The organism is Actinoplanes teichomyceticus ATCC 31121, assembly GCF_003711105.1.
GTDB classification, from domain to species: domain Bacteria; phylum Actinomycetota; class Actinomycetes; order Mycobacteriales; family Micromonosporaceae; genus Actinoplanes; species Actinoplanes teichomyceticus.
Map to the genome: position 1 here is coordinate 5982501 of NZ_CP023865.1, position 114367 is coordinate 6096867.

The window sequence follows — 114367 nt, forward strand, 5'->3', positions numbered from 1 at the left end:
CACATCAGGTCGTCTACGAGAGTCACGCAGGGATTCTCCCGCACCGCCGGGTGCGGACCACACCGGGATTCGCCGATGATGAGCGGATGGGTCACCTGGGTAACGCGAAACCGCCGGTCGAGATGAGCAAGAAGCAGGCCGAGGCGCGGCTGGCGGCGGCGCAGCAGCGGCTGCTGCGGCTGCGGCTGACGCTGGGCGGGCAGATCGGGGAGAAGAAGATCGGGCCGCCGCTGTGTGTGCTGTTCGAGGGCTGGGACGCGTCCGGCAAGGGCGGGGCGATCAAGCGCCTGGTGGCGCCGCTGGATCCGAGGCACGTGCGGGTCGCCCAGTTCGCCGCGCCGACCTACGACGAGAAGCGGCACCACTTCCTGCAGCGGTTCTGGAACGTGCTGCCCGGCGCCGGCGGGATGGCCGTGCTGGACCGGTCGTGGTACGGCCGGGTGCTGGTGGAGCGGGTGGAGGGGTTCGCCACGGACGCGCAGTGGAAGCGGGCGTACGAGGAGATCAACGAGTTCGAGCGGACGCTGACCGCGGAGGGCATGATCCTGATCAAGTTCTGGATGCACGTGTCGGACGAGGAGCAGTTGCGCCGGTTCCACAGCCGGGCGGCCGATCCGTTGCGCACCTGGAAGCTGACCGACGAGGACTGGCGCAACCGGGAGAAGCGCGACCAGTACCGGGCGGCGATCGAGGAGATGCTGGCGCGTACCGACCAGCCGCGGGCGCGCTGGCGGGTGATCCCGGGCGACGACAAGGGGTACGCCCGGCTGGCCGTGGTGGAGGAGGTCTGCCAGGTGGTCGAGAAGAAGCTGGCCAAGCTTGGGCTATTAGCCTGATTAAAGCCGTTTTGACCGATATGGTAAAGCGCATGACTAGGATCCCTATGCGCACCGCCGCCCTGCTGGCGGGCCTCGCCGGTGCCGTGTGCGGCGTCGCCGGGCCCGCCGTGGCCACCGAGGCGACCACACCCGCCGTGGCGCCCGGCTCCGTCGCGTCCGCCACCCTGACCGATCCGGCCCGCCTGACCTGGGCGCCGGCCGCCACCCGGACCACGGCCACGAAGCAGGCGATCGCCGTGGCCGTGGTCCGCACCCGCGCCTCCGAGCAGGGGCAGGCGGTGTTCAGTCTGGTCGGCGCGGCCGACCAGAAGCAGGCGCAGGTGCTCCGGCTGGCCTCCAGCGCCGCCTTCCTGGCGCTGCGGCCCCGGTACGCGCCGGCCACCGTGCCCCGCGACAGGTACACCTATCAGATCGAGGTCGGGTACCGGGACAGCAGCAAGAAGCGGGTGACCGTCGTACAGGGCACCCCCGGCACGCCGAAGGTCGCCCTCGACCTGATCCGGTTGATGACCGATGTCGAGCCGCCGGACCTGTCAGACCTGTCCGATCTTCCGGTGTCCTTCCCACCCGGCTTCCCGTTCAACTGAATCCGGACACGCCGCGGCGCCGCGCGAAGCGACCGCGGAAGAAGCCGACCGTCCACGCCGCGGGAAGCCCGCGGAAGAGACCGACCGCCCACGCCGCGCGGAGCCCGCGGAAGAAGCCGACCGCCCACGCCGCGCGGAGCCCGCGGAAGAGACCGACCGCCCACGCCGCGCGGAGCCCGCGGAAGAGACCGACCGCCCACGCCGCGCGGAGCCCGCGGAAGAGACCGACCGCCCACGCCGCGAAAAGGCCTCCGCCATCGACGGAGGCCTTTTCCGCGAGCACGGGCGGGTGCCCGCGCTCAGAGGACCGATTTGCGCGCGGCGACCGCGTCCGGCGCGGCGACCGCCAACTCGGCCAGCCGGCGGCATTCCGCGTAGGAATGGCGGGCCAGCGCGGCCCGCACCGCCGGCAGCGCCCGCGGTGACATCGACAGGCTGCTGATGCCCAGCCCGGCCAGCACCGGCGCGAGCTGCGGATCGGCGGCCGCCTCGCCGCACACCCCGACCGGTTTGCCGGTCTCCCGCCCGGCCGCCCCGCAGATCGCGATGAGCTGCAACAGCGCCGGTTGCCACGGGTCGAGCAGGTCGGCCAGCTCGCCGCACATCCGGTCGGCGGCGAACGTGTACTGGCTCAGATCGTTGGTGCCGATGCTGAGGAAGTCCACCGCCCGCAGCAGGTCACCGGCGCGCAGCGCGGCGGCCGGCACCTCGATCATCACGCCCGCCCTGGGCAGCCCGGCCTCGTGCACCGCGGCCGCGAACTCGGTCGCCTCGGTGAGTGTGGAGACCATCGGCGCCATCACCCAGACGTCCGCGTCGCAGTCGGCCGCCGCCGCCGCTATCGCGGCGAGCTGGGCGGTCAGCACGCCCGGGCGCCGCCGCGCCACGCGCAGGCCGCGGACACCCAGGGCGGGGTTGGGCTCGCCGTCCTGGTGGAGGAACGGCAGCGGTTTGTCGGCGCCGGCGTCCAGCGTACGGATCACCACGCGTCGCCCGGCCATCGCGCGGAAGACCTCCCGGTACGCGGTGATCTGCTCGTCGCGGCCCGGTTCCGAGGCGCGGTCCAGGAACAGCAGCTCGGTGCGGAACAGTCCGATCCCCTCGGCGTGCGCCTGGTCGGCGGCCGGAACGTTCTTCGCCGAGCCGACGTTGGCCAGCAGCTTCACCGCGTGCCCGTCCGAGGTGCGGCCCGGCCCGGACGAGCCGGCCACCGCCGCCGCCTCGGCCGCCGCGTCCCGCCGGGCGGCCACCACGGTCGCCTCGTCGACGCCGACGTCGACCCGGCCGGTCGCGCCGTCCACCAGGACCCGGGTGTGCTCGGCAACCCGCAGCACGCCGGGGCAGGCCACCACGGCGGGCAGGCCGAGCGCCCGGGCCAGGATGGCGGTGTGGCTGGTCGGGCCGCCGATCTCGGTGACCAGGGCGACGACCTGGTCCGGGTCGAGGTCGGCGGTGTCCGCGGGGGCCAGGTCGCGGGCGGCCAGCACGTACGGGTGACCCGGTTGCGGAACGCCGGGCATCGGCAGGCCGAGCAGCACGGCGACCGCCCGGTCCCGCAGGTCGTCCAGGTCCGCGACGCGTTCCGCGAGGTAGCCGCCGGCCTCGGCGAACATCTCGCGGAACGTGCCGAAGGCGGCGTCGATGGCGTGCGGCGCGTCGGTGCCGTCCTCGATGTGCTCGCGGACGGCGTCACGCAACTCCTCGTCGCCGGCCATCAACGCCTCGGCGCGCAGCACCTCGGCCACGGTGGCCTCGGTCGCCCGGTCGGCGCGCCGCTCCAGGTCGGCGACGACCTCGGCGAGTGCGGCGTACGCCCGGCGCACCTCCGCCTCCGGGTCGCCGACCGGGACCGGCGGGGGCAGCGCCGGCGCCGCGGCGATGCGCAGCAGCGGCCCGGCGGCGACGCCGGCGCTCACCCCGATGCCGGCCAGGCCGGTGGCGTCAGGCATCGTCGGCGTCCAGATCCTTGGCGAGCAGCGCGGCGAGGCCGTCCAGGGCCTGGTCGGCGCCGTCGCCGTCGGCTTCCAGGATCACCTCGGTGCCCTGCTTGGCGCCGAGGGCGAGCACCGACAGCATGCTCTTGGCGGGCACCGGACGCTTGTCGCCGACCCGGATGGTGACCTTCACCGGCGCCGCGGCGGCCGCCTCCACGAAGATCTTGGCGGGGCGGGCGTGCAGCCCGCTGCTGGAACCGACGGTCACCGTGCGCGTGGGCATGGTGTTCCCCTTCCTCGGACTTACGGTTCGATGGTGACCTTGATGGCCTCGCCGCGCTCGACGATGCCGAACGCGTCGATCGCGCCGTCCAGCGGCAACCGGTGCGTGATCAGATCGGCGACCGGCACCGCGCCGGTGGCCACCAGGTCGAGCGCCTGCTTGTTGTGCGCCGGGCTGGAGCCGTTGGCGCCGACGATCGTCAGCTCCCGGTAGTGCACCAGGTTGGAGTCGCAGGTGATGGTCGGCTTGTCCTTGGGCAGGCCGCCGAAGAAGCTGATCCGGCCCTGCCGGGCGGCCATCTGGATGGCCTGCTCCTGCGCCTTGCCGGAGGCGGCGGCGGTGATGATGACGTCGGCGCCGCGGCCGTCGGTCAGCTTGAGGATCTCCTCGACCGGGTCGGTCTCCCCGGCGCAGATCGCGGCGTCCGGCTTGACCAGGTCGGCGGCCATCTCCAGGCGCTGGCGGCTGAGCTCGACCAGGAACACCCGGGCGGCGCCGCGGGCCCGGGCCAGCCGCACGTGCAGGCAGCCGATCGGGCCGGAGCCGATGACGACCACGTCGTCACCCTCGCCGACGCGGGCCAGGTTCTGCGCGTTGAGGGCGCAGGCGAGCGGCTCGGCCACCGAGGCCTCGGCGAACGTGACGCCGTCCGGGATGCGGTTGAGGCCGTCGACCTTCAGCACCTCCTTGGGCACCACCATGTACTGCGCGAAGCCGCCCTCGAAGTGGTAGCCCATCGAGACCTGGTTCGGGCAGATGGTCATCCGGCCGCGCCGGCACTCGCCGCACTCGCCGCACGGGATGGCCGCGATCACCTGCACCCGGTCCCCGGCCGCCCAGCCCTCGACGCCGTCGCCGACCGTGACGACCTCGCCGGCGATCTCGTGGCCCATCACCCGCGGCGGGTGGATGTGGTGGTGGCCGAACTTGGAGATCTTCACGTCGGTGCCGCAGGTGGAGCAGTTGCGTACCCGGATCTTCACCTCGCCCGGGCCGGCCTCGGGCTCCGGAACGTCCTCGAAGCGGACGTCGCCGGGGGCATGGAATCGCACGACCTTCATGACTTGCTGTCCTCTCGTACCGGCTCGTCGCCGGTCTCGTTCTTGATCGCCCCGAGCAGCCGGATCACGGTGTCGGGGTCGGTGGCCTCGCGCAGTTCACGGGCCTGGTCCTCGTCGAGCAGGATCTCGGCGAGCGCGGCGAGCAGCTCGACGTGCCCGTCTCCGGAGGCGGCGATGCCGACGCAGACGGTCACCGGCTCGCCGCCCCAGTCCACACCCGCCGGGAAGCGCAGCACGGCCAGCGCGTCCCGGTGGACCAGTGCCTTGCCGCCGAGGGTCCCGTGCGGGATGGCCACCCCCTCGCCGACGTACGTGGAGATCGACTGCTCCCGGGCGAGCATCGTGGCGACGTACCCGGGGTCGACCGCACCGATCTCCACCAGCGCCTCGCCGCAGCGGCGGATCGCGTCCTCGCGGTCCGCCGCCGTCTCGGCCAGCTTGATCGCCCGGCGGTCCAGCAGCTCAGACATCGAGGTCGGTGCCCTGCTGGATGGCCTTGACCACCCGGGTGACCGCCGGGTCGCCGAGGAAGATCTGGAACGGCACGATGGGTTTGCCGGGCGCCACCGAACGGGCCCGGGCGGCCAGGCCGTTGTGGCAGACCACCACGTCGGCGTCGGCCGGGATGGAGTTCACCGGGGTGTGCTCCACGGTGACGCCGGTCTTGCCGAGCTGCTTGCGCAGGGTGCTGGCGAGCATCACGCTGCTGCCCATGCCGGCGTCGCAGGCGACGACGAGCTTGTGAATGTCCTTGCCGTTGATGGTGGCCATGGCCGGACCTCCGTTCGGTGAGTGGGTGGGTTAGGCGGTTTCGGTCGCGGCGCGCGGCGCCACGGCGGTCGGCGTGACGCCGGCGGTCCCGGCGTCCGCGGTGGACTCCTCGGCCTCGTCCGGCTCCTGGTCGCTCTTCAACCTGCCGAAGCCGAGCAGGGCCGAGGCGACCGCGAAGGTGACCACGGTGGCGATCACGACACCGAGGATCATGCCGAAGTAGCCGTCCTTCGCGGTGACCGCGAAGTAGGCGAAGATGCTGCCCGGCGCCGGGGTGGCGACGGTGCCGGTGCCGGTGATCATGAAGGTCGCGACACCGGACATGCCACCGGCGATCATCGCGAGGATCAGCCGCGGCTTCATCAGCACGTACGGGAAGTAGATCTCGTGGATGCCGCCGAGGAAGTGGATGATCATCGCGGCCGGGGTGGTCGGGCGCAGCGACCTCGGGCCGAAGAACATGAACGCGGCGAGCAGGCCGAGGCCCGGCCCGGGGTTCGACTCGATCATGAACAGGATGGACTTGCCGGTGTCCTGCACCTGCTGCACGCCGAGCGGGCCGAACACACCGTGGTTGATCGCGTTGTTCAGGAAGAGCACCTTGGCCGGCTCGACCAGCACCGAGGCCAGCGGCATCAGGCTGTGGTCGAGCAGCCAGTCGACGGCGTTGCCGGCGCCCTTGGTGAGGGCGTCGACGACCGGGCCGATGGCGAGCTTGCCGAGGATGGCGAAGAGCGCGCCGATGATGCCGGCCGAGAAGTTGTCCACCAGCATCTCGAAGCCGGGCTTGATCTTGCCGTCGATCGCGTTGTCGAAGAGCCGGAGCACGTACGCGGTGAGCGGCGCGATGGCCATCGCGCCGAGGAACATCGGGACGTCGGCGCCGACCACGACACCGAACGTGGCGACCGCACCGACCACCGCGCCCCGCTGACCGTGCACCATCCGGCCGCCGGTGTAACCGATCAGGATCGGCAGCAGGTACTTGATCATCGGGTCGACGAGCTTGGCCAGGTCGTCGTTCGGTATCCAGCCGACCGGGATGAACATGGCGGTGATCAGGCCCCAGGCGATGATCGCGCCGATGTTCGGCATCACCATGCCGGCCAGATGGCCGCCGAGTTTCTGCACTCGGGCCCGGAACCCGGTTCCGGTGACCTCGGGGGTGTACGAAGAGGCCATGAGGGATCTCCATTCATTGACTGGGGTCGTGCCGGTCCCCCGCTGAGAACGTGAACTTCATACCGCTTGAGAAGCGAATTTCGTTTTTGTTACGGGTACAGCTCAGCTGCGGCCGGGCGGCCGCCGGTCATCGATGTCCGGAGTACGACGTACGGGTACGCCCGGTGGACGAGTGGAGTTGCTGTTCGCGCGGTCCGGCGCGGGCGCCCCGGTCCGCGAGTCTTGCGTCGCGCTCGCCGACGGTCCTCAGTCGCGGCCGAGGGGGCGGGACGGGTCCGGGTCGCTGTCGATGCGGATGGTCGTCCGGTCGAGGTCCTGCGGGCGTGGCATCCGGCTGCCCGGGAGGCTGACCGCGGCCGCGCCCCACGCCAGGCCCTCGATCAGCGCCGCCTCGCCGCGCGCCCCGGCCGCGAGGAAGCCGGCCAGCATCGCGTCGCCCGCGCCGACCGTGCTGCGCGGCACGCTGACCGGCGACTTCCCGGTCAGCACACCGGACTGCTCGACCAGCACCGCGCCGTCGGCGCCCAGGCTGGCCAGCACCGTGCCGGCGCCGGCCTTGCGCAGCCGCTCGCAGGCGTCCAGCACGTCACCGAGCGTGGTCAGCTCCGCGCCGGCCGCCTCGGCCAGCTCCTCCCGGTTCGGCTTGACCAGCGTCGCTCCCGCGTTGACGCCGGCGAGCAGCGCCGGGCCGCTGGAGTCGACGGCGAGGCGGGCGCCGGCCGCGACCAGCCGCTCGCAGAGCGCGGCGAAGGCGGCCACCGACGGGCCGGGCGGCAGGCTGCCGCAGATGACCACCCATTCGCTCCCCTGGGCGGCGGCCAACACGGCGTCGCTCACCTGGGCGAACTCGTCGGTGGAGAGCACCGGGCCGGCTTCGTTGATTTTGGTGACCGTGCCGTCCGGCTCGGCCAGGGTGATGTTGGACCGGGTCCGTCCGGTGATCGGGACGGCGACCATGTCCACCCCCTCGGCCCTGAGAAGGTCGACCAGCTGCTCGCCCTCGGCGCCGCCGGTCGGCACCACCGCGGTGGAGCGCACCCCATTGGCCAGCAGCGCCCGCGAGACGTTGACACCCTTGCCGCCCGGGTCGATGTGCGAGTCTCCGGCCCGCAGCACCTCGCCGCGGACCAGCGCGTCGACCTCGAGCGCCCGGTCGACGCTCGGGTTCAGGGTGACCGTGAGAATCATGCCTGCACCATCCGCACTCCGGTGGCCTCTACCTCGGCCGCCAGCTCGTGATCCAGCCCGGTGTCGGTGATCAGCAGATCGAGGTCGTCGAGACCACCGAACCGGGCCAGATAGTCATTTCCGATCTTCGTGTGGTCGGCCAGCAACACCACCCGGCGGGCCGCGGCGATCATCGCCCGCTTGACCGCCGCCTCGGCCGGGTCCGGGGTGGTCATGCCGCGCTCGACCGAAAGGCCGTTGGCGCCCATGAAGGCGACGTCCACATACATCTCGGACAGTGGTCGCAGCGCCCAGTCGTCCACCGTGGCCAGCGTCTTGCCACGGACCCGGCCGCCGAGCAGCAGCACCGTCAGGTTCGGCTTGAGCCCCAGCATGGCGGCCAGGACCGGGGAGTTCACCACGACGGTGAGCTCGCGATCCGCGGGCAGGAGCTGGGCCAGGCGCGCCGTGGTCGTCCCCGCGTCCAGGATGATCGCGCCATCCTCCGGGATCTCGGCCAGCGCGGCCTTGGCGATCCGCTCCTTCTCGCTGATCAGCACGGCGTCGCGGGTGGCCAGCGCCGGCTCGAAGCCGAGGCGCTCGACCGGGATGGCGCCGCCGTGCACCCGGCGCAGCACGCCGGCACGTTCCAGCACGGTCAGGTCGCGCCGGATCGTCTCGGCGGTGACCGTCAAGCTGTCCGCCAGCGCCACCACGTCGACACGACCCTCCAGGCGGGCACGCCGCACGATCTCCTGCTGCCGTTCCTCCGCGTACATCCGCTCACCGCCCGGGCCTTGATTTGGTTTCGTCTTTGTTTACGCCCGCTTCTGCCCGAGCGCAATATGTCAAAGAGATTTCGCTCTCCTTATGGGTCCTGTGGCCTATCACCAAAGTGGTAAGAGTGGGCAAGTCGCCCGCACCGGACGGTAGGCTTGAGAAGATCATGAATGCCCGGTTGTGTTGATTTTTGCCCTTGAGCAGCGGCGGGAGGGGTGGTTGCGGTGGCCGGCGGCGCTGCTGCGTACCGGTGAGGTCAGGGGTACCCGGGCGCCCCGCCCGCCGGGACGCCCCGCCTTCCGCGACACCCTTCCCGCCGGGACGCCCTGACCTTCGGGACGCCCCACTCAGCGACCCGACCGCCGGACCGCCCGCCCCACTCAGCAACCCCCGTGGAACAGCGCCTCGCCGACGCCTCGACCCACCAGATAAACACGCAGATCGATGGCCTGCAGCACTGGCTTGCGACGAGCGATCGTCCGGCTCGGGCCGGATCGAGCCGGTGCAGATCCGTCCACGAAAAGCGTGAGAAGCGCGGAGGAATCCATAATCTCCGAAGTCGGTCCGGCGACGAGCTCGCCGCGGACCAGGATGGCAGATCCGAGGAAAAGCCCAGATCACGCCGCTCCGAATAATGCGCGCGGTGCGCCGGAAGGCCGGCATCCGCTCCAACTGCCCCGGTACGGCCGACGGCGATCGCCTGCGCGATCACGCCACGCGACCCCGGCCGGCACTGACAATCGTTATTGCGCCGGAATAGCACCGCCGCCACCAGCCGGACTCCCCGGGCCGGGGCCGACGGTCGTAATACACACCGCAACCACCAACCCGACTCCCCAAGCTGGACCGGACGGTCGTCATGCGCATCGGATTGCCACCGCCATCGCCAGCTGAGCGGCCCGGGCTGGTGCTGGCGGTTGTTGTTTCGCCGGATACCCGCCCGGCGGTGGGCGGACGCGATCTCATATCCGGGAGGTGTCCGCCAGGCGGGTACCGTGCCACGGAGATATGGACACGTGGCGGCGAACGGGCGGAACGCACGGATGCCCGTGACCGAGGCTCCACGCCGTCCACCCGCCCGTCGGACACCACCGGGCGGAAGTCACAGCGCCGGTCGGGCAGCGAGCTGACCGCGTGACGTGACCGGATCGGATCAGCGAGCGCCGGTCCGCTACGACGTACGAGGCGCATCCCGTCGTGACCGGCACGCCGCGATGCGGTCGGCTTCCGCCGGCGCTGGAAGCCGCGCACCGCAACGCCGGGCTCCTACATGCTGCCCCCGACGCGCACACCACGACACCCGGCGCGGACGCCGCGTCGGTCCGCGCGCCGCGACACGCGGGGCGGACGCCGCGAGACACCCGCGCACCGCCACAGCCTCCGTACACCCTGACGCCGCAGCAGCCACCGGGGCGGGGCGTGGCGGGACGCCTGCGGACGGGACGGCGCGGGTCGTACCGGGAAAGGGTCAGCCCTGCGCCGGGATGTGCGGCGGCAGGCCCAGGGTCTTGCGGATCGCGGCCTGCACCTCGTCGACCGGCGGGCGCCCGTCGACGTCGTGGACGACCTCCTTGCGGCGGAAGAGTTCGAGCACCGGGCGGGTCTTCTCGTGGTATTCGCGCAGCCGGGCCTCGAGCGCCTCCGGGGTGTCGTCGGCACGCGTGACCAGTTCGTGGCCGCAGATGTCGCAGCGGCCCTCCTGCTCCGGGCGGTCCGCGATCAGGTTGTAGTCCATGCCGCAGCTGGGGCAGAGGCGCCGGCTCAGGACCCGGCGGCGCACCTCGTCGTCGGGCAGTTCGAGGTGGATCACCGCGTCCAGGTCGTAGCTCTCCATGAAGAACTCGGCCTGCCGGCCGTTGCGCGGGAAGCCGTCGATGACGAAGCCGTAGTTCCAGTCGTGCCGCTCCAGGCGGCTGCGGACCACCGCCTCCACCAGGTCGTCGTCGACCAGCTCGCCGGCCGCCATGATCCGCCGGACCTGGGCGCCGAGCTTGGTGTGGTTGCGGACGTTCCAGCGGAAGATGTCGCCGACGCCGATGTGCGTCAGGTCGAGGCCGCGGGCGAGCAGCTGGCCCTGGGTGCCCTTGCCGCTGCCCTGGACGCCCATGATCACGTACTTGCGCATGTGGGTATCTCCGAGTGGGGGGTCAGTCCGCCGCGCCGATCCGCAGCGGGCCGGGCGCGGGCCCGGTCAACGTGGTGGGATCGACGCTCCAGGCGCCGGCCACCCGGAACACGTCGCGCTCGGCCACCAGCACGGTGGCCTCCTCGTCGAGCGTGCCGGGCAGGCCGGCCTCCCGCTCGGCCGGCCCGGGCTCGCCGAACCACGAGGTGACCTCGCCGGTCTGGCCGACGTACCCGAACGCGCGCACGAGATCACCTTTCACCGCGCGCTGCCATCGATGCAACTCGGTCACCCGGTGCGTCGCGAAGTATTGCACCTCGGTGTCGAGCGTGGCGGAGAGCGCGACCACGTCCGGGCCGGGACTCATCAGCCAGTGGCCGGCGGCGAGCACCCAGGACGTGCCACGGGCGCCGGGCAGCGGCGGGGTCACCGCGACCCGGTCGCCGGTCAGGTGCGCCAGGTCGAGCCCGTCGCGCCAGCGGACCGGGCCGAGGTCGCGCAGGCCCAGCGCGGTGAGCACGGCTTCCGGTGCGGCGCCCGCGACCGCGAGCCAGGCCTGCTTGCCGCCGAAACCGGCCATGACGTCCGTTTCCATACCCGCAACGCTATCCCGTTGTCCGATTATGCCCAGCCATAGTCCCCTCGGAGCCGGGTCGCCACCCGGTCGAAGCGAGCCCGGTCCAGGATCGCGCCCTCGCGGCGGATGCCGTCCTCCTCGACCTCCAGCACCCGGTCCAGGCGGATCCAGCTGGGGCGCTGGGTCCGGTCCCAGTCGCCGGCGCCGAGGGCGAGCCAGTTGCGCTGCCCGTCGCGCTCGCCCTGGCTGGAGAGCATCAGCCCGAGCAGGGTGCGGCCGTCCCGGCCGACGACCAGCACCGGGCGGTCCTTGCCCTGGGCCGGGTCATCCTCATAGGGCACCCAGGTCCAGACGATCTCCCCGGGGTCGGCGTCGCCGTCCAGGTCGGGGGCGTAGGCGACGGTGCGGCCGCGCTGCTCGGTGGGAACCTGCCGGGGCGGGCGCGGGGCCGGCGCCGGGCCACGCCGCGCCGGAGGCTTCGACGCCGCGCCGGGGCGCGCGGCCTCGGCGGACCGGCGCGGGCCGGGCGATGCGGCGGACCCGCGCGGGCCGGGCGATGCGGGCCGGCGGGGCGCCGGAGCCGGGGTCGGGGTCGCGGACGGGCGGGCGGCTGCCGGGGGCGGCGCGCTGCGGGTGCGGGCCTCGCCCCGCGGCGCCGGCTCCGCCGGCCCGCCGAACAACCGGCGCAGGAGGGACTTCAGCATTTCGAGCACCGCTGAACCTTACGGCCTTCGACGGACGGTACGGCCGGACAGTATGGCGATACAGTCCCCGACGGATCCCCGGCCCGGAAGGATGCACACCATGACGCGCTACGGACCGATGTACGGGCCGGACTACACGTTCCTCGGGATCCCGGCCTGCGACTGGCAGGTGCCGGAGACGTACTCGGACGCCGACGTGGTGATCATCGGCGCGCCGTTCGACGGCGGCACCTCGCACCGCCCGGGGGCCCGGTTCGGCCCGCAGGTCATCCGCGGCACCGATTACCTGGCGCACGACGGCTCCCGCCCGCACCTGGCGATGCGGGTCGACGCGCTGGGGACCGACCTGACCGTCAGGGACGCCGGTGATCTGGAGGTGTTCAGCGGCGAGATCGAGCGCAGCTGCCGCACCATCGCCGAGGCGGTCGGCCTCGTCGCCCGGAACGGGGCGATCCCGCTGATCCTCGGCGGCGACCACACCGTCACCTGGCCGGACGTGACCGGGGTGGCCAGCGCCCACGGGCCGGGCCGGATCTCGGTGATCCACTTCGACGCGCACGCGGACACCGGCGACATCGAGTTCGGTTCGCTCTACGGCCACGGCCAGCCGATGCGCCGGCTGATCGAGTCCGGGGCGGTGCGCGGCGACCGGTTCCTGCAGCTGGGCCTGCGCGGCTACTGGCCCGGCCCGGACGTGCTGGACTGGATGGCCGACCAGCGGATGAACTCGTTCCACATGAGCGAGATCGTCGAACGTGGTCTGGACGCGGTGCTCAGCAGCGCGTTCGAGATCGCCCTGGACGGCTGCGACGGCGTCTTCCTCTCGGTCGACATCGACGTCTGCGACCCCGGGCACGCGCCCGGCACCGGCACCCCGGAACCGGGTGGCTTCACCGCCCGGCAGCTGCTCGACAGCGTCTCGCGGATCTGCCACGAGCTGCCGGTGGTCGGCATGGACATCGTCGAGGTGTCGCCGCCGTTCGACCACGCCGAGATCACCGCGCTGCTGGGCAACCGGGTCGTGCTGGAGGCGCTCTCCGGGATGGCGCGGCGGCGCAAGGACGGCGACGGGCCCCGCTGGTCACGGTCGACGCCGTTGCTGCGGGGGCGCGGCGGCGGCACGCCGGAGCGGGCGCAGGTGGATTAGCCCGGCCGGTGGGCGGGGCGCTGTCCCGCGGCGCAGGCGTTATCCCGCGGCGTAGGCGTTATCCCGCGGCGCAGGCGCGAACCCACCGCGCAGACGCGAACCCGCCCCGCGGCCACGCATCCGCCCGGGTGTCGACCGGATCAGCCGACGAAGTCCTGTGTCATCCAGGTGATGCCCTTGTCGTCGCGGACCACGCTGAGGCCGATCCGGGTGAAGCTGGTGGACAGCAGGTTCTTGCGGTGCCCGTCGTTCGGCGGCACCTCGGCGAGCATCGAGTCGGTCAGGCCGTTCGCCGCCTTGACCATGTCGGCCGCGCTGCTGCCGCTGGAGCCGTACCCGATGTTCTCGCCGGCCGAGCCCCACGACACGCCCTGCGCGCTGAAGCGGTCGCCGATGCCGCCCTCGCCGTCGCACTGGTGCGACAGGCCGCATCCGTCGATCATCAGCTGGTTGTGCAGGGCGGCCGCCTGGGACAGCTCGGTGTCCAGGCGCAACGCGCCCAGCCCCTCGTCGGCGCGGGCCTCGTTGATGTGCGCGAGCACCAGGTCCAGGATGTCGTCCGCGGTGGCCGGGGCCTTCGCCACGGACGCCACGGACGCCGTCTCCGCCCTCTTCGCCGTCGCCGAGGCGCGGGGTTTCCGGGTCGCCGGCGCGGTCGCCGTCCGCTTGCTGGCCGTCGGCCGCGGGGTGGCGGTCGACGGCCTGGTCGCCGACGGCACGGGGGCGACCGGGCTGGACGACCGGTCGTCGGCGGGAAGCAGATCGAGGTCGCCGGGGGTGCTGCCGGGGGCGGCAGCGGCGGCGAGCGGGACGTCAGCCGACCGGGGGCTGGGGTCGGCTGACGCCCGCTGGATGAGTCCCGCCACGGTGAAGCCGGTGCCGATGACCACGGCTGTCGAGCCCGCCACCAGCGTGTACCGGAAACGGGCGGCGGCGGAGAGCGACACGGATATTCACCTCGGTGAGTCGGGCAGGGGACGACGCCCCACGACTATGCGCGACCCGCCGGGCTAGATCACCCGAGGAAAGAATTCTTTAAGGATCGGCTCACCGACTCATAAGGGTCACCGGGCGGCCGGGTGGAACTCGCCCGGCCGGACGCCGTCGAGGCCGATGACCCGCCCGCCCACCTCTGCCGGCGGCCCACCCGCCGGCCTCCTACTGACGCTTCCTCGGCTGGACCGATTCGGACACCGGCTGAGTCACCGGCCGGCGCAGCGCGCGGACCAGTTGACGGTCGCTGACCGCGGTGTACAGGGTCGGGTCGGAACCGGTCAGCACCACCCACGGGCAGGAGCGCTCGGCGCCCTCCAGGGTGGTTTCGGCGACCTTGCGGCGGGTGGCGATCTCGTACACGGTCAGCCGGTAGCGGCCCACCTCGAGGGGAAGTGTCGGCCGCTTCGGCTCGTCCGTCCGGCAGTTCCTGAGGGTCGCCCCGCCGCCGATCAGATCCAGGCAGGCGACGATCTGGGCCTTGGTGGCGGCCGGGGCCCAGGCCCGCCGGGCCGCCGCCGAGGAGCCGTAGGCCAGCGGGTTGAGCGTCCGGGCCGAGCGCTGCGCGAGGTCCCGGCGGTCCCGCACGCTGATCACCACCGGGTGCGGGGCCCGCCCGCGCCACCGCGGCGCGGCCGGGAAGTAGCTGTTCGCGCAGACCGCATCCAGGTCCGCGGCGGCGCGTACCCGGCGCGCCGCGACCTGCGGCGCGACCTGCGCGGTCGGTGGCGCCGCCGGCAGGATCGAGCCGGTGTCGCCGGTCCGCGACGCGCCGTCCGGCGCGACGGCGCCCCCGCCGCCCCGGCTGACGGCCCAGCCGAGGAGGATCGCCAGGACCAGCGCGGCGCAGCCGGCGGTCGCCCAGGCCCGGCGCGACCAGGTCCGCCACATTTTCCCGGTACGACCTCCGCCCGACCCGCCGCCCGTCGAAGCCCCGCCCGCGGCGTCAGCCGCCGACCCGCCGCCCATCGAAGCCCCGCCCGCGGCGTCACGTCCCGGCCCGCCGCCCGGCACCGCCCCGCCCGCGGCGTCCCCTTCCGGCCCGGCCCCTTCCGGCCCGGTTCCTTGCGGCTCGGCCGTCCCGGTGTCCGCCGCGTTGCCCCGCGGCTCCTCTGCCTGCGCCATCGATCGCTCCCCAGCCGTCCCGAGGCGGCGAACTATACCGATCGGTAACATGCCTGTCACCGGGCGCGCGATCCCGGCAGCCGTGGGACTTCCGGCCGGTCGCTGCTGGCAGCCGACCCGCGAGTCGAACCCGGCGTCAGCCGGCCGGACGCGCCGTGTTTCGCTGGATCCATGACGTATTCCTGGCTGGAGCTCCCGGCCGAGGCGGTGGACCAGGCGGCCCGGCAGTTGCTCGGGTGGCGGCTCACCGCGAACGGCGTGACCGTGCGACTGACCGAGGTGGAGGCATACAGCGGGCTGGGCGAGGACCCGGCCAGCCATGCGCACCGCGGTGTCACCAACCGCAACGCGGTGATGTTCGGCCCGGCCGGGCGGCTCTACGTCTACCAGATCTATGGCATGCACTTCTGCGCGAACATCGTCTGCGGCGAGCCGGGCCGGGCCGCCGCCGTCCTGCTGCGCGCCGGTGAGGTGGTCGGCGGGCTGGAGACCGCCCGTTCCCGCCGTCCCGCCGCGCGCCGGGACGCCGATCTGGCCGCCGGCCCGGCCAAGCTGATGCAGGTGCTGGAGCTGAACCGGGCGGCCAACGACACCTCGGTCGTGGACGGCACCGGCCCGGCGACGCTCAGCCCGCCGGACGGCGCGGCCGGCACGATCGAGGCCGGGCCGCGCGTCGGGGTGACCGCCGCCCACGACGTGCCGTGGCGGTTCTGGCTCGCCGGCGACCCGACCGTCAGCGTCTACCGGCGGCACACCCCGAAGCGGCGCGCCGTGCGCCGCTGAGCCGCGCGCCGGCGAGTCGGGGAGGGCGCGCGCCACCACGCGGCGCGGGTGCGGGCGCGCGGTGACGGGCGCTCAGTCGAGACAGAACTCGTTGCCCTCGACGTCCCGCATCACGATGCACGACTCGTTGTACTCGTCGGCCAGCAGCAGCCTCTCCCGCACCGCGCCGAGCGCGACCAGCCGCGCGCATTCGGCCTCCAGCACGGCCAGCCGCTCGGCGCCGACCAGTCCGGTGCCGACCCGCACGTCGAGATGCACCCGGTTCTTGACGACCTTGCCCTCGGGGACGCGCTGGAAGAACAGCCGCGGGCCGACGCCCGAGGGGTCCACGCAGGCGAACGCGGAACCCTGCTGCTCCGCCGGCAGCCCGCGGTTGAACTCCTCCCAGCTGGCGAAGCCCTTCGGGGGTGGCGGTACGACGTACCCCAGGACCTCGCACCAGAAGCGGGCGACGCGCTCGGGATCCGCGCAGTCGAACGTGACCTGAAACTGCTTGATCGACGCCATCGGTCCACCATAGAACGGGACACTCCGGTCGTTCCACGGGCCCCGGTCACCCGGCGGGGCCGCGCCGGCACGCCTCAGTCCGGCAGCAGGGTGAAGACGCCGAGGCGCCGGGTGGGCCGGGTCAGGGCGACGTACAGGTCGTTGGCGCCGCGCGGGGAGCCGGTCCGGACCCGTTCCGGATCGACGACCACGACGGTGTCGAATTCCAGGCCCTTGGCCTGGGCCACGGTGAGCAGGACCGCGCGGTCCTCCAGGTCCGGGGACGGGCCGGTGGTCAGCGCGGGCAGGGCGGCGGCCAGGGCCGCCTGCCGGCCGGCCGGCGCGATCACCGCCAGGCGGCCGTCACCGAGCGCGTCGATTTCGTACGTCACCCGCGCCACCAGCTCAGACAGGGCGCCGGTCGCCTCCCAGGGCTCGACGCCCGCGGAGCGCACCGGCTGGGGCGGGACGATCGCCGGGTCGGCGGTGGACAGCAGCCGGCGGGTGTACTCCATGATCTCGGCGGGGGTGCGGTAGCTGACCGTGAGCTCGGCCAGCCGCCAGCGCTCGGCGACGTAGGGCGAGAGCACCTGGGACCAGCTCGACGGGGCGCCGAGCGCGCCGGTCTGGGCGAGATCGCCGACCAGGGTCATCGAGCGGCTCGGGCAGCGGCGCATCAGCAGGCGCCAGGCCATCGGGGACAGTTCCTGCGCCTCGTCGACGATCACGTGGCCGAAGACCCACTCCCGGTCGGTGGCGGCCCGTTCGGCGGCCGAGCGGACCTCCCGCTCGGCCAGGCGCTCCGCGAGCATGTCGGCCTCCATCACGTCAGCGATGTTCGGGATCGCGGCCTCGTCGTCGTCCTCCAGCTCGTACGACTTGGAGCCGGCCGTGATGTCCAGGACGCCCTGCGCGTACGCCAGACGTCGGGCCCGTTCCCGGGCGGCCGCGGCGCGCGCCGCGCGGTCGTCCTCGCCGAGCAGTTCGGCCGCCTCGTCGAGCAGCGGCACGTCGGCCGGCGACCATCCGCCGCCCGGCGCGCGGTGCAGCAGCTCGCACTCCGCCGCGGTCAGCAGCGGGGTGGCGCCGGTGCGCGCCGCGCGGGCGAGGGCGGTCCGGGCGGCGTACAGATCGGTGAGCAGCCCGGCCGGGGTGAGCTGCGGCCACAGTTCGTCGATCGCGGCCCGGACCACCGGGTTCGCGGCGAGGTCGGCACGGATGTCGGCCCGGTCGGACTCGTCGAGCAGGTTCGGCGTGGCCAGGGCGTCGTCGGCGCCGAGCGGGTCGTCCCAGAACGGGTCGGCGCCGATCCGGTCGGCGACCTGCGCGGCGAGCACGTCCAGGACGCCGGTGACGAAGATCGGGCGGGCCGCGTTGTGGCGCAGCCCGGAGGCCCGGGCCCGGTCGCGGGACGGCTCGCAGTCGGCGGCGGTCAGGCGCAGCGGGTGCCCGTCGACGTCGATCTCCCACGGCTCGGCGGGCACCCGCTGCCGGTCGCGGACGGCCGCCGCCAGGAACTCGACCATCACCGCCCGGCCCTTGATCTCCGCGACCGGCGCCGGCTCGGACCGGCGCGCGGTGATCCCGGGGTACAGGTCGCCCGGGGTGGCGAGCAGGACACCGGTCTCCGCGAGCGACGGCAGGACCTGCGAGATGTACCGCAGGAAGGTGGCGTTCGGGCCGACGATCAGGACGCCGCGGGCGGACAACTGCTCCCGGTACGTGTACAGCAGGTAGGCGGCACGGTGCAGCGCGACCGCGGTCTTGCCGGTACCCGGGCCGCCCTGGACGACCAGCACGCCACCCGGTTCGGCGCGGATCACCCGGTCCTGCTCGGCCTGGATGGTCTCGACGATGTCGCGCATCCGTCCGGTACGACCGGCGGTGAGCGCGGACAGCAGCGCGGCCTCACCGGTCAGCGTGCGGTCGCCGGCGGTGGCGGCCGCGTCCAGGTCGAGGATCTCGTCGTCCAGCTCGACGACGGCCCGCCCCCGGGTCCGGATGTGGCGGCGCAGCGTCACGCCGTGCGGGGTGACCGCGGTGGCCACGTAGAACGGGCGGGCGGCCGGGGCGCGCCAGTCGAGAAGGAGCGGGCGGTCGGTGTCGTGGATGCCGATCCGCCCGATGTGCAGCCGCTCGCCGTCGCGCATGTCGAGCCGGCCGAAGCAGAGGCCGTGCTCGACCGCGTCGTACCGGGCTAGGCGGTCGGCGTGCGCGTGCACGGCGGCGTCGCGCTGCGAACGCGCCTCGGGCGTGCCGCCGCCGCGCCGCCGGGCCTCGGCGAGCCGGTCACGCACCTGTGCCCGCAGCTCGTCGAGGCGGCCGTAGATCACGCTCAGGTGGGATTGTTCCTCGGCGAGAGTTGACAGACTTGACACCCGTGCCTCCAAGACCTATTCTGATAGTGGTTCAGTCGGCCTTCATGTCTCTATCGACATGACAACGGACCAGGTTAGCAGAGTTTCGGCCGCCCGGGCACGGGTAGCCGCCTGCAATGACACCGACTGCCACCGTCACCTTCGTCGGCAACGCCACGACCCTGCTGCGGCTGGGCGACTTCACACTGCTCACCGATCCCGCCTTCGGTCGCGCCGGCAGCCGCGTCCACCTCGGCTACGGCATGTGGACCCGGCGACTCACCGATCCGGCCATGACCTATCCGGACCTGCCGCCGCTCGACGCGGTGCTGCTGTCGCACCTGCACGGCGACCACTTCGACCGGGCGGCGCGCCGGACCGTTCCCCGCGACCTGCCGATGCTGACCACCCCGCAGGCCGAACGGCGGCTGCGCAAACAATGGTCCGGGGTACGCGGCCTGCCGGTGTGGGACGCCCACCAGTGGCACCGGGCCGGACAGACGCTGCGGATCACCGCGCTGCCCGGCCGGCACGGCCCCGGCCTCGTCGACCGGCTGCTGCCGGACGTGATGGGCTCCCTGGTGGAGTGGGAGCAGGACGGCCAGCCGCTGGTGCGCCTCTACATCACCGGCGACACGCTGTACCGGCCGTTCCTCGGCGAGATCAAGCAGCGCTGCGGCGAGATCGACGCGATGCTGATCCACCTGGGCGGGACCCGCATCCTCGGCCTGCTGGTGACCATGGACGGCCGTCAGGGCGCCGCGCTGACCGAGCTGATCAACCCCAGGATCGCGCTGCCGATCCACTACGACGACTACCGGGTGATGAAGTCGCCGCTCAGCGAGTACCTGGTCCGCCGCCGGGAACGGGTGCACCCGCTGGTCCGGGGCGAGACCTTCGAGCTGCCGCTACGGGTGCGCTGACGTAACGTGAAACCTCCGCGCGGCCCGCGCCCGGGCACTAGCGTCTGCGGTGATGATGTCGCGTCGAGGGCTGCTCTGGTACAGCGTGCTGTGCGGGGCCGGGGTGCTGTGGTCGGCCGTCCTGGTGGTCACCCTCGCCCTGGGCCACCGTCCGGTCCCCCAGGCGGTCGGGGTGGGCGTCGCGGCGCTGCTGACCGTGCCCGGTTTCGCGGCCGGCATCCTCGCGAACCGGCGCGCCTACCGCACCCGGCGGCCCCTGCGGCTGTGGAGCCTCGCGTCCTGGGTGCCGCCCCACGTGCCGACCTGGGCGGCGATCGTCGCCGGAGCCGCCTTCTTCGGCTTCTGGCTGGCCATCGTGCTGGCGTTCATCGCGCTGAAGGGCAACCCGCAGGTCCGGGACGGACAGTACGTCCTCGTCGACCACGACCGGGTCACCGCGGTCACCGCGGCGGAGTACGACCGCCAGCTCGACCACGAGCAGCAGATCTCGTTGTCCGTGCTGGGGGCGTTCGCGGTCGGTGGCACGTTCCTGTGCGCGGCGCGCGCCACCGAGCACGCGGACTGACCGGCCCCGGCGAGGGCAGCGGCGGCGCGGCTTCCCGGACCGCGCCGCCTGCCCGGTGCCCACGGTCACGCCGCCGGAGCGGACTCCCTGCGGATCTTCGAGGAGCCGCGCCCCACCGACCAGCCCTGGACCCACCGCGCGCCGGAGTCCTTGCGGGTGCGGTCGGCCAGGTGGTACCAGTCCATCCGGCAGCGCGACCGGGTCACCTCGAGCACCCCGAAGCCGTGCCCGTCGGTCTCCACCCACCTGACGTGCGGGTTGGTCGCCCGGATCAGCGAGGCGGCGAGCACGCTGAGCGGGCCGCCCGCGCTGGTGCCCAGGAAGTCGTTGATGTTGTCGCTGGTCACCGACGGGACGACGAACTCGGCGGCGGCCGGGTCGGTGGTGCCGGTGTCCCTGGTGGTCAGCTCGTTGGCCCAGGAGGTGTGGATGTCGCCGGTGAGGAACACGACGTCCCGGGTGCCGTGCGCGCGCAGCGTGTCGACCAGGCGCTCCCGGTCGGCGTTGTAGCCGTCCCACTGGTCGGCGTTGAGGATCAGGCCGTTCTGCGGGACGCCGATCAGCTTGCCGAGCGGGCCGAGCAGCCAGGCCGGCAGGGCTGCGACGTCGAGACGGGAGATCATCACCGGGTTGCCGACGATCTTCCAGATCGCCGTGGAGCCGACCAGGCCCTCGGTCAACCAGGACATCTGGCTCGCGCCGGTGATCGTCCGGCCCGGGTCGTCCACGTCCGTGCCGTCCGCCTGCTCCGAGCGGTAGGTCCGCAGGTCGAGCATGGACAGCTCGAACAGGTCGCCGTAGCGCAGCCGCCGGTAGATGTTGCCGTCCGCGGTCAGCCGGACCGGCATCCACTCCGCGTACGCCTGCCGGGACGCCGCCACCCGCGCCGCGAAGTCGCCCTCGGCGCCCGGGGTGTGGTTCTCCGCGCCGCCGCTCCACATGTCGTTGGCCACCTCGTGGTCGTCCCACGTGATGATCCACGGGACGGAGGCGTGCAGCGCGCGCAGGTCCGGGTCGGTCTTGTAGAGCGCGTGCCGGATCCGGTAGTCGGCCAGGGTCAGCGTCTCGTGCTCGGGGGCGGTCCGGCGGACCACGGCGCCGCCGGCGGTGAAGTCGCCGGTGGCGTACTCGTAGATGTAGTCGCCGAGGTGCACGACCAGGTTGAGGTCGCCCCGCTCGGCCAGGTGCCGGTACGCCGCGAAGTAACCGGCCTCCCAGTTGGCGCAGCTGACCACACCGGCCCGCAGCCGGGCCACGGCGTCGCTCGCGGCCGGGGCGGTCATCGTCCGGCCGGCCGGCGACCAGTTGCCGTGATGTCCGAAGCGGTACCAGTACGTGGTGGCCGGGCTCAGACCGGTGACGTCCACCTTGACGGTGTGGTCGCGCTCCGGTCCGGTGGTGACCGTGCCGGACTGCACGACGGCGCCGAATCCGGCGTCGGTGGCGACCTGCCAGGCGACATCGACCCGCGGGCCGGCGCCGGAGCCGGGCGCCGACTCGGGGGTCGGGGTGACCCGGGTCCACAGCAGGATGCCACCCGGCAGCGGATCACCGGAGGCGACGCCGTGCTGGAAGAACGTGTCGGCCGCCGAGGCGGCCGAGGGAAGCGCGGCGGCGACCGCGCCGGCGCCGGCGGACAGGCCGGCGAGCAGGACGGTACGGCGGCCGACCGCGGCGCGAGGAAGGACAGTCATGCGGTTCTCTCTAGCAGAGGCAGCGAGCCGCATGAATGCGTTGAGTCGGATGTTCGACCGGCCTTCACCGACCGGTCCGGAAGTTAACTCGCCGGTAGCCTCAGCGCGGCCCGGCCGGCTCCCGGCGCCTCTCGGCCGCGCCCGGCGAGAGCCGCCTCGATCGGCGTCCCCGTCAGCCGCGCGGCCGAGCTCGGCGAGAGCCCGCCTCGACGACGTCCGGCGCCGCTCAGCCGAGCTCGGCGAGAGCCGCCTCGATGGCGTCCTCGGCGGCCGGGGCGTAGAGCCGGTCGTCGCTGCGCGGGCACAGCCCGGTGGCCTCCAGCGCCTGGCGGACGTGCCCGCGGGCGTTGACCACCTGGTAGCCGTGGCCGCTGCGCAGCGCCCGGGTGTAACCGACCAGCAGGACCTCGATGCACTCGCTGCCGATCAGATCCACACCGGCCATGTCGACCACCACCCGGGCGCCGCGCGCCCGGTCGAAGGCCTGCCGCAGCTCGCGGCGCAGACCGGCACCGGACCTGCGATCGAAACTGCCGTCCAGGTGAAGGAAGACGGCGGGCCCGGTCTTGTCCGGGTCACGGTGGATCACGCAGCGCACTTCGCCCATGCCCTCCGGTCTACCCGGAACATGTGTACGGGCGGCCAACAGCACGATAAGACGGCGCCGTCCGGCATGAGGGCTGCGTCACGGGCACACCGCGCGGCTGCCCGGCGTCTACCGTGTGGCGGTGGAGATCGAACTCTGGTCGGTGATCGCCGAACCCGAGGCGCTCGCGCTGGCCGGCCCGGGGGCGACGCTGCTGACCGGGGCGGACGCCGCCTACGCGGTGGGCCGGGACGCCGTGGTGGTGATCGGCCGTTCCGAGGACACCACCGAGATGATCCTGCCCGGGCCGTTCCCCCGGCTGGTCGAGGAGCGACTGGCCGGGATGCTGCGCCCGGCGGTGCACGCGTTCGCCCGGCTGCCGGGGGGCTGCCTGACGCTCGGCGTGCCGCGCGCCACCGAGCTGGGCTACCGTCGCGGCGCGCTGCATGACATCCGGCTGCGCTTCGAGGCGCCGATCCCGCCGGAGCTGCTCGGCCGGGTCACGCCCGGGGTGGACTGGCTGGACCGGGTCCCGTCCGACCCGATCGGCGCGATGGAGCGGTTCGTCGCGGGCTGGTTCGCCGAGGTTCCGGCGCCCGGCCCGCCGCCGCTCGCCGCGGAGCTGCCCACCGCGCTGCGGGCCTTCCACCGGGCCGCCGCCGGACGGCCCGAGGTGTACGGCCGGTCCAGCCGGATCCTGCCGGAGCCGGCGCCCGCGCGCCCGGACGGCCTGATCCCCTTCGGGCACGAGGGCGACGGTGTGTTCACGTTGCTGAGGGAGCCGGACGGCGACGACCCCCGGGTCTACTACGACGGGCTCGGTGACCGGCTGCTGCCGGAGCGTGACCGGCTGTGCGGCTTCCTGCTGCACTCCACCCTGGCCCGGGCGGCGATGGACGGGCCGCTCGGCGGGATGGCGTTCGTCGACCGGGCGCAGGCCCGGCGGGTGGTCGCCCCGCTGCGCCGGGTGCCGCTGCGGCCGATGCGGTGGCCGTCGCTGTTCTCCCGGTGCTACGCCGGGCCGGGCACGGTGGTCCTGCTCGGCGCGGACGAGGCGGACTGGCTCGAGATGTACGTCGGTGTCCGGCACCCTGCCCTGCTGCGCCGGCTGCGCAAGCTCGGCCTGGACTGGGAGTCGTTCACCGGCTGATCCCCCGTTCGGTTGTCCCAGCTCCCGGGAAAGTCGACAATCTCAACTGATTTAGTAGACAAGGTGGGTGATCGTCGAGCACACTTCCGGCCATGGATCTCACCATGGCCCTCGCCGGGCTCGGCGTCGGTGTCGTCGTCGGCCTGACCGGCATGGGCGGCGGCGCCCTGATGACACCGATCCTGGTGCTGCTCTTCCATGTCAACCCGGTGGCCGCGATCTCCAGCGACCTCGCGGCGAGCGCGGTGATGAAGCCGTTCGGCGGCGCGGTGCACGCCCGGCGCGGCACGGTGAACTGGAAGCTGGTCGGCTGGCTGTGTGCCGGCAGCATCCCCAGCGCCTTCCTCGGCGTCCTGCTGCTGCGCCTGCTCGGCGACGACGCCGACGTGCAGCACATGGTGAAGATCGCACTCGGCGCGGCCCTGCTGCTGGCCGCCGGCGGCATGATCCTCAAGGCGTGGACCAGCCGGCGCAACGGCGACGGGCCGGCGGCCGAGATCACCGTCAAGCCGATCCCTACCATTCTGATCGGCATCATGGGCGGGCTGGTGGTCGGGCTCACCTCGGTCGGCTCCGGCTCGCTGATCATCGTGGCGCTGCTCGCGGTCTACCCGAAACTGCGCGCCAACGACCTGGTCGGCACCGACCTGGTGCAGGCCATCCCACTGGTCACCGCGGCCGCCCTGGGCCACGCGCTCTTCGGCGACCTGCAGCTGGACATCGCCGGCGCGGTGGTCCTCGGCTCCATCCCGGGCGTGCTGATCGGCTCCCGGATCTCCTCGCGGGCGCCGGGCGGCCTGGTCCGGGCCGCGCTGATCATCGTGCTGCTGGCCAGCTCGCTGAAGCTATTCGACGTCCCCACCCCGCTGGTGGGCGCGGTGACCGGCGCCGCGGCGCTGGTCGCGGTCGCGCTCGGCGTGGCCGGCCGGCTCCGCAGGCCGCCGGCCGGTGGCACGCCCGCCGAGGCCGCCGAGCGGGAGACCGTCGCCGTCTGACCGGCGGGCTCAGTCCGGCCCACCCGGGCCGATCCGTTCCACCACAGCCCGTCCTCGCTGGCGAACCACGTCAACCGCCTGCACGACACCCCGCACCGCGACATCGTCGCCGCCGACTACGGCAAGGACATCCCGGGCGACGCCCTGCCGGAGAACGTCGGCACGGTCGTCCACCACGACGAGGGCAACGGGGCCGGATGTCCGCCGGGCGCCGCGGCCGGGCTGAGATCCGCCCCGCGCGCACGAGCCGGCCCCGCCCACCCGGGCTGATCGGGTGAGCGGGGCCGAGATCGGGGAAGGTCAGCTCTGCACGAACACCGCGACGGTACGCGCCGGCACGGTGAACGTGCCGGTCGCCGGGGCGTACGACGCGGTCCGCGCCACCGGGTCCGCCGAGCCCCGCTGCACCGGGTGCAGCGTGATCCGGCGACCGGCCAGCGCGGGCACCCGCTGGGTGGCGGTGGCCGCGGTGGCGTTGAACACCACGGTGATCGACTTCCACCGGCTGTCCAGCCCTCGGGCGTCCAGCGTCATGGTCAGCACGCCGGGCGTCTCGGCACGGCCGGACAGCGGGAAGGCCAGCCGGTCCTGCACCTGCTTCGCGGTGGCCAGGCCGAACACCGGCGACGACGCCCGGATCCGCAGCAGCTCCCGGTAGCGGGCGTCGGCCAGCTCGATCGCCGCGCAGTCCGGCTTCAGCGTGGCGTCGGCGAGCAGCGGCCGGGCGTACGGCCACTTCGACTCGTTGTCGGCCGCCGGCGGCAGGCCCCGGCCGAAGCCGTTGCCCTTCGTGCAGTCCCACTCGATCGCGTTGAACCAGTCCCCCGAGTTGAACGAGTTGCGGTCCAGCGACTTGGAGCGCAGCCGCTCGCTGCCGGCGGTCACGAACCCGACACCCTGCCCGAGCACGGTGGTGGCCAGCGCCACCGACTGCATCCGGGCCCGGTCGGCGGCCGGGGTGGCCTGCGGCAGCTTGTACGCGAGCGCGTCGTACAGGATCTCGTTGTCGTGCGCGTCGACGTAGGTGACCGCCTCGGCCGGCGCGGCGGTGTAACCGGCCGGCGCGCCGTTGTAGTCGACGTCACGGCCGGTGACCACCCGGCCGGAGGCGTCGGTGAACCGGTACCCGGCGAGGTTCCCGGTCAGGCCGACCTTGATCAGGTCCTGCTGGTGCCGCAGCCGGGCCGTGCGCTCGGCCGCCGTGCCGTTGACCGGGTCGCCGTTCGGCTGGTCCGCCAGACCGGAGGCGAAGCCCTGGATCCGCGGGTTCTCGTCGAACGGGCCGCCACCGCGGACCGCGTCGCGCAGCCGGTCGTTGAACGTGCCGATCCCGGTGCCGGCCATGTTCGCCTGGGTGGCCTGGACGAAACGGGCGCCGTCGGCCACCTCGCCGAAGTTCCAGCCCTCGCCGTAGACGTAGATGTTCTTGCCGTCCACGCCGTCCCGGGCGAGGGTGAGCCGGTCCAGCGCCCTCCGCACGGCCAGGATGTTCGCCTTCGGGTGGTGGCCCATCAGGTCGAACCGGAAGCCGTCCACCTTGTACTGCCGGGCCCAGGTGACGATCGAGTCGACGACCAGCTTGCCCATCATCGCGTTCTCCGGCGCGGTGTTGGCGCAGCAGGTGGAGTTCGCCACCGTGCCGTCGGCGAGCAGCCGCTGGTAGTAGCCGGGCACGATCTGGTCCAGCACCGACGTGGCGTCCACGCCGGCCGCCGAGGTGTGGTTGTAGACGACGTCCATCACCACGCGCAGACCGGCGTTGTTGATCCCGGCGACCATGTCGCGGAACTCCCGGGTGCGCTTGCCCGGGTCGACGGCGTAGCCGCCCTCCGGGACGGTGTAGTGCAGCGGGTCGTAACCCCAGTTGTAGCCGTCGGTGGCGGCCACCTTCGCCAGGCAGGCCTGCTGCTGGTCGGAGTCGGGCGGCAGCGCGGCCAGGTCACAGGCCGGCTGCGCCTGGTCGGCCCGGCTCTCCGGGATGGTCGCGAAGTCGAACACCGGCAGCAGGTGCAGGTGCGTGACACCGGCCGCGGCGACCCGGGCCAGCTGTGTCATCCCGGCCGAGCCCGGCGCGGCGAACGCGGCGTAGGTGCCCCGCCGGGCGGCCGGCACCGAGCTGTCGGCGATGGAGAAGTCCCGTACCGAGAGCTCCTGGATCTGGATCTTCGCGGGCGCGGTGGCGGCCGGCTTCCGCAGGCTGTCCCAGCCGGCCGGGGCGAGCGCCGGGTCGCTGAGGTCGAGGAACCGGCTCAGCGTGGAATCGGTGGACAGCGCCACCGAGTACGGGTCGGTCACCGAGGCGGTGACGACCTTCCGCGCGGCCGGCTGCCACGCGGTGACCCGGAACCGGTAGTACTTGCCGTACCAGCTTCCGGGCCCGCGGACCGACCAGACACCGGTCCGGTCGTCGCGGGTCATCGGCGTCAGCACCGGCGTGCCGCCGCCGTGCAGTTCCAGCTGGACGTCCTGCGCGGTGGGCGCCCAGACGGCGGCCGAGACCCGGCCGCCGGAGAAGGCCGGGCCGAGGGTGGCGCCGGTGGCCCCCGCATAGAGATCGTCGAGGACGCCCGCGGTCTGCACCCCGGTGGCGGCCAGCAGCTTGCCGGCCGCGTCACGCTCGGTGACCACCACCTGGCCGCGCAGGATCCGGGCGAGGTCCGCGGCGCCCAGCCGGAACGCTCCGTACTGCCAGAGGTGCGGGAACCGGGCACGCTGCGCCTCGGTCAGGCCGGTGCGCCGGGGGGTGAGCCGGACGCTGGCATAGGAGCCGGTCAGCTCGCCGTCGGCGACCCCGATCCCGCCGGTCGCCGAGTGGACCAGGTCGTAGACCTTGCCGTCGGTGCCCGCGCCGACCTGCTGCAGCGTGCTGCCGGTGCCGGTCTTCCAGGCGATCGTCGAGCGGTCCAGCCAGACCGCCGACGCCTTGGACACATCGGTCGAGCCGGTCGCGCCGGCGCTCCTGACCAGCGGCAGCAGCCGCTTCTCCTGCCCGGCGAGCAACCAGATCTCGGGGCCGGTGTCGGCGAGGGTCAGGCGCTGGTCGGTGGGCAGGTCCTTGGCGTCGCCGTTGTGGATGATGTAGCTCAGTCCGGCCGCCCCGTCCGCCAGCGGCACCTCGAAGACCGCGCCGAACGAGTCGATCCGGGCCGGCTTCAGCGGACTGCCCCAGTCGGTGCCGGTGGCGGCGCCGTCCCAGACGTGCAGGCCCCAGCCGTCGTAGTTGCCGTCCGCCCGGCGCCAGTGGATGACCGCTTCGGATCGGTCCGGGGCGGGGTCGGGCTCGCCGGTCGCGGCCTGCCGGGACGGGTACACCGCGGGGTCGCCCTGCTTCAGCCACACCTCCGGCGTCTTGCCCGGGTCCAGCGACCGGTCCGCGTCGGTGTCCTTCGTCCCGTCCTTGCCGACCACGATGAAACCGACGTTCCTGGCGTTCGGCGCCAGCTTGACGTAGGCGAACCGCCCGTAGGAGTCCTCACCGGCGAACGGCTGACCGGCCGGCCACGTGGTGGACATCGACGCGTCGACGTCACCCCAGGTGTAGAGGCCCTGGTCGGCGTAGCCGCCGGCCGGGCGCTGGTAGTGCACGATCGCGTAGTCCACGCTTGACGGGGCGGCCGGGGTGCCGACGGTGATGCTCGTCGAGGACGACGCGAGCCGCCCCCGGCTGTCGCGGACCACCGCCTTGTACCTCACCGGCGTGCCGCCGGCCAGCCCGGTCAGGTCGTGGTGGATCCGGTAGGGCGCCCGGCCGGCGGTGCCGAGCAGCTTCCACTCGCCGCCCGCGACCTGCGCCGCGAAGGTGACCGTGGCGAGCGGGTCGCCGGTGGTCTCGGCGACCAGTTCGGTCCGGGTGGCGACCTGGGCGCCCGCCTGCGGCGTGCGCAGGCTTACGGTGGGCGCGGCGGCCGACGCGGGCAGGTGCGAGCCCGACCTGAGTACGACGGTCGACAGCGCCGGCACGGTCACCGTGATCCGGCCGCCGGAATCCGCGGTGACCGGGGCCGCCCCGCCGTACAGGCCGGTGAAGGTGGCGCCCGGCGAGGAGGTGGCGAAGCTGACGGTCTGCGTGGTGGTGGCGTTGTTCGCGGCGACCACGTACTCGTCGCGCTTCGCCCGGTCGATCCGGGAGACCGCGAAGACGCCCTGGCCCTGTGCCGCGTACCGGGTCAGCTGCACGCCGTTCACCAGAGCCGGGTGGGCCCTGCGCAGCTTGGCGAGCGAGGCGATGGCCCGGTAGAGCGGATGCCCGGTGTCGTAGTTGTCGACCGCGTGGGTACGGTCGGTGCCGATCAGGTCGTCGTCCAGGTAGTCCGCGCTCTTGCTGGCGAACAGGTCCTGGCGGGCGTCCTTGTCGCCGCCCGGCCCGGTGAAGCCCTGCTCGTCGCCGGAGTAGACGACCGGCTGGCCGCGGGTCAGGAACATCAGCTCGTGCGCCAGCTGGTCGCGCTTGAGCCGGGTGTCGGCGCTCGCGGCGGCGGCGATGAACGAGCCGATCCGGCCCATGTCGTGGTTGCCGAGGAAGGTCGGCAGCCGGTCCGCGCCGGTGTCGCGCGCGGTGTACAGGTCGTCGCGGGCGTACACGTCGGCGAGCGCGGTGGCGGCGCTCGCGCCGGTGACGAAGCCCTTCGCCGCCTCCTGGAAAGAGAAGTCCAGGGTGGCCGGGAGGCCGCCCTGGCGCACGTAGGACGACTCGATCTCCTGGTCGGCGCTGTACACCTCGCCGAACATGAAGAAGTCCGGACCGCCGGCCTTGCGGATCCCGGCGGCGAACTGCGGCCAGAAGTCCATGTCGGTGTGCTTGACGGTGTCCAGGCGGTAGCCGTCGATGCCGGTGCTCGTGATCCAGTCGGCGTAGATCTTCGTCATCCCGCGGACCACCTCGGGCCGCTCGGTCCACAGGTCGTCGAGGCCGTAGAAGTCGCCGTACTCGCTGTTCTCGCCGGAGAACGTCGAGTCGCCGCGGTTGTGGTACATCGTCACGTCGTTGAGCCAGGCCGGGACCTTGACGTCGCGGTCCGCGGCGCCGACCGTCGGCGTGTACGGGAACGAGCTCGCGTCGACCCGCGGGAACCCGTTGCGCCCGGTGGCGTAGTTGCGGTCCTCGAACGGCCGGCCCGCGCTGTCGGTGTAGGGCGAGGCCGTCTTGTCGACGTACGTGTACTTGTCCTCGCTGTACTTGATCACGTCAGCGGTGTGGTTGACGATGATGTCCAGGTAGATCTTCATGCCCCGCCGGTGCGCGAGCTTGACCAGCCTCTTGAGGTCCGCGTTGGTGCCGAAGTGCGGGTCCACCCGGGTGAAGTCGGTGATCCAGTACCCGTGGTAGCCGGCCGAGATGTCGGCGCCGGCGCCCTGCACGGGACGGTTCTTGAAGACCGGGGCGAGCCAGATCGCGGTCGTGCCGAGCCCCTGGATGTAGTCCAGCTTGTCGATCACGCCCTGCAGGTCGCCGCCGTGGTAGAAGCCCTTGTCGGCGGGGTCGTACCCGGTGGCCATCCGGTCCCCGGTCAGGCCGCCCCGGTCGTTGGACCGGTCGCCGTTGGCGAACCGGTCCGGCAGGACGAAGTAGTACTGCTCGTTGCTCGCGGGCCGGTCGGAGCCCCAGTGGGCGATGACCGCCGCGCCGGGCTCGGCGGGAGCGGCCGAGGCCTCGGCCGCCGGGATCGCGATCAACGGTAGGAGAAGGCTGAGCAGCGCGGTCGTCAACCGCGATTTACTCGATGCCACTATGCACCCTTCCGATTCGGTGGAGATCTATTGGCGCTGGCGAACGGACCACACCTGGAAGGTAGGCCCGTCTCCATTGATTTCGATACATCCGTCCGGGCCGACCTTCAGCGCGTCGGCGCCGCCGTACAGGTTGGTCCCGTCGATGCCGGTGGGCAGCCCGGTCAGCCGCAGCGGTTCGCCGCCCGCCCGCCGCGCCACCACCAGCACCGCGTCGTCCCGGCTCTCGCGCAGGAAGGCGAGGGTGTCCCCGGCGGCGTGTGCCCAGCGCAGGCCGCCGGCGCGCAGCGCGGGCGTCGCCCGGCGCAGCGCGAGGATCTCGCGGTAGGTGTCGTGGGTGCGGCGGTCCCAGGTCTCCGGCCGGTTCCACGGCATCGGGGTACGGGAGTGCTCGCCGTTGACCCCGGTCAGACCCAGCTCGTCACCCGCGAAGATCATCGGGGTGCCGGGCAGCGTGCCGAGCAGGCCGGCGGCCACCTCGTGGCGGGCCGCGTCGCCGACTACCGACCGGATCCGCGGGGTGTCGTGCGAGCTGAGGAGCTGCCACGAGGCGGTCCAGGACCGCCAGGACATCTGCGCCGCGAACGCGCTCATCGTCGCCACCAGGGCCCCGGCGTCCCGCTCCGGGATCTCGCCGGGCACGCCGAGGAAGTCGTCGAACGGCAGCACCGCGGCGCGCAGCCAGCTCCACACCGGCCGGGTGAAGCCGGCGTAGTTCATCGTGCCCTGCCAGCCGTCGCGGTCCAGGTCGGCGGTGGCGTCGTGGGCGTGCTCGCCGATCAGCAGCGCGTCCGGGCGGACCTGCCCGACGGCGCGACGCAGCAGCACGGCCGCCTCCCGGGAGAAGTCGTCGGCGCCGCGACGGCCGGTCATGTTCGCCACGTCGATGCGCCAGCCGTCCAGGGCGTACGGGCCGGTCAGCCAGCGCTGGGCGATCCGCGCGAACCGGCGGCGCAGCTCGGCGCTGCCCCAGTTGAGTTTCGGCAGGCTGGGCACGCCGAGCCAGGACTCGTAGCCGCCGTCCGCGGTGAAGTAGTAGAGGTCGCGCTCGGCCGGGAACCACGGGTGCGCGGCACCGGTGTGGTTGGTGGTCAGGTCGCCGACCAGCCGCATCCCCCGGGCGTGCGCCGCGTCGGCGAGCCGCGCCAGCGCCGCGTCCCCGCCCAGCAGCGGATCGACCACGTCGAACGAGCTGCTGTCGTAGCGGTGGTTGGAGCGCGACGGGAAGAACGGGGTCAGGTACAGGGTGTTCGCGCCGAGATCGGCGACGTGGTCCAGGTGCTCGGCGATGCCGTCCAGGTCCCCGCCGTACAGCTGGGCGCCGCGCAGCGGACCGGCGGCCGCGACCGGCTCGTCCCACCCGCAGCGCACCGCCCAGTCCGGCGTGGGCCGCGCGTGCGCGGCGGCGGACCTCGCGAACCGGTCCGGGAAGATCTGGTAGACCACCGCGTCGCGCGCCCAGGCGGGCGCCGGGGCGTAGGCGACCAGCCGGAAGTCGGTCGCGTCCGGGACGTCGTGGGAGGTCACGCCGCAACCGGTCAGCCAGCGCACCGCGCCACCCGCGGTGCGCAGCAGGAACCGGTACGGCGTGACCGGATTGCGGACCTCGATCTCGGCCCGCCACCACTGGCCGCCGCCGTCGTGCCGGTCCACCACCGCCGAGGTGAAGACCGGCTCGCCGTCGCGGATCCAGCGCAGGTGCACCCGCGACACGCGGGTGCCGGCCGGCACCCGGACGAAGACCGCCACCGTCTCGCCCAGGGCCGGCGCGGGGTTCGAGACGTACCCCTCGGAGCCGTCGTGGTGCGGCCGGAGCAGCCGGTTCATCCCTTCACCGCGCCCGCGCTGAGGCCCTCCACGATGTAGCGCTGCAGGTACATGAAGACGCCCACGGTCGGGATCGCGGTCAGCAGCGTGCCGGCGCAGAAGATGCCGAAGTTGGTGTTCCGCTCCGAGCCCTGGACCAGGCCGTACAGGCCGACCGCGAGGGTCTTCGAGCCACCGTCGGTGAGGAAGATGTTGGCCAGCAGGAACTCGTTGATCGTGCCGATGAAGGCGAGCAGGCCGCTGACCGCGAGGATCGGCGCGACCAGCGGCAGCAGGATCCGGAAGAAGATCGCGGCGTGCGAGGCGCCGTCCACGGTCGCCGACTCGTCCAGCTCCTTCGGGACCGTGTCGAAGAAGCCCTTCATCAGCCAGGTGTTCACGCCGAGCGCGCCGCCCAGGTAGAGCAGGATCATGCCGGCGGAGGTGTTGAAGCCGATCGCCGGCCACAGGTCGGTCATCCGCGAGAAGATCAGAAAGAGCGCGACCACCGCCAGGAACTGCGGGAACATCTGGATCAGCAGCAGCGACAGCAGACCGACACGCCGGCCGGCGAAGCGCAGCCGGCTGAACGCGAACGCCGCCAGCGCGGAGAGGAACACCGAGGCCGCGGCCGCCAGCCCGGCGATCAGCACCGAGTTGAGGAACCAGGACGGGAAGTCGGTGTCCGAGAGCAGCCGGGTGAAGTTGTCCAGCGAGGCGCCGGTCGGGATCAGCGTGCTCGACGACAGCGTGCCCAGCGGGTTGAGCGCGGCGGACAGCACGAAGACGATCGGCCCCAGCGAGAAGAGCACGGCCAGCACGGCGACCAGGTGCCGCCAGCCGACCTGCCTGAACCACTTGCTCACGAGTAGACCTCCTCCTGGGCCCGGGTGCGCCGGAAGCTCACCGCGGAGACCACGGCCACGATCAGGAAGATGAAGATCGAGATGGCCGCGGCGTAGCCGTACTGGGCGCCGGAGCCGCCGAAGGCGAGCCGGTACGTGTACGTGATGAGCAGGTCGGTCGCGCCGTTGCTCGGGTTGTCGGCGGGGAACGGGCCGCCCTCGGTGGTCAGGTAGATCGCGTTGAAGTTGTTGAAGTTGAACGCGAACGACGAGATCAGCAGCGGGGTCAGCGCGACCAGCAGCAGCGGCAGCTTGACCTGGCGGAACGACTGGAACGGGCCGGCGCCGTCGACCCGGGTGGCGTCGGTCAGCTCGGCCGGGATCGCCTGCAGCGCGCCGGTGGTCACCAGGAACATGTACGGGTAGCCGAGCCAGAGCTGCACCAGCAGCACCGCCAGCTGCGCGGTCAGCCCGGTGCCGAGCCAGTCGACGCCGGTCCCGAGCACGTTGTTGATCAAGCCGAAGTCGGTGTTGAACATGTCCCGCCAGACCAGCAGCATCGCGAACGACGGCATGGCGTACGGCAGCACCATCACGATCCGGTAGAAGCCGCGGAACCGCATCCGGGTGGACTGCAGCGCGATCGCGCAGAACATGCCGAGCAGGAAGGTGCCGCCGGTGGAGCCGATCGCGAAGACGAAGTCCCAGATCAGCGTACGGAGGAAGTCGCGGGAGATGGTGTCGTCGGTGAGCACCCGGGTGAAGTTGGCGAACCCGACGCCGACCCGCCAGCCCTGGGCGAGGCGCTCGCCGTCGGCGGCCACGAACGCGCCGAGCTCGTCGTCGGCCCGCCAGACCTGGCCGGTGACGGTGTCCCGGATGCTGTCGGTGGCCGCGTCGTAGGCACGCACGGCCTTGCCCTCGTACGCCCGGGACAGCCCCGCCGAGCGGATCGCGCCCGCGGCGGTCGGCACCGCGAAGTCGGTGATCTCCCGGCTGCGCGCGCTGGCCTGACCGGCGTTGAGCACGGTGTAGCCGGGCGCGGCGGTGACCCGGCCGGCGCTGTTGACGGTCACGCCGCCCGGGGCGGGGCGCAGGCCGCCGGCGTCGCCGATCGACACCGCCCGGCTCGTCGGGTCGGTGATCAGGAAGACCAGCGCGCCGGTGGCCGGGTCCCCCGCGGTGGCGATGGACAGCGCGTACTCGGTGGAACCGGGGACCCGGGTGACCGACGCGGTCTGGATGGCGGTGACCGCGTCCGCCTTGGAGCCGCGGTGGCCGTCACCGAAGTTGGTGAACGCCGTGCTGGCCGTGTAGAGCACCGGGAAGATCTGGAAGACGATCAGGAAGATGGTGCCGGGGACCAGGTACTTGGCCGGGATGTGCCGGCGGGTCAGGTACAGGTACAGCAGTCCGGCGGTGGTGGCGGCCAGGACGCCCAGGCCGATCCAGTGCCGGCCCTCGGCCAGTGGGAAGGCCGCCCAGATCGCGGTGGCCACGAGCAGGCCGAGCAGCACGATCTTGACGATCCGCCCGGCGGCGGACTCGCTGCGTTCGCGGAACTTCTCAGGGGCGGGGAGGGCCCGCGTGGCGGGCCCTCCGAGCTGCGTCGTCATTACTTGATCTGGGCCGAGATCGTCTTGGCGGCGGCTTCGACGGTCTTCGTGGCGTCGGCGCCACCGATGACGGCGGCCTCGGCCTTGCCGAACGGCTCCCAGATGGCGGCCATCGCGGGGATCGCCGGCAGCGGGATGGCGTTCTTACCGGCCTCGGTCCACTTGACCAGGTCCGGGTCCTGCGCCTTGACCTGGTCCAGCGCGGCGGTCAGCGCGGGCGGCCGGGGCTCGGCGTTGTACAGCGCGACGGCCAGCTCCGGGGTGGTCACGTAGTTGGTGACGAACTCCTGGGCGAGGGCCTTGTTCTTGCCCTTGGACGCGACGTAGAAGGTCTGCACCCCGAGGAACGGCGTGGCCTCCTTGCCGCCGGAGAAGCCCGGGACCGGGGAGATGTCGTACGTGATGTTCGCCTTCTTGACGTCCGCGGTCGCCCACGGGCCGGAGACCAGGAAGGCGCACTTCTTGCCGGTGAACGTGGCGATCGAGTTGTCCGAGGTGATCGAGCGCTTCAGGGCGCCGTCACCCTTCTCGCCGAGCGCGCGCAGCTTCTCGAACGCGGCGATCGAGCCCGCCTTGCCGACACCCAGGTCCTTGGCGTCGTAGTCGCCGCTCGCGGTGGTACCGAACAGGTAGCCGCCGGCCGAGGCGTACAGCGGGTAGGCGTGGTAGGCGTCGCCGTTCTGCCCGGCCTGCAGGCAGAGGATCTCCGAGACCTTCTTCTGCGCCTTCAGCTTCTTGCCGGTCGCGACCAGGTCCTCGATGGTGGCCGGGGCGGCCGGGGCCAGGTCGGTGTTGCGGATCAGGCCGAGGTTCTCGGTGGCGTACGGGACGCCGTACGTCTGGCCGTTGAAGGTGACCGCCTTGAGCGCGCCGGCCTGCAGGCCGGTCTTCTGCTCGTCGGAGAGCTGCACCGGGTCGACCGCGCCGTTCTGCACCAGGTTGCCGATCCAGTCGTGCGCGCCGACCATCACGTCCGGGCCGCTGCCCTGCTGGGAGGCGGTCAGGAAGGTGGTCTGCTGGTCCTTGGAGATCGCCTGGATCTTCACGGTGACGCCGTTCTCCTGGCCGAACTTCTCGGCGAACGGCTGGAGGGCGGCGGAGCGCTTGTCGTCGGCCCAGATCACCAGCTCGCCGGAGGCCGCGGCGGCCGAGGGGGCGTTCGACCCGGCGGCCTTGTCGTCCTTGCTGTCGCCGCACGCGGCGGCGCCGGCGAGACACAGCATGCTCGCCGCGATCACACCGGCGGTTCGGATGCGCATGAGACTGCTCCCGTTCTGATACGGATCTGGCGCGAGAAAAAAGGGGGGTGTCCGGAGCGCGGGCACGGCCACGCGCCCACCGGATCGGTAAGGTGTCGTCCTTGTTGCGGGGACGTTAGCAAGCTCTTGCAGTCAATGGAAGAGCTTGCAGGCCGCTGGCCGGTAACAGCTCGGCACTACAGTGACAACATGCGTGCACGGATGGCGGACATCGCCCGTCAAGCCCAGGTCAGCGAGGCGACGGTCTCTCGCGTCATCAACGACCGCCCGGGCGTCTCCCCGGAAACCAGGCAGGCGGTCCTGACCGCCCTCGACGTGCTGGGGTACGAACGCCCCGAGCGGCTGCGCAAACGCAGCGCCGGCCTGGTCGGCCTGGTCGTGCCCGAGTTGGACAACCCCATCTTCCCGGCGTTCGCCCAGGTCATCGAGTCGACCCTGGCCCAGTCGGGGTACACGCCGGTGCTGTGCACGCAGTCGCCCGGCGGGGTCACCGAGGACGAGTACGTGGAGATGCTGCTGGACCGCCAGGTCTCCGGCATCGTCTTCGTGTCCGGCCTGCACGCCGACACCACCGCCGACCCCGAGCGGTACCTGCGCCTGCTCGCCCGCCCGCTGCCGATCGTGCTGGTCAACGGCCACACCAACGGCATCGACGCGCCATTCGTCTCGTGCGACGAGCAGCTCGCCGGCGAACTGGCGGTGGGCCACCTGGCATCGCTCGGGCACCGGCGGATCGGGCTGATCTCCGGCCCCCACCGGTTCAGCCCGGTGCAGCGCAAACTCGCCGGCTACCGGGCCGCCGTGCAGCGCGAGCTGGGCACCCCGGCCTCCGAGGTGGACGATCTGGTGGAGCTGACGCTGTTCGGCGTCGAGGGCGGCGAGGTGGCCGCTGAACGCCTGCTGAACAAGGGCGCCACCGGCATCATCTGCGGCTCCGACCTGATGGCGCTGGGCGCCATCCGGGCCGCGCGCCGGCGCGGCATGAGCGTCCCGGGCGACGTGTCCGTGATCGGGTTCGACGACTCTCCGCTGATGGCCTTCACCGACCCGCCGCTGACCACGCTGCGCCAGCCGGTCGCGGCGATGGCCGTGGCCGCCGTCCGCTCCCTGGTCGACGAGATCAACGGGCACGGCTCGCCCAGGTCGGAGTACCTTTTCCGACCCGAGCTGGTGGTCCGCAGCTCGACCGCGATGGCCCCGGCACGGCGCAAACTGACGGCCGACGCCTCAGCCGCCTGAAGAAAGTTGCTGCAATTTCTTGCACAATATGCCAGAGAAATTGGCACGTGCGAGCGAGAGAGCGTGTTCTCCGCCTCGTTCGGGCGGCGCGCGGCGGCCCTGGTCTAGGCCGGCCCCGGTCGAGGAGGCCGCTGGACGGCGACGCTTCCCGGCATCCTCCGCAAGGACATGCGGGCATCTTGCAACGCACGGTGAGCAACCGTCGCCGCGGTCCTCACGCTTCGCAACATCTGAGCCGTGACCCACGTCACCATTGTTGGCGTGAGCCACATCACAGGGCTTTTCTTAACCGGTTAACCCCGGTGGTGCGGTGTCCCGGTGCTTGACGGAGGGCCTTCAGCGCCTCGGGCAGTCGCCGCCGGTCGGGCAGCCGCAGCAGGATCCGGCCCGGAGAAGCTGCTCCGGGTGGACTGGCGCTCTCCCGGCACGCGAGGCGCGGCAGGTCCGTCCCGGGTGGAACGGCGCTCCCCGGCACGCGGACGCCCGCCGCACCCCGGCACCCGGACATGGCGGGTCCGTCCCGGATGGAACGGCGCTCCCCGGCACGCGGACGCCCGCCGCACCCCGGCACCCGGACATGGCGGGTCCGTCCCGGATGGAACGGCGCTCCCCGGCACGCGGACGCCCGCCGCGCCTCGGGTGTCCGGGCGCGGCGGGCGGTCACGGCCGTGAGCTCAGCGGGGGACGACCTTCTCCACCGCCCACTGCCGCCACGTGTCGAGCTTGTGCTGGACGGTGGCCAGCTGGTCGGCGACCGGGCCGGGGCCGGTCGAGCCCGGCGTGGTGCGGGCCGCCAGGGCGGACGCGACCGAGAGCACCTCGCGCACCGACGGGTCCAGGTGCTCGCTGACCGCCTTCAGGTCGTCGTCGGTCAGGTCCTCCAGCTCGCACTCGCGCGCCGAGCAGAGCGCCACCAGCTTGCCGGTGATCTCGTGGGCGTCGCGGAACGGGACGCCGCGACGCACCAGCCAGTCGGCGACCTCGGTCGCCAGGGAGAAGCCGACCGGGGCCGAGGCGGCCAGCCGGTCGACCCGGACGGTCATCGTGGAGATCATCCCGGCCAGCGCCGGGAGCAGCAGCTCCAGGGTGTCGACCGCGTCGAAGGCCGGCTCCTTGTCCTCCTGCATGTCCCGGTCGTACGTCAGCGGCAGTCCCTTGAGCATGGTCAGCACCGCGACCAGGCCGCCGATCAGCCGGCCGCTCTTGCCCCGGGCCAGCTCCGCGATGTCCGCGTTCTTCTTCTGCGGCATGATCGACGAACCGGTGGCGAAGGCGTCGTCGAGCTCCACCCAGCCGAACTCGGTGGAGGTCCACAGGACCACCTCCTCGCCGAGACGGGACAGGTGCACGCCGATCAGCCCGGTGACGAACAGGAACTCGGCGACGAAGTCCCGGTCGGCGACGGCGTCCATCGAGTTCGCCGCGGGGGCGGTGAAGCCCAGCTCCTTGGCGACCGCGGCCGGGTCGAGCGGCAGCGACGAGCCGGCCAGCGCGCCGGAGCCGAGCGGGCTGATCGCGGTACGCGTGTCCCAGTCGCGCAGCCGCTCCAGGTCCCGCAGCAGCGGCTGGACGTGGGCCAGCAGCCAGTGCCCGAAGCTGACCGGCTGCGCGTGCTGCACATGGGTCATGCCGGGCGCCGGGGTGCCGACGTTGCGGGCCGCCTGCTCGGTCAGCGCGTCGGCCAGCTCGATCAGCGCGACGGCCACCCCGCGGGCGTGGTCGCGCAGGTAGAGCCGCAGGTCGGTGGCGACCTGGTCGTTGCGGGACCGTCCGGCGCGCAGCTTGCCGCCGAGCGCGCCGAGGCGCTCCAGCAGCCCGCGCTCCAGGGCGGTGTGCACGTCCTCGTCCTCCACGGTGGGACGGAACTCGCCGGTGGCGCAGGCCGACTCCAGGTCGTCCAGCGCGGCCAGCATCCGGCCCAGCTCGTCCGCGTCGAGCAGGCCCGCGTTCGCCAGCACGCGGGCGTGCGCGCGGGAGGCGAGCAGGTCGTACGGCGCGAGACGCCAGTCGAACTGGACGCTGACGCTCAACCGGGCCAGGGCCTCCGCCGGGCCACCGGCGAATCGCGCACCCCAGAGCCGGGTCGGCTCGTCACTCTCCGGCACACCTTCTCCTCGGTCGTTCACTCTGCGCTGCCTTCCTGACCCTATCGTCGCGACGGGAGCATCGAGGTGTCCCCCGGGGCCGTCGCGCCTGCCGGGACGGCCGTACGCATAAAAATGCTTTGGTTCTGATAATCTTACAGCATGGCCTATCTCGATCTCACCGGCGACGTGGTCGCCCTCACCCGCACGATCTGTGACATCCCGTCGGTCAGCGGCGACGAGAAGCAACTGGCGGACGCCGTGGAGGAAGCGCTGCGCGGGTTCGGTCACCTGGAGGTGCTGCGCGACGGCGACGCCGTGGTCGCCCGGACCGCCCTCGCCCGGCCCACCCGCGTGGTGCTCGCCGGCCACCTGGACACGGTGCCGATCGCGGACAACCTGCCGGTGATCGAGGACGGCGACGTGCTGCGCGGCCGGGGCACGGTGGACATGAAGGCGGGTGTGGCGGTCATGCTGCACCTCGCCGCGACGCTGACCGCCCCGCGCTACGACGTCACCTACGTCTTCTACGACCACGAGGAGGTCGCGGCCAAGCTCAACGGCCTCGGCCGGCTGGTGCGCAACCATCCGGCATGGCTGGCCGGCGACTTCGCCATCCTCGGTGAACCGTCCGACGGCACCGTCGAGGGCGGCTGTCAGGGCACCATGCGCGTGAAGATCACCGTGCCCGGGGTGGCGGCGCACGCCGCCCGCTCGTGGCGGGGCAGCAACGCCATCCACAGCGCCGGCGCCGTCCTCGACGTGCTGCGCGCCTACCAGCCGCGGCAGCCGGTGGTCGACGGCCTGCAGTACCGGGAGGGCCTGAACGCGGTCAAGATCGAGGGCGGCATCGCCGGGAACGTGATCCCCGACCTGTGCACCGTCTTCGTCAACTACCGCTTCGCCCCGGACCGGGACGTCGCGGCCGCCGAGGCCCACCTGCGCGAGGTCTTCGCCGGCTTCGAGCTGGAGGTCACCGACTCGGCGCCGGGCGCCCGCCCGGGCCTGGACCGGCCGGCCGCCAAGGAGTTCGTCGACCTGGTCGGCCGGGCGCCGCAGGCCAAGCTGGGCTGGACGGACGTGTCACGCTTCGCGGGCCTGGGCATTCCCGCGGTCAACTACGGCCCCGGGGACCCGCTGCTGGCGCACACCGACGGGGAGTTCGTGCCGGTACCGGAGATCCGGACCGCGCTGCACAACCTGACCACCTGGCTCAGCTGAGAGAGATGGAGCAGGCCCGCGCGGTTGCCGCACCGGTGCCGGAGACCCCGGGACGCGCGGAGCCGGCAACGATCAAGGCCGATCTGCGGCGATTGGCGAGCGAGTTGCGCCGGGCGCCACGTAACCCTGTGGTGCGCGACCTCATCCCGCGACCGGCGGACGCACTGCGAGGCTGAGGCACGGCCTGACGTGCCGGATCGGCCCGGTCGCGGGGCGTACGCGACCGGGCCGCGACGTCCGCGCCCTACTCGGCCGGCTGCCCGGCGATCCGGGCGCCGCCGCCCGGCGGGTGGGCGAGGTGACCGTCCGGCCGCACCAGTCCCACCTCGGTCTCGACGTGCCGGCCGCCGCGTAGCCGCTGGAAGAGTGTGGTGCCGTCGGGGAACGACAGGTTGCCCACCCGCCGGCCGGTCGGATAGGTGACGTCCAGCCCGGACAGGCGCTCCGCCAGCTGCCGCGACATGTCCGGCGCGGTCGTGATCAGCCCGCTCAGCAGCGCCCGCAGCGCCTGCCCCTCCGGCGTGTACGCGGTCATCAGGGCGGTCTGCGCCCGGGTGTGCGCCAGCAACGCCGCGCCGACCGGGTGGCGCTCCTCGTGGTAGGTGTCCAGCAGCGCGTCGCCGGCCCGGCCGGTGAGCACCGCGGCGAGTTTCCAGCCGAGGTTGTGCGCGTCCTGGATGCCGACGTTCATCCCCACCCCGCCGGTCGGGAAGTGCTGGTGCGCGGCGTCGCCGGCGAGCAGCACCCGGCCCCGGCGGTAGGTGGCGGCCTGCCGGGTGGCGTTGCCGAACCGGGAGAGCCAGATCGGATCGCGCATCCCGAAGTCCGTGCCGGCGATGCGGCGCACGGTGGCGCGCAGCTCGTCGAGGGTCAGCTCGCCGGGCCACTGCGGCCGGGCGGTGGACGGATCCGCGCCGACGAGCCGGGAGACCCCTGCGCCCAGCGGCACGACCATCAGGCCACCCCGCGGACCGGCGATGGTGGCGACGCCACCCTCCGGCGGGGCGTCGAGCACGACGTCACCGAGCCAGCCCCAGGTGGTGGCGCCGGTGCCGGGGAAGGCGATGCCGGCCGCCGCCCGGACGGTGCTGCGGACGCCGTCGCAGCCGGCCACGTACCGGGCCGCCACCACCTCTCCGCTCTCCAGCACCACACCGTGCCCGGCCAGACCGGTGACCCGGCAGCCCCGGCGGATGGTCGCTCCGAGCTGCCGGGCGCGCGCTTCGAGCAGTTCCTCGGTGCGCGCCTGGGGCAGCGCGAGCGTGTACGGGTACGGCGTGTCCAGCGCCGCGAAATCCATCCGGTCGGGCAGCCCGCCGAAGTGGCCGTCCGGGATCCGCACGCCCTCGGCCAGGAACGGCTCCACCACGCCACGGGTGTCCAGGATCTCGATGGTGCGCGGGTGGATGGTCAACGCCTTGGAGTTCGGGTCCCGCTCGGCGCGCGCCTCCAACACGGTGACGGTGGCCCCACCCAGCCGCAGTTCGCCGGCGAGCCAGAGCCCGGTGGGGCCCGCGCCCACGATCACGACATCGCCCATGCCTACCTCCCTTGGTCACTGACCAACAATGTGAGTCGAGTACACTTGGTCAGTGACCAAGAGTCAAGGGGATGCCAAGAATCCCGGGGATGCCGGGCGCCAAGGGGATGTGGTGCGGGCCGCGCTGGCGGTGCTCGACGAGCAGGGTGCGGCCGCCGTCTCGATGCGAGCCATCGCCGAGCGCCTCGGCGTACGGATGAACACGGTGCTCTGGCACACCAAGAGCCGGTCCCGGCTGGGCGAGCTGATGGCCGACGCGATCATCGGCGGCGTCCGGCTCGACGGCCTGCCGGAGCACTGGCGGGAGCGGGCCGCCGAGATCATGCGGCGGTACCGGGGGGCCCTGCTTGCCCATCGCGACGGCGCGGCCGTGGTGGCCGGCACGTACGCCGCCGAGCCGGCCACCCTGGACGTCGCGGAGGCGCTGATCGGCGCGCTGCTCGACGGGGGCCTGCCGGAGCGGGAGGCGGTGTGGACGTGCTGGAGCCTGGTCTACTTCACGCTCGGCCTGACCCAGGAGGAGCAGGCCGCACCCGCCCGCTTCACCGGCGAGCCGGAGGTCGGCGAGCGGCCCGCGCTGCGGCGGGTGCTGCCGCACCTGACCGCGGCGTCGTTCGGCGAACGCTTCGAGCACGGCCTCGCGCGGCTGCTGGGCAGCCCGTGAGACACCGGCGTGAGATCGCGCCGGGAACGGCGAGGCGCGCGCACCGCGTGTGGTGCGCGCGCCCGGCTCCGGTGCGGACTACCCGGCGGCCGGCTGCCCGGCGATCCGGGCGATGCTGCCCGGCATGGCGTACATGTGCGCGAACGCCCGTGCCTGCTCGCCGGTCCACGCCGACGAGCCGTGCCCGTAGACGACGCCCTGCCGGGTCGCCGCGTCCAGCAGGCTGTACGGGCTCTTGCTGCCCAGCGGCACGATGTTGCCCTTGTGCAGCAGCACCCGCACGGTGCCGGTGACCCGGGTCTGGCTGGAGTCCAGGAACGCCCGGAAGTCGTCCATGATCGGGTCGAAGTACACGGCCTCGTGCAGCAGGTCGCCGTACGTGTTGCCGAGCGTCGCCTTGGTCGCCTGCTGCCGGTTGGACAGCACCAGCTTCTCCAGCTCACGGTGCGCCGCGATGAGGATCAGCATGCCGGGCGCCTCGAAGCCGACCCGGGCCAGGTTGCCGACCATGGTGGAGCCCATGTGGATGCCGCGACCGACGCCGTGCTCGCCGCCGAGCACGTTGAGCGCCTGCAGGATGGCGTAGTTCGGCGCGCCCGGGCCGGTGCCCTCGATCGGCTCGCCGCCGGCCGTGGTGGCCGAGACGACCTCACCCTTCTCGAACGTCAGCAGCAGCTCGACGCCCTGGGCCGGGGCCGCGTCGATCGACCTGGTGTAGGTCCAGGCGTCCTCGGGGAGGTACTCCCAGCTGCCGTAGGTCTCCTCGCCACCGATCGAGGTGCCGATCAGCCCCTCGTTGATCGAGTACTTCTTGACCTTCTCGCTGACCTGATAGCCGCGGCTGCGCAGGTACTCGGTCTCCTCCTCGCGGGTGAGCCGCTCGTCGCGGATCGGGGTGACGATCTCCAGCTGCGGGGCGAGGGCGCGGATCACCGCGTCGTACCGCACGTGGTCGGCGCCGGCGCCGGTCGAGCCGTGCGCCACCGCGTCCGCGCCGACCGCCAGCGCCACCTCGACGACCTTCTCCGCCTGGATCAGCCGCTCCGCGCCGACGCACGACGGGTAGGCGCCGTTGCGCAGGTAGTTCGCCTTGATCGCGTAGGTGACCACCCGGTCGTAGAGCTCGGCGCGCGCGTCGACGACGTGGTGCTCGACGGCGCCCAGCTCCTCGGCGCGGGCCTTGACCGCCTCGCCCTCCCCGCTGTGCAGGCCGCCGGTGTCGATGTTCGCGGTGACCACGTCCCAGCCCTTCTCCCGGAAGGCGACGAGGGCGTACGAGGTGTCCAGCCCGCCGGAGAAGGCGAGAACGATCTTGCGCTTGGTCATCGGAGCAGGTCCTTTTCGAGAATCGGCACGTAGGTCTTACCGTCGCGGCGGACGTGGCCGGGTGGCAGGACGTAGAACTCGCAGCGTCCCGCCTCGATGTCCTTCTGCATCGCCTGCTGGCGGTCGTAGTCGAACGGGTCGAGCAGGAACGACGGCTCGGGCAGCGCGGCGCCGGCCGGCAGCGTCAGATCCGACTGGTAGACGAACGAGCCCGGCGCGGTGTGGAACGGGACGGTGGCGACCAGCACCTTGAGCGCGCCGAACTCGGTGTGCACCTTGAGCGCGCTGTTGTCGTACTGGGTGACGCCGTCCAGTTTCTGCGCGCGGTACGCGGACAGCGCCAGCGCCTTGGCCGCCTTGCCCAGCCCGACGGCCGGCATCAGCGACCACAGCGACCAGCCGACCCAGCGGCCCGGCTCGGCCGAGGGGGCCGCGCAGTAGCCGCCGACCGGCACCGGCCCGCGGTACCCGCTGGCCCGCATGTCCTCCTGCACCTTGCGCAGCAGGTGCTTGACGTCGGTGTCGAAGCGGAACGTGGACCGCTCCACCATCGCCGCGAACTCGGCCTGCGGCAGGCCGGCGATCAGCGCCGCGGCCGGCATCAGGATCAGGTCCACCATCACCCACTGCGGCATCGGGATGCCCCGGTCGCCGAACGCGATGCCGTTGATGACGTTGAACAGGTTCAGGAAGTCCCGCACCGACCAGTCCTTCTCGGTCGTGTCGGTGAAGTCCAGCCAGCTCAACTTGTGCCCGTACGGCGCCTCGTTGAGGTGTGGGCGGATCGTCTCGTTGGAGGCGAGGAAGAACTCCACGCCGAGCCCGGCCAGCTTGCCGGTGTGGTCGGCGAAGTCCGGGAAACGCGTCTCCACGGCCGGTGGGAACGTCACTGTGCTGGCCTTTCCACGCTCGCCCGGCGCTCGCTCGGAAGGCGGCGCCCGGTGCAGTCGGTCATGGGCGGTTCTCCTCACGCTGGTCGGTGTCCGACCGGCTCCAGTTGCCGAGTTTCTCGGCGAGGGCGGCGCCCGACGTGGGCCCGTTGTCCCGGGCCACCACCAGGATGGTGTCGTCGCCGGCGATGGTGCCGACGACGTCCGAGAGTCCGGACCGGTCCAGCGCGCTGGCCAGGAACTGCGCCGCGCCCGGCGGGGTGCGTAGGACCGCGATGTTGCCGCTGGAGTCCACCCCGGTCAGCAGCTCCCGCAGCAGCCGGATCAGCCGCGCCGGCCCCTGCCCGGTGGTCTCGCGCAGCGGACGCTTGCCGTCCTCCGGGATCAGGTAGGCGCCGCTGACCTTGACCGCGTTCAGCTCCTCCAGGTCGCGCGACAGCGTGGCCTGGGTGACCTGCACGCCGTCGCCGGCGAGCAGGTCGGCCAGTTCGGTCTGGGAGCGCACCGTACGGCTCCGGATCAGCTCGACGATCCGGGCATGCCGCCCCGCTCGGGTCACCGCCGACGTCACTTCTCGTTTACCGCCAGCAGCCAGGCCAGCAGCGCCTTCTGGGCGTGCAGGCGGTTCTCCGCCTCGTCGAAGACCACGCTGCGCGGACCGTCCATCACCTCGTCGGTGATCTCCTCGCCGCGGTGCGCGGGCAGGCAGTGCAGCACGATCGCCTCCGGCGCGGCGGCGCGGAGCAGCTCCTGGTTCACCTGGTACGGCCGGAACGGGGTGAGCCGGTCCTTGCCGTCGTCCTCCTGGCCCATCGACGTCCACGTGTCGGTGGCCACCACGTGCGCGCCGTCCACCGCCTCGCGCGGGTCGCGCAGCACCTCGACCGAACCGCCGGTCCACGCGGCGATCTCCGACGCGCGGCCGACCACGGCCGGGGCCGGGTCGAAACCGGACGGGCCGGCCACCCGCACGTGCATCCCGGCGGTGGCGCCGGCCAGCAGATAGGAGTGCGCCATGTTGTTGGCGGCGTCCCCGACGTACGCCAGGGTCCGGCCGGCGGGCGCGCCCAGCCGCTCCCGGATGGTCAGCAGGTCGGCCAGCAGCTGGCAGGGGTGGAAGCCATCGGAGAGCGCGTTGATCACCGGCACGTCCACCCCGGAGGCGAGCTCGGCCAGCCGCTCGTCGCCGTGCGTGCGGTAGACCATGGCGGCGACGTACCGGGAGACGACCCGGCCCGCGTCGGACAGGGTCTCGCCCCGGCCGAAGTGGGTGTTCTGGGTGTCCACGATGATCGGCTGGCCGCCCAGCTCGGCGATGCCGGCCTCGAACGACAGCCGGGTGCGCAGGCTCGCCTTGTCGAAGAAGACCGCGACCGAGCGGGGCCCGGCGAGCGGGGTGAAGGCGAACCGGTTCGCCTTCATCTCGACGGCCAGGTCGAGGACCTCGGCCTGCTCCTGCGGGCTCAGGTCGTCGTCGCGGAGGAAGTGGCGCAGGGTCACCGGGTACCGTCCAGGGCAGCGATCAGGGCGTCCGCCTGATCGGAGGAGATGATCAGGGGTGGGGCGAGCCGGATGACGTCCGGCTGGGGGGCGTTGACCAGGAAGCCCGCGTCGCGCAGCTTCGCCGCGATCTGCGCGGACGCCGGCCGGTCGAGGACGACGCCGAGCAGCAGGCCGGCGCCGCGCACGTGCTTGACGTACGGATGGTTCAGGCCCTCGATCCCGCGTCGCAGCTGCTCGCCCACCCGCTTGACGTGGTCCAGCAGCCCCTCGCTGGCGATCGTGCGGACCACCGCGAGACCGGCCGCGCAGGCGATCGGGTTGCCGCCGAAGGTGGTGCCGTGCGAGCCCGGGGTGAACAGCTCGGCCGCCGTCCCGAACGCGATGCACGCGCCCAGCGGCAGGCCCCCGCCCAGCCCCTTGGCCAGGGTGATCACGTCCGGCTCCACGCCCTCACTCTGGTGGTGGAACCAGTGGCCGGTCCGGCCGATGCCGGTCTGCACCTCGTCGAGCACCAGCAGGGCGCCGTGCCGGGTGCAGATCTCCCGGGCCGCGGCGAGATAGCCGGCCGGGGGCACGACCACACCGTTCTCCCCCTGGATCGGCTCCAGGATCAGCATCGCGGTCTCGCCGGTCACCGCCTCCTCGAGCGCGGCGACGTCGCCGTACCGGACGTGGGTGACGTCTCCCGGCAGCGGCCGGAACGGATCCCGCTTCGCCGGCTGGCCGGTCAGGGCCAAGGCGCCCATGGTGCGGCCGTGGAACGCGCCCTCGGTGGCGACGACGTGCGTGCGGCCGGTCAGCCGGGACAGCTTGAACGCGGCCTCGTTGGCCTCCGCGCCGGAGTTGGTGAACAGCACCCGCCCGGCGCGCCCGGCCAGGGCCAGCAGCAGCTCCGCCAGAGCCACCGGCGGCTCCGCGATGTACAGGTTCGAGACGTGCCCGACCTGCTGGATCTGAGCGGTGACCGCGGCGACCACGGCGGGGTGGGCGTGGCCCAGCGCGTTGACCGCGATGCCGCCGAGGAAGTCGACGTACTGCTTGCCGTCCTCCGCGGTGAGCACCGCCCCCTCGCCCTTGACCAGGCCGATCGAGGGGGTGCCGTAGTTGTTCATCAGGGACTGCTGCCAGCGCTCGACGAGCGTCATGAGGGGACCACCATGGTTCCGAATCCTTCTTCCGTGAAGACTTCGAGCAACGTCGAGTGGGCGACCCGGCCGTCGACCACGTGCGCGGCCGGCACGCCGCCACGCACCGCGCGCAGGCAGGCCTCCATCTTGGGCACCATCCCGGACTCCAGGCCGGGCAGCAGCTTCGCCAGCGCGTCCGCGTCGATCTCGGTGGTCAGCGAGGTGCGGTCCGGCCAGTTGGTGTAGAGGCCGGGCACGTCGGTGAGGACCACCAGCTTGCGGGCGCCGAGCGCGACCGCGAGCGCGGACGCCGCGGTGTCGGCGTTCACGTTGTGCAGCACACCGGCGGCGTCCGGCGCGACCGTGGCGATCACCGGGATCCGGCCGGCCGCGATCAGGTCGTCGACCGCCGAGGTGTCCACCTGCTCGACGTCGCCGACCTGACCGATGTCCACCTCCGCGCCGTCGACCAGCGCGCCGCGGCGGACCGCGGTGAACAGCCGGGCGTCCTCGCCGGACAGGCCCACCGCGTACGGCCCGTGCTGGTTGATCAGGCCGACCAGCTCGCGGCCCACCTGACCGGTGAGCACCATCCGGACCACCTCCATGGTCTCCGGCGTGGTGACCCGCAGGCCGCCGCGGAACTCCGACTCGATGCCGAGACGGGTCAGCATCCGGTTGATCTGCGGGCCGCCGCCGTGCACCACGACCGGTTTGAGGCCGACGAGGCGCAGGAAGACCATGTCGGCCGCGAACGCCCGCTGCAACTCCGGGTCGATCATGGCGTTGCCGCCGTACTTGATCACGATGGTGCTGCCGTGGAAACGCTCCAGCCACGGCAGCGCCTCGACCAGGATCTCCGCCTTCTGCTGCGGGTTCACGAGGAGTACGCCGAGTTCTCGTGGACGTAGGCGTGCGACAGGTCGGTGGTCCAGATCGTCGCGTCCATCTCGCCCTCGTGCAGGTTGATCGTGACCCGGACGTCGCGGCCGGAGAGGTCGACCTTCGACCGGTCCTCGGCGGCGGCGCCGTTGCGGCAGACCCAGACACCGTTGATCGCCACGTCGACCCGGTCCGGCTCGAAGGCGGCGCTGGTGGTGCCGACCGCGGCCAGGATCCGGCCCCAGTTCGGGTCGTTGCCGAAGAACGCGGTCTTGACCAGGTTGTTGCCCGCCACCGTCCGGCCCACCTGCACCGCGTCGGCCTCGCTGGCCGCGCCGGCCACCTCGATCGCGATGTGCTTGGTGGCCCCCTCGGCGTCCCCGATCAGCTGCTGGGCCAGGTCGTGGCAGACCTCGGTGACCGCGGCGGTCAGCTCGGCGAGCGACGGCTGCCGGTTCGAGGCGCCGCTGGCCAGCAGCAGCACGGTGTCGTTGGTCGACATGCAGCCGTCGGCGTCGATCCGGTCGAAGGTGACCCGGGTGGCCGCGCGCAGCGCCGCGTCCAGCGTCTCGTTGTCCGCCGACGCGTCGGTGGTGAGCACCACGAGCATGGTGGCCAGCGCCGGGGCGAGCATCCCGGCGCCCTTGGCGATGCCGCCGACCGACCAGCCGTCGCGCTGGGCGACCGCGTTCTTCGCCACCGTGTCGGTGGTCATGATCGCCTCGGCGGCCCTCGGCCCGCCGTCCGCGGACAGCGCCTTGACCGCGGCGTTCACCCCGGGCAGCAGCCGGTCCATCGGCAGCAGCTCGCCGATCAGGCCGGTCGAGCAGACCGCCACGTCACCGGGACCGATCATCATCGGCTTCGGCGCGCCGCGCAGCACCGAGGCGGTGTGCTCGGCGGTGCTGTGCGTGTCACGGAAGCCCTGCGAGCCGGTGCAGGCGTTGGCGCCGCCGGAGTTGAGCACCACCGCGCGGATCACCCCGCCCTTGAGCACCTGCTGGCTCCAGAGCACCGGCGCGGCCTTCACCCGGTTGGCGGTGAAGACCCCGGCCGCGGTGTAGTCCGGGCCGTCGTTGACGACCAGGGCGACGTCCGGGTTTCCGCTGGCCTTGAGCCCGGCGGCGACGCCGGAGGCGCGGAAGCCCTTGGGATGGGTGACGGTCATGGCGCGACTCCGTAGACGGACAGGCCCGCGGTCTCCGGCAGGCCGAACATGATGTTGGCGTTCTGCACCGCCTGGCCGGCCGCGCCCTTGCCGAGGTTGTCGAGCGCGCTCACGACGATGATGCGCCCGGAGTCGACATCCACCGTGGCCTGCAGATGGCACGAGTTGGAACCCGCGGTGGCCGCGGTGTGCGGCCAGGCGCCCTCGGGCAGCACGTGCACGAACGGCTCGTCGGCGTAGGCGGCCTGCAGCGCCTCGCGCGGGTCGCCGCCGTTGGAGCGTTTCGCGGTGACCGTGGCCAGGATGCCGCGCGGCATCGGCGCCAGGATCGGGGTCATCGACAGCGAGGCGGCGCCGGTGGCCTGCTTGATCTCGGCGACGTGCTGGTGCGCGCCCACCTTGTACGGCGTGAGATCGCCCATGATCTCGCTGGCCAGCAGGTGCGCCTTGGCGTTGCGGCCGGCGCCGGAGGTGCCCGAGCTGGCCACCACCACCACGTCGGCCGGGTCGGCGACGCCGGAGGCAATCAGCGGGGCCAGCGCCAGGATGATCGTGGCCGCATAACAACCCGTGTTCGCCACCCGGTCGGAGGCCGCGATCGCGGCCCGGGCGCCGGGCAGCTCGGGCAGCCCGTAGGTCCAGGTGCCGGCGTGGCCGCCGCCGTAGTAACGGGTCCACTGCTCGGCGCTCCGCAGCCGGAAGTCGGCGCCCAGGTCGACCACCCGGACCCCGGCCGGCAGCTGCGCGGCGACGGCCGCCGACTGCCCGTGCGGCAGGGCGAGAAAGACCAGGTCGGCGTCGCCGAGCGTGGCGGCGTCGGTGGCGCCGAGCGTCAGGTCCAGCCCGGTGAGCTGCGGGTGCACCGACGTCACGTGCTGACCGGCCTGACTGTGCGCGGTCGCCGCGATCAGGTCGAACTCGGGGTGCCCGGCCAGCAGGCGCAGCAACTCCCCGCCGGCATACCCGCTTGCCCCGGCCACCGCGACCCGGATTCCCATACCCACCTCCGCATGACTATGCAGGGAACCGTATCAACTCGCATTCCGTGCGGCAACCGTGGCGTGCCCGGAGTCACCTTCACGCGGCACAGCCCGGCCCATCAGACAAATCCGGATTTGTCAGCGACAAGTCTGCCGCGCGCGATGGGATCGGCAACGGTCCGTCACGCACGCATCGAGGCGGGGAGGCCCGTCCTGCACGCATCGAGGCGGGAACGGTCACATCGCGCACGCGGGGGCGGAACGGCCCCGTCAGACGGCCCGAGGCGCGGGTATCTCGGGCGGTGACCGACGACCGTCCGGCCGGCCGGACGCCACACCCGGGCGCGCTCGACCCGAGGGCGCTCGACCCGGGCGCGCTCGACCCGGGGGCGCTCAGAAAGCCAGGCCGACCGGCGGGGCGGCACACCCGGGGACACTCAACCGAGGCAGGCCGACCGGCGGGGCGCCGCACCCGGAACGCTCCAAAACCAGGCCGGCCGGCGAGGCGCTTCGGCGTGGGTGGAGGGCCGGGACGGCCGGCCGGAACCGGCCGTCCCGGGGCGGGGCTCGGCTACGGGCGGGCGGCGCTGGTCGTACCGGGAATCGGCGCCGCCTGGGCCAGAGCGACGCCGAACCAGGACCGCGGATCGGTCCACCAGTGGCGGAGGGCGAAGCCCGACGCGGCCAGCTCGCCCGCCAGCCCGGCGCGGCGGAACTTGGCCGAGACCTCGGTCCGCATCTGTTCGCCGGCGGCGAACGAGACGGTGAGGTCGAGCTCGCCGACGTGGACCCGCTGCGCCCGTACCGAGCGCAGCCGCATCTCGATCCACTCGCGGTCGGCGTCCCACACCGCGACGTGCTCGAAGGCCAGCGGATCGAAATCGGCCCGCAGCTCCCGGTTGATCACGTGCAGCACGTTGCGGTTGAACTCGGCGGTCACCCCGGCCGCGTCGTCGTAGGCCGGGACCAGCACGGCGGGGTCCTTGACCAGGTCGACGCCGAGCAGCAGCCATTCCCCCGGATGCAGGGTGGCCCGCAGGTCGCCGAGGAACGCGGCCCGCTCGGCGGGCACCAGGTTGCCGAGCGTCCCGCCGAGGAAGGCCACCAACCGGCTGTCGCCGTCGGGCAGCTGGCGCAGGTGGCGGGTCAGGTCGCCGACCACGCCGGTGATGCTCAGCCCGGGGTAGGCGACGCTGAGCCCCTCGACCGCCTCGGCGAGGGCGGATTCGGACACGTCGAGCGGCACGAACGCCCCGAGAGTGCCCCGCGACAGCAGCGCGTCGAGCAGCAGCCGGGTCTTCTCCGACGAACCGGAGCCGAGCTCCACCAGGGTCTTCGCCTCGGTGATCCGGGCGACGGCGGCGGCGTTGGCGGTCAGGATCGAGCGTTCGGTACGGGTCGGGTAGTACTCCGGCAGCCGGGTGATGTCCTCGAACAGCCGGCTGCCCCGGGCGTCGTAGAACCACTTCGGCGGCAGCCGTTTCGGGTCGGCGGCGAGGCCGTCGCGCACGTCGGCCCGCAGCGACCGGGCCAGGTCACGCTCGTCGAGATGCCGCTCCAGCGAAGTCATGTCTCTCCCATGGTCACGTCGGTACGCGTGGCGATCAGCAGATGGTTGTCCGGGACGGCCCGCCAGGACGGGTCGTCGTCGAGCGGTTCGGAGGCGACCAGCACCGCGCCGTCGCCGGCGCGCACCGACAGCGCGTGACCGGCGGTGGTCGCGACGATCTGTTCCCCGTCGGTGAGCAGCAGGTTCAGCCGCGAGCCGGGCGCCGCCTCCCGGGTGGCGCGCACCAGCGAGGCGACCGCCTCCGCGGCCGGTTTCCCGGCCCGCAGTTGGTGCCGGAGCAGGGCGAACAGCGCCGCCGAGTCGGTCGGCGCGTCGAGCGTCAGCAGGTCCTCGACGGGCAGCTCGGCGGCGAGCCGGGCGAGCGTGCCGGGGAAGCCGCGGACCACGCCGTTGTGGCTGAACAGCCAGCGACCGTCGGCGAACGGGGCGGCCGCGGTCTCCACCACCGGCATCCCGACCGTGGCCGAGCGGACCGCGGCCAGGATCGCGGCGGCGCCGGTGCCGGCGGCCAGCGCCGGCAGCGCGGCGTCCGACCAGATCGGCATGGCGCTGCGGTACCGGATCGGCGGGCCGGCGCCGGGATACCAGCCCACCCCGAAACCGTCCGCGTTGATGGTGCCGCCACCGCGCATGTCCCGCGGCGCCCAGGCCTGGTGGGCCAGGGCGTGCGGCGGATCCAGCAACACCGCGCTCAGCGGCACGCTCGGCCCCAGATAGGCCACGTGGCGACACATCAGGGCAGGTCCCGGGCACACCGGAAGCCGCTGAAGATCTGCCGCCGGATCGGGTGGTCCCAGTTGCGGAACGTCCCCCGGCAGGCGGCCGGGTCGGTGCCGAACGAGCCGCCGCGCAGCACCCGGTAGTCGCCGCCGAAGAACACCTCGGAGTACTCGGCGTACGGGAACACCCGGAACCCCGGGTAGCCGTGCCAACCGGTCGAGGTCCACTCCCAGACGTCGCCGATCAGCTGGTGCACGCCGAGCGGCGAGGCGCCCGCCGGGTACGCCCCGACCGGCGCCGGGGCCAGGTGCCGCTGCCCCAGGTTGGCGTGCTCCGGCCCGGGCGCTTCGTCGCCCCACGGGTAGCGCCGGGAACGGCCGGTCGCCGGGTCCCACCGGGCCGCCTTCTCCCACTCGGCCTCGGTGGGCAGCCGCTTGCCGGCCCACCTGGCGTACGCCTCGGCCTCGAAGTAGCAGACGTGCACCACCGGCTCGTCCATGCGGACCGGCTCGACGTGACCGAACCGCCGGTACATCCAGGAGTCGCCGTCGCGGAACCAGTGCATCGGCGCGGCCAGCCCGGCCTCCTGCCGGTGCGCCCAGCCGCGCTCGCTCCAGAACCGGGGATCGTCGTAGCCGCCCGCGTCGATGAACGCCGCGTACGCCGCGTTGCTCACCGGCGCCACGTCGATCAGGAACGCCGGGACGTCCACGACGTGCGCGGGCCGCTCGTTGTCCAGCGCCCACGGGTCGGTGTCGGTGCCCATGGTGAACGGCCCGCCCGGGATCAGCGCCTCGCCGCGGACCCGGCGGTCGCCCGGCGGGGGCGGCGGCGCGGACAGCACCGGAGCGCCGGAGCGCAGCTGGTGGGTGGCGAGCATGGTCTCGTCGTGCTGCTGCTCGTGCTGCACGATCATCCCGAACGCGAATCCGCCGGCGACCAGCGGCCGCTCGTCCAGCCGCACCCGGTCCAGCACGTCGAGCGCCTTGTCGCGGACCTGCGCGACGTACCTGCGGGCCTCGGCCGGGTCGAGCAGCGGCAGGGTCGGGCGGTCGCGGCGGGCGTGCTTGAACGCGTCGTACAGGTGGTCGATGTCCTGCCGGATCGGCTGGCGCCCGCCGACGTCCCGGACCAGCCACAGCTCCTCCTGGTTGCCGACGTGTGCCAGGTCCCAGACCAGCGGCGACATCAGCGTGGAGTGCTGGCGGGTCAGGTCGTCGTCGTCGACCGCGTCGGTGAGCAGGGCGGTGCGGGCCCGGGCCCGGTCCAGCTCCGCGGCGATCAGGTCCTTGTCCGGGGTGGTCATCGAGAGGTTCCTTCCTGCGCTGGGCGGCGCCGGGCGCCGGGAATGCGGGACGCGGCATCCCGCCCGGCCGCGGGATCACGGCCGGGCGCGGGATCACGGCCGGGCGCGGGATCACGGCCGGGCGCGGGATCGCGCTCGGGCGTGGGATCGCGGCCGGACGCGGACTCACGGCCCGGCGTGGGATCGCGGCCCGGCGTGGGATCGCGGCCCGGCGTGGGATCGCGGCCCGGCGTGGGATCGCGGCCCGGCGCGGGATCACGGCCCGGCGCGGGATCACGGCCCGGCGCGGGATCACGGCCCGGCGCGGGATCACGGCCCGGCGCGGGATCACGGCCCGGCGCGGGATCACGGCCCGGCGCGGGATCACGGCCCGGCGCGGGATCACGGCCGGGCGCGGTTCTGCGGCCGGATCCGCGCTCGCGGCCCGGCGCGAGGTTGCGGCCCGGTGGATCGCTTGCCGACCGCGGAACGCTCGCCGGGTACGCCCGCAGCCGCCGGCCGAGCACGCCGGAGACCATGTCGCGTACGCCCGCCGGCAGCCCGGTCCGCTCCAGATGCCGCTCGGCCAGCCCGGCCAGCGCGGCCGCCGCCGCGCGGACGGCCGGATCGCCCAGCCCGTCGCGGGCCGCCGCCCGCCACGCCCCGGCGGCCGGCCCGGCGATCCGCCGGGCCCGGTCGAGGACGGCGTCGTCCACGGTCAGCGTGGCCAGCACCGCGACCGGGACGATCCACTCCGGTCCCGGCTGGGCGTCGAGGTAGCGCACCTCGACGTAGCCGCGCGGCCGCACCGGCGGGAACAGCGTGCTGAGGTGATAGTCGAGGTCGCCGACGGTGGGCGGCCGGTCGACCGGCGCGGCCGCCCGGGACGGCTCGTCGTGCCGGGGCCCGATCCGCCGCAGGCCGAGCCGGCCGTGCCCGGCGCGCCGCTCCGCGATCCGGCCGGCCACGATCCAGTCCGCGAAGGTGACGCCGGGTGGGACCGCCCACCGGTCGCCGTCGCGGCGGACGCACAGCAGCGGGGCGTCCAGGGCGTACCGGGCCCAGGCGGTGGCGGGCGCGCCGGGGCCGGGGTGGACCGGGGCGGTGCGGTGCGGGTCGATGCCGTACCAGGCGGCCATCCGGGCCGAGGCCCAGCCGGTGTCCCGGCCGGCGTGCACCCGGGAGTTGGCGAACAGCGCCAGCAGCGGCGGACCGAACTCGTGCAGCGCCGCCCAGCGGTCGGCGAGCCGGTGCGGCTCCCCGGCGTCGAGGCAGACCTGCAGCCCGGCCGTGCCGGTCATCATGGTGCGCCCGGCCCGGCCGAGCGATTCCTCCATGGCGGCGTAGCGCGGGGTGTCCAGGATGCGGCGAGGGTCGCGGTGCTCGTCGAGGCCACGGTCGCCGAGGACGAGACCGGCCCGGCCGAGCAGCGCGGTCAGGGCCGCGTGGTCGGTGGTGACCGCCGCGTGCAGGGCGGTCAGCGACTCCGCCGGAGCCGACGAGATCTCGATCTGGCCACCGGGCTCGGCGGTGACCGTGCCGCCGGCGGGCAGGGGTCGCGGTCGCGGGTTGCCGAGGGTGGCCGGCGCGTGCGCTCCCAGCGCGGCACTCAGCTGGGCGGCCGTCACCGGGGCGGCCGGGTCGCCGGCGTGATGCGTGGTCCATTCCAGCTCGACGCCGGTGCGCCGGGGTGGGCCGGTCTTGAAACAGATCCCGGAGATGTGTTCGATCGCTTCCGCGGTGCCTCGCAGCACCCGGTCGGCCGAGCTCATGCCCCTCCTCGTGGTCACCGAAGATCACCCGCCACCGTGGATCACCGTCATCGGGGATCCACGCCGCCGAAGATCTGAGCCGCCCAGAATCCGAGCCGCCTAAGATCACCCACCGTGATCGACGAACTCCGATCAGTCAGACCTTCATCGGACGATACCCGGCTCCGGGCGGATTCGCCGCCCCCGATCGCAAGGTTTGCCGACGATTGCCCGGCCGGTCACCGCCGAAGCCCTCAGTGCGTGCGGGCCGAGCTGCGGGTTCGCCACGGCGGACGGCCCGGCCCGCGGTCACCCGTTCGGAGATCGACAAGTTCCGGAACCGCCCCGGGGTGCCGGAACCGGTTCCGGACTGGAAGACTCCGACTCGTTCGTAATTGGCAGACCGTGCTTCGCGGTCGTGACGACCGGAGGCCCGCATGTCCGCAGACTTCCCCTATCTGGACCCCGCCCTCTCCGTCGAGCAGCGCGTGGACGACCTGCTCAGCCGCATGACGCTGCCGGAGAAGGTGGGTCAGATGCTGCAGCTGGACGCGCGGCAGGACCTGGCCGAGATCGTCCTGGAGAAACTGGCCGGATCGATCCTGCACACCTCGCCGGCCAAGTTGATCGAGGCGAGCGAGCTGGTCGCCCGGACCCGGCTGAAAATTCCGCTGCTGACCGCGGAGGACTGCATCCACGGCCACTCGTTCTGGCCGGGCGCGACGATCTTCCCGAGCCAGCTGGCGATGGCCGCCTCCTGGGACTCCGGCCTGCTGGAGCGCGTCGCCCGGGCGACCGCGGTGGAGGCCTCCGCCACCGGCATCCACCAGACCTTCTCCCCGGTGCTGTGCATCGCCCGGGACCTGCGCTGGGGCCGGGTGGACGAGACCTTCGGCGAGGACCCGCTGCTGATCAGCGACCTGGGCGCCGCGATGATCCGCGGATACCAGGGTGACGGCCTGACCGACCCGACCGGCATCCTGGCCACCGCCAAGCACTTCGCCGGCTACTCCGAGACCCAGGGCGGCCGGGACGCCAGCGAGGCGGACATCAGCCGGCGCAAGCTGCGCTCCTGGTTCCTGCCGCCGTTCGAGCGGGCCGCCCGGGAGGGCTGCCAGGTGTTCATGCTCGGCTACCAGTCGATGGACGGCGTGCCGATCACCGCGAACAAATGGCTGCTCAACGACGTGCTCAAGCAGGAGTGGGGCTTCACCGGCACGCTGGTCACCGACTGGGACAACGTCGGCCGGATGGTCTGGGAGCAGAAGGTCTGCGCCGACTACGCGGAGGCCGCCGCGGTGGCTGTCAAGGCCGGCAACGACCTGGTCATGGTCACCCCGGGCTTCTTCGAGGGCGCCCAGGAGGCGGTCGAGCGCGGCATCCTGACCGAGCCGGAGATCGACGCCGCGGTACGCCGGATCCTGCGCCTCAAGTTCGAGCTGGGCCTGTTCGAGAACCCGCGCACCCCGGACGCCGAGCGGCAGCGCGCGGTGATCGGCTGCGCCGCGCACACCGAGCTCAACCTGGAGGTGGCCCGCCGCTGTCTGGTGCTGCTGCGCAACGACGGCACGCTGCCGCTGGACCCGGCCGCCGGCGCGCGCCGGATCGCCGTGCTCGGCCCGAACGCCGACGACGTGTCCGCCCAGCTCGGCGACTGGGCCGGCGACTCCGGCCAGGTGGGCTGGATGCCGGACGGCCACCCGCGCGAGCTGACCGCGACGGTGCTGGACGGCCTGCGCGCGGCGGTCCCGGCGAGCTGGACCGTGTCGTACGAGAAGGGCGCCGAGATCGTCCGGCTCGTGCCCGACCCGGAGGGCGAGACGTTCCCGGACGGCCAGCCCCGGCCGCCGATCTCCGAGTCCGCGCCGGTCGACCCGGAGCGGATCGCCGCCGCCGCCCGGCTGGCCGCCGAGAGCGACTACGCGGTCGTGGTGGTCGGCGACACGGTCACCCTGACCGGCGAGGGCCGCTCGACGGCCACCCTGGAGCTGCTCGGCGGGCAGGTGGCGCTGCTCGACGCGGTGGCCGCCACCGGCACCCCGATGATCGTCGTGCTGATCAACTCGAAGCCGCTGGCGCTGCCGCCGTCGGCGCTGCGGGCCGCGGCGATCGTGCAGGCCTTCAACCCGGGTATGCGCGGCGGCCAGGCGCTGGCCGAGCTGCTGCTCGGCGCGATCGAGCCGAGCGGCCGGCTGCCCATCTCGGCCGCCCGGCACGTCGGCCAGCAGCCGGTCTACTACAACCAGCTGCGCGGCCAGCACGGCTCGCGGTACGCCGACCTGACCCAGGACCCGCTGTTCGCCTTCGGCGAGGGGCTCAACTACACCACGGTCGTCTACGACGGGCTGACCATCGGCGAGCCGGACGTCCCTGCCGACGGGGTGGTACGGGCCAGCGTGCGGCTGTCGAACACCGGGACGCGCCCGGCGCTGGAGACCGTCCAGGCGTACGTCAGTGACCTGGTCACCAGCGTGACCTGGGCGCACCGGGAGTTGAAGGCGTACCGGCAGGTGACCGTCCCGGCCGGCGAGAGCGTGACCGTGGAGATCGAGATCCCGGCCGCCGACTGCACGCTGGTCGACGCGGACGGCCACCGGGTGGTCGAGCCCGGCGACTTCGAGCTGCTCGTCGGCCCGAACTCGCGCCTGTCCGCGCTGCAGTCGGCCAAGTTCCGGATCAGCTGACCGCGCCCCGCACGGCGATTCCCGGTCCGGGTGCCGAGCCGGCGACCTGGACCGGGCCGGACGGAGGCGGCCGAGCCGCTCCCGGCGCTCACCGCCGGGCTGCGCGACGGCCGCATCGGCCCGACGACCCGGGCCGGCCGGGGTGACACCGGGCGGGTGACATCGGGGCCGGCGCCGGCCGCCGGCCCCTACCGTCGGTGACATGACTGACACGGAACTGAAGAGCCGGCACCGCGCCATGTGGGCTTCCGGGGACTACGCCGCGGTGGCCGGCGAGCTGGTCGCCCCGCTCGGGCCGACCCTGGTCGAGGCGGCCGGCATCGCCGCCGGGCAGCGGGTGCTGGACGTCGCCGCGGGCACCGGGAACGCGGCTGTCCCGGCCGCCGCGACCGGCGCCGAGGTGACCGCCAGTGATCTGACTCCGGAGCTGCTGCGGATCGGCGAGCGACGGGCCGCCGCCCGGCTGACCTGGGTCGAGGCGGACGCCGAGGACCTGCCGTTCCCGGACGCCGGCTTCGACGCGGTGATCTCCTGCATCGGCGTGATGTTCGCGCCGCACCACGAGCGGGCGGCCGCGCAGCTGCTGCGGGTGTGCCGGCCGGGCGGCACGATCGGGCTGGCCAACTGGACGCCGGACGGGTTCGTCGGGCAGATGTTCGCGGCGATGAAGCCGTACGCCGCACCCCCGCCGCCGGGAGCGCAGCCGCCGCCGCTCTGGGGCGATCCGGACCACCTGGCCGGGCTCTTCGGCGACCGGGTGACCGGGGTGACCGCGCGGCGGCGCCGGCTGCGGGTGGACCGTTTCGGCACGCCCGAGGCGTTCCGCGACTACTTCAAGCGCAACTACGGGCCGACCATCGCGGTGTACCGCACCATCGCCGCCGACCCGGACCGGACCGCGGCGCTGGACACCGCGCTGGTCGAGCTGGCCCGGCGTTTCGACACCGGCGGCGGCGCGATGGACTGGGAGTACCTGCTCTGGACCGGGCGCCGCCGCGGGTAGCCGCCGGTCAGACCTGCCGGGCGGCGGCGACACGCCGGATCGAGAACCCCAGTTTCCGGTACGCCGCCACCGCCGCCGTGTTGGTGTGGTCGGCCAGCAGCGCCACCCGTTCCCGCCCGGCCAGCAACTCGTCACCGGCGAACCCGCACAGCCGTGCGGCCAGCCCGCGCCCGCGCGCCTCCGGGTGGGTGGTCACCCCGGCCAGGAAGCCGATCTCCCGGGTCGACCAGGCGTCCGCGGCCACCGCGACCAGGCGCCCGCCGGTGTCCCGCAGGCCCGCCCACCGCCGCACCCCGGGCTGCCCCGGCCGGGCGTACGAATCCGGGAACGACTCGTCGAGCAGCGCCGCGACCTCGCCCCACTCGTCCGCGCCGAGCCAGTGCGGCTGCCCCGTGCCGTCCGGGCACGCCGCCCGGCCCGCACCGCCCGGCCGCACCGGCGTGCTGATGTCCATCCACGCGAAGCGGGAGCTGACCGCCAGTTCCGGGACCCGCGCGACGACCGCCGCGACCAGCTCCTCGGCACCGAACGGCCGGTACGTCGGGCCGAGGCCGGGCAGCACCTCGCGGACCAGCCCGGCCAGCGCCGCGGGGTCCCCGCTCATCACCAGCCGGTCCCAGTACGCCAGCCCGGCGCAGGCCACGACCGTGGCGCCGGGACGCCGCCACACCCGCGCGCCGGCCGCCCCGGCCGCCCACCGTACGAAAAGATCTTGATCGCCCACCGGCCCATACTGCCGCCCGGCGCCGGGCCCGGCCACATCCGCGCGAGCGCGGATCCGGCCCGAAGCCGGTATGCCGGCGTTGCCGTGTCCTGCGAGAGTGGGCCGGTGCCGAAAATCTCCCTGACCCGGCTGGGCCGGTCCCGCCGGCTGCGCCGCCTGATCGTGGCGGGCGGCCTGGGCGCCGCGCTCAGCATCGTGACGGTGGCGTCCGCCAACCTGTGGATCCGCGACGCCGCCGCCGGCCACGTCTATTCGCTGGACACCGTGCCCGAGGCGCCGGTCGCCCTGGTGCTCGGCGCGCAGGTGGATCCGGGCGGCGCGCCGTCGGCGTTCCTGGCCGCCCGGCTCGACCTGGCCCGGGCGCTCTACCAGGCCGGCAAAGTCAGGGCGATCCTGGTCTCCGGCGACCACGCCGAGTGGTCCTACGACGAGCCCGGCGCGATGCTGGTCTACCTGGTGGCGCGGGGGGTGCCGGCGGATCGGGTCGTGATGGACCACGCCGGTTTCGACACCTACGACTCGTGCGCCCGGGCCGGCCGGATCTTCGGGGTGCGCCGGGCGATCCTGGTGACGCAGTCGTTCCACGTGCCGCGGGCGGTGGCGCTGTGCCGGACGCTGGGCATCGACGCCAGCGGGGTGGGCGACGACACCGTTCGGGCGGACCGGCCGCTGTGGGCGCGCGGTCAGGTGCGCGAGTGGGCCGCCGCGGTCAAGGCCGGCTGGGACGCCGCCACCCGCCGCGACCCGGTCTTCCTCGGCCGGCACGAGACCGGCGTGGAGACCGCGGTCGCCGCGGGCTGAGCGGCCGGCCGCCGCAGACATCGACAGGCATGGACATCCGCCGCGTCGTGGACCAGAGTGTCAGGCATGGCGAGAGCACGGTCGACCCGGCGCACCCTCCTCACCGCCTCGGCCGCCGCCGCGATCGCGGCGCCGCTGACCGGCGCCGCCGCGCACGCGTCGGGGCCGCGCCGGCGCCCGCCGGACGCCACGCTGCGGGCGATCCTGCGGGAGATCGATCCGGGTCGGATCGAGGCCACCGTACGCCGGCTGGCCGCCTTCGGCACCCGGCACACGCTGTCCTCGCAGACCGATCCGGTACGCGGTATCGGCGCCGCCCGCGACTGGATCCACCGGCAGTTGCAGGCGTACGCGGCCACGTCCGGCGGCCGGATGACCGTCGAGCTGCAGTCCTTCGTGCAGCCGGTGTCCCCGCGGGTGCCGGTGCCGACGGTCATCACCAATGTCGTCGCCACCCTGCGCGGCAGCGTCACCCCGGAGCGGATCTACGTGGTCACCGGCCACTACGACTCCCGGGCCACCGACGTACTGGACCACACCGGTGACGCGCCGGGCGCCGACGACGACGCCTCCGGGGTCGCGGTGATCATGGAACTGGCCCGGGTGCTGGCCCGGCGGGAACCGGAGGCCACCCTGGTCTTCGCCGCCGTGGCCGGCGAGGAGCAGGGACTCTACGGCTCCGACCACATGGCTCAGGCGTACCGGGACGCGGGCGCCGACATCCAGGCCATGTTCAGCAACGACATCGTCGGCACCGGCGACGCGCACGACGGCAGCCGCCCCGCGCCGCACACCGTCCGGCTGTTCGTCGAGGGCGTGCCGACCGCGGAGACCGCCGCCGAGACCGGCGCCCGGCGCAGCACCGGCGGGGAGAACGACGGGCCGTCGCGCCAGCTCGGCCGGTTCGCCGGCGAGGTCGCCGCGAACCCGCAGACCGGGATGGATCTGCGGGTGGTCTGGCGCCGCGACCGCTACCTGCGCGGCAGCGACCACGTGTCGTTCCTGCTGCGCGGATACCCCGCGGCCCGCTTCACCGAGCCCCGGGAGAACTTCGCCCACGAGCACCAGGACGTCCGGGTCGTGGACGGCGTGCAGTACGGCGACCTGGTCGAGTTCTGCGACTTCGCGTACATCGCCCGGGTGGCCCGGGTGAACGCGGCCACCCTCTGGTCGCTGGCGGTCGCCCCCGGCACCCCGAAGGACGTGGTGATCGACACCACCCGGCTGACCAACGAGACCACCCTGCGCTGGACCGTCGGCACCGAGCCGGACCTGGCCGGATACGAGGTCCTCTGGCGGGAGAGCACCGCGGCGGACTGGACCGATGTGGTGGCGGTGGGCCGGGTCGGCACCGCCACCGTGGACGTCTCCAAGGACAACGTCCAGTTCGGCGTACGCGCGGTGGACACCGACGGGCACCGCAGCCCGGCCGCCGCGCCGCGCCCGTCCGCTTGACGCCGGCCGTTGGATCTGCAATGTTCCATGGGTGATCGCGCGCACGGCGCGGTCCCCGAGTGCTCGAAAGAGTGAAGCCTGTGATCCCCGCGGTGCCGAGCGGCCTCAGCCGCTGACCCCTGCCCTCGCTTCACTTCTTTCCTCCGAGCCCTCGAAGGGTCCACCCATCATGGATCTGCGCATTCAGCGCGCCGTCGTCGCCAACCTGCGTACCCGTCCGAACGCCGTCGAAAGCGGTCCGTTCGTGCTCGGGCTCGACCACACCAGCGACAGTCCGCACATCAACTACGCGACACCGCTGCCCGGCGCCACGATCACCCCGGCCGACGTCGCCGCTCTGGTCGCGGCTTTCGGTGACCGGCCGCCGCGCCTGGAGTACGTCGTCAGCAGCGCTCCCGACCTGGAGAAGCTCCTGCTCGATGTCGGGTTCGCCGTCGAAGCACGCAACGAGTACCTGATCTGCACACCCGGGACGCTGGCCGTCCCGCCGACCCCGGCGGGCTTCGAGCTCGTCGAGCCGGCCACCGACGCCGAGCTGGCCGGTGTGATCGCCGTCCAGAACGAGGCGTTCGGCGAGGCCGCCGAGGCGAGCCCGGAGCAGGTCGCCTTCCAGCGGCGCAGCCTGGCCCGCGGCGCCGTCCTGGTCGCCGCCCGGCACACCGGTGATGCCGCCGCAGCGCGGTATGCCGGTGGTGGCACCGCGGTCGCCCCGGCCGACGGTGTCAGCGAGGTCGCCGGCATCGCGGTCGGCCCCTCCTTCCGCCGGCGGGGCCTCGGTGGTGCCGTCACCGCCGCGATCACCGCCCGATTGTTCCGCGCCGGCGTCGAGGTGGCCTGGCTGGAGGCGTCCGGTGACGACTCCTGGCGGGTGTACCAGCGGGTCGGGTACCGCCCGGCCGGCCGGCGCCTCTACATCGCGAGGTACTGACCGGGGCCGGGGCGCGGGCGGCGGATCACCGGATCCCGCACCGCCCGCGCCCCGGGCGATCCCGCGCCCGCCGCCCGCGCCGCACCACCCGCGCCCGGCGGCACGCCGCCCACGCCCCTCCCGCGCGCGTGCGGCGCATTTCCATGATCATCGCGCTCGTGTACCAGCGCCCACGCCCCCCGCGCGCGTGCCGTGCGTCCGGAAGTCTCCACGGGACGCCCGGCCCGGCCGGCGCGGCAGTCCCTGGCTCACCGCGCACGGTCCGCCGCATCACCGGTCAGAGCTCGCGGCTCACCATGCCGCAAGCCACCCGGGACCGCCCACCGCGGGCGCCCATCGGCTGGTGCGGGCTACCGTGGCGGCCATGCGGCAGGCCTACGCACACCACGCCACCATCGTCCCCGCCCGCGGCGCCGATCCCGGCGCGCCCAGCGTCGCGATCACCGGTGCGCTCCGCGACGCCGCCCGGCCCGGGTCGCCGTTCCCGCACCACACCGCCACCGCGCCGGACGGTGACCGGCTGCGGCTCCGCGTCCTCTTCGCCACCGAGCCGGACCGGGTCGACGAGATCCGCGCCCGGATCGACGCCGCCCTGGCAGCCGGGCCGTGGCAGCTGACCGGATCCGGCTGCGCCCGCCTCGACCCGGACGAGCGGCCGCACGCGCGGCGCCTGCTACGCGCCGCCAGGACCGCCGCTCAGGACGCTGGCCAGCGGTCCTGAGCGTCGTGCACGCTCCCGCACCGACCGGCCCGGCGCCGGCCACCGGCTCCGGCGCCGGCTCGCGCGGGACCAGCCGAGCGAGTGGGCCCGCGGCACGAGCCGCGGGCCCACTCGGAGATCAGCACGGCGAATGCCGCGGTGACCGGTCAGCGCGCCGGGTCAGGCGCCCCGCAACGTCGCGCCGAAGCGGGACGCCGTGACCGCCACCGCCGCGTCGCGGGCGGCGATCGTCTCCTCCGAGGTCAGCGTGCGGTCCGGGGCGCGGAACGTCAGCTTGTACGCCAGCGACCGCTTGCCCTGCCCCAGCTGCTCCGACTCGTACACGTCGAACAGCGCCACCGATTCCAGCAGTTCCCCGGCCCCCTCGGCGAGGGCGGCCTGCACCTCACCGGCCGGGACCGTCCGGTCCAGCACCAGCGCCACGTCGATCAGCGCCGGTGGGAACGTGGAGATCTTCGGGGCGTCGACCACCGGCGGCTCGGGCAGCGCGTCCAGATCGATCTCCATGGCGCTGGTGCGGCGGGGCAGGTCGAGCGCGGACAGCACGGCCGGGTGCAGCTCACCCGCGTAGCCGATGACGTCGCCGTCGACGACGATCGCCGCGCACCGGCCCGGATGCCACGGCGCGTGCTCGGCCGCGCGCACCGTCACCCGGGACGCGGGCACGCCGGCCGCGCTGATCGCGATGCGCGCCGCCTCGACCGCGTCCGCCCAGCCCGCGGCGCGGCCCGGACCCCACCAGCCGGCCGGCTCGGCGTCCCCGGCGAGTACCGCCGCGAGGTGCCACGGCTGGTCCGGCACGATCGCGTTGGCCTGCGCCCACTCCTCGTCGGTGGGGCGCCGGTCGACGCCCAGCTCCGGCGGTGCGGTGGCGGCCAGCCGCGGCCGGAACACCGTGCCGGCCTCGAAGAGCGCGACGTCGCGCTGGCCCCGGCCGAGGTTGCGCCGCAGCGTGCCGAGCAACGGCCCGAGCAGGTCGGTCCGCAGCAGCGGCTCCTCCTCGGAGAGCGGGTTGGTCAGCCGCACCGCGCTGCGCCGCGGGTCGTCGGCGGGCAGCCCGAACTGGTCGGCGGCGCCGGGCGCGACGAACGGGTAGGACAGCACCTCGACGTACCCGTTCTCGGCCAGGGCGCGGCCCACCGACCGCCGGCGCCGCTGCGCCCCGGTGAGCCCTCTGCTGGCGCCGGCCGGCGGCAGCACGCTCGGGATGTCGTTGTACCCACCGAGCCGCGCCACCTCCTCGACCAGGTCGATCGGGGCGAGAAGGTCGGGCCGCCAGCTCGGCGGGACGACGTCGAGGGGGTCGCTGCCGGAAACCTCGCAGCCGACCTCGGTCAGCAGCTCGGCGATCCGCGACGACGGGTACGGCAGGCCGACGATCCGGGAGGGCAGGTCGGCCGGCAGGGTGATCGCGGTCCGCGGCGCGAGGTGATCGATGTCCAGGACCCGCTCGTCGACGACCCCGCCGGCGTGCTCGGTGAGCAGCGCCACGGCCCGTTCCAGCGCCGCCAGCGTCAGCTGCGGATCGACGCCACGCTCCCAACGTTTGGCGGCCTCGCTGAACAGTTTGTGCCGGCGTGCCGTACGCCCGACCATCACCTGGTCCCAGTGCGCGGCTTCGAGCAGCACGTCGACGGTGCCCTCCTGCCACTCGCTGGTCTGGCCGCCCATCACGGCGGCCAGCGAGATCGGGCCGGTCTCGTCGCAGATCACCATGTCCTCGACGTCGAGGACGCGCGCCACACCGTCCAGGGTGGTCAGCTTCTCCCCCGGGTGGGCGCGGCGCACCACCAGGGGACCGCGCAGCCGCTGCAGGTCGAAGACGTGCATCGGCTGGCCGAATTCGATCATCAGATAGTTGGTGATGTCGACCGGCAGCGAGATGGCCCGGATACCGGCCGCGATCAGGCGGCGCTGCATCCACTCCGGCGACTGCGCGGCCGGGTCGATGCCGCGCACCACGCGGGCCGAGAAGCGGTCGCACCCGATGGTGTCCTCGACGGTCACCTCGTACGGGGCGTCGGCGGTCCCGCCCGGCGCGGGGATCGCCGCCGGGTCGGTGAAGGCCACCCCGAAGTACGTGGCCAGCTCCCGGGCCATGCCGCGGACGCTCATCTCGTACCCGCGGTCCGGGGTGATCTCCACCTCGACGAGCACGTCGTCGAGCCCGACGACCGGGCGCGCGTCCGTGCCGGGGGCGGCGGCGTCCGCGGGCAGCACGATGATGCCCGAGTGGTCGCCGGAGAGCCCCAGCTCGGCCGCCGAGCAGATCATGCCGTGCGAGTTGCGCCCGTACGTCTTCCGGGCCCCGATCTTGAAGCCACCCGGCAGCTCACCGCCGGGCAGGATGACCACCACCAGGTCGCCCTCGGCGAAGTTGCGGGCGCCGCAGACGATCTCCTGTGGCGTCCCGCGCCCGACGTCGACGGTGCAGAACCGGATCGGTTTCTTGAAACCGGTCAGCTCCTCGATGGTCAGCACCCGGCCGACGACCAGGTCGCCGAGGATGGTCGCGGCCTGGTCGACGATCGACTCGACCTCCATGCCGAGGTTGGTCAGCGCCTCGTCCAGCCGAGCCGCGGTGAGGTCCGCGGGCAGCTCGACGTACTCGCGCAGCCACGACAGTGACGTCTTCATCTGCGTCAGGACTCCATTCCGAAGTTCGTGGTGAAGCGCACGTCGCCCTCGACCATGTCGTGCATGTCGCTCACGCCGTTGCGGAACATCAGGGTCCGCTCGACGCCCATGCCGAAGGCGAATCCGGAGTACCGGTCCGGGTCGATGCCGCAGGCGGTCAGCACCCGGGGGTTGACCATGCCGCAGCCGCCCCACTCGACCCAGCGCGGGCCGTCGCGGTGCTGCGCGAACCAGACGTCGAACTCGGCGGACGGCTCGGTGAACGGGAAGTAGTGCGGCCGCCAGCGGGTCTTCGCGTCCGGGCCGAACATCGCCCGGGCGAAGTGGTCCAGGGTGCCGCGCAGGTGGGCCATCGTGATGCCCTCGTCGATGACCAGGCCCTCGATCTGGTGGAAGACGGGGCTGTGCGTGGCGTCCAGCTCGTCGGTCCGGTACGCCCGCCCCGGGCTGACGATGTAGATCGGCGGCTGCCGGGTGAGCATGGTGCGCACCTGGCCGGGCGAGGTGTGGGTACGCATGACCAGGCCGGGCAGGTCCACGAAGAACGTGTCCGAGGCGCCGCGCACCGGGTTGTCCGGGCCGATGTTGAGCGCGTCGAAGTTGGCCCACTCCAGCTCCAGCTGGGGGCCGTCGACGATGTCGTAGCCCATGCCGACGAAGACGTCGCCCATGTGCTCCATCAGCGTGGTCAGCGGGTGCCGGGCGCCGCGCGGCCGGCGGCCCCACGGCAGGGTGACGTCGACCCGTTCCTCGACCAGCACCCGGGCGGCGCGGTCGGCTTCGAGCTCGGCGAGGCGGGCGTCGTACGCCGCCTGGACGGCCTGCCGGGCGACGTTGACCCGCTTGCCGGCGTCGGACTTGGCGGCCGGCGGCAGCGAGCCGATCTCCCGGCGGGCCAGGGACACCGGCGAGCGGTCGCCGAGGTGCGCGGACTTCAGCGCGGCGAGCGCGTCGAGGTCGGCGGCCTGCGCGAACGCCTTCTCGGCGTCGGCGACCGCGGCCTCCAGAGCCTCGGGCGCCAGCAGGGCGGCCTGCTTCGGATCGTACGGATCGTTGCGGTAGGACATGGTCGGGCGAACTCCCTCACACCGGATGAGCCGTCGGCTCGTCGCCGACTGAGTGCACCGAGCGCGGCGAGGGCCGCGAAGGCTCGACTCAGGTGGATCAGTGTACGGAGGCACGGCTGAGCCGCAGCCCGCCGGTCAGGGAAGTTCGCGCAGGAGTGTCAGATCCGGCGCCCGCGACCAGCGGGCCGGATAAACAGCAGTCTCATCGGACCTGACATGGCCTCAGCATACCGCCGGCGGGCACCGGCGTGCCGCCCCGGTGGGTCAGCGTTGCGCGCGGGCCGACGCGTACAGGCAGACCGCCGCGGCGGCGGCCAGGTTGAGACTCTCCGCTCCGCCGTAGATCGGCACCCGGACCCGCCGGTCGGCGGCGGTCAGCAGCTCGCCGGGCAGCCCGTGTGCCTCGGAGCCGAACAGCCACGCGGTCGGCGCGCCCAGCAGCCCGCCGTCGAGCAGCGAGTCCACGTCGTCCGCCCCGCTGCCGCTGGTGGCCAGCACCTGCAGGCCGCAGTCCTGGAGCAGGCCCAGCACGTCCAGCGGGGCCCGGACCACGTCGACGTGGAAGAGCGAGCCGGCCGACGCCCGTACACACTTGCCGTTGTACGGATCGACCGCGTCGCCCGCGAAGATCACCGCGTCGGCGCCGGCGGCGTCGGCCGTGCGCAGCACCGTCCCGGCGTTGCCCGGGTCGCGGATCTCGGCCAGCACCGCGACCAGCTTCGGCTGCTTGGCCAGCGCGTCGCCGATCGGCACGTGCACCTGCTCGCAGACCGCGACCAGGCCCTGCGGGTGCACGGTCTCGGTCAGCGCGGCCAGCGCCTCGTCGGTGACCGGGGAGACCTCCGGGGCCTGCGCGGTCAGCTCGGCGTGCCGGTCCAGCGCGGCCGGGGTGCCGAACAGCTCCAGCACGGCGCCGGCGGCGAGCGCCTCGCGCACGGCCTGCGGCCCTTCGGCGAGGAACCGGCCGGCCTGGTCACGGTCCCGGCGGCGCTGCAGGCGCCGGGCCGCGACGATTCTCGGGGTACGCGGTGTGAACATCTGCTCCGGTTCCGGGTCGGGCAAACGAAACGCCCCCCGACGCGTCGGGGGGCGTTCCTCGCGAGAGACTCAGGCAGCCTGCGCGGCGGCGCCGCCGGTGCCCTCGGCCGCGACGGCCGCGCGGGCGATCTCGACGATGGCCGCGAACGCGGCCGCGTCGTTGACCGCCAGGTCGGCCAGGATCTTGCGGTCGACCTCCACCTCGGCCAGCTTGAGGCCCTGGATGAGGCGGTTGTAGGTCAGGCCGTTGGCCCGGGCCGCCGCGTTGATCCGGGTGATCCAGAGCTGACGGAAGTCGCCCTTGCGGTCCCGCCGGTCGCGGTACGAGTACTGCATCGAGTGCAGCACCTGCTCCTTGGCCTTGCGGTACAGCCGGGACCGCTGGCCGCGGTAGCCGCTCGCGGTCTCGAGCAGGGTGCGGCGCTTCTTCTGGGCGTTGACCGCCCGCTTGACGCGTGCCATTTCAAGTACTCCTTACAGGGGAACGTGTCAGGCGCGCGTCAGCGGCCCAGAAGCTTCTTCACTCGCGCGGTGTCGGCCTTCGCCACCACCACAGTGCCGGTCATCCGACGGGTAACGTGGGAGGACTTGTGCTCCAGCAGGTGCCGCTTGCCGACCTGCTCGCGCACGATCTTGCCCTTGCCGGTGACCTTCACCCGCTTACCCATGCCGGTGTGGCTCTTCATCTTCGGCACTTAGAACGCCTCTTTCTGATCTTTCCGCGCGGCCGGCGGGGCCGTACGGAAAAGCTGTCTACTCTGCGGTGGTGTCGCCAGAATCGGCCGGCGCAACCTCGGTACCGTCGCCCTCGCGCGGCTCACGGGCGGGCTTTGCGCCAGCCGCGGTGGCGGCGACCGCGGCGGCCTTGGTGGCCCGGTGCGGTGCCAGCACCATGATCATGTTCCGGCCGTCCTGCTTCGGGCTGGCCTCCACGAAGCCCAGCTCGGAGATCTCCTCGCTGAGCCGGCGCAGGAGCCGGAAGCCCAGCTCGGGGCGGCTCTGCTCACGGCCGCGGAACATGATCGTCACCTTGACCTTGTCGCCCGCCTTGAGGAACCGCACCACGTGACCCTTCTTGGTCTCGTAGTCGTGCGGGTCGATCTTCGGCCGCAGCTTCATTTCCTTGATGACGGTCTGCTGCTGGTTGCGCCGCGCTTCGCGGGCCTTCAGTGCGCTCTCGTACTTGAACTTGCCGAAGTCCATGAGCTTGCACACCGGCGGCCGCGCCATCGGAGCAACCTCGACCAGGTCCAGGTCCACGTCCGCGGCCAGTTGGAGCGCGCGCTCGAGCGGCACGATGCCGACCTGCTCACCCTCCGGACCGACCAGACGGACCTCTCGAGCCCGGATCTGTTCGTTCACGCGTGGTTCGACGCTGATGGGGCCTCCTCAGAACGTACCTACTTCTGCCAATGTCGGTCGGCCCCGAGTCACCATCCCCGCGGGCAGCGGGGACGGCCGGGAAAGCAGAAGGCCTCGACGGCGCTTGCGCGCATGCCGAGGCCCGCTCGACCGGTCATCGGCGTCCATGGGAGGACGCGCCCCGGACAGGAAATATTCCCTGCTCGGATGACCGGACCCGGCCACAGTCGGTGACTCGGGTGGGAACCAGCGGGCTCCTCTTTCGCGCCCGTCCAGCAGGACGGGCGTGGTCGACTGCCCGCCAGTCTATCAGGACTCCTGCGCGGCCGAATGCAAGGCCCTCAGCGTACGGACCCCGTCCACCGCGTAGTCCTTGTCGACCGCCTGCAGCGCGTGGATCGACACCTGCTCGTCGTCGAGCAGCTCCAGGTGCGCCCAGGCCGAGTTGCGGTCGAACCGCACCGCCCGGACCACCTGCCACGGCAGGTCGTACCCGCCGACCACGTTGCGCACGTGCACGCCCTGCGCGTCCGCGACCACCCGGGGCCGGCAGAACGCCAGGATGCCCAGGCCGATCAGGATGCCCAGGCCGATCATCGCGGTCTGGTCGCCACGCTGGAAGCTGCCCGAGCCGATCTGCCCGGCGTTCTCGAAGCCGGCCTGGCCGTGCAGCCCGAAGCTGAGCACGGTGAACAGCACCACCACGCCGGCGGCCAGCGAACCGGCCACCCAGCGGATCTTCTGCGGACGGTAGACCACCCGGCTCGTCGTCATGAGCGTCATCACAACCTGCAGTTGGCGATGTCGGTCACCAGGATGGCACGGGCGCCGAGCTCGTACAGCTCGTCCATCACCCGGTGCACCTGGCTGCGCTGGACCATCGCCTGCACGGCGACCCAGCCCTCACGGTGCAGCGGGGAGACCGTCGGCGACTCGATGCCCGGGGTCAGGGCGGTGGCCTGCTCCAGCAGGTCGGCGCGGACGTCGTACGCGAGCATCACGAAATTGCGGGCGACCAGCACGCCGTTGAGCCGCCGCAGCAGCTGCGACGCGCCGGCCGGCGGCTGCGCCTGACGGCCGATCAGCACCGCCGACGAGCGCATCAGCGGCTCGCCGATGGTGACCAGCCCGGCCTGGCGCAGCGTGGCGCCGGTCTCCACGACGTCGGCGATCAGGTCGGCGACACCGAGCCGGACCGCGTTCTCCACGGCGCCGTCCAGGCGCACCACGTCGGCCTTCAGGTCCCGCTCGGCCAGATAGCGGCCGACCACACCGGGGTACGCGGTGGCGATCCGCTTCCCGCCGATCTCGTCCACCGAGGTCAGCGTGCCGGCCGGGGCGGCCCAGCGGAACGTGGCGCCACCGAAGTTCAGGTCGAGCAGCTCGGTGGCCGGGACGCCGGAGTCGACGAGCAGATCGCGGCCGGTGATGCCGAGATCCAGATCGCCCGAGGCGACGTACGTGGCGATGTCGCGGGGCCGCAGGTAGAAGAACTCGACGTTGTTGGCTTCGTCACGGCACGCCAGATCCTTGGGATCGGTGCGCTGCCGGTAACCGGCGTCCTTCAACATCTGTGCCGCCGGCGCGGAGAGCGTGCCCTTGTTCGGAATGGCGATACGCAGCATTGACGTGCTCCTTCGTGCTCTGGGGACGGATCGGGGCGCACGTCAGAGATGTCGGTACACGTCCTTGAGTTCGAGACCGGTGGCGATCATCAGGACTTGAGCCTGGTAGAGCAGCTGCGAGAGCTCCTCGGCGGCCCGCTCGGGGCCCTCGTGCTCAGCCGCCATCCAGGACTCGGCCGCCTCCTCGACGACCTTCTTCCCGATGAAGTGAACTCCGCGCTGGAGCGCCTCCACGGTGCCCGAGCCGGGGGTCTGCTCCGCCGCTTTGCGCTGCAACTCGGCGAACAGTTCTTCGAACGTCTTCACGGGAAACGATTGTGGCAGCTCATCACGGCTTGACGACGAACGCCCCCAGCGGTTGGGACGTCTTTTAAGCTGCCCGGCATGGTCAGCCGTTTCACCCCCCTGTTTCTGGGCGGCGCCGTGCTGGCGCTCGCCACCGTCACGGCCTGCTCCCCGGTCGACGACACCACCGGCACCGCGTCCCCGGCCTCCGCGGCGGCGGACCCGTGCCCGTCCGGCTCGCTCGGCACCGTCGCCGCGGGCAAGCTCACCATCGGCACCGACAACCCGGCGTACGAGCCGTGGTTCAAAGAGAACAAGCCGGCCAACGGCAAGGGTTTCGAGTCCGCCGTCGCCTATCAGGTGGCCGAGCGGCTCGGCTACCCGAAGGACAAAGTGGTCTGGACGTCGGTGACGTTCAACAACGCCATCGCCCCCGGGCCCAAGGCGTTCGACTTCGACATCAACCAGTTCTCCATCACCGACGAGCGCAAGCAGGCGGTCGACTTCTCCTCGCCGTACTACCTGGTCCGGCAGACCGTGATCACCACCAAGAAGTCCAGGATCGCGGGCGCGAAGTCGCTGGCCGACCTGGCCGGGGCCAAGCTCGGCGCGCAGGTCGGCACCACCAGCTACCAGGCGATCACCGACATCATCAAGCCGGCCGGCAAGCCGTCGGTGTTCAACAGCAACGACGACGCCAAGGCGGCGCTGGAGAACGGCACCGTCGACGGCATCGTGGTGGACCTGCCGACCGCGTTCTACATGACCTCGGCGGAACTGGACAACGGTGTGATCCTCGGCCAGCTGCCGCAGGTCGGCGTGCCCGAGCAGTTCGGCCTGGTGCTGGACAAGGGCTCGAAGCTGACCGGCTGCGTCAGCAGGGCGGTCGACCAGCTGCGCCAGGACGGCACCCTCGCGGTGCTGGAGAAGACGTGGCTGTCCGACGCCGGGGCGCCCGAACTCAAGTGACCCACGTACCCAGTCAGCGGCAGCAGGAGCGGATCGCCCACCGCCGCCGGCAGGCGATCCGCTCCGTCCTGCTCGCCGCGCTCTCCACCGCCGTCGTCGGCACGCTGCTGGCCGTCGGCATCACCGGGTCCCCCGGCTGGCCCCGGGTCGAGCGGTCGTTCTTCGACCCGGGCATCGCCCGCGACTACCTGCCGAAGATCCTCGACGGCCTCTGGCTCAACGTCCGGCTGCTGTTCGTCTGCGCCTCGCTGGCGCTCGCGCTCGGCCTGCTGGTCGCGGTGCTGCGGACGCTGCGCGGTCCGGTCTTCTTCCCGGTACGGGCCCTGGCCACCGGCTACACCTACGCGCTGCGCGGGATGCCGCTGATCATCGTGATCTACCTGTTCGCGTTCGGCGTCCCCGGGCTACGGCTGCAGGGCACCCCCGGCGTGCTGGTGCTCGGCGCGGCGGCGATCGTGATCACCTACGGGGCGTACCTGGCCGAGGTGTTCCGGGCCGGCATCGAGTCGGTGCACCCCAGCCAGGTGGCCGCGGCCCGCTCGCTGGGCCTGAGCTACCGCCAGGCGATGCGGCACGTGGTGCTGCCGCAGGCGGTCCGCCGGGTGGCCCCGCCGCTGCTCAACGACACCGTGGCGCTGCAGAAGGACGTCGGCCTGATCTCGCTGGCCGGCCCGATCGACGCCATCCGGGCCGCCCAGATCGCCGGCGCCCAGCATGCCAACTTCACCCCGTACATCGTCGCCGGGGTGCTCTTCGTCCTGCTCGCCCTGCCGCTGATCGCGGTCACCGACTGGGTGACGCTGCGCGCGGCCCGCCGCCAGAACGCGGGGTTCTGACATCGTGGTGCTCTCCTGCGTCGACGTACGCAAGACGTTCGGCGACCACGTGGTCCTCGACGACCTCACCCTCTCCGTCGACGAACACGAGGTGGTGGCGCTGATCGGCGCCTCCGGCTCGGGCAAGTCGACCCTGCTGCGCTGCGTCAACCTGCTCACCGGCATCGACGACGGCACCATCCACCTGGACGGCGAGGAGATCACCGACCCGCGGGCCGACCCGGACCGGGTACGCCAGCGGATCGGGCTGGTCTTCCAGTCGTACAACCTGTTCCCGCACATGACGGTGCTCGACAACATCACGCTCGCGCCGGTCCGCGTACACCGCAGGCCCGTCGCCGAGGCCCGGGCGCAGGCCATGCAGTGGCTGGAGCGGGTCGGCCTGGCCGACCGGGCCGGGGCCTACCCGGACCGCCTCTCCGGCGGCCAGCAGCAGCGGGTGGCGATCGTCCGGGCGCTGGTCAACAACCCGCGGCTGCTGCTGCTCGACGAGGTCACCTCGGCGCTGGACCCGGAGCTGGTCGGCGAGGTGCTCACCATGATCCGGGACCTCAAGGGCGAGGGCATGACCATGGTGCTGGCCACCCACGAGATGGGTTTCGCCAAACAGGTGGCCGACCGGGTGGCGTTCCTGGACGCCGGCCGGGTCCTCGAACAGGGGCCGCCCGAGCAGGTGCTCGGCGACCCCGTCGAGGCGCGTACCCGGCAGTTCCTGGCCCGCATCATCGAGGCGGGCCGGCTCTAGGCGTCAGTCCTTCTGGATCTCGCGGATGGTGAGCGCGGCGTCGAGCACGGCGACCGTGCTCTGCCATCCCTTGTCCTCGATCGAGTCCTCCAGGCCGGCCCGGTCGCGGGCCTGCCCGAGGCTGTGCACGGTGAGCACGCCGTGCGCGACCGGCGTCTGCTCGTCCAGCGCGACCCGGGTCAGCCCGGCCGTCACCGCGTCGCAGACGTACTCGAAGTGCTCGGTCTCGCCCTTGATCACCACGCCCAGCGCGACCACCGCGTCGCAGCGCTTCGCCAGCGCCTGCGCGACCACCGGCAGCTCCACCGAGCCGGCCACCCGGGTCACCACGACATCCGTGACGCCACACGCCTCGGCGGCCGCCCTCGCCCGCCCCACCATGTGGTCCACCAGGTCGTTGTGCCAGCGTGAGCCGACGATACCGAGCCGGAGCCCGGCCGCGTCGACGGGTTGCGTGTGCGGATCACCGAAGCCGGCCATCTGAGTCCCCCTCTGTCGTCATTGTCGTCCTGCGACCCGCGCCGGTCAGCCCAACGCCTCGAACAGGTGCCCCATCCGGTCCCGCTTGGTGCGCAGGTAGCGGACGTTCTCCGGGTGCAGCCGGACGGGCAGCGCCTCGCGGCCGGTGATCCGCAGGCCGTACCCCTCCAACCCGGCCCGCTTGGCCGGGTTGTTGGTGAGCAGGCGCATCGAGCGCACACCCAGGTCGTACAGGACCTGCGCGCCCGTGCCGAAGTCGCGCGCGTCGGCCGGCAGGCCCAGCTCCAGGTTCGCGTCCACCGTGTCGAAGCCGCGGTCCTGCAGCTGGTAGGCCTGCAGCTTGTGCAGCAGCCCGATGCCGCGCCCCTCGTGCCCGCGCATGTAGAGCACCACCCCGCGGCCGGCCTCGGCGACCCGCTCCAGCGCGGCGTCCAGCTGCGGGCCGCAATCGCAGCGGCGGGACCCGAAGACGTCCCCGGTCAGGCACTCCGAGTGCACCCGGACCAGCACGTCCTCGCCGTCTCCCAGGTCGCCGTAGACCAGCGCGACGTGCTCGCCCTGATCGGCCTCGGTGCGGTAGCCGACCGCGGTGAAGACGCCGTGCTCGGTCGGCATCACCGTCTCCACCACCCGCTCCACCTGCCGGCCCGCCCGCTCCCGCAGGTAGGCCACCAGGTCAGCGATGGTGATCAGGACCACATCGTGCTCGGCGGCGAACCGCTCCAGGTCCGGCCGGCGCTGCATGGTGCCGTCGTCGTTGACCATCTCGCAGAGCACCCCGGCGGCCCGCCCGCCCGCCAGCACGGCCAGGTCGACCGCCGCCTCGGTGTGCCCCGGACGGCGCAGCACGCCACCCGGCTTGGCCCGCAGCGGCACGATGTGGCCCGGCCGGTTGAAGTCGCACGGCTCGGAGGCGGCCGACGACAGCAGCCGGATGGTGTGCGCCCGGTCCGCCGCGGAGATGCCGGTGGTCACGCCGTGCCGCGCGTCGACCGTGACGGCGTAGGCGGTCTTGAAGGTGTCCTGGTTCGTCCGCACCATCGGGGGCAGGTCGAGCCGGTCCGCCTCGGCCTCCGGGAGCGCCACGCAGATGTACCCGGACGTGTACCGGACCATGAACGCGACCAGCTCCGGGGTGGCGTGCTCGGCGGCGAAGATGAGGTCGCCCTCGTTCTCCCGGTCCTCGTCGTCCACCACGATCACCGGACGGCCGGCCCTGATCTCGGCGATCGCACGCTCGATGCGCTCAGACATTGCGGCTCCCCAGCATCTTCTCGACGTACTTGGCGATCACGTCGACCTCGAGGTTGACCGGCTCGCCGACGGCCTTGCTGCCCAGCACGGTGTGCTTGGCGGTGGCCGGGATCATCCCGACCGAGAAGGTGTCCCCGGTGACCGCCATCACGGTCAGCGACACCCCGTCCACCGTGATCGAGCCCTTCTCCACCACATATCGCGCGAGATCGGCGGGAAGTGAGAAGGTGACCACCTCCCACTGGTCGGCGGGCTCGCGGCCGACGATCGTGGCGACCCCGTCCACGTGCCCCTGCACCAGGTGACCGCCGAGGCGGCTGCCGAGCGCGGCGGCCCGCTCCAGGTTCACCGCGCTGCCGACGGCGAGGGCGCCCAGCGACGAGCGGCGCAGCGTCTCGCCCATCACGTCGGCGGTGAACACGCCGTCGACGTTGTCGACCACGGTGAGACAGACCCCGTTGACCGCGATCGAGTCGCCGTCACGGGCGTCCGAGGTGACCAGCGGACCGCGGACCGCGAGGACCGCGGAGTCCCCGCTGCCCTCGGTGAGCCGGACGACCTCGCCCAGCTCCTCGACGATTCCGGTGAACATAGGCACGCCTCTCATTCCGCTTCGAGGTGGTGGGCGGGGCGGTCGGATGGCTTCGGGCGGAGCGTGGCGGTGAAGCGCAGGTCGCCCCCGATCTGCGCGATGTCGGTGAAGTCGAGCTCCAGGGCGTCGGCGATGGTGCCGATCCCCGCGTCGACCAGGGCCGGACGGCCGGCGCCCAGCAGTTTCGGCGCGACGTAGCCGATCACCCGGTCGACCAGGCCGGCCGCGAGGAACGCCCCGGCCAGGGTGGGACCGCCCTCGAGCAGGACGTTGCGGACGCCGCGGGCGTACAGCCCGGCGAGCATGGCGTGCAGGTCGACGCGCCCGTCCGGCCCGCGGCCGGTCTCGGCGGCGGTGACGATCCAGGTCGGCGCGGCGGCGTCCCGGACGCGAGCGTCCGCCGGCGTACGCCCGTCGGTGTCCACCACCACGCGCAGCGGCTGCTTGATCGCCAGCGAGCCGTCCCGCAGATCGCGGACGGTCAGCTGCGGGTCGTCGGCGAGTACGGTGCCGACCCCGGCCACGATCGCGTCCACCGTGCTGCGCAGCACGTGCACGTCGAAGCGGGACTCGGCGGAGCTGACCCACTGGCTGGTGCCGTCCGCGGCGGCCGACCGGCCGTCCAGGGTGGCGGCGAACTTCCAGGTGACGTAGGGCCGGCCCCGGCGTACGGCGGTGAGCCAGGCGATGTTGCCCAGCTCCGCCTCGGCCCGGCGCACCCCGCTCGCCACCTCGATGCCGGCCGCCCGCAGGGTCGCGGCGCCCCCGGAGGCGACCGGGGTCGGGTCGTCCACCGCGATCACGACGCGGCGCACCCCGGCCTGGATCAGCGCCTCCGAGCACGGACCGGTACGGCCGGTGTGGTCGCACGGCTCCAGGCTCACCACGCAGGTGCCGCCGCGGGCCAGCTCACCGGCCTGGGCGAGCGCGACGATCTCGGCGTGCGGGCCACCGGCGTACGCGTGGAAGCCCTCGCCGACGACCTCGCCGTCCCGGTCCAGCAGCAGGCAGCCGACCACCGGGTTGGGGCTGGTCGTGCCGAGGCCGCGGGCGGCCAGCGCGATCGCGCGGCGCATCGCCTCGTCCTCGGTCACCATCGGCGGCTCGTCCTCTCGCGCGCTCGTCGGGTCCGCGCGATCGGTCGCGCGGCGGTGAAGCCGCGCGGTCTCCCGCGCGATCCGGTCCGCGCGATTGCCCGCGCGCTCCGGTCCGCACGGTCTCCCGCGCGGCCTGGTCCGCACGGTCTCCCGCGCGATCCGGTCCGCGCGATTGCCCGCGCGGTCTGGTCACGCGCGGCGAGGAGAGGGAGAAACGCCAAGAATCGGACACCGAGGGTACGCTTCGCGCACCCCGGTCGGATGCCACCCTCACTGAGGGCACACCCGTCCGATTCCGCGCGCTGTCTCCCATCCGGACTGTCTGACCGAGCTCTCGCCCGATCAACCGTCGGCCCCGGAGTTTCACCAGGTCCACCGGATGGGTATTCGACCATCCGGGTCGCGGGCTTACCGACGCGGAAGCGTCGGATCACCGCCGGTTCGGAATTTCACCGAGTCCCGCCAGCGCGTGGTGGGTTACCCCTGAGTCTTGCACGTGCTCGCGGATTTGCCACCCCGGGCGCGAGCCATCTCACAACCGCCTGTCGACCATGGCCCCTACCAGGGCCGCCACGTGCTCGACCTCGTCCTCGGTGTTGTAGTAGTGCGGTGAGAAGCGCACCAGCGGGGGCAGCCCGCGGTCCTCGGTGTCGAACTGCTGGTGCGCCGGCTCGGTGCTGGTGACGTTGACGCCGGACTCGGCCAGCCGGGCCACCACCAGCTCCGACTCCACACCGTCGACCCGCGCGGTGACGATCGCGCACTGCTGGCGGCCCAGGTCGTGCACGGTCACGCCCGGAGTGTCCTCCAACAGGCCGCGCATCCGGTCGCCGAGCTCCGCGTTGCGCTTGCCGATCTCGGCCAGCCCGAGGTTCAGCGCCTGGTCGACGGCCGCGCCCAGGCCCAGCACCGCGGAGTAGTTCAACTCCCAGGTGCCGAACCGCCGCGCCCCCGGCGCCCAGCGGTAGCCGCGCGCGCCGTCCCAGGCCGCCGACCGGATCTCCACCACGTGCGGCTCCAGCCGCTCCAGCATCCCGCTGCGCACCCAGAGGAAGCCGGTGCCGCGCGGCCCGCGCAGGAACTTGCGCCCGGTGCCGCAGAGCAGGTCACAGCCGATCTCCTCGACATCGACCGGGAACTGGCCGACCGACTGGGTGGCGTCGAGCAGGTAGGGCACGCCCGCGGCGCGGGCGATCTGCCCGACCTCGGCGGCCGGGTTGACCAGTCCGCCGGCGGTGGGCACGTGGGTCAGGCCGATCATTTTCGTACGCTCGTCGATCAGCGAGGCGAGCGCGTACGTGTCGATCTGCCCGTGCTCGTCGTTCGGCACCACCACGACCTCGGCGCCCACCCGCCGCGCGGCCCCAAGGTAGCCCAGGACGTTGCTGCCGTACTCGTTGCGGCCGGTCAGAATGCGGTCGCCGGGCGCCAGCGGGATCGCGTGGAACGCCGCCTGCCAGGCATGGGTGGCGTTGTCGAACAGCGCGATCTCGTCGGCCCGCCCGCCGAGCAGCTCGGCCAGCCCGGCGTGGACCGCGGCGACCCGCTCGGCGGCCGCGTCCGCCGCCTCGTACCCGCCGATCCGCGCCTCCGACTCCAGGTGGCCGATCACGGTGTCCAGGGTTGCCTGCGACATCAGGGCCGCGCCCGCGTTGTTGAGGTGGATCCGGTGCCGGCAGCCGGGGGTGGCGGCACGAAGCGCGTCGACGTCCATACCCGCAGATTGTCAGAGCGGCCGACGTCACGCACCTGGCGTAGACAGTGTCTACGAGCTCTGGTAGACACTGTCTATGCCCGCTGACGACGCCCTACGCGACCGGTTGGTGCGGGTCGGGGCCGAGCTGTTGCGTACCGGAAGTCCCGAAGCTCTCTCACTGCGTGAGATAGCCCGGCGCGCCGGCGTCTCGCACGGCGCGCCGCGCCGCTATTTCCCGACCCATCTGTCACTGCTGTCGGCCATCGCCCGGTCCGGCTACGCCGACCTGTCCGCCCAGGTCACCGCGGCCCTGCTGGCCGCCTCCCCGGATCCACGCGAGCAGATCGCCACGATCGCCCACCTCTACGTACGGTTCGCCGCCACCAACCGCGGGATGTTCGAGCTGATGTTCCGCCACGATCTGTTGCAGAGCGGCTATCTGGGCCTGCGTGACGACGCGCTCCCGCTGTTCCGGCTGCTGGTCGACCAGGTCGCCGCCGCACGCCCGGCATCCGGCCCACTCGCCGCCCCGCCCGCCGAGACCACCGCGGCCGCGATCTGGTCCGCCCTGCACGGCGTCGCGGAGCTGTGGAACTGGGGTTCGCTGACGCTCGCCACCAGGGCCACCGACCCGGCGCCGTTCATCGACGCCGTCCTGGACGCCCACCTCGGGCCGCCGGCCCACTGACCCGCACGACCGCCCCCCTTCGACCCGCCGCTGGCCCGGCGACCTGCACCGACCGGAGCGCCCTGACCGGGCCCCCGATCGCCGGGCCACCCGCACCGACCAACCGCCCTGACCGGCCCACCGATCGCCCGGCGACCCGCACCGGCCAGACCGCCCCCCACCGGGCCGTCGTTCCTCATGAGCGGAAGCGCCCACCCGCCGTCGTCACCCCGGTCCGTGGCGGCGGCCGATGTTCCGCCGGAATTCGCACCATCCGAATTTGCCGCAGCGCCGGGTAGAGCCGGCCCGCGCCCGCACCCGGAGGTCCTCCATGACCCGCATGCCACCCCTCTACGCGGCCGCTCATCGCACGCTCGGCGTCCTGCTGCGCGGTCTCTGGCCCACCACGGTCACCGGGCTGGAGCACCTCCCGGCCGGCACCGGCGCCGTCCTCGCCGCCAACCATCACGCCGTCGCCGACCAGCTCTTCCTCGGCGTCAACACGCCGCGGCACATCGCCTTCTGGGCCAAGGCCGAGTACTTCCGCTCCTCCGGCATCCGCGGCGCCCTGACCCGCCGGGTGGTCACCGGGATGGGCGCCATCCCGGTCGAACGCGCCGGCGGCCGGGCCGTGCTCACCGCCTTCGACGCGGCCGTCCCGATCCTTCAGGGCGGCGGGCTGGTCGCGGTCTTCCCGGAAGGCACCCGCTCCCCCGACGGCCGCCTCTACCGCGGCCGCACCGGCGCCGTCCGGCTCGCCGCCCAGGCCGGCGTCCCGATCGTCCCGGTCGGGATCCGCGGCACCGAACGGATCCGGCCGGCCGGGCGGCGGCTGCCCCGGCCACACCCGGTGACACTGAGCTTCGGGCCCGCCCTGCCGGTGGAGGTGGAGTCGGCGCGTGACGCCCGCCGGCTGACGGACGAGCTGATTGCGCGGATCCAGTCGCTGAGCGGACAGGTCTACGTGCCCTCCTACGCTCCTGTCCGGCATGGGTGACGCTGGTCGTCGGCGCCGTTCGGGGGTGGTGACGCTGCCCGGCGTGTGGTCCTGACGCGACCGTTGCCCGGATGTCGCCGCCTCCCCGTGGGTTCGGCGGGTGGTCGGCGGGTGGTCGGCGGCGCGCTTGTGGGGTGGGTGGCGGCACGCACTCACGGCCGTCGGTGGCCGCGGGAGCCCGGCGGCGTACGCCCCGCGTCACCACCGCGACGCCGGTCACTGCCCGCCCATGGCTGAGCCACGCGGCGCGTGGTTACGGTCCGGCCCTGTCACCGGCCGCGAGTGGTTGTTGAGCGAGTCCGGGCGCACGCTCGGCCGCCGGAGTCCGACTGGTGCTGACGGCGGCCATTCGATGCCATAACGACCACCAGCACCAGCCGGAACCACCGAGCTGGCACCCACGGCGGTGACCCGACCGCCGAAACAACCACCAACACCAGCCCACACCACCCAGCTGGCACCCACGGCGGTGACCCGGGCGCCGCGACGAGCACCACCACCAGCCGGAGGCCGGGTGGCGGGGGCTCGTGGCGCGGGAGGGCGACCGGCGGCATCGGCCAGCGACGTGCGGGCTGGCCGGCGGTGACCGGTGGTGGGCTGCCGGTCGTACCGAAGAGGTGGGTTTCAGGCCTCGGGTTCGCTGCGCCGCCGGTCGATCGCGACGTAGGAGCCGGGCTGCGACTTGGCGACCTTTTTCATCTCGGAGGCGACCGCGATGACCATCCGCGGGTCGTCGAACTGCCGGCCGCCGGCGGTGGCCTGGGCGACGCCGATGGAGAGGGTCACCAGGGCGGCGCGCTGCTTGTTGCCGCGCCGGTCGGGGACTTCGATGTATCCGCGCTGGGCGTCCTTCGGGTCGTAGAGGCGGTCGGCGGCCGATTCGAAGTCGGTGACCATGCTCTTGGTCAGCGGCAGGACCTGGTCCGGGTGGCAGATGAAGACGAAGTCGTCGCCGCCGATGTGGCCCAGGAAGATCGACGGTTTGCCGGTGGCGGCGCTGGCGCGTTGCAGGCTCCGGGCCAGGGCGATGATGAACTCGTCGCCGCGGTCGAATCCGTACACGTCATTGACGCTCTTGAATCGGTCGATGTCGATGTAGCCGACCGAGTAGTCGCCGCCGGCGCGCATGCGGTCGCTGATCTCGCGGCGGACGCGGGCGTTGCCGGGCAGGCCGGTCAGCGGGGAGACCTCGCGGAACTCCTTGTTGCGGCGCAGCGTCGTGGACACCCGGGCGATCAGCTCGGCCGTGTCGAACGGTTTGGTGAGGTAGTCGTCGGCGCCGGTGGTCAGCCCGACGACCTTGTCCACGGTCATGCTCCGGGCGGTCAGCATGATCACCGGCAGGGCGGAGGTCAGCGGGTCGGCGCGCAGCCGGCGGATCAGCTCGACCCCGTCCATCCGGGGCATCATCCAGTCGACCAGCGCCAGGTCCGGCCGGTGCGTCTCCATCATGTCGAGCGCCTCCTGCCCGTCGCGGGCGCGGATCACGTCGAAGCCGTGCACCTTGAGGTTGAACTCGACGAAGCTCGCGATGTCCTGGTCGTCGTCGACGACCAGGACGAGATCGGGTCGTTGTTCCTCGGCGTCGAGCCCGAGGTCGTCGACCACGGGCCCCGGCTCGGCGGTACTCACATCGACTTCCCCATCCGCTCGGCGGCCAGTGCCCGAAGCTTACGCACCGCCTCCGCCGGATCCTGCGCGCCATAGACGGCGGTGCCCGCCACGAACGCGTCCGCACCCGCCTCGGCGGCCTGCTCGATGGTGTCCGCCGCGATCCCGCCGTCCACCTCGACACGCACCTCGAGGTTGCCGGCCTCGACGCGCCGGCGCACGTCACGCACCTTGCCGAGCATCTCCGGCAGGAACTTCTGGCCGCCGAAACCGGCCTTGATCGTCATGATCAGCACGGTGTCGAAATGCGGCAGCATCTCCAGGTACGGCTCGACCGGCGTGTCCCGGTCGATGGCCAGCCCGGCCTTGGCGCCCGCCGCGCGCAGCGTCTTGGCCAGCGCCACCGGGTCCGCGCAGGCCTCGGCGTGGAACGTCACGTTGTACGCCCCGGCCTCGGCGTAGCCCGGCGCCCACCGCTCGGGATCGGTGATCATCAGGTGCACGTCGAACGGGAGCTTGGTCGCCTTGCGCAGACTCTGCACCACGGGCAGGCCGATGGTGAGATTCGGCACGAAATGGTTGTCCATGACGTCCACGTGCGCCCAGTCCGCGGCCCCCTCGATGGCGTGCACTTCCTCGGCGAGGCGGGAGAAGTCGGAGGCGAGGATGCTCGGCGCGATGATCGGCGATCGTGTCACCGGTGAAGTGTATGACCCCGCCCGCGCGGCACAGCACGGGAACCCGCGCCCACCAGCACGGAAACTCCGGGCGACCGGCACGGGAACTCTCACCCACACCGGGCGTCCGGCCGCGGCACGAGCCGCTGCCCGCCCGGTGTGCTCGGTATCGTTCCGCGCCATGACCACGACGCTGCAACAGCGCCGCGTGCCGGAGAGCCCCGCCCCCACCTCGCAGACCCGCCCGCGCCGGCCGCACCGGATCGCGGTCGTCGACGGGCTCCGGCTCCTGGCCGCGCTGGCCGTCGCCCTCTACCACCTCTGCGGCGACCTGCCGGTGGCCAAGGCGTGGGAGGCCCGCCCCCAGGACATCTTCCCCGGACTCTTCCCGATCGCGGCCTACGGCTGGCTCGGCGTCGAGCTGTTCTTCATGATCAGCGGGTTCGTCATCTGCATGAGCTGCTGGGGGCGTACCCCGGGGCAGTTCTTCCGGTCCCGGGTGGTCCGCCTCTTCCCCGCCTACTGGCCGGCGGTGCTGATCACCACGACGGTCGTGGCGCTGTGGCCGGTCGCCACCCACCGGCTGCCGATCGACCAGGTGATCGCCAATCTCACCATGCTGCACACGCCGCTGGGCGTGTCGAACGTGGACACCGCGTACTGGACGCTCTGGGCCGAGATGCGGTTCTACCTGCTGTTCGGGGTCGCCGCGGTGTGGCGCGGCCTGACCCTGCGGCGCACCCTGCTGTTCTGCTACGGCTGGCTGGTCGCCGCGGTGCTGGCCGGCGGCAGCAAGTTGCCGGTGCTGGCGCAGCTGTTCCAGCCCTCGTTCGCGCCGCTGTTCGTGGCCGGCATCGCCTTCTACCTGATCCACCGCTTCGGAGCGGACCTGCAGCTGTGGGGCGTGGTCGCGCTGTCCTGGGCGCTCGCCGTGCACAACGTGGTGGGCCGGGTGGGCGCCACCGCCGCGGCGAACCGCCAGCCGCTCGACGCCCGGATCGCCATGCTGCTGGTGACCGTGTTCTTCGTCGTCATGGCGGTCATCGCGCTGGGCTGGACCGCCCGGATCCAGTGGCGCTGGCTGACCTGGGCCGGGGCGCTGACCTACCCGTTCTACCTGCTGCACCAGTACATCGGCTGGTCGATCATCCACGGGTTGAGCGGGGTGCGCCCCCGCCTGCTCGTGCTCGCCGGGGTGATCGTGGCGCTGCTGTTCGCCGCCTGGCTGCTGCACCGGCTGGTGGAGAGGCCGCTGGCCCGGGTGCTGAAGGACCGGCTGGAGCAGGCCGCCGCCGGGATGCGGGCGAAGGACGCGCCAGCGTGACGACGAGGCCGCCGGAAACCTCCCGGCGGCCTCGTCCTTTTCACGACCGGATCAGCTGGTCCGCCGCAGCACCGCCAGGAACATCGCGTCGGTGCCGTGCCGGTGCGGCCACAGCTGCACCGTCGGCCCCGGGCCGAGCCCCGGCATCCCCGGCGGCAGCAGCGGCCGGGCGTCCACGAAGTCGACCTCGACGCCGCTGCGCCGGGCCCCCTCACTGACCGTCACCTGAGTCTCCACCATGTGCGGGGAGCACGTCACGTACGCCACCACGCCGCCCGGGCGCACCGCCCGCAGCGCCGCCACCAGCAGTTCCCGCTGCAGCCGGGTCAGCGGCGGCAGATCGGCCGGCTGCCGGCGCCAGCGTGACTCGGGCCGGCGCCGCAGCGAGCCCAGCCCGGTGCACGGCGCGTCCACCAGCACCCGGTCGAACGCCTCCTCCGGCAGGTCCGGGTCACGGCCCACCGAGCGGCCGTCCATCGGGAAGACCGTCACCGGCATCCCCTCGGTGGCCTGCTCGACCAGGCGGGCACGGTGCTCGGCGACCTCGACCGCGGTCACCTCGGCGCCCCGGCCGGCGGCGATCGCGCCGATCAGGCCGGTCTTGCCGCCGGGCCCGGCACACAGGTCCAGCCAGCGGGTGTCGCGGCCCTCGACCGGGGCGGCCAGCAGCGCCGCCGCGACCAGCTGGGAGCCCTCGTCCTGGACGTGGGCGCGGCCCTCGCGGATGGCGGCCAGGTCACGCGGCGCGCCGCCGGTGAGATAGACCGCGTACGGCGAGAACGCCCCCGGCACCCCGCCCACCTCGTCGGCCAGCTCGATCGCGTCGGCCCGCCCCGGACGCGCGCACAGGTGCACGGCCGGCGGCTGGTTGTCCTCGATCAGCAGCCGGGCGGTGTCCTCCAGGTCACCGCCGAGCGCCTCGGCGAACGACCGGACCACCCACTGCGGGTGGTGGTGCAGCACGGACAGGTTCCCGACCGGGTCGTCGTCGTACGACGGGGCGAGCTTCGCCAGCCACCCCTCCAGCGGGGTCTCCGAGATGGTGCGCATCACCGCGTTGGCGAACCCGGCCGCGCCCGGCGCCACCGACCGCACCAGGTCGACCGTCTGGTTGACCGCGGCGTGCGCCGGCACCCGGGTGTGCAGCAGCTGGTATGCGCCGAGCCGCAGGGCGTCGCGGGCCGGCGGGTCGATCCGGGCCACCTCCCGGCCGGCCGCGTCGGCGACGATCAGGTCGAGGGTTCCCAGCGCGCGCAGCGTGCCGTACGTCAGCTCGGTGGCGAACGCCGCGTCCCGCCCGGACAGCCCCATCCCGCCGAGGATGTCGGCCAGTACCAGGTTCGCGTACGCGTCGTCGCGGTGCACGGCGGCGATCGCCTCGTACGCCGCCTGCCGCGCCGGATCCGACGGCGGCCGGCCGCCGCGCGGAGCCCGCCCGCTGCGCTGATCCCGCGGATGTCCCGGTCCGGCCGGCCGCCGTGGGCCGGCGCCGTGCGGCCGTGAAGCCCGATGTTCGGTCACGCTGGATCTCCTTCGGCGTGCTCTCCTGGCCGTTGCTTGGCTGCGGTGCAGTCCGTCACGCCAGTTTTTCCCCTGCCTCGATACGCATGCCGCGCGCCCAGTCGGTCGCGGCCATCGGTTTCTTGCCGGCCGCGCGGACCTCGCCCAGTTGCACCGGCGTGGTCGCGGTGCCGGCCAGCACCTGGGTGCGCTCCACCCGCAGCTCGCCCGGCGGAAGGTGCGGGGCGTTCGCTACGGGGCGGACCGGGCCCAGCTTGAGCCGGTCGCCGCGCAGTGTCGTCCACGCGCCCGGCGCCGGGGTGCACGCCCGGATCCGCCGGTCCACCGCGAACGCCGGGTCGCTCCAGCGGATCCGCGCGTCCTCGGCGGTGAGTTTCGGTGCCAGGCTGACCCCGTCGTGCGGCTGCGGATGCGCCCGCGCGGTGCCCGCCTCGATCGCGTCGAGCACCGCGACGAGCAGCCCGGCGCCCTCGTGGGCGAGGCGCTCCAGCAGGTCGCCGGAGGTGTCGTTGAACCGGATCTGGTCGGTGACCGTGCCGTACACCGGGCCGGTGTCCAGACCCGCCTCCAGCTCGAAGACGCTGGCGCCGGTCACCTCGTCACCGTGCAGCACAGCGTGCTGCACGGGCGCCGCACCGCGCCAGGCCGGCAGCAGCGAGAAGTGCAGGTTCACCCAGCCGTGCTTGGGGATCTCCAGGGCGGACGGGGGCACCAGCGCGCCGTACGCCACCACCGGCACACAGTCCGGCGCCAGCTCGCGCAGCCGCTGCTGGAACTCCGGGTCGCGCGGTTTCTCCGGGGTGAGCACCTCGATGCCCCGTTCGTCGGCCCACGCGCCGGCCGGTGAGCGCACCAGGCGGCGGCCTCGCCCGGCCGGGGCGTCCGGCCGGGTCACCACGGCGACCAGTTCGTGCCCGGACGCGGCGATCGCGTCCAGGCTGGGCAGCGCCACCTCGGGCGTGCCGGCGAAGACCAGGCGCATCAGCTCACCGCCCCAGGCCGAAGATGCCCCGGCCGTGCGGGCTCTCCTTGATCGTCGGGGGCTTGGCCGCGTCGTACCACTCCGCGGAGCGGATCTGCTTCATCGCTTCCTTGCGCGCGGCCGCGTCCAACCGGTCCAGGAACAGCACGCCGTCCAGGTGATCGGTCTCGTGCTGCACGCACCGCGCCATCAGCCCGGTGCCGACCAGCTGGATCGGGTCGCCGTACTCGTTGAAGCCGTTCGCCACGACGTTCTGCCGGCGCTTGGTGTCGATGTAGATGCCCGGGATGGAGAGGCAGCCCTCCGGGCCGTCCTGCTCCTCGTCGTCCGGGAACGACAGCACCGGGTTGACGATGTGCCCGACCACGTCGTCGACATCGAAGGTGAACACCCGCAGGCCGACCCCGAGCTGCGGGGCGGCCAGACCGGCGCCGCCCTCGTCCAGCATGGTGTCGGTGAGGTCCTTGACCAGCTTGCGGAGCTCGACGTCGAAATCGACGACCGGGTCGGCCTCGGTGCGCAGCACCGGATCACCGAAAAGACGGATGGGCTGGACGGTCACTGAAGCGGAACTCCTCAGACAGGGAAACGGCTGGGAAACAGTCTACGGACCTAGAAGAGGTCGGCCGGGTCCACCTGGATGCGCACCGCGACGGCCGCCTTACGCGCGCTGCGCACCCCGGCCGCCACGTGCAGGGCGCGCGCCAGGTCCAGCGCCCGGGACCGGGCCACCCGGAGCAGCATCCGCTCCTGCTCGTCGCCGGCCGGGACCGGGCCGAGCTGCTCGGCGCCGTCCGGCAGGTCGGCGATCGTCAGCAGCTCGGCGACCGCCGGCGCCGGGCCGGTCACGCTGGCCATCCGGGCCGCGGGCGGGAAGCCCAGCTCACGGCGTTCGGCCAGCTCACGTGCGGCGAACCAGCCCGGGTCCCAGCGCAGCAGCGCCTGCACCGGGGCCAGCGAGCCGTCCGCCACCACGATCACCCGGCCCCCCGCCGGGGCGGGCCGGGCCAGCGCGGACGCGTTCAGCCAGCGCCGCATCGTCTCCTCGGCGGCGCGCAGGTCGGCCCGGCTCAGCAGCGCCCAGGTGTCCAGCAGCAGCACCGTGCCGTAGCCGCCCTCGGCCACCGGCTCGGCCCCGGGGGTGGCCACCACCATCGCCGGCTCACCGGGAACCGTGTCCAAGATCTCGTCGCGCCCGGACGTGCGCACCGGCACACCGGGGAACGCCCGGCCCAGCTCCTCCGCCGTACGCCGGGCCCCGATCACCGAGGCCCGCAGCCGCCGCTCGCCGCAGACCTGGCAGGTGTACGCCGGGAACGACCGCCCGCACCACCGGCAGACCGGCACGTCCCGCAAGTTGTGCAGGGCCAGCGGCCCGGAACAGGCCGGGCAGCGGGCCGGGTTCCGGCACTCCGCGCACGCCACCGAGGGCAGGTATCCGCGCCTCGGCACCTGGACCAGCACCGGGGCGCCGGCCTGCAACGCCTGCCGGGCCGCCTGCCAGGCCAGGCTGGGCAGCCGGGCGGTCACCGCGCCGGGATCGCGGGCCAGCTGCGGGTCGTCGCCGGTCGGCGAGATCGCCGGCTGACGCCGCCGCAGCACCGCGCGCTCCGCGGCGATCTCCCGGGCCCATCCGGTCTCCAGCAGCAGCTGCCCCTCCCCGGTACGCGCGAAGCCCCCGACCAGCGCCGCGCAGTCGACGAGCTGCGCCCGGGTGAGCAGCACCTCCCGGGCGTGCGGGTACGGCGATCGGGGCTCGGAGTGCAGGTCGTCCCCGTCGTCCCAGATCACCACCAGCCCGAGCCGCGCCACCGGGGCCCACATCGCCGCCCGGGTGCCGGCAACCACCGCGACCTGGTGCCGGCTGGCCGCCAGGAACCGGCGGTACCGCTCCGCCGGGCCGAGCGCCGCGTTCAGCGCGACGTGCCGGTCCGGCCCGAGCACCCGCCCCAGCGCCCGGTCGACCCGCTCCAGGTCCCGCGCGTCGGCCACCACGATCACCACGCCCCGGCCACCCCGCACCGTCGCGGCGGCGGCCTCCGCGATCCGGACCGGCCAGTCCTCCCCCGGCAGCGCCGACCACACCGCCCGAGCCGGCCGGCCCTCCTGGAGCGCGCGGAGATAGGCCGGGCCCGCGACGTACGAGTCCCAGCCACCGGCGACCCCGCCGCCGGTGGGGGCAGCACCGCCGGCAATGGCCACACCGCCCGTGGCGACCGCGCCACCCGTACCCGCCCCACGGTCATCGTCCGCGGTAGCGGCACCGCCGGCCACACCGGCATCGGCGCCTGTAGCGGCATCACCAGCCACACCGTCATCCCCGCCCGTAGCGGCATCCCCGGCGGTAGCGACATCACCGGCCGTAGCGACATCACCGGCCGTAGCGACATCGCCGGCCACCGGCGAGGCCCCGGCCGAGTCGGCACCCGCAGCGGAAACCCGCGGACGGACGCCAGCGCCGGCGCCGGTCGCGGCCCCGTCCGGGCCGGCCGCCGCACTGGCGGCCTGCGCCTCCACCCGGGCATGCCGTGGCGGGACCGCGAGGCGCAGCACGTCGGCGAGGCTGCCGGCATAGCGGTCGGCGACGGCCCTGGCCAGCCGCGCCACCTCCGGGTCGAGCACCCGCTCCGGGGAGACCACCCTTTCCAGGTACGCCAGCCTGCCCTGATGCTCGGACGCCTCGGCTCGGGCGAGCAGGAAGCCGCTCACCAGCTGCCCGGCGAACCGCACCTTGACCCGCACTCCCGGCTGCGCGGCCTCGTCGTCGGCGCTGGCGACCAGATAGTCGAACGGGCGATCAAGATGCGGCAGCTGGACGTCGACACACACCCGGGCCACCGGCAGTCGTTCCGCCGGCTCCCGCTCCGCACGCACACCCTTGGTCGCCATCGCCGAACATTGTGCCCGCATCCCCCGACACTTCCCACAAGATCAACCCGCGCGGAGGGGTGCCGCGCCAGCGCCGCGGACAGCTCACCGTCTCGTCGCCCAGATCGACCTCGACGATGTCCGGAAACCGACCATCCGACGGATCACCTCCACCCGGAACGGACAACCGTCCCTAACGCCACCCATCCACCGAGCCGGCGCGCACCGGGACCGCCAAACCCATGCCACCCTCGACACCAGCCGACCCACTCCGGCTGATGCTCAAGGTCGTTATCAAGGACGAATAACGACCTTGAGCACCAGCCGGGCACCCGGCCCGCCAGGAGACCGCGACCCACCGCGAACTAACCCCGCTCCCGACGAACCTCCACACACCCAGACCGCAATCGCAGCTACAAACCAAGCCACCCCCAGGCCCAGCCCACCCCGACCGACCACAACCCAGCCCACAGGCACGAAAAAAGCCGGCGCCCCCGACCACACGGGGACGCCGGCCTACCAACGAACCGATCAGGAAGCGGCGTTCTTCAGATCCTGGGCCCGGTCGGTGCTCTCCCACCGCAGGTCCGGCAGCTCCCGGCCGAAGTGGCCGTAGGCAGCGGTCTGCTGGTAGATCGGCCGGAGCAGGTCCAGGTCGCGGATGATCGCGGCCGGCCGCAGGTCGAAGACCTCCTTGATGGCCTTCTCGATCCGCTCGACCGGCACGTTCTCGGTGCCGAACGTCTCGACGAAGAGGCTGACCGGGTGCGCCTTGCCGATCGCGTACGCGACCTGGGTCTCGCACCGCTCGGCGAGGCCGGCGGCGACCACGTTCTTGGCCACCCAGCGCATCGCGTACGCCGCCGAGCGGTCCACCTTGGACGGGTCCTTGCCGGAGAAGGCGCCGCCGCCGTGCCGGGCGTAACCGCCGTACGTGTCGACGATGATCTTGCGGCCGGTCAGGCCGGCGTCGCCCATCGGGCCGCCGATCTCGAAGCGGCCGGTCGGGTTGACCAGCAGCCGGTAGTCGCGGGTGTCGAGGTCGAGGCCGTCGAGCTCGGGGCCGATCACGTGCTCGCGCACGTCGGGGGTCAGCAGCGACTCCAGCGAGATGTCGGCGGCGTGCTGCGAGGACACCACGACGGTGTCCAGGCGGACCGGGCGCAGGCCGTCGTACTCGATGGTGACCTGGGTCTTGCCGTCGGGCCGCAGGTACGGGATCGTGCCGTCCTTGCGGGCGGCGGACAGCCGGCGCGCCAGCCGGTGCGCCAGGGCGATCGGCAGCGGCATCAGCTCGGGCGTCTCCGAGCAGGCGAAGCCGAACATCATGCCCTGGTCGCCGGCGCCCTGCTGGTCCAGGATGTGCTCGGAGTCGCCCTCGCGCAGCTCCAGGGCGCTGTCCACGCCCTGCGCGATGTCCGGTGACTGCGAGCCGATGGAGACACTCACGCCGCACGACGCGCCGTCGAAGCCCTTCTTCGACGAGTCGTAACCGATCCGCAGGATGGTGTCGCGCACGATGCTGGGGATGTCGGCGTAGGCCTGCGTGGTGACCTCGCCCGCTACGTGCACCTGGCCGGTGGTGATCAGGGTCTCGACCGCGACGCGGCTGCGCGGGTCCTGGGCGAGCAGGGCGTCGAGAATCCCGTCGCTGATCTGGTCAGCGATCTTGTCCGGGTGGCCTTCCGTGACCGACTCGGAAGTGAACAGGCGGCGTGCCACGGTGCTCCTCAGTTGTCGAATACAGGTAACGCGGAAATTTAATCAGACTTGCGGACCGCCGCCGACCTGTCCATCCAGCTGGACCACCACGTGGTCGAAGATCCTATCCGCCACATCGTCTTTGGAGAGTTCGTCGAGAGCCTCGGCGGAGCCGTCCGCGCCGAGCACAGTCACCGTGTTGCGGTCCTGGCCGAAGACCCGGTCGGCGCCGACCTCGTTGACGACGATGAGATCCGCCCGTTTTCTGACCATTTTCTGCCGGGCGTGTTCCAACGCGCCGTGTGTCTCCGCGGCGAACGCCACGAGCACCTGACCGGGACCCTTGGCGGCGCCGAGCTCGGCGGCGATGTCCGGGTTCGTGACCAGGGTGATCGGGTCGGGGGCGCCGCCGTCGGTCTTCTTGATCTTCTGCTCGGCGACGGTGGCCGGACGGAAGTCGGCCGGCGCGGCCGCCATCACCACGATATCCGCCCCGGCGGCCGCCTCGACGGTGGCCTTGCGCAGCTCCTCGGTGGTGCCCACCCGGAGCACATCCGCGCCGGCCGGGTCGGGCAGCGTCACGTTCGCCGCGATCAGCGTCACCCGCGCGCCGCGGGCCAGGGCGGCGCGGGCCAGCGCGTACCCCTGCTTGCCGGACGAACGGTTGCCGAGGAAACGCACCGGGTCGAGCGGCTCCCGGGTGCCGCCCGCGGTGACCACCACGTGCCGGCCGGCGAGGTCACGGCGGCGCGCGCGGAGCACCCGCAGGGCGTACTCGAAGATCGCCGCCGGCTCCGGCAGGCGGCCCTTGCCGGTGTCCCGGCCGGTCAGCCGGCCGACGGCCGGCTCGATGACGATCGCCCCGCGCGAGCGCAGGGTCGCGACGTTGGCCCGGGTCGCCGGGTTCTCCCACATCTCGGTGTGCATGGCCGGCGCGTAGACCACCGGGCACGTGGCGGTGAGCAGCGTGTTGGTGAGCAGGTCGTCGGCGATGCCGTGGGCGGCCTTGGCCAGGATGTCGGCGGTCGCCGGGGCGACCACGACCAGTTCGGCGGCCCGGCCGATGCGCACGTGCGGCACCTCGTGGGCGTCGTCCCAGACCTCGGTGGCGACCGGGCGGTTGGACAGCGCGGCCCAGGTCGGCTCGCCGACGAACCTCAGCGCCGAGGCGGTCGGCACGACCCGCACGCCGTGCCCCGACTCGGTGAACAACCGGAGCAGCTCACAGGCCTTGTACGCGGCGATGCCGCCGCACACTCCCAGGACGACCTCGGGCACCTGACCTCACCTCAGACAGCAGTCGATCCCGCGCCCGTAGCCTCGGACGCGGGATCGCACGTTTCACAACGATCAGTGGTCGGTCGACTCGGCGGTCAGCAGACCGGCGTTGATCTCCCGCATCGCGATGGAGAGCGGCTTCTCCTGCGGCGTCGTCTCGACCAGGGGCCCGACGTATTCGAGCAGACCCTCACCGAGCTGGCTGTAGTAGGCGTTGACCTGGCGGGCGCGCTTGGCCGCGAAGATCACCAGCGAGTACTTCGACGAGGTCTTGTCCAGCAGCTCGTCGATCGGGGGGTTGGTGATGCCCTCGGGGTTGGCGACAGTTCCCACTTGTGAAAATCCTTAATGCTCGTGTGCTGAAGCTGGCCCTGACAGAGAAGCAGCTGGCCCCAGGAGCGAGGCCGGCGCTAAGTATGACGAACCGAGCAAGCCTACCAGCTCGTCAGCGGCCCGCTCGACGAAGTCGTTCACCACGGTGACGTCGAACTCCGCCTCGGCGGCCAGCTCCTCGTCCGCGTGGGCCAGCCGGCGGCGGATGGTCTCCTCGTCGTCGGTCCCGCGCCCGATGAGGCGCCGCTGCAGCTCCTCCTTGCTGGGCGGGGCCAGGAAGACCAGCTGCGCGTCCGGCATCGCCGCCCGCACCTGCCGGGCGCCCTGCAGATCGATCTTCAACAGAACGGGCCGGCCCTGTTGGAGCCAGCCCTCGACCTGGGCGCGTGGGGTGCCGTAGAGGTTGCCCGCGAACTCCGCCCACTCCAGCAGCTGATCGCCGTCGATCAGGCGCTGGAACTCGGACCGGGTCACGAAGTGATAGTGCTCGCCGTCGGTCTCGTAGTCGCGCTTCTTGCGTGTCGTGACCGACACCGACAACCGGATCCAAGGCGAGCGCGCCCGGATCAGCTCGATCACGCTGTCCTTGCCGACCCCGGAGGGGCCGGACAGGACGGTGAGGCGGGCTGCCGGGCGCGCGTCGTCATCCATGCTCACGGCTCATTCCTACACGAGCCGATGAGTCAGTTCGCAGCGAACTCCCCCAGGAGGGCCTTGCGCTGCTGGTCGCCGAGACCCCGGAGCCGGCGGCTCTCGGCGATCTTCAGCTTCTCCATGATCTGGGTCGCCCGGATCTTGCCGATGCCCGGCAGCGCCTGAAGCACGGCCGAGACCTTCAGCTTGCCGACGACCTCGTCGGCCTCCGCGCGGTCGAGCACGGCGGCGAGGGTGGTCTTGCCGGACTTGAGCTGTTCCTTCAGCTCAGCCCGAGCCTTGCGAACTTCCGCAGCCTTCTCCAGCGCGGCAGCGCGCTGCTCGGGGCTCAGTGACGGGAGCGGCACCAGTTCTCCTCAGGTCCCTATCGCGGCGGTAGTTCAATACCGGCGCTTCTGTGAAACGTGGTGTGCCAGGGAACCAAAGGGGCATGTGGTTCCCGGCGCCGGGAAAACTAGCGGTCAACGGCGCATTCGGCAACGTGGGGGTACCCCGCATCGGCCGGATCGCCACCCTGGTACGCAGGCTGTTTCACCCGAGCGCGGCGCGGCAGTCGGCCAGGACGCGCTCCGCGGCGGCCCGCAGATCGGCGATTTCCGGGCCGGCGGCGAGAACTTCACGTGAGTACGACGGCAACACGGTGTGCAGGCTCTTGCCGAAGACCGCACGCAGGTCGGCCGGGGTCGCGCCCTGCGCTCCGAGGCCCGGCGCGAGCAGCGGGCCGTTGACCTCCGACAGCTCGTGCCCGGTCTCGCCGATCGTCGCGCCGACCACGAGACCGAAACTTCCGAGTGGACTCGCACCCGCATTGAGCTGGGAAATCTCGTCGATCACGGTCTGCGCCACGGTCTTCCCACCAGGCGCGACGGCGTGCTGCACGGACGGCCCCTCGGGGTTGGACGTCAGCGCGAGAACGAAAATTCCGGCGCCCGTGGAGGCCGCGAGATCGAATGCGGGCCGCAACGAGCCGACACCGAGGTAGGGACTGACAGTAATCGCATCAGAGCGCAGCGTGCTGGACGGATCCAGGTACGCGGACGCGTACGCGGCCATCGTCGAGCCGATGTCGCCCCGCTTCACGTCCAGCAGGACAAGCGCGCCGGCCTCTCGTGACTGTCGGATAGTTGACTCAAGAATCGCGATGCCACGTGACCCAAATCTCTCAAAAAACGCCGACTGTGGCTTCAGAACGGCCACCCGATCGGCCAGCGCCTCGACCACCGTACGGGCGAAACGTTCCAGGCCCGCCACGTCGTCGGAGAGGCCCCAGCGGGCCAGCAGCGCGGCGTGCGGATCGATGCCGACGCACAGCGGGCCCCGCTGGGCGATCGCCTCGTGCAGTCGTTCGCCGAAGGTCTCCATCTACCTCGATCACTCTCCTGTGTCAGCCGGCCGCCACCGCGGCGGCGATTCCCGCGGTGATGCGGGCCATGTCGGCGTCGTCCGTGACGTACGGCGGCATGGTGTAGATCAGATCCCGGAACGGCCGCAGCCAGACTCCCCGCGCCACCGCGGCCGCGGTGGCCCGCGGCAGGTCCACCGGGTGGTCCAGCTGGACCACGCCGATCGCGCCGAGCACGCGTACGTCCGCGACGCCCGGCGCGGTGCGCAGCGGCTCCAGGCCGTCCGTCAGCCGGTTCTCGATCTCCCGTACCCGGTGCGCCCACCCGCCGTCGCCGAGCAGCCCCAGCGAGGCGTTCGCCACCGCGCACGCGAGCGGATTGCCCATGAACGTCGGCCCGTGCGCCAGGCCGCCGCCCTCCCCGGCCGAGATCGCCTCGGCCACCTCCGGGGTGCACAGCGTGGCCGCCAGCGTCAGATAGCCACCGGTGAGCGCCTTGCCCAGGCACATGATGTCCGGGCTCACCCCGGCGTGCTCGGCGGCGAAGAACCGCCCGGTCCGGCCGAAGCCGGTGGCGATCTCGTCGAAGATCAGGAAGACGCCGTGCGCCGCCGTGGCGTCCCGCAGCACCCGCAGGTACTCCGGATGATGGAAGCGCATCCCGCCGGCGCCCTGCACGACCGGCTCGACGATCACCGCGGCCAGCTCGTCCGCGTGCCGCTCGATCATCGTCACCAGTGAGTCGGCGTAGTCCGGGTCGAACCGGGCCGGCGGCGGCCCGGCGAAGATCTGCGCCGGCAGCACCCCGGTCCAGAGCGCGTGCATCCCGCCGACCGGGTCGCACACGCTCATCGGGTGGAAGGTGTCGCCGTGGTACCCGCCGCGCCAGGTGGCCAGCCGGCGCCGGCCCGGGCGGCCGAGCGCCCGCTGCGCCTGCAACGCCATCTTGATCGCCACCTCGACGCCGACCGAGCCGGAGTCGCAGAGGAAGACGTGCTCCAGCCCGGGCGGGGTGAGCTCGACGAGCCTGGCGGCCAGGGTGACCGCCGGCTCGTGGGTGAGCCCGCCGAACATCACGTGGCTCATCCGGCCGGCCTGCTCGGCCAGCGCGGCGTCCAGCACCGGGTGCCGGTAGCCGTGCACCGCCGCCCACCAGGACGACATGCCGTCGACCAGCTCCCGGCCGTCGGCCAGCCGCAGCCGGACCCCGGCCGCGCTCTGCACCAGGTAGGGGTCGCTGCGGCCGGGCATCGGCCCGTACGGGTGCCAGACGTGCGCCCGGTCGAGCGCAAGCAGGTCGCGCTCGGCCCGGCTCATCGCACCGCGGGCGAACGGGCCGGGCGGGCGCCCTGCGCGACCGCCCGGACCAGGTCCGGACCCTTGTAGATGAACCCGGAGTAGAGCTGTACCAGCGTGGCGCCGGCGTCCAGCATCCGGGAGGCGTCGTCGGCCGACATGATCCCGCCCACTCCGATGATCGGCAGCCGCCCGCCGGTCTCGTCGTGCACGAACCGGACCACCGCCCGGGCGCGCTCGGTGAGCGGCTTGCCGGAGAGCCCGCCGGTCTCGGCGGCCAGGTGCTTCTCGCCCGGGACGAGCCCGTCCCGGGCGAGGGTGGTGTTGGTGGCGATGAGACCGGCCGCGCCGTGCTCCAGGCACACCTCCAGCAGCTCGGCGATGGCCGGCTCGCTCAGGTCCGGGGCGATCTTCACCAGCACCGGCACCGGGCCGCGCAGCGCCGTCAGCAGCGCCTCGATCGAGTCCCGGTCCTGCAGGGCGCGCAGGCCCGGGGTGTTCGGCGACGAGACGTTGACCGCGATGTAGTCCGCGTACGGGTGCAGCAGCCGGTAGGACTCCAGATAGTCCTCGACCGCGTCCTCCAGCGGGGTGACCTTGGACTTGCCCAGCGACACCCCGAGCGGCACACCGATCGGGCCCAGCCGCGCCAGGCGGTCGGCCAGGGCGGCCGCGCCGGCGTTGTTGAAGCCCATCCGGTTGATGATCGCCTCGCTCTCCCGGAGGCGGAACAGGCGCGGCTTGTCGTTGCCCGGCTGCGCCTTGGCGGTGACCGTGCCCACCTCGACGAAGCCGAAGCCGAGCGCGGACCAGGCGGGCAGCGCGAGGCCGTTCTTGTCCATCCCGGCGGCCAGGCCGACCCGGTTCGGGAAGCGGACGCCGAACGCCTCCACCGGGGCGGAGAAGGCGTACCGGCGGCGCAGCACCTCCCGGGCGGCCGGCGGCATCGAGGCGAGCCGGTGCAGGGTCCACTCGTGCGCCGTCTCGGCGTCCCCGCCGCCGAGCCGGAACAGCACCGGCCGCACGGCCCTGGCGAAGAGGCTCACGGTGCCATCACCGGTGTGCCCTCCTGGCCCTCGGCGGCGAGGTCGTGGCTGCTCATGCCCGGTCGCTCCGGAGCACCCGGTGCAGCTCCTGCAGCGGCCGCACAGCCATGTCGCCGCGCATCAGCGCCTCGATGCCCATCACCGCGGCGGCCACGCCGGGCACCGTGGTGATGCACGGGGTGTCCGCGGTGACCGCGGCGCTGCGAATCTCGTAACCGTCCTGCCGGGCGCTGGCGCCCGAGCCCTGCGGCGTGTTGATGATCAGGGCGATCTCGCCGGCGAGGATCAGCTCGACGGCGTTGCGTTCCGGGCTCTCGTAGTGCTTCGGGACGACCTCGCAGTCGATGCCGTACCGGCTGAGCACCTCGCCGGTGCCGGCCGTGGTGACGATGGTGAAGCCCAGGTCGGCGAGCCGCTTGGCCGGGAAGATCATCGCCCGCTTGTCCCGGTTCGCCACGGACACGAAGATCTTGCCGCTGGTCGGCAGCGAGCCGTACGCCGCGGCCTGCGACTTGGCGAACGCCTGACCGAAGCCGGCGTCGATGCCCATCACCTCGCCGGTCGACTTCATCTCCGGGCTCAGCAGGCTGTCCACGTTGTTGCCGGCCAGCGTGCGGAACCGCTTGAACGGCAGCACCGCCTCCTTGATGGCGATCGGGGCGTGCGGCGGGGTCGACCCGCCGTCCCGGTCCGGGATCAGCATGCCCTCGGCGCGCAGCTCGGCGACGGTCGCGCCGAGCATGATCCGGGCCGCCGCCTTGGCCAGCTGCACCCCGGTCGCCTTGGAGACGAACGGCACCGTCCGCGACGCCCGCGGGTTCGCCTCCAGGACGTAGAGCACCTCGTCCTTGAGCGCGTACTGCACGTTCATCAGGCCGCGCACGCCGATGCCCCGGGCCAGCGCCTCGGTGTAGCGGCGGACCTCGGCGATGTGCGAGGCGGCGAGCGTGATCGGCGGCAACGAGCAGGCCGAGTCGCCGGAGTGGATGCCGGCCTCCTCGATGTGCTCCATCACGCCGCCCAGGTAGACCTCGCCGGTGGCGTCGCAGAGCGCGTCCACGTCGATCTCGATGGCGTCGTCCAGGAACCGGTCGACCAGCACCGGGTGGTCCGGGGAGATCTCGGTGGCCCGCTCGATGTAGCCCCGCAGGGTGGGCTCGTCGTAGACGATCTCCATGCCGCGGCCACCCAGGACGTAGGACGGGCGCACCAGCACCGGGTAGCCGATCGCGTCGGCGATCGCCTTGGCCTCGGAGAACGAGGTGGCGGTGCCGTGCTCCGGCGAGCGCAGCCCGTTCTCGGCCAGCAGCGCCCCGAACAGCCCGCGGTCCTCGGCCAGGTCGATCGACTCCGGCGAGGTGCCGACGATCGGCACGCCGGCCGCCTTGAGCCGGTTCGCCAGGCCCAGCGGGGTCTGCCCGCCGAGCTGGACGATCACGCCGATCACGCCGGGTCCGCCGGCCGCCCGGCCGCTGCTGTCCTCGGCGTGGAACACCTCCAGGACGTCCTCGAAGGTGAGCGGCTCGAAGTAGAGCCGGTCGGCGGTGTCGTAGTCGGTGGAGACCGTCTCCGGGTTGCAGTTGACCATCACGGTCTCGTAGTCGACGCCCCGCAGCGCCTGCACCGCGTGCACGCAGGAGTAGTCGAACTCGATGCCCTGCCCGATCCGGTTCGGGCCGGAGCCCAGGATCAGCACCTTGGGCCGGTCGCTCGGCGCGACCTCGGTCTCGGAGTCGTACGACGAGTAGTGGTAGGGCGTGTTCGCCGCGAACTCGGCCGCGCAGGTGTCCACGGTCTTGTAGACCGGCCGCACTCCCAGCCGGTGCCGCAGCGCCCGGACCCCGTCCTCGCCGGCCAGCTCCGGCCGCAGCACGGCCAGCTGCTTGTCGGACAGCCCGGAGCGCTTCGCCCGGCGCAGCAGCTGTTCGTCCAGCACCGGCGCGGCCAGGATCTCGGCGCGCAGGTCGACCAGGGCCTTGATCTCGTCCAGGAACCACGGGTCGATCCGGCCGCTGGCCTCGTGCACCTGCTCGACCGTGGCGCCCAGGCGCAGCGCCCGCTCGACGGTGTAGAGCCGTCCGTCGTGCGGCACCCGCAGCTGGGCCAGCACGTCCTCGAGCGTCTCGTCCGGGTCCGGGGTGGTCCAGAAGCCGCCGGCCTTGGTCTCCATCGAGCGCATCGCCTTGTTCAGCGCCTCGGCGAAGTTGCGGCCCAGGCTCATCGCCTCGCCCACCGACTTCATCGTGGTGGTCAGCTCCTTGTCCGCGCCCGGGAACTTCTCGAACGCGAACCGCGGGATCTTGACGACCACGTAGTCCAGGGCCGGCTCGAAGGCGGCCGGGGTCTGCAGGGTGATGTCGTTCGGGATCTCGTCCAGGGTGTAGCCGATGGCCAGCTTGGCGGCGATCTTGGCGATCGGGAAGCCGGTGGCCTTCGAGGCCAGCGCCGACGAGCGGGACACCCGCGGGTTCATCTCGATCACGATCAGCCGGCCGTTGTCCGGGTTCACCGCGAACTGGATGTTGCAGCCGCCGGTGTCCACGCCGACCTCGCGGAGCACCGCGATGCCCAGGTCGCGCAGCCGCTGGTACTCCCGGTCGGTGAGGGTCATGGCCGGGGCGACGGTGACGCTGTCGCCGGTGTGCACGCCCATCGGGTCGATGTTCTCGATCGAGCAGACCACCACGACGTTGTCGTTGCGGTCGCGCATCAGCTCGAGCTCGTACTCCTTCCAGCCGAGCACGCTCTCCTCGATCAGCACCTCGTGCACCGGGGAGGCGGCCAGCCCGGCGCCGGCGATCCGCTCCAGGTCCTCGGCGCTGTGCGCCATGCCGGAGCCCAGGCCGCCCATGGTGAACGACGGGCGGATGACGACCGGCAGGCCGATCTTGGCGACCGTCTCGCGGACCTCGTCCATCGAGTGGCAGACCCGCGAGCGCGGGGTCTCGCCGCCGGCCTTGGCGACGATGTCCTTGAAGAGCTGGCGGTCCTCGCCCTTGCGGATGGCGTCGATGTTGGCGCCGATCAGCTCGACGCCGTACTTCTCCAGCACGCCGCTCTCGTGCAGCGCGACCGCGGTGTTCAGCGCGGTCTGGCCGCCCAGGGTGGGCAGGATCGCGTCCGGGCGCTCCTTGGCGATGACCAGCTCGACGAACTCCGGGGTGATCGGCTCGACGTAGGTGGCATCGGCGAACTCCGGGTCGGTCATGATCGTGGCCGGGTTGGAGTTGACCAGCGAGACCCGGATGCCCTCGGCGCGCAGCACCCGGCACGCCTGGGTGCCGGAGTAGTCGAACTCGCAGGCCTGGCCGATGACGATCGGCCCGGAGCCGATCACCATCACATGCTTGAGATCCTCACGCTTCGGCATGTGTTTCAGCCCTTCTTCTCGACGAGCTCGACGAACCGGTCGAACAGGTAGTCGGCGTCGTGCGGGCCGGCGGCGGCCTCGGGGTGGTACTGGACGGTGAACGCGGGCACGTCGATGCCGCGCAGCCCTTCGACCACGTTGTCGTTGAGGCAGACGTGGGACACCTCGACGCCACCGAAGTCCGTGTCGATCACGGTGTTCAGCGGGGCGTCCACGGCGAACCCGTGGTTGTGGCTGGTCACCTCGACCTTGCCGGTGGTCCGGTCGAGCACCGGCTGGTTGATGCCGCGGTGGCCGTAGCCGAGCTTGTAGGTGCCGAAGCCGAGCGCGCGGCCGAGGATCTGGCTGCCGAAACAGATACCGAACAGCGGCACCTCGCGGCGCATCACCTCGCGGGCCAGCGTGACCGGGCCGTCGGCGGTGGCCGGGTCGCCCGGGCCGGGCGAGAAGAAGACCGCGTCCGGGCCGACCGCCAGCAGGTCCTCGATCGAGGAGGAGGCCGGGAAGATGTGCGTGGTCACGCCGCGGGCCGCCAGGCGGCGGGCGACGTTGCGCTTGATGCCCAGGTCCAGCGCGGCGACCGTGTAGCGGTGCTCGCCCTCGGCCGCGACGGTGTACCGCTGCGCGGTGGTCACCTCGGCGGAGAGGTCGGCGCCCAGCATCTGCGGCTGGTTGCGCACCTTGGCCAGCAGCGATTGCGGGTCCAGGTCGACGCTGGACACGCCGACCCGCATCGCGCCGCGTTCGCGCAGGTGCCGGGTCAGCGCGCGGGTGTCGACCCCGCTGATGCCGACCACGCCCTCGGCCGCCAGGCGCTCGCCCAAATCGCCCGTGGAGCGCCAGTTCGAGGGGCGGCGGGCCGGGTCGCGCACCACGTAGCCGGAGACCCAGATCCGGGACGACTCGTCGTCCTCGTCGTTGACCCCGGTGTTGCCGATCTGCGGCGCGGTCTGCACCACGACCTGCTTGTGGAACGAGGGGTCGGTGAGCACCTCCTGGTAGCCGGTCATGCCGGTGGTGAACACCGCCTCGCCGAACGTCTCGCCCACGGCGCCGTAGGCGGTGCCGGAGAAGGTCCGACCGTCCTCCAGCACCAGAATCGCCTTGCTCACTTGACTACCTTCCCGTCCAGCACGGTCGCTTCGCCCCGCAGGAAGGTCGCCACGATGCGACCGGGCAGGGTCATGCCCGCGTACGGCGTGTTCCGACTGCGGCTCGCCAGAGCGCCCGGGTCGACCACCCAGCGCGCCGACGGGTCCACCAGTGTGAGGTTGGCCGGCGTGCCGGCCTTGGTCAGGTCGCCGCCGTGCCCGTCCAGCCGGGCGATCCGGGCCGGCGCGACGGACATCCGGTCGGCGATCAGATCCCACTTCTCGCCGAAGACACTCAGCATGATCGGCAGCGCGGTCTCCAGGCCGAGCATTCCCGGACGGGCGTACGACCACTCGCACTCCTTGTCCTGCACCGCGTGCGGGGCATGGTCGGTGGCGACCACGTCGATCACCCCGTCCAGCAGCGCCTGGCGCAGGGCGGCGACGTCCCCGGCCGTACGCAACGGGGGGTTGACCTTGAAGACCGGGTCGTAGCCGGCGGCGAGCTCGTCGGTCAGCAGCAGGTGGTGCGGGGTGACCTCGGCGGTCACCCGCACGCCGCGGGCCTTGGCCTGGCGCAGCACCTCCACCGAGCCGGCGGTGGAGACGTGACAGACGTGCAGGCGGCTGCCGACGTGCTCGGCCAGCAGCACGTCCCGGGCGATGATCGCCTCCTCGGCGACCGCGGGCCAGCCGGTCAGCCCGAGCCGGGTGCTGACCTCGCCCTCGTGCATCTGCGCGCCCTCGGTGAGCCGCGGCTCCTCGGCGTGCTGGGCGATCACGCCGTCGAACGCCTTCACGTACTCCAGGGCCCGGCGCATCAGGCGCGGGTCGGCGACGCAGAAGCCGTCGTCGGAGAAGATCCGCACGCCGGCCGCCGAGGTGGCCATCGCGCCCAGCTCGGCGAGCTGCTTGCCGGCCAGCCCGATGGTGACCGCGCCGATCGGCTGCACGTCCACCAGGCCGGCCTCCCGGCCCAGCCGCCAGACCTGCTCGACCACGCCGGCGGTGTCGGCGACCGGCGAGGTGTTGGCCATCGCGCAGACCGCGGTGTAGCCGCCGAGCGCGGCGGCGCGCGAGCCGGTCTGCACCGTCTCGGCGTCCTCGCGGCCGGGCTCGCGCAGGTGGGTGTGCACGTCGACGAGACCGGGCAGCGCGACCAGACCGGCCGCGTCGATCACCTCGGCGTTCTTCGCCGGCTCGGCGGCGATCAGGCCGTCGGTGACGGCCAGGTCGGTCGGCGCGGCGCCGAGAATCGAGACGCCCTTGATCAGGTACGCCATCACTTGCCTCCCAGGAGCAGGTAGAGGACGGCCATCCGGACGCTGACGCCGTTGGCGACCTGTTCGACGATCGTGGAGCGGGGTGAGTCGGCCACCTCGGGCGCGATCTCCATCCCGCGGTTCATCGGGCCGGGGTGCATGACGATCGCGTGCCCCGGCATCTTGTGGAGGCGGGGCGCGTCGAGCCCGTAGCGGCGGCTGTACTCCCGCGCCGACGGGAAGTAGGAGTCCTGCATCCGCTCGGTCTGCACCCGCAGCATCATCACCACGTCGCTGTCCGGCAGCACCGCGTCCAGGTCGTAGCAGACCTGGGTCTTCTCGGCCAGCGCCGCGGCGACGTCCAGCGGGATCAGGGTGGGCGGACCGACCAGGGTGACCTGCGCGCCCAGCGTGGTCAGCAGCAGCACGTTGGAGCGGGCCACCCGGCTGTGCAGCACGTCGCCGACGATCGCCACCTTCAGGCCGTCGAGGCGGCCCAGGCGCGAACGCATCGTGTACGCGTCCAGCAGCGCCTGGGTCGGGTGCTCGTGGGTGCCGTCGCCGGCGTTCACCACCGACCCGTCCACCCAGCCGGCCAGCCGGTGCGGCGCGCCGCTGGCCGAGTGCCGGATGACCACCGCGTCGGCGCCCATCGCCTGCAGGGTCAGCGCGGTGTCCTTGAGGCTCTCGCCCTTGGAGACGCTGGAGCCCTTGGCGGAGAAGTTGATGACGTCGGCGGAGAGCCGCTTGGCGGCCGCCTCGAAGGAGATCCGGGTGCGGGTGGAGTCCTCGTAGAAGAGGTTCACCACGGTCCGGCCGCGCAGCGCGGGCAGTTTCTTCACCTCGCGCCCGGACAGCGACGCCATCTCGGCGGCGGTGTCCAGGATCAGCGTGGCGGTCTCGGCGTCCAGGTCGGCGGCCGAGCGCAGATGCTTGATCACTGGAGCCCTCCGATGAGCTTGACCTCGTCGGCGCTGTCGATCTCGGTGAGCGTCACCTTCACGCTCTCGCTGAGCGCCGTCGGGATGTTCTTGCCGACGTAGTCGGCGCGGATCGGCAACTGCCGGTGACCGCGGTCGACCAGCACCGCCAGCTGCACCGAGCTGGGCCGGCCGAGGTCCTTGAGCGCGTCCAGGGCGGCGCGCACCGAGCGGCCGGAGAAGAGTACGTCGTCGACCAGGATCACCCGCAGCCCGTCGATGCCGCCGGACGGCAGCTCGGTCTTGCCGAGCGCGCGGGTGGCCTTCAGCCGCAGGTCGTCGCGGTAGAGCGTGATGTCGAGAGAGCCGACCGGGACCGCGACGCCCTCGAAGGCGTGGATCCGGGCGGCCAGGCGGTGCGCCAGCGGGACACCGCGGGTGGGGATGCCGAGAAGCACCGTGCCGGTGGCGCCGGAGGTCTTCTCCAGGATCTGGTGGGCGATCCGGTCGACGACCCGGGACAGGTCGGAGCCCTCGAGGATGATCTTGCTGGGCGCGTCTGCGCGTGGCTGAGCCACGGCGGACCTCCTTCCCCGCCTCACGGGACGGGTCGTTAAAGGACGTCGGTCGGGCGGCCCCCGCAGGTGGCCGACCCGATGGCTGACGCTACGTTACCAGTGGACAAAGCGTTGACCAGGGTGACCTGGCTGACCCACGAACAAACCGGACAAACCCTGCAACTAGGGATACAGCCGGTAACTTTGGTGCGGCCCGCGCGACTCATCGGTAACCAACACTTGACCGGCGGTCGCAAACTCCGTACCGTCACGCAGCGTAGCGATCCGTGAGGAAGAACCCTCCGGGCCGAGCACAGTACTGGGAGTGTCCGAATGCCGTCTGAGTACGCGAAGTCGCTGGGCGCTCGCCTGCGCTCCATTCGCCAGCAGCAGGGCCTGTCCCTGCAGGGCGTCGAAGAGAAGTCCAACGGCCGGTGGAAGGCCGTCGTGGTCGGCTCGTACGAGCGTGGCGACCGTGCGGTCACCGTGTCCCGCCTGGCCGAACTGGCCGACTTCTACCGTGTTCCCGTGTCCGAGCTGCTGCCCGACGGCAGTGGCATCCGCCTCGAGGCCACCAACAAGATCGTGCTGGACCTCGAGAAACTGTACGACACCACCGGTGAGGACCTCGCCTACGTGGCGCGGTACGCCCGGGCCATCCAGCAGCAGCGTGGCGACTACAACGGCCGGGTCCTCTCGATCCGCGCCGACGACCTGCGCGCCCTCGCCATCGTGTACGACATCTCGCCGTCCGGCCTGATCGAGCGCCTGACCGAGCAGGGTGTGCTGGTGGCCGACCCGCGGGCGTTCTTCGCCAGCTGAAGCCGCGCCCGCGGCCGGTGAAGAGGGCAGCCCCGGCTGCCAAAGAAAGAAGAGCCCGCGTCGGCCCCCCAAGATCGACGCGGGCTTTCTCCATGCGCGCGTCACACTCATGTACGCCATATGAAAAACGGCCCGGACCGTCAGGTCCAGGCCGTTTCGTGCTTTCCGCGGCGTCATCAGCGCGCGCCTGCCGCTGACAGCTCAGGAGGGCTCAGCGCACGCTTTTCCGTGGCGGCGCCGCAGCGCGCTTTCCGTGGCGCCGCAGCGCGCTTTCCGTGGGGCCTCAGCGCGCTTTCCGTGGGGCCTCAGCGCGTGGCGAATGCCGCGATCCGGTCCAGCAAGCCGTTGAGGAAGCGCGGGCTGTCGTCGGTCGACATCTCCTTCGCCAGCTCCACCGCCTCGGTGATCGCCACCGGGTCGTCGACGTCCGGCTCGTAGAGCAGCTCGTAGACGGCGATCCGGGCCAGGTTGCGATCGACCGTCGGCATCCGGTCGATGGTCCAGCCCTCGGCGTAGCTCGCGATCAGCTCGTCGATCCGGCCCAGGTGCCGGGCGACGCCCTCGATCAGGGTGACCGCGTACGCCAGGTGCTCGGGGTGCGGCTTGGCGATCCGCTCCAGGTAGGTGACCAGCACCTGGCTCGGCGGCTGATCACGCAGGTCGGCCTCGAAGAGGACGTCCAGCGCCCGCTTGCGCGCCTTGCGGCGCGCAAGCCGTTCCTTCTTGGGACCTTCCGCCATCAGCTGCGGCCGAGGTAGCGGCCGTCGCGGGTGTCGACCTTGATCTTCTCACCGGTGGTGATGAAGAGCGGAACCTGAACCGTGGCGCCGGTCTCCACGGTCGCCGGCTTGGTGCCGCCGGTCGAACGGTCGCCCTGCAGGCCCGGCTCGGTGTAGGTGACCTCGAGGAAGACGCTGGTCGGCAGCTCGATGTAGAGCGGCACGCCCTCGTGCGTGGCGACCGTGGCCTCGGCCTCGGGCAGCAGGTAGTTCGCGTTGTCGCCGACCGTCGCGCCGGAGACGTGGATCTGCTCGAAGGTGTCCAGGTCCATGAAGACGAAGTCCTCACCGTCCTGGTAGAGGTACTGCATCGTGCGCTTGTCCACGGTCGCGGTCTCGACCTTGGTGCCCGCGTTGAAGGTCTTGTCGACGACCTTGCCGGACAGCACGTGCTTCAGCGTGGTCCGCACGAACGCGGGGCCCTTACCCGGCTTGACGTGCTGGAACTCAACGACGGACCACAGCTCCTTGTCGAGGTTGAGAACCATGCCGTTCTTCAGGTCGTTGGTGGAAGCCATGTCCTGCCTTGATCTTGACGCGAATCGGTGACCGAACCACTTTACCGGCGATGACCTGGTGAGAGCGAATCGGGTGGCGCCACTCTCACCGGGCGATGTGCTCCAGCGCCAGCCGGTAACCGTCGATGCCCAGGCCGGCGATCACTCCGGTGGCGACGTCGGAGATCACCGACCGGCGCCGCCACTCCTCGCGCTGGTGCACGTTCGAGATGTGCACCTCGACCAGCTTGCCACGCAGCATCGCGCAGGCGTCCCGGATGGCGATGTTGTAATGCGTCCAGGCGGCCGGGTTGAGCACCACGTCGGCGCCCTCGTCGGCGGCCCGGTGCAGCCACTCGATCATCTCGTGCTCGGCGTTGGTCTGCCGCACCTCGACGGTCACGCCCAGGTCGTCGGCGGTGTTCCGGCACACGTCCACCAGGTCCTGGTACGTCGTGGTGCCGTAGATGTCCGGCTCCCGGGTGCCCAGCCGGTTCAGGTTCGGGCCGTTCAACACGTAGATCATCGGGCCACCACCGCGTAGGCCCGGCGCAGCAGGTCGTCGTCCGGGCCGGCCAGCACGCCCGGCTTCGCCAGCCCGTCCAGCACCACGAAACGCAGGGTGGCGGCCCGCGTCTTCTTGTCGACGCGCATCCCGGCCAGCAGGTCGCTCCAGGCGCCCGCGTCGTACGACGTGGGCAGGCCCAGCAGCTCCAGGACCGCCCGGTGACGATCCGCGGTCGCGTCGTCGAGCCGGCCGGACAGCCGGCCCAGCTCGGCCGCGAAGACCAGCCCCACCGACACCGCGTGCCCGTGCTTCCAGGTGTACCGCTCCCGGCGCTCGATCGCGTGACCCAGCGTGTGCCCGTAGTTCAGGATCTCCCGCAGCCCGGACTCCCGCAGGTCCACCCCGACCACGCCGGCCTTCACCCGGACCTTGCGCTCCACCAGCTCCGGCAGCACGGCGCCGCGCGGGTCGAGGGCCGCGCGCGGGTCCGCCTCGATCAGTTCCAGGATCCGCGGGTCGGCGATGAAACCGCCCTTGACCACCTCGGCCATCCCGGCGGCGATGTCGTCGGCCGGCAGCGTGTCCAGCGCGTCCAGGTCGCACAGCACGCCGGCCGGCGGGTGGAAGGCGCCGACCAGGTTCTTTCCCGCGGCGATGTTGACCGCGGTCTTGCCACCCACCGCGGCGTCCACCATGCCGGCCACCGAGGTCGCCACCGGGATCCACCGGACACCGCGCAGCCAGGCCGCCGCGACGTAGCCGGCCAGGTCGGTGGTGGCCCCGCCGCCGACCCCGACGACCACATCGGTACGGGTGAAGCCCGCCGCCCCCAACTCGTCCCAGCACCGGGCGGCCACCTCGACCGTCTTGCCCCGCTCGGCGTCGGGCACCTCGATCGGCACGACCGTCGCGGCGCCGACCGCCTTCGCCACCGCCTCGGCCCGGTCGCGCAGCGTGGGCGGGTGCAGCACCGCCACCCGCGCGGCGCCCTCGACCAGCGCGGGAAGTTCGTCGTTCAGTCCCCGGCCGACGATCACGTCGTACGGACGGTCACCCTTCACCGGAATTCGCGTCACCACGGCCGTCACCCTATCCGCGAGCGGCCCGGCGATTCACCGTGCTCGGGCCATGTTCCGCCAGGTGGGCGGTCACCGATCCGGCCGGCCAGGCCACCCGGGCCGGATCGGGGCGCTCGACCGGTCGCCGGGGCGGTGTCATCGTCAGCCGCGCACCAGGACGGTGACCTCGGCGGCGATCTCCTCCGGCTCGCGGCCGTCGGTGGCCACCGTGTGCGTGGCCACCGCGGCGTAGAGCGGGCGCCGCTGCTCCAGCAGGAACTTCATCGTGGCGCGCGGGTTCATCGCCAGCAGCGGGCGGCCGGTGCCCAGCCCGACCCGCTTGACCGCGTCGGGCAGCTCCACCGACAGGAACACGACCGTGTGGTCGAGCAGCAGCTTCCGGGTCGACTCGTCCATGATCGTGCCGCCGCCGAGCGCCAGCACACCCGGGAAGGACGCCAGGGACTCGGCGACGACCGTACGCTCAAGGGCGCGGAACGCCGGCTCCCCGTCGTCGACGAAGATGTCCGGGATCGGCTTGCCGGCCCGGGCCTCGATGATCGAGTCGGTGTCGGCGAAGCCGACGCCCAGCGCCGCGGCGACCGCCTCGCCGATCGTCGTCTTCCCCGCGCCGGGCGGGCCGACCAGGACGGCGACCGGGGCCATCAGCGGATCACCAGGGCGTCGAGGTAGGACGCCAGGTTGCGGCGGATCTCGGCGACCGAGTCACCGCCGAACTTCTCGGTGGCCGCCTCGGCGAGCACCAGGGCGACCATCGCCTCGGCGACGACCGCGCCGGCCGGGACCGCGCAGACGTCGGAGCGCTGGTTGATCGCGGTCGCCGGCTCGCCGGTGGTGATGTCCACGGTCTGCAGGGCGCGGTTCAGCGACGAGATCGGCTTCAGGGCGGCACGGACGCGCAGCGGCTCACCGTTGGTGATCCCGCCCTCCAGGCCGCCGGCCCGGTCGGTCACCCGCTTCACCCCGTCCGGCGTCGGGACGATCTCGTCGTGCGCGACCGAGCCGCGGGAGCGGGCCTGGGTGAAACCGTCACCGATCTCGACACCCTTGACCGACTGGATCGACATCAGCGCGGTGGCGAGCCGGGCGTCGAGCTTGCGGTCCCACTGCACGTGCGAGCCCAGGCCCGGCGGGACCTGGTAGGCCAGCACCTCGACGATGCCACCGAGCGTGTCGGCGTCCTTCTTCGCGGCGTCCACCTCGGCGACCATCCGGGCGCTGGCCTCCGGGTCGAGGCAGCGCAGCGGGTCGGCGTCGATGCGGTCGGCGTCGTCCGGCGTCGGGATCAGCCCGGACTTCGCCGCGACCGAACCGAGTTCGATCACGTGCGACACGATCTCGATGCCCAGCGCCTGCCGGATCAGCTGCTTGGCGACCACGCCGACGGCGACCCGGGCGGCGGTCTCCCGGGCGCTGGCGCGCTCCAGGATCGGGCGGGCGTCGGTGTGCCCGTACTTCTGCATCCCGGCCAGATCGGCGTGTCCGGGACGCGGGCGCGTCAGCGGGGCGTTGCGCGACTGGGCGGCGAGCACCTCGGGGTCGACCGGATCGGCCGACATGACCGTCTCCCACTTCGGCCACTCGGTGTTGCCCACCCGGATCGCGACCGGGCTGCCGAGCGTGCGGCCGTGCCGCACCCCGCCGATGAACTCCACCTCGTCCTGCTCGAACTTCATCCGCGCGCCGCGGCCGTAACCCAGGCGGCGGCGCACCAGATCCCGGGTGACGTCCGCGCTCGTCACCTCCACCCCGGCGGGAACGCCCTCCAGCAGCGCGACGAGCGCCGGTCCGTGCGATTCACCTGCAGTAAGCCAGCGCAGCATGTCTGGAGTCTAAAGACACTCGGCCCGCGACCCAATGCCCGGCTTCCGCGTCCCGCCCTCCGGACGCCTGTCCGGCCCCGTGCCCGCTGCCCGGCCACCTCCGCCGGCGTGGGGTGGGCGGCGGTCACCGCTGATCCGCGGGGTCGACGTGCGGTGCCGATCGCCGCCGGGGATAACGACACCCAGCACCAGCCCAGGACGGGCGGCCGGCACGGACGGGATTCTCAGGCACAGGGCGGGGCGGCGGCTGTTCGCGTTCGGGAGCGGCGCTGGTCACTTCCCGCGCGCAGGGCGACGCGCTCGCTGTTCTCCGCGCAGGGGCGACGCGCTCGCTGTTCTCCGCGCAGGGGCGACACGCTCGCTGTTCTCCGCGCAGGGGCGACACGCTCGCTGTTCTCCGCGCAGGGGCGACACGCTCGCTGTTCTCCGCGCGGGGCGGCGCTGGTCACTTTTCGGGCGGAGGGTGGCGGATCGGGCGCCGGGGCGACGTACCTTCGCGGGCGTGACCGCGACCCCCACCACCGAACCTCAAGTGCGTGACGTGCCACGACGGGCGCTGCTCGTCGTGGTGCTCGGCCTGATCACGGCGATCGGGCCGTTGTCGCTGGACATGTACCTGCCCGCGCTGCCCGAGATCGCCGGTGACCTGCGGGTGCCGGCCGGTCAGGTGCAGCTGTCACTGACCGCGTGCCTGATCGGCCTGGCCCTGGGGCAGTTCGTGTTCGGACCGCTCAGCGACCGGTGGGGACGCCGGCGGCCGGTGCTGGTGGGCGTCCTGGCGTACGCGGGCCTGTCATTTCTGATCGCTCTGGCGCCCTCGGCGCCGGTCCTGAGCGGTCTGCGTCTCCTGCAGGGGGTGGCCGGCGGGGTCGGCGTCGTGGTCGCCCGTGCGGTGGTGCGGGACCTGAGCTCCGGGGTGGGCGCGGCACGGCTGTTCGGGGCGTTGACGCTGATCTTCGGGGTGGCCCCGATCGCGGCGCCCAGTCTGGGCAGCGTGGTGCTGCGGACGGCCTCCTGGCAGGGAATCTTCGTGGCGCTCGGGGTGATCGGGCTGCTGCTCGCCGTACTGGTGCTGGCCGGGCTGCCGGAGACCCTGCCACCGGAGCGGCGCGCCTCCGGCGGGCTGCGCGCGCTGGCCGGGACGGCGCGGACGCTCTTCACCGACCGGGTGTTCCTCGGGTACGCGCTGGCGCAGGCGTTCGCGTTCGCGGCGATGTTCGGATACATCGCCGGGTCGAGTTTCGTGCTGCAGGACGGGTACGGCCTCTCCCCCACCGTCTACAGCCTGCTGTTCGGGGCGAACGCGGTCGGTCTGACCCTGCTCAGCCAGGCCAACGGCGCGCTGCTGGGCCGGTGGCGCCTGGGCACGATGCTCGCCGCCGGTCTGGTGTTGCAGACCGCTGCGGGCGCGCTGGCGCTGCTCGGCGCCGCCCTGCAGAGCCTGATCGTGCTCACCGTGGGCCTGTTCCTGCTGGTCACCGCGATGGGCCTGATCCTGCCGAACACCGCGGCGCTGGCCCTGGACCGCTACCCGGGACATGCCGGCTCGGCGGCGGCCCTGCTCGGCGGCGCCCAGTCGGTGATCGGCGCGGTGGCGGCGCCGCTGGTCGGGCTGGGCGCGGCCGGTCACGGCGTACCGATGACGGCGGTGATGCTGGGCTTCGCGGCCGCCGCGCTGATCGCGACCGCGACCCTGACCCGCCGCACACCACACTGAACGCCGCGCGGCGCACGCACCACGGCCCGGACACGGGGCGCACCGTAGCGGGGCGCTCGGCGCGGCACGGGACACACGCGGGGCGCGGGAGACGCGCGGGGCCGGGCCCGTGAGACCGGCGGGGCGCGGGAGACAACCGGGGCCGGGGAGACCGGCGGGGCGCGGGAGAGGGGCGCGGCGCGGGGCGACTCCGCGCGGCGCGGCGGTCAGCGGCTGCGGACGGCCTCGTCGAGGGCGGCCCGCATGGCGTCCTCCGGCGCCTCGGCCACCCCGGTGAACTGCTCGAACTGGCTCAGCGCCTGGGCCAGCAGCAGGTCCAGCCCGGAGACCACGGGAAGCTCCGCGGCCGTCGCGGCGGCGGCCAGCGGGGTCGGCCACGGGTCGTAGAGCGCGTCGAACAGCACCGTCCCGGCCCGCCAGGCGACCTCGCCGGCCAGGTGGTCGGCGGCACCCTTGGGAACCGTGGAGATCACCGCGTCGGCGTCGAAAGCGGCCGGCGCGTCGGCCCAGGCCACGCCCTCGATCCGGAGGCCGAGCGCCCCGGCGACCGGCTCCAGTTCGGCGCGCGCCTGCGGCCGGCGGGTGACCACGGTGACGGCCTCGGCGCCCAGCTCGGCCGCGGCGGCCAGGGCGGCCCGCGCGGTGCCGCCGCCACCGAGCACGGTGATCCGCGGGGGCGCCTCCTTGGCGGCGTGCCGGCCGGTGCCGGCGCCCAGGCCGGCCTCGCGCAGCACCCGGACCATGCCGGGCACGTCGGTGTTGTCGGCGTGCCAGCCGTCCGCCTGGCGGACCAGCGTGTTGGCCACCCCGGCGGCGATCGCGACCGGTGTCGCCGAGGTGGCCAGCCGGATCGCGGCCTCCTTCAGCGGCATGGTGAGCGACAGGCCGGCCCACTCCGGGCCGAGTCCGGCGACGAGGTCGGACAGCTCGGACTCGGCGCACTCGATCGCGTCGTAGGTCCAGCCGGTCAGGCCGGCGGCGGCGAACCCGGCCCGGTGGATCACCGGGGAGAGCGAGTGGGCGATCGGCTTGCCGAGGACGGCTGCCCGCCGCGGGCTGGTGGTCTGCACAGCGGTCCCGTCCCTGTAGGTGTCGTGGAGAACCTTGCGGACCGCATTTTAACTATTCCGCGGGCCGGCGGGTCCGCACCCGTGCCGGCGCGGGGCCGGATGTCCACTCAGCACAGCGGGATGCCGTTGCGGCAGGCCAGCTCGGTGTTGCGCTGATGGTCGGCGCCGGTCTTGCCGTACGCCATGGTCCCGGCCGTGTCCACGCTGATGAAGAAGTAGTACGGGAAGTTGCCGGTCGGGCTCATCGCGCCCTTGAGCGCGGCCCGGCCGGGGTTGCCGATCGGCCCCGGCGGCAGGCCCGGCTTGTCGTGCGTGTTGTACGGGTTGTTCGGATTGTGCAGTTCCGACTGCGTCAGGTCCTCGGACGCCTTGGTCTTCTTGCCGGTGATCCGCAGCCAGTAGTTGACCGTGCTGTCCAGTCCCAGGCAGTGGCAGTCGAATTCCCCGTACGCCCGGTTGTAGATCACCCGGGACACCTTCGGCATGTCCTCGTCCTTGAGCGCCTCGGCCTGCGCGATCGACGCCACGATCAGCGCCTCGTACGGCGTGATCCCCCCGC

General features: G+C 72.8%; 103 protein-coding genes, 1 pseudogene and 1 riboswitch (2 of these 105 only partly in view). Of the genes and pseudogenes, 25 read left to right on the plus strand and 79 right to left on the minus strand.

The window, feature by feature from the left end; translation table 11 throughout:
- On the minus strand, positions 1–5 hold the beginning of the coding sequence (gene tyrS / locus ACTEI_RS26205) for a tyrosine--tRNA ligase (protein WP_222942280.1). 1231 nt of this gene lie to the left of the window's left edge; 5 of the gene's 1236 nt are visible here — the first part of the coding sequence; the start codon lies at positions 3–5; its stop codon lies off the left edge, out of view.
- A gap of 81 nt (positions 6–86) precedes the next feature.
- On the opposite strand from tyrS, the gene ACTEI_RS26210 reads away from it, so the two are divergent.
- Both ACTEI_RS26210 and ACTEI_RS26215 read left to right on the plus strand, forming a co-directional pair.
- A complete protein-coding gene (locus ACTEI_RS26210; protein WP_122980085.1) occupies positions 87–836 on the plus strand; it encodes a polyphosphate kinase 2 family protein in 750 nt (249 codons plus the stop codon).
- Positions 837–868: 32 nt separating this feature from the next.
- Positions 869–1426 (plus strand): hypothetical protein, encoded by a 558-nt coding sequence (locus ACTEI_RS26215; protein WP_145830966.1) that lies wholly within the window; start codon positions 869–871, stop codon positions 1424–1426.
- A 299-nt stretch (positions 1427–1725) separates the two neighbouring features.
- On the opposite strand, the gene ptsP is transcribed toward ACTEI_RS26215, so the two are convergent.
- From ptsP to ACTEI_RS39435, 11 genes are all read right to left on the minus strand, one after another.
- Positions 1726–3375 (minus strand): phosphoenolpyruvate--protein phosphotransferase, encoded by a 1650-nt coding sequence (gene ptsP, locus ACTEI_RS26225; RefSeq protein WP_122980088.1) that lies wholly within the window; start codon positions 3373–3375, stop codon positions 1726–1728.
- On the minus strand, positions 3368–3643 hold the full coding sequence (locus ACTEI_RS26230) for an HPr family phosphocarrier protein (RefSeq protein WP_122980089.1): 276 nt from the start codon (positions 3641–3643) through the stop codon (positions 3368–3370). Before ACTEI_RS26230 ends, ptsP begins: the two co-directional genes overlap by 8 nt.
- Before the next feature lie 20 nt (positions 3644–3663).
- Positions 3664–4704, minus strand: a complete 1041-nt coding sequence (locus ACTEI_RS26235) for a zinc-dependent dehydrogenase (RefSeq protein ID WP_122980090.1) — start codon at positions 4702–4704, stop codon at positions 3664–3666.
- Positions 4701–5174: a PTS mannitol transporter subunit IIA gene (locus tag ACTEI_RS26240; protein ID WP_122980091.1), complete on the minus strand. Its 474-nt coding sequence runs from the start codon at positions 5172–5174 to the stop codon at positions 4701–4703. The genes ACTEI_RS26235 and ACTEI_RS26240 overlap by 4 nt, the downstream gene beginning before the upstream one ends.
- Positions 5167–5475, minus strand: coding sequence for a PTS sugar transporter subunit IIBC family protein (locus tag ACTEI_RS38630; protein ID WP_149100703.1), 309 nt, complete (start codon positions 5473–5475; stop codon positions 5167–5169). Before ACTEI_RS38630 ends, ACTEI_RS26240 begins: the two co-directional genes overlap by 8 nt.
- A 30-nt stretch (positions 5476–5505) precedes the next feature.
- Positions 5506–6657 (minus strand): mannitol-specific PTS transporter subunit IIC, encoded by a 1152-nt coding sequence (gene mtlA, locus ACTEI_RS26245; RefSeq protein WP_239082372.1) that lies wholly within the window; start codon positions 6655–6657, stop codon positions 5506–5508.
- 246 nt (positions 6658–6903) lie between these two features.
- Entirely contained in the window at positions 6904–7845 is a 942-nt protein-coding gene (pfkB, locus tag ACTEI_RS26250; protein WP_122980092.1) for a 1-phosphofructokinase, read from the minus strand.
- Positions 7842–8603, minus strand: a complete 762-nt coding sequence (locus ACTEI_RS26255) for a DeoR/GlpR family DNA-binding transcription regulator (protein WP_122980093.1) — start codon at positions 8601–8603, stop codon at positions 7842–7844. The genes pfkB and ACTEI_RS26255 overlap by 4 nt, the downstream gene beginning before the upstream one ends.
- Before the next feature lie 1469 nt (positions 8604–10072).
- On the minus strand, positions 10073–10729 hold the full coding sequence (locus ACTEI_RS26260; protein ID WP_122980094.1) for an adenylate kinase family protein: 657 nt from the start codon (positions 10727–10729) through the stop codon (positions 10073–10075).
- Between the two features lie 22 nt (positions 10730–10751).
- The gene (locus tag ACTEI_RS26265) at positions 10752–11324 is read right to left on the minus strand and encodes a hypothetical protein (protein WP_122980095.1); all 573 of its coding nucleotides are present in this window, start codon (positions 11322–11324) and stop codon (positions 10752–10754) included.
- A 26-nt stretch (positions 11325–11350) separates the two neighbouring features.
- A complete protein-coding gene (locus ACTEI_RS39435; RefSeq protein WP_372443257.1) occupies positions 11351–12010 on the minus strand; it encodes a type II toxin-antitoxin system PemK/MazF family toxin in 660 nt (219 codons plus the stop codon).
- Between the two features lie 100 nt (positions 12011–12110).
- On the opposite strand from ACTEI_RS39435, the gene speB reads away from it, so the two are divergent.
- The gene (speB, locus tag ACTEI_RS26275; RefSeq protein ID WP_122982422.1) at positions 12111–13157 is read left to right on the plus strand and encodes an agmatinase; all 1047 of its coding nucleotides are present in this window, start codon (positions 12111–12113) and stop codon (positions 13155–13157) included.
- Between the two features lie 140 nt (positions 13158–13297).
- Here the strand turns inward: speB and ACTEI_RS26280 are convergent, their stop codons facing one another.
- On the minus strand, positions 13298–14104 hold the full coding sequence (locus tag ACTEI_RS26280) for a CAP domain-containing protein (RefSeq protein ID WP_122980096.1): 807 nt from the start codon (positions 14102–14104) through the stop codon (positions 13298–13300).
- Between the two features lie 211 nt (positions 14105–14315).
- Entirely contained in the window at positions 14316–15041 is a 726-nt protein-coding gene (locus ACTEI_RS26285) for a hypothetical protein (protein ID WP_122980097.1), read from the minus strand.
- Between the two features lie 405 nt (positions 15042–15446).
- On the opposite strand from ACTEI_RS26285, the gene ACTEI_RS26290 reads away from it, so the two are divergent.
- Positions 15447–16058 (plus strand): DNA-3-methyladenine glycosylase, encoded by a 612-nt coding sequence (locus ACTEI_RS26290; protein WP_122980098.1) that lies wholly within the window; start codon positions 15447–15449, stop codon positions 16056–16058.
- A gap of 72 nt (positions 16059–16130) precedes the next feature.
- On the opposite strand, the gene ACTEI_RS26295 is transcribed toward ACTEI_RS26290, so the two are convergent.
- Positions 16131–16565: a VOC family protein gene (locus tag ACTEI_RS26295; protein WP_122980099.1), complete on the minus strand. Its 435-nt coding sequence runs from the start codon at positions 16563–16565 to the stop codon at positions 16131–16133.
- A gap of 74 nt (positions 16566–16639) precedes the next feature.
- A complete protein-coding gene (locus ACTEI_RS26300) occupies positions 16640–18922 on the minus strand; it encodes a HelD family protein (protein ID WP_122980100.1) in 2283 nt (760 codons plus the stop codon).
- 116 nt (positions 18923–19038) lie between these two features.
- Here ACTEI_RS26300 and ACTEI_RS26305 point away from each other — a divergent pair, with 116 nt between their 5' ends.
- On the plus strand, positions 19039–19824 hold the full coding sequence (locus ACTEI_RS26305) for an MBL fold metallo-hydrolase (RefSeq protein WP_122980101.1): 786 nt from the start codon (positions 19039–19041) through the stop codon (positions 19822–19824).
- Between the two features lie 52 nt (positions 19825–19876).
- On the plus strand, positions 19877–20389 hold the full coding sequence (locus ACTEI_RS26310; protein ID WP_122980102.1) for a hypothetical protein: 513 nt from the start codon (positions 19877–19879) through the stop codon (positions 20387–20389).
- Between the two features lie 65 nt (positions 20390–20454).
- Here ACTEI_RS26310 and ACTEI_RS26315 read toward each other — a convergent pair whose 3' ends face one another.
- Both ACTEI_RS26315 and ACTEI_RS26320 read right to left on the minus strand, forming a co-directional pair.
- The gene (locus ACTEI_RS26315) at positions 20455–22083 is read right to left on the minus strand and encodes an alkaline phosphatase D family protein (protein WP_187645943.1); all 1629 of its coding nucleotides are present in this window, start codon (positions 22081–22083) and stop codon (positions 20455–20457) included.
- Positions 22084–22309: 226 nt separating this feature from the next.
- Complete coding sequence (locus ACTEI_RS26320) at positions 22310–22690, minus strand: STAS domain-containing protein (RefSeq protein ID WP_122980104.1); 381 nt, start codon at positions 22688–22690, stop codon at positions 22310–22312.
- A 121-nt stretch (positions 22691–22811) separates the two neighbouring features.
- Between ACTEI_RS26320 and ACTEI_RS26325 the strand changes: the two genes are divergently transcribed.
- On the plus strand, positions 22812–23819 hold the full coding sequence (locus ACTEI_RS26325) for a hypothetical protein (RefSeq protein ID WP_239082371.1): 1008 nt from the start codon (positions 22812–22814) through the stop codon (positions 23817–23819).
- A gap of 92 nt (positions 23820–23911) precedes the next feature.
- Positions 23912–24814: a sulfite exporter TauE/SafE family protein gene (locus tag ACTEI_RS26330; RefSeq protein ID WP_122980106.1), complete on the plus strand. Its 903-nt coding sequence runs from the start codon at positions 23912–23914 to the stop codon at positions 24812–24814.
- A gap of 300 nt (positions 24815–25114) precedes the next feature.
- Here ACTEI_RS26330 and pulA read toward each other — a convergent pair whose 3' ends face one another.
- From pulA to ACTEI_RS26355, 5 genes are read right to left on the minus strand one after another with little or no spacing between them, the layout of a single operon-like run.
- On the minus strand, positions 25115–30541 hold the full coding sequence (gene pulA, locus ACTEI_RS26335) for a pullulanase-type alpha-1,6-glucosidase (protein ID WP_122980107.1): 5427 nt from the start codon (positions 30539–30541) through the stop codon (positions 25115–25117).
- 27 nt (positions 30542–30568) lie between these two features.
- Complete coding sequence (locus tag ACTEI_RS26340; protein ID WP_122980108.1) at positions 30569–32368, minus strand: glycoside hydrolase family 13 protein; 1800 nt, start codon at positions 32366–32368, stop codon at positions 30569–30571.
- Entirely contained in the window at positions 32365–33213 is an 849-nt protein-coding gene (locus tag ACTEI_RS26345; RefSeq protein ID WP_122980109.1) for a sugar ABC transporter permease, read from the minus strand. Before ACTEI_RS26345 ends, ACTEI_RS26340 begins: the two co-directional genes overlap by 4 nt.
- On the minus strand, positions 33210–34808 hold the full coding sequence (locus ACTEI_RS26350; protein WP_122980110.1) for an ABC transporter permease subunit: 1599 nt from the start codon (positions 34806–34808) through the stop codon (positions 33210–33212). The genes ACTEI_RS26345 and ACTEI_RS26350 overlap by 4 nt, the downstream gene beginning before the upstream one ends.
- Positions 34808–36067 (minus strand): sugar ABC transporter substrate-binding protein, encoded by a 1260-nt coding sequence (locus ACTEI_RS26355; protein WP_122980111.1) that lies wholly within the window; start codon positions 36065–36067, stop codon positions 34808–34810. The genes ACTEI_RS26350 and ACTEI_RS26355 overlap by 1 nt, the downstream gene beginning before the upstream one ends.
- Positions 36068–36256: 189 nt before the next feature.
- Here ACTEI_RS26355 and ACTEI_RS26360 point away from each other — a divergent pair, with 189 nt between their 5' ends.
- Positions 36257–37306 carry a LacI family DNA-binding transcriptional regulator gene (locus tag ACTEI_RS26360; protein ID WP_122980112.1) on the plus strand — a complete coding sequence of 350 codons (1050 nt, stop codon included), beginning with the start codon at positions 36257–36259 and terminating at the stop codon, positions 37304–37306.
- A gap of 674 nt (positions 37307–37980) precedes the next feature.
- On the opposite strand, the gene argH is transcribed toward ACTEI_RS26360, so the two are convergent.
- A complete protein-coding gene (gene argH / locus ACTEI_RS26365) occupies positions 37981–39411 on the minus strand; it encodes an argininosuccinate lyase (protein ID WP_239082370.1) in 1431 nt (476 codons plus the stop codon).
- A gap of 141 nt (positions 39412–39552) precedes the next feature.
- On the opposite strand from argH, the gene dapE reads away from it, so the two are divergent.
- A complete protein-coding gene (gene dapE / locus ACTEI_RS26370) occupies positions 39553–40611 on the plus strand; it encodes a succinyl-diaminopimelate desuccinylase (RefSeq protein WP_122980114.1) in 1059 nt (352 codons plus the stop codon).
- Between the two features lie 244 nt (positions 40612–40855).
- Here the strand turns inward: dapE and ACTEI_RS26375 are convergent, their stop codons facing one another.
- Positions 40856–42151, minus strand: coding sequence for an FAD-dependent monooxygenase (locus tag ACTEI_RS26375; RefSeq protein WP_122980115.1), 1296 nt, complete (start codon positions 42149–42151; stop codon positions 40856–40858).
- Positions 42152–42203: 52 nt separating this feature from the next.
- On the opposite strand from ACTEI_RS26375, the gene ACTEI_RS26380 reads away from it, so the two are divergent.
- The gene (locus ACTEI_RS26380) at positions 42204–42815 is read left to right on the plus strand and encodes a TetR/AcrR family transcriptional regulator C-terminal domain-containing protein (protein WP_211344342.1); all 612 of its coding nucleotides are present in this window, start codon (positions 42204–42206) and stop codon (positions 42813–42815) included.
- A 78-nt stretch (positions 42816–42893) separates the two neighbouring features.
- Here the strand turns inward: ACTEI_RS26380 and argG are convergent, their stop codons facing one another.
- From argG to ACTEI_RS26440, 12 genes and pseudogenes are all read right to left on the minus strand, one after another.
- Complete coding sequence (gene argG / locus ACTEI_RS26385; protein WP_122980117.1) at positions 42894–44141, minus strand: argininosuccinate synthase; 1248 nt, start codon at positions 44139–44141, stop codon at positions 42894–42896.
- A complete protein-coding gene (locus ACTEI_RS26390; RefSeq protein WP_239082369.1) occupies positions 44138–45013 on the minus strand; it encodes a hypothetical protein in 876 nt (291 codons plus the stop codon). The genes argG and ACTEI_RS26390 overlap by 4 nt, the downstream gene beginning before the upstream one ends.
- A gap of 79 nt (positions 45014–45092) precedes the next feature.
- Entirely contained in the window at positions 45093–45602 is a 510-nt protein-coding gene (locus ACTEI_RS26395; RefSeq protein WP_122980119.1) for an arginine repressor, read from the minus strand.
- Positions 45599–46531: an ornithine carbamoyltransferase gene (gene argF / locus ACTEI_RS26400; RefSeq protein WP_122980120.1), complete on the minus strand. Its 933-nt coding sequence runs from the start codon at positions 46529–46531 to the stop codon at positions 45599–45601. Before argF ends, ACTEI_RS26395 begins: the two co-directional genes overlap by 4 nt.
- Positions 46528–47679: an acetylornithine transaminase gene (locus ACTEI_RS26405; protein ID WP_122980121.1), complete on the minus strand. Its 1152-nt coding sequence runs from the start codon at positions 47677–47679 to the stop codon at positions 46528–46530. Before ACTEI_RS26405 ends, argF begins: the two co-directional genes overlap by 4 nt.
- Positions 47676–48542, minus strand: coding sequence for an acetylglutamate kinase (argB, locus tag ACTEI_RS26410; RefSeq protein WP_122980122.1), 867 nt, complete (start codon positions 48540–48542; stop codon positions 47676–47678). Before argB ends, ACTEI_RS26405 begins: the two co-directional genes overlap by 4 nt.
- Entirely contained in the window at positions 48539–49711 is a 1173-nt protein-coding gene (gene argJ, locus ACTEI_RS26415) for a bifunctional glutamate N-acetyltransferase/amino-acid acetyltransferase ArgJ (RefSeq protein WP_122980123.1), read from the minus strand. The genes argB and argJ overlap by 4 nt, the downstream gene beginning before the upstream one ends.
- The gene (gene argC, locus ACTEI_RS26420; RefSeq protein ID WP_122980124.1) at positions 49708–50709 is read right to left on the minus strand and encodes an N-acetyl-gamma-glutamyl-phosphate reductase; all 1002 of its coding nucleotides are present in this window, start codon (positions 50707–50709) and stop codon (positions 49708–49710) included. The genes argJ and argC overlap by 4 nt, the downstream gene beginning before the upstream one ends.
- 553 nt (positions 50710–51262) lie before the next feature.
- Positions 51263–52261, minus strand: coding sequence for an L-histidine N(alpha)-methyltransferase (gene egtD / locus ACTEI_RS26425; RefSeq protein WP_122980125.1), 999 nt, complete (start codon positions 52259–52261; stop codon positions 51263–51265).
- Positions 52258–52995 carry an ergothioneine biosynthesis protein EgtC gene (egtC, locus tag ACTEI_RS26430; protein WP_122980126.1) on the minus strand — a complete coding sequence of 246 codons (738 nt, stop codon included), beginning with the start codon at positions 52993–52995 and terminating at the stop codon, positions 52258–52260. The genes egtD and egtC overlap by 4 nt, the downstream gene beginning before the upstream one ends.
- Positions 52995–54287, minus strand: a complete 1293-nt coding sequence (gene egtB, locus ACTEI_RS26435) for an ergothioneine biosynthesis protein EgtB (protein ID WP_122980127.1) — start codon at positions 54285–54287, stop codon at positions 52995–52997. The genes egtC and egtB overlap by 1 nt, the downstream gene beginning before the upstream one ends.
- 482 nt (positions 54288–54769) lie before the next feature.
- A pseudogene (locus tag ACTEI_RS26440) lies at positions 54770–56038 on the minus strand (glutamate-cysteine ligase family protein); the annotation flags it as partial.
- Positions 56039–56454: 416 nt separating this feature from the next.
- Here ACTEI_RS26440 and ACTEI_RS26445 point away from each other — a divergent pair.
- A complete protein-coding gene (locus tag ACTEI_RS26445; protein WP_122980128.1) occupies positions 56455–58701 on the plus strand; it encodes an exo-beta-d-1,3/1,6-glucosidase in 2247 nt (748 codons plus the stop codon).
- A gap of 202 nt (positions 58702–58903) precedes the next feature.
- Positions 58904–59704, plus strand: a complete 801-nt coding sequence (locus tag ACTEI_RS26450) for a class I SAM-dependent methyltransferase (protein WP_122980129.1) — start codon at positions 58904–58906, stop codon at positions 59702–59704.
- 7 nt (positions 59705–59711) lie between these two features.
- Here the strand turns inward: ACTEI_RS26450 and ACTEI_RS37885 are convergent, their stop codons facing one another.
- Positions 59712–60428, minus strand: coding sequence for a GNAT family N-acetyltransferase (locus tag ACTEI_RS37885; RefSeq protein WP_239082368.1), 717 nt, complete (start codon positions 60426–60428; stop codon positions 59712–59714).
- Between the two features lie 105 nt (positions 60429–60533).
- Here ACTEI_RS37885 and ACTEI_RS37890 point away from each other — a divergent pair, with 105 nt between their 5' ends.
- From ACTEI_RS37890 to ACTEI_RS26470, 4 genes are all read left to right on the plus strand, one after another.
- Entirely contained in the window at positions 60534–61229 is a 696-nt protein-coding gene (locus ACTEI_RS37890; protein WP_239082367.1) for a SanA/YdcF family protein, read from the plus strand.
- A 66-nt stretch (positions 61230–61295) separates the two neighbouring features.
- Positions 61296–62684 (plus strand): M20/M25/M40 family metallo-hydrolase, encoded by a 1389-nt coding sequence (locus ACTEI_RS26460; RefSeq protein WP_122980131.1) that lies wholly within the window; start codon positions 61296–61298, stop codon positions 62682–62684.
- Positions 62685–62853: 169 nt separating this feature from the next.
- On the plus strand, positions 62854–63612 hold the full coding sequence (locus ACTEI_RS26465) for a GNAT family N-acetyltransferase (RefSeq protein WP_122980132.1): 759 nt from the start codon (positions 62854–62856) through the stop codon (positions 63610–63612).
- Positions 63613–63976: 364 nt separating this feature from the next.
- On the plus strand, positions 63977–64333 hold the full coding sequence (locus ACTEI_RS26470; RefSeq protein WP_122980133.1) for a hypothetical protein: 357 nt from the start codon (positions 63977–63979) through the stop codon (positions 64331–64333).
- Positions 64334–64492: 159 nt separating this feature from the next.
- On the opposite strand, the gene pheT is transcribed toward ACTEI_RS26470, so the two are convergent.
- The 9 genes from pheT to ACTEI_RS26515 all read right to left on the minus strand — a co-directional run bounded on the left by pheT (position 64493) and on the right by ACTEI_RS26515 (position 72368).
- On the minus strand, positions 64493–66970 hold the full coding sequence (gene pheT, locus ACTEI_RS26475) for a phenylalanine--tRNA ligase subunit beta (RefSeq protein ID WP_122980134.1): 2478 nt from the start codon (positions 66968–66970) through the stop codon (positions 64493–64495).
- 5 nt (positions 66971–66975) lie between these two features.
- Complete coding sequence (gene pheS, locus ACTEI_RS26480) at positions 66976–68037, minus strand: phenylalanine--tRNA ligase subunit alpha (protein WP_122980135.1); 1062 nt, start codon at positions 68035–68037, stop codon at positions 66976–66978.
- Between the two features lie 264 nt (positions 68038–68301).
- Complete coding sequence (locus ACTEI_RS26485) at positions 68302–69075, minus strand: TrmH family RNA methyltransferase (protein ID WP_122982423.1); 774 nt, start codon at positions 69073–69075, stop codon at positions 68302–68304.
- Positions 69076–69144: 69 nt separating this feature from the next.
- Entirely contained in the window at positions 69145–69537 is a 393-nt protein-coding gene (gene rplT, locus ACTEI_RS26490) for a 50S ribosomal protein L20 (RefSeq protein WP_122980136.1), read from the minus strand.
- Between the two features lie 38 nt (positions 69538–69575).
- The gene (rpmI, locus tag ACTEI_RS26495; protein WP_122980137.1) at positions 69576–69770 is read right to left on the minus strand and encodes a 50S ribosomal protein L35; all 195 of its coding nucleotides are present in this window, start codon (positions 69768–69770) and stop codon (positions 69576–69578) included.
- A gap of 58 nt (positions 69771–69828) precedes the next feature.
- Positions 69829–70437, minus strand: a complete 609-nt coding sequence (gene infC / locus ACTEI_RS26500) for a translation initiation factor IF-3 (RefSeq protein WP_122980138.1) — start codon at positions 70435–70437, stop codon at positions 69829–69831.
- Between the two features lie 309 nt (positions 70438–70746).
- A complete protein-coding gene (locus ACTEI_RS26505; protein ID WP_122982424.1) occupies positions 70747–71211 on the minus strand; it encodes a PH domain-containing protein in 465 nt (154 codons plus the stop codon).
- 8 nt (positions 71212–71219) lie between these two features.
- Positions 71220–72062 carry an ATP phosphoribosyltransferase gene (hisG, locus tag ACTEI_RS26510; protein WP_122980139.1) on the minus strand — a complete coding sequence of 281 codons (843 nt, stop codon included), beginning with the start codon at positions 72060–72062 and terminating at the stop codon, positions 71220–71222.
- Positions 72063–72104: 42 nt separating this feature from the next.
- Positions 72105–72368 (minus strand): phosphoribosyl-ATP diphosphatase, encoded by a 264-nt coding sequence (locus tag ACTEI_RS26515; RefSeq protein WP_122980140.1) that lies wholly within the window; start codon positions 72366–72368, stop codon positions 72105–72107.
- 78 nt (positions 72369–72446) lie between these two features.
- Between ACTEI_RS26515 and ACTEI_RS26520 the strand changes: the two genes are divergently transcribed.
- Genes ACTEI_RS26520 through ACTEI_RS26530 form a run of 3 tightly spaced genes read left to right on the plus strand, consistent with a single transcriptional unit; the run spans position 72447 to position 74897 of the window.
- A complete protein-coding gene (locus ACTEI_RS26520) occupies positions 72447–73316 on the plus strand; it encodes an ABC transporter substrate-binding protein (RefSeq protein ID WP_122980141.1) in 870 nt (289 codons plus the stop codon).
- Positions 73313–74152 (plus strand): amino acid ABC transporter permease, encoded by an 840-nt coding sequence (locus ACTEI_RS26525; RefSeq protein WP_122980142.1) that lies wholly within the window; start codon positions 73313–73315, stop codon positions 74150–74152. Before ACTEI_RS26520 ends, ACTEI_RS26525 begins: the two co-directional genes overlap by 4 nt.
- A 4-nt stretch (positions 74153–74156) precedes the next feature.
- Complete coding sequence (locus ACTEI_RS26530; RefSeq protein ID WP_122980143.1) at positions 74157–74897, plus strand: amino acid ABC transporter ATP-binding protein; 741 nt, start codon at positions 74157–74159, stop codon at positions 74895–74897.
- A 3-nt stretch (positions 74898–74900) separates the two neighbouring features.
- On the opposite strand, the gene ribH is transcribed toward ACTEI_RS26530, so the two are convergent.
- The 5 genes from ribH to ACTEI_RS26555 all read right to left on the minus strand — a co-directional run bounded on the left by ribH (position 74901) and on the right by ACTEI_RS26555 (position 80034).
- Positions 74901–75377, minus strand: coding sequence for a 6,7-dimethyl-8-ribityllumazine synthase (gene ribH / locus ACTEI_RS26535; protein WP_122980144.1), 477 nt, complete (start codon positions 75375–75377; stop codon positions 74901–74903).
- A gap of 45 nt (positions 75378–75422) precedes the next feature.
- A complete protein-coding gene (locus ACTEI_RS26540; RefSeq protein WP_122980145.1) occupies positions 75423–76631 on the minus strand; it encodes a bifunctional 3,4-dihydroxy-2-butanone-4-phosphate synthase/GTP cyclohydrolase II in 1209 nt (402 codons plus the stop codon).
- Positions 76624–77223 carry a riboflavin synthase gene (locus ACTEI_RS26545; RefSeq protein WP_122980146.1) on the minus strand — a complete coding sequence of 200 codons (600 nt, stop codon included), beginning with the start codon at positions 77221–77223 and terminating at the stop codon, positions 76624–76626. The genes ACTEI_RS26540 and ACTEI_RS26545 overlap by 8 nt, the downstream gene beginning before the upstream one ends.
- A gap of 11 nt (positions 77224–77234) precedes the next feature.
- Complete coding sequence (gene ribD, locus ACTEI_RS26550; protein WP_122980147.1) at positions 77235–78320, minus strand: bifunctional diaminohydroxyphosphoribosylaminopyrimidine deaminase/5-amino-6-(5-phosphoribosylamino)uracil reductase RibD; 1086 nt, start codon at positions 78318–78320, stop codon at positions 77235–77237.
- Between the two features lie 297 nt (positions 78321–78617).
- A riboswitch (FMN riboswitch) is annotated at positions 78618–78791 on the minus strand.
- A gap of 61 nt (positions 78792–78852) precedes the next feature.
- A complete protein-coding gene (locus ACTEI_RS26555; RefSeq protein ID WP_122980148.1) occupies positions 78853–80034 on the minus strand; it encodes an aminotransferase class V-fold PLP-dependent enzyme in 1182 nt (393 codons plus the stop codon).
- A gap of 76 nt (positions 80035–80110) precedes the next feature.
- Between ACTEI_RS26555 and ACTEI_RS26560 the strand changes: the two genes are divergently transcribed.
- Both ACTEI_RS26560 and ACTEI_RS26565 read left to right on the plus strand, forming a co-directional pair.
- A complete protein-coding gene (locus ACTEI_RS26560) occupies positions 80111–80704 on the plus strand; it encodes a TetR/AcrR family transcriptional regulator (RefSeq protein WP_122980149.1) in 594 nt (197 codons plus the stop codon).
- 319 nt (positions 80705–81023) lie between these two features.
- Positions 81024–81680, plus strand: a complete 657-nt coding sequence (locus ACTEI_RS26565) for a lysophospholipid acyltransferase family protein (protein ID WP_122982425.1) — start codon at positions 81024–81026, stop codon at positions 81678–81680.
- A gap of 624 nt (positions 81681–82304) precedes the next feature.
- Here ACTEI_RS26565 and ACTEI_RS26570 read toward each other — a convergent pair.
- Together ACTEI_RS26570 and rpe are read right to left on the minus strand one after the other, a co-directional pair.
- Positions 82305–83312 carry a GGDEF domain-containing response regulator gene (locus ACTEI_RS26570; RefSeq protein WP_372443256.1) on the minus strand — a complete coding sequence of 336 codons (1008 nt, stop codon included), beginning with the start codon at positions 83310–83312 and terminating at the stop codon, positions 82305–82307.
- A complete protein-coding gene (gene rpe / locus ACTEI_RS26575) occupies positions 83309–83989 on the minus strand; it encodes a ribulose-phosphate 3-epimerase (protein WP_122980150.1) in 681 nt (226 codons plus the stop codon). The genes ACTEI_RS26570 and rpe overlap by 4 nt, the downstream gene beginning before the upstream one ends.
- Before the next feature lie 160 nt (positions 83990–84149).
- On the opposite strand from rpe, the gene ACTEI_RS26580 reads away from it, so the two are divergent.
- Positions 84150–85292 (plus strand): acyltransferase family protein, encoded by a 1143-nt coding sequence (locus ACTEI_RS26580; protein WP_122980151.1) that lies wholly within the window; start codon positions 84150–84152, stop codon positions 85290–85292.
- Positions 85293–85343: 51 nt separating this feature from the next.
- Here the strand turns inward: ACTEI_RS26580 and ACTEI_RS26585 are convergent, their stop codons facing one another.
- The 17 genes from ACTEI_RS26585 to pyrR form a co-directional block, all read right to left on the minus strand.
- Positions 85344–86813, minus strand: a complete 1470-nt coding sequence (locus tag ACTEI_RS26585) for an RsmB/NOP family class I SAM-dependent RNA methyltransferase (RefSeq protein ID WP_122980152.1) — start codon at positions 86811–86813, stop codon at positions 85344–85346.
- Positions 86814–86868: 55 nt separating this feature from the next.
- A complete protein-coding gene (fmt, locus tag ACTEI_RS26590; RefSeq protein WP_122980153.1) occupies positions 86869–87795 on the minus strand; it encodes a methionyl-tRNA formyltransferase in 927 nt (308 codons plus the stop codon).
- A 4-nt stretch (positions 87796–87799) separates the two neighbouring features.
- Complete coding sequence (gene def, locus ACTEI_RS26595; RefSeq protein WP_122980154.1) at positions 87800–88357, minus strand: peptide deformylase; 558 nt, start codon at positions 88355–88357, stop codon at positions 87800–87802.
- 50 nt (positions 88358–88407) lie between these two features.
- Entirely contained in the window at positions 88408–90684 is a 2277-nt protein-coding gene (locus ACTEI_RS26600) for a primosomal protein N' (RefSeq protein WP_122980155.1), read from the minus strand.
- A 510-nt stretch (positions 90685–91194) separates the two neighbouring features.
- A complete protein-coding gene (metK, locus tag ACTEI_RS26605; RefSeq protein WP_122980156.1) occupies positions 91195–92385 on the minus strand; it encodes a methionine adenosyltransferase in 1191 nt (396 codons plus the stop codon).
- Between the two features lie 42 nt (positions 92386–92427).
- On the minus strand, positions 92428–93642 hold the full coding sequence (coaBC, locus tag ACTEI_RS26610; protein ID WP_122980157.1) for a bifunctional phosphopantothenoylcysteine decarboxylase/phosphopantothenate--cysteine ligase CoaBC: 1215 nt from the start codon (positions 93640–93642) through the stop codon (positions 92428–92430).
- A gap of 72 nt (positions 93643–93714) precedes the next feature.
- A complete protein-coding gene (gene rpoZ / locus ACTEI_RS26615) occupies positions 93715–93975 on the minus strand; it encodes a DNA-directed RNA polymerase subunit omega (RefSeq protein WP_122980158.1) in 261 nt (86 codons plus the stop codon).
- A gap of 12 nt (positions 93976–93987) precedes the next feature.
- Entirely contained in the window at positions 93988–94626 is a 639-nt protein-coding gene (gene gmk / locus ACTEI_RS26620; protein ID WP_122982427.1) for a guanylate kinase, read from the minus strand.
- Between the two features lie 32 nt (positions 94627–94658).
- A complete protein-coding gene (gene mihF, locus ACTEI_RS26625) occupies positions 94659–94976 on the minus strand; it encodes an integration host factor, actinobacterial type (RefSeq protein ID WP_014693418.1) in 318 nt (105 codons plus the stop codon).
- Positions 94977–95160: 184 nt separating this feature from the next.
- Complete coding sequence (gene pyrF, locus ACTEI_RS26630; RefSeq protein WP_122980159.1) at positions 95161–95991, minus strand: orotidine-5'-phosphate decarboxylase; 831 nt, start codon at positions 95989–95991, stop codon at positions 95161–95163.
- Between the two features lie 22 nt (positions 95992–96013).
- Positions 96014–97288 (minus strand): adenosylmethionine--8-amino-7-oxononanoate transaminase, encoded by a 1275-nt coding sequence (locus ACTEI_RS26635; RefSeq protein ID WP_122980160.1) that lies wholly within the window; start codon positions 97286–97288, stop codon positions 96014–96016.
- Positions 97285–98313: a quinone-dependent dihydroorotate dehydrogenase gene (locus tag ACTEI_RS26640; RefSeq protein ID WP_122980161.1), complete on the minus strand. Its 1029-nt coding sequence runs from the start codon at positions 98311–98313 to the stop codon at positions 97285–97287. The genes ACTEI_RS26635 and ACTEI_RS26640 overlap by 4 nt, the downstream gene beginning before the upstream one ends.
- Before the next feature lie 52 nt (positions 98314–98365).
- On the minus strand, positions 98366–101683 hold the full coding sequence (carB, locus tag ACTEI_RS26645) for a carbamoyl-phosphate synthase large subunit (RefSeq protein WP_122980162.1): 3318 nt from the start codon (positions 101681–101683) through the stop codon (positions 98366–98368).
- A gap of 5 nt (positions 101684–101688) precedes the next feature.
- A complete protein-coding gene (gene carA / locus ACTEI_RS26650; protein WP_122980163.1) occupies positions 101689–102795 on the minus strand; it encodes a glutamine-hydrolyzing carbamoyl-phosphate synthase small subunit in 1107 nt (368 codons plus the stop codon).
- Positions 102792–104060 (minus strand): dihydroorotase, encoded by a 1269-nt coding sequence (locus ACTEI_RS26655; protein ID WP_122980164.1) that lies wholly within the window; start codon positions 104058–104060, stop codon positions 102792–102794. Before ACTEI_RS26655 ends, carA begins: the two co-directional genes overlap by 4 nt.
- On the minus strand, positions 104057–104977 hold the full coding sequence (locus ACTEI_RS26660) for an aspartate carbamoyltransferase catalytic subunit (RefSeq protein ID WP_122980165.1): 921 nt from the start codon (positions 104975–104977) through the stop codon (positions 104057–104059). The genes ACTEI_RS26655 and ACTEI_RS26660 overlap by 4 nt, the downstream gene beginning before the upstream one ends.
- Positions 104974–105558, minus strand: a complete 585-nt coding sequence (pyrR, locus tag ACTEI_RS26665) for a bifunctional pyr operon transcriptional regulator/uracil phosphoribosyltransferase PyrR (protein WP_372443255.1) — start codon at positions 105556–105558, stop codon at positions 104974–104976. Before pyrR ends, ACTEI_RS26660 begins: the two co-directional genes overlap by 4 nt.
- 288 nt (positions 105559–105846) lie before the next feature.
- On the opposite strand from pyrR, the gene bldD reads away from it, so the two are divergent.
- Positions 105847–106335 (plus strand): transcriptional regulator BldD, encoded by a 489-nt coding sequence (bldD, locus tag ACTEI_RS26670; protein WP_014446326.1) that lies wholly within the window; start codon positions 105847–105849, stop codon positions 106333–106335.
- Positions 106336–106640: 305 nt separating this feature from the next.
- Here bldD and nusB read toward each other — a convergent pair whose 3' ends face one another.
- The 6 genes from nusB to aroC all read right to left on the minus strand — a co-directional run bounded on the left by nusB (position 106641) and on the right by aroC (position 111021).
- On the minus strand, positions 106641–107075 hold the full coding sequence (nusB, locus tag ACTEI_RS26675; protein ID WP_122980167.1) for a transcription antitermination factor NusB: 435 nt from the start codon (positions 107073–107075) through the stop codon (positions 106641–106643).
- Positions 107075–107632: an elongation factor P gene (efp, locus tag ACTEI_RS26680; RefSeq protein WP_122980168.1), complete on the minus strand. Its 558-nt coding sequence runs from the start codon at positions 107630–107632 to the stop codon at positions 107075–107077. The genes nusB and efp overlap by 1 nt, the downstream gene beginning before the upstream one ends.
- A gap of 85 nt (positions 107633–107717) precedes the next feature.
- Positions 107718–108137: a type II 3-dehydroquinate dehydratase gene (gene aroQ, locus ACTEI_RS26685; RefSeq protein WP_122980169.1), complete on the minus strand. Its 420-nt coding sequence runs from the start codon at positions 108135–108137 to the stop codon at positions 107718–107720.
- Positions 108134–109207 carry a 3-dehydroquinate synthase gene (gene aroB, locus ACTEI_RS26690; RefSeq protein ID WP_122980170.1) on the minus strand — a complete coding sequence of 358 codons (1074 nt, stop codon included), beginning with the start codon at positions 109205–109207 and terminating at the stop codon, positions 108134–108136. Before aroB ends, aroQ begins: the two co-directional genes overlap by 4 nt.
- 132 nt (positions 109208–109339) lie before the next feature.
- Positions 109340–109843 carry a shikimate kinase gene (locus tag ACTEI_RS26695; RefSeq protein WP_122980171.1) on the minus strand — a complete coding sequence of 168 codons (504 nt, stop codon included), beginning with the start codon at positions 109841–109843 and terminating at the stop codon, positions 109340–109342.
- The gene (aroC, locus tag ACTEI_RS26700) at positions 109843–111021 is read right to left on the minus strand and encodes a chorismate synthase (protein ID WP_122980172.1); all 1179 of its coding nucleotides are present in this window, start codon (positions 111019–111021) and stop codon (positions 109843–109845) included. The genes ACTEI_RS26695 and aroC overlap by 1 nt, the downstream gene beginning before the upstream one ends.
- 502 nt (positions 111022–111523) lie before the next feature.
- Here aroC and ACTEI_RS26705 point away from each other — a divergent pair.
- Positions 111524–112738 (plus strand): multidrug effflux MFS transporter, encoded by a 1215-nt coding sequence (locus ACTEI_RS26705; protein WP_149100702.1) that lies wholly within the window; start codon positions 111524–111526, stop codon positions 112736–112738.
- A 206-nt stretch (positions 112739–112944) separates the two neighbouring features.
- Here ACTEI_RS26705 and ACTEI_RS26715 read toward each other — a convergent pair whose 3' ends face one another.
- Positions 112945–113808 carry a shikimate dehydrogenase gene (locus tag ACTEI_RS26715; protein ID WP_122980174.1) on the minus strand — a complete coding sequence of 288 codons (864 nt, stop codon included), beginning with the start codon at positions 113806–113808 and terminating at the stop codon, positions 112945–112947.
- 107 nt (positions 113809–113915) lie between these two features.
- A protein-coding gene (gene mltG, locus ACTEI_RS26720; RefSeq protein WP_122980175.1) for an endolytic transglycosylase MltG crosses the window boundary here: on the minus strand, positions 113916–114367 show its end. Its footprint extends 739 nt past the window's final position; the window shows 452 of its 1191 coding nt (coding positions 740–1191); the start codon falls outside the window, past its right edge — the gene reads right to left on this strand; its stop codon occupies positions 113916–113918.

Coding starts and splice junctions, on each gene's coding strand:
- ACTEI_RS26350 (WP_122980110.1), bottom strand. CDS start 34,808: ATGACGACGCAGCTCGGAGGGCCCGCCACGCGGGCCCTCCCCGCCCCT.
- ACTEI_RS26600 (WP_122980155.1), bottom strand. CDS start 90,684: ATGGCGACCAAGGGTGTGCGTGCGGAGCGGGAGCCGGCGGAACGACTG.
- aroQ (WP_122980169.1), bottom strand. CDS start 108,137: ATGATCTACGTGTTGAACGGCCCGAACCTGAACCGGCTGGGCACCCGG.
- ACTEI_RS26555 (WP_122980148.1), bottom strand. CDS start 80,034: ATGGACGTCGACGCGCTTCGTGCCGCCACCCCCGGCTGCCGGCACCGG.
- rplT (WP_122980136.1), bottom strand. CDS start 69,537: ATGGCACGCGTCAAGCGGGCGGTCAACGCCCAGAAGAAGCGCCGCACC.
- ACTEI_RS38630 (WP_149100703.1), bottom strand. CDS start 5,475: ATGGCCACCATCAACGGCAAGGACATTCACAAGCTCGTCGTCGCCTGC.
- ACTEI_RS26320 (WP_122980104.1), bottom strand. CDS start 22,690: ATGGGCGAAGTGCGCTGCGTGATCCACCGTGACCCGGACAAGACCGGG.
- pfkB (WP_122980092.1), bottom strand. CDS start 7,845: ATGATTCTCACGGTCACCCTGAACCCGAGCGTCGACCGGGCGCTCGAG.
- ribH (WP_122980144.1), bottom strand. CDS start 75,377: ATGGCCGGCTTCGGTGATCCGCACACGCAACCCGTCGACGCGGCCGGG.
- ACTEI_RS26340 (WP_122980108.1), bottom strand. CDS start 32,368: ATGAACCGGCTGCTCCGGCCGCACCACGACGGCTCCGAGGGGTACGTC.
- ACTEI_RS26375 (WP_122980115.1), bottom strand. CDS start 42,151: ATGGGCGATGTCGTGATCGTGGGCGCGGGCCCCACCGGGCTCTGGCTC.
- egtB (WP_122980127.1), bottom strand. CDS start 54,287: ATGACCACCCCGGACAAGGACCTGATCGCCGCGGAGCTGGACCGGGCC.
- ACTEI_RS26235 (WP_122980090.1), bottom strand. CDS start 4,704: ATGAAGGTCGTGCGATTCCATGCCCCCGGCGACGTCCGCTTCGAGGAC.
- gmk (WP_122982427.1), bottom strand. CDS start 94,626: ATGGATGACGACGCGCGCCCGGCAGCCCGCCTCACCGTCCTGTCCGGC.
- ACTEI_RS26255 (WP_122980093.1), bottom strand. CDS start 8,603: ATGTACGCGGAGGAACGGCAGCAGGAGATCGTGCGGCGTGCCCGCCTG.
- nusB (WP_122980167.1), bottom strand. CDS start 107,075: ATGGCGGAAGGTCCCAAGAAGGAACGGCTTGCGCGCCGCAAGGCGCGC.
- ACTEI_RS26310 (WP_122980102.1), top strand. CDS start 19,877: ATGATGTCGCGTCGAGGGCTGCTCTGGTACAGCGTGCTGTGCGGGGCC.
- ACTEI_RS26450 (WP_122980129.1), top strand. CDS start 58,904: ATGACTGACACGGAACTGAAGAGCCGGCACCGCGCCATGTGGGCTTCC.
- ACTEI_RS26355 (WP_122980111.1), bottom strand. CDS start 36,067: ATGCGCATCCGAACCGCCGGTGTGATCGCGGCGAGCATGCTGTGTCTC.
- ACTEI_RS26445 (WP_122980128.1), top strand. CDS start 56,455: ATGTCCGCAGACTTCCCCTATCTGGACCCCGCCCTCTCCGTCGAGCAG.
- egtC (WP_122980126.1), bottom strand. CDS start 52,995: ATGTGTCGCCACGTGGCCTATCTGGGGCCGAGCGTGCCGCTGAGCGCG.
- ACTEI_RS26360 (WP_122980112.1), top strand. CDS start 36,257: ATGCGTGCACGGATGGCGGACATCGCCCGTCAAGCCCAGGTCAGCGAG.
- ACTEI_RS26485 (WP_122982423.1), bottom strand. CDS start 69,075: ATGTTCACACCGCGTACCCCGAGAATCGTCGCGGCCCGGCGCCTGCAG.
- ACTEI_RS26285 (WP_122980097.1), bottom strand. CDS start 15,041: ATGTGGCGGACCTGGTCGCGCCGGGCCTGGGCGACCGCCGGCTGCGCC.
- ACTEI_RS26560 (WP_122980149.1), top strand. CDS start 80,111: ATGCCCGCTGACGACGCCCTACGCGACCGGTTGGTGCGGGTCGGGGCC.
- ACTEI_RS26265 (WP_122980095.1), bottom strand. CDS start 11,324: ATGGAAACGGACGTCATGGCCGGTTTCGGCGGCAAGCAGGCCTGGCTC.
- ACTEI_RS26215 (WP_145830966.1), top strand. CDS start 869: ATGACTAGGATCCCTATGCGCACCGCCGCCCTGCTGGCGGGCCTCGCC.
- hisG (WP_122980139.1), bottom strand. CDS start 72,062: ATGCTGCGTATCGCCATTCCGAACAAGGGCACGCTCTCCGCGCCGGCG.
- egtD (WP_122980125.1), bottom strand. CDS start 52,261: ATGACTTCGCTGGAGCGGCATCTCGACGAGCGTGACCTGGCCCGGTCG.
- pheS (WP_122980135.1), bottom strand. CDS start 68,037: ATGTCCTACCGCAACGATCCGTACGATCCGAAGCAGGCCGCCCTGCTG.
- speB (WP_122982422.1), top strand. CDS start 12,111: ATGACGCGCTACGGACCGATGTACGGGCCGGACTACACGTTCCTCGGG.
- bldD (WP_014446326.1), top strand. CDS start 105,847: ATGCCGTCTGAGTACGCGAAGTCGCTGGGCGCTCGCCTGCGCTCCATT.
- ACTEI_RS26305 (WP_122980101.1), top strand. CDS start 19,039: ATGACACCGACTGCCACCGTCACCTTCGTCGGCAACGCCACGACCCTG.
- ACTEI_RS26545 (WP_122980146.1), bottom strand. CDS start 77,223: ATGTTCACCGGAATCGTCGAGGAGCTGGGCGAGGTCGTCCGGCTCACC.
- ACTEI_RS26540 (WP_122980145.1), bottom strand. CDS start 76,631: ATGTCTGAGCGCATCGAGCGTGCGATCGCCGAGATCAGGGCCGGCCGT.
- ACTEI_RS26240 (WP_122980091.1), bottom strand. CDS start 5,174: ATGTCTGAGCTGCTGGACCGCCGGGCGATCAAGCTGGCCGAGACGGCG.
- argG (WP_122980117.1), bottom strand. CDS start 44,141: ATGACCAAGCGCAAGATCGTTCTCGCCTTCTCCGGCGGGCTGGACACC.
- ptsP (WP_122980088.1), bottom strand. CDS start 3,375: ATGCCTGACGCCACCGGCCTGGCCGGCATCGGGGTGAGCGCCGGCGTC.
- ACTEI_RS26635 (WP_122980160.1), bottom strand. CDS start 97,288: ATGAGCCGGGCCGAGCGCGACCTGCTTGCGCTCGACCGGGCGCACGTC.
- efp (WP_122980168.1), bottom strand. CDS start 107,632: ATGGCTTCCACCAACGACCTGAAGAACGGCATGGTTCTCAACCTCGAC.
- argJ (WP_122980123.1), bottom strand. CDS start 49,711: ATGACCGTCACCCATCCCAAGGGCTTCCGCGCCTCCGGCGTCGCCGCC.
- ACTEI_RS26520 (WP_122980141.1), top strand. CDS start 72,447: ATGGTCAGCCGTTTCACCCCCCTGTTTCTGGGCGGCGCCGTGCTGGCG.
- ACTEI_RS26505 (WP_122982424.1), bottom strand. CDS start 71,211: ATGACGACGAGCCGGGTGGTCTACCGTCCGCAGAAGATCCGCTGGGTG.
- ACTEI_RS26260 (WP_122980094.1), bottom strand. CDS start 10,729: ATGCGCAAGTACGTGATCATGGGCGTCCAGGGCAGCGGCAAGGGCACC.
- ACTEI_RS26295 (WP_122980099.1), bottom strand. CDS start 16,565: ATGGCGTCGATCAAGCAGTTTCAGGTCACGTTCGACTGCGCGGATCCC.
- ACTEI_RS26565 (WP_122982425.1), top strand. CDS start 81,024: ATGCCACCCCTCTACGCGGCCGCTCATCGCACGCTCGGCGTCCTGCTG.
- ACTEI_RS26210 (WP_122980085.1), top strand. CDS start 87: ATGGGTCACCTGGGTAACGCGAAACCGCCGGTCGAGATGAGCAAGAAG.
- ribD (WP_122980147.1), bottom strand. CDS start 78,320: ATGGTGACCGAGGACGAGGCGATGCGCCGCGCGATCGCGCTGGCCGCC.
- ACTEI_RS26405 (WP_122980121.1), bottom strand. CDS start 47,679: ATGACGCTCGTCGAGCGCTGGCAGCAGTCCCTGATGAACAACTACGGC.
- fmt (WP_122980153.1), bottom strand. CDS start 87,795: ATGCGCCTGGTCTTCGCCGGCACGCCCGAGGTGGCGCTGCCCAGCCTG.
- ACTEI_RS26465 (WP_122980132.1), top strand. CDS start 62,854: ATGGATCTGCGCATTCAGCGCGCCGTCGTCGCCAACCTGCGTACCCGT.
- argC (WP_122980124.1), bottom strand. CDS start 50,709: ATGGGAATCCGGGTCGCGGTGGCCGGGGCAAGCGGGTATGCCGGCGGG.
- carB (WP_122980162.1), bottom strand. CDS start 101,683: ATGCCGAAGCGTGAGGATCTCAAGCATGTGATGGTGATCGGCTCCGGG.
- ACTEI_RS26315 (WP_187645943.1), bottom strand. CDS start 22,083: ATGACTGTCCTTCCTCGCGCCGCGGTCGGCCGCCGTACCGTCCTGCTC.
- ACTEI_RS26470 (WP_122980133.1), top strand. CDS start 63,977: ATGCGGCAGGCCTACGCACACCACGCCACCATCGTCCCCGCCCGCGGC.
- ACTEI_RS26290 (WP_122980098.1), top strand. CDS start 15,447: ATGACGTATTCCTGGCTGGAGCTCCCGGCCGAGGCGGTGGACCAGGCG.
- ACTEI_RS26330 (WP_122980106.1), top strand. CDS start 23,912: ATGGATCTCACCATGGCCCTCGCCGGGCTCGGCGTCGGTGTCGTCGTC.
- mtlA (WP_239082372.1), bottom strand. CDS start 6,657: ATGGCCTCTTCGTACACCCCCGAGGTCACCGGAACCGGGTTCCGGGCC.
- pheT (WP_122980134.1), bottom strand. CDS start 66,970: ATGAAGACGTCACTGTCGTGGCTGCGCGAGTACGTCGAGCTGCCCGCG.
- ACTEI_RS26695 (WP_122980171.1), bottom strand. CDS start 109,843: ATGGCCCCGGTCGCCGTCCTGGTCGGCCCGCCCGGCGCGGGGAAGACG.
- ACTEI_RS26580 (WP_122980151.1), top strand. CDS start 84,150: ATGACCACGACGCTGCAACAGCGCCGCGTGCCGGAGAGCCCCGCCCCC.
- aroC (WP_122980172.1), bottom strand. CDS start 111,021: ATGCTGCGCTGGCTTACTGCAGGTGAATCGCACGGACCGGCGCTCGTC.
- ACTEI_RS26460 (WP_122980131.1), top strand. CDS start 61,296: ATGGCGAGAGCACGGTCGACCCGGCGCACCCTCCTCACCGCCTCGGCC.
- ACTEI_RS26230 (WP_122980089.1), bottom strand. CDS start 3,643: ATGCCCACGCGCACGGTGACCGTCGGTTCCAGCAGCGGGCTGCACGCC.
- ACTEI_RS39435 (WP_372443257.1), bottom strand. CDS start 12,010: ATGCTGAAGTCCCTCCTGCGCCGGTTGTTCGGCGGGCCGGCGGAGCCG.
- dapE (WP_122980114.1), top strand. CDS start 39,553: ATGGCCTATCTCGATCTCACCGGCGACGTGGTCGCCCTCACCCGCACG.
- pyrF (WP_122980159.1), bottom strand. CDS start 95,991: ATGGAGACCTTCGGCGAACGACTGCACGAGGCGATCGCCCAGCGGGGC.